The following is a 114612-nucleotide window of genomic DNA, read 5'->3' as shown; positions in this document are numbered from 1 at the left end:
TTTCTGGGCGGCGGTGGAATCACCGGCGATGTAGAGGGTGCGGGTACGGCGGCCCGGGGCGGCCTGAGCGGTACCGGTGGCCGCGAAGGCGAGCGGTACGGCGGCGGCAGCGGCCGCCACGCTGAGCTGTCTGCGGGTGAGCGACACGGGGGTGCCTTTCTCGAACAGCGTACGGAGGAGGAAGTGTTCTGACGGTGCCTTTCAAGGGGGCCCCGCGCCCCTCAGGGGCGCGGGGAACTGAGCGACCAGCCACGACGAATCCAGCAGCCGGCCGCCCACAGAACCGACCGAGCTCTTAGCCCTTCTGCTGCTTCCACTCGGCCTGGGCCTTGTTCAGCTGCTCGGCCATGGTGTCCAGGAAGTCCTTCGCGCTCATCTTCCCGAGCAGCACCTTCTGGAAGTCCGGCTCGTTGTCGGCCTTCGAGATGGTGTTCCAGTCGGGCAGGTAGTACGGCAGCTGCACGATCGTCGTCGACCCGTCGTTCAGCGCGGCAGCGGCCAGCTTCGTGGGCTCGGCCTTGGAGATCCACGCGTCCTTCGCGGCCTCCTTGTTGGACGGGATCGCGCCGGCCGACTCGTTCCACTTGGAGTTCGACTCGTGCGAGACGGCGAACTCGATGAACTTCCAGGCGGCCTCCTTGTTCTTGGAGCTCTTGAACAGCCCCAGCCCGTCGACCGGGTTGGAGACCTGGACCCGCTTGCCGCCCGGGCCGGTGGGCTGCGGGATACCCCGGAACTTGTCGGCGCCCAGGGCCTTCACATGGTCCTGGTACGACCCCAGGTTGTGGTTCAGCATCCCGATCGTGCCGGAGTCCCACTGGGCGACCATCTTGGTGAAGTCGTTGTTCAGGTCGGCCGCCGGCGTGTCCTTCTTGTAGAGGGCGGCGTACTTCTCCAGCGCCTGGACGTTCTTCGGGTCGTTGACGGTCGTCTTCTCACCGCCGGCGTCCCAGAAGGACGTGATCCCGGACTGCCCGTACATCGCGTCCAGGGCCTGGGCGATGGAGCCGGCGCCGCCGCGGATGGTGTAACCGAACTCGTTCTTCTTCGCGTTGGTGAGCTTGTCCGCGGCCTCGTAGAACTTCTCCCAGGTCGACGGCTCGTCCAGGCCCGCCTTCTTGAACAGGTCGGTGCGGTAGTAGAGCGTGCCGTTGTTCGCGGAGGTCGGGATCGTGTACAGGTGCTCGTCCGAGCCGCCGGCCACCTTCACCGACTCGACCATGCCCTCGTTCAGCTTGCCGTTGAGGGAGGACTTGGCGAGGCGGCCCTCCAGCGGCTCCAGCGCGTCCTGGGCGGCGACCCCGGCGAGCATCGCCGCGCCGACTCCGCCGACGTCCGGCAGTCCGCCGCCCTGGACGGCGGTGTCGTACTTCGACTGGACCTCGGTGGCGGCGACCGGGACGTACTGGACCTTGATGTCCGGGTTCGCCTTCTCGAAATCGGCGATGATCTCCTTCCAGATGTCGGTGCGGACACCGCCGTTGTTGTCCCAGAAGACGATCTTGCCCTTGCCGCTGCCCTCTTCGCCGCTCCCGCCGCTGCCGTCATCACCGCAGGCGGTGGCGGTCAGGGCGAGCACGGCCCCCAGCGCGACGGCGGCCGACGTGCGGCGCCCGCCCCTGCTGCTTCTGCCATTGCTGATCTTCATTGGTCGGCTCTCTTCTTCTGGGTCGGACGGAGATATGAAGGTGGGGGGCTGGACGGAGCCCTCGGGCTCAGTGGCGGGCGTACGGCTTCCAGCCGTCCGTGCCCTGGAGGTAGTCGGCGACGGTGTGGGTACGCGCCTCGTCATCGCTCATCTGCGGCCGGTCCTCGGTGACGGCGGCGCCCGGCCCGTAGTTGTGGTACTCGGTGAAGCGCGCGTCCTTCCACGAGAACCCGCTCATGTCGGTCCACGGCGAGGCCTTGATCGCGGCGGGCAGCTCGGTGTCGCGGATCAGCACCTGGGCGATCGCGTCGGGCTGGCCGCCGGGGTGCCACGGGCGCCCCAGGTGGAAGGACCCGGCCGGCGCGTCGCTGACGATCCTGGAGCGGGTGATCAGGAACCCTCGGGGGTTGTCCTTCCAGGTCGAGGCGGCGGTGATCCAGCCGTTGTTGGTGGTGGAGCCCCGGTTCAGGGCGCGGATGACGGACCGCTCGACGACCGTGCTCGCCCGCCCGTAGATGAAGTCGACGTCGCCCTCGATGTACGAGTTGCGGATGTAGACCCGGCTGAGGGTGGTCAGCTTGGGGCTGTCGGTCATCAGGGTGTCCTGGTTGCCCAGGAAGGCGGTGTTCTCGAAGACGATCCGGTCACCGGTCGTCTTCATCGCGAGCGCCTGCTCCCCCTTCAGCTCGACCGCGGCCTCGTCGAAGTCGTTGCTGAAGGTGAGGTTGCGGGCCGTGACGTCGTTCGCGGCGATCCGTACGGTCGCGCTCCCGGTCGAACCCCCGTACTCGGCGGGCGTGTCGAAGACGATGAGGGTGTCGGACCGGTCGTGTCCAGTCCCCTGGAGCAGGATCTTCGGCTTGCCCGCGGGAATGAACACCTTCGCGCGGTACGTCCCCGGCGCGACCGCGATCGTCACGGGCAGGTCGTTGCCGTCGGGCACGGCGTCCACGGCGGCCTGCACGGTCGGGTAGTCGCCCGGGACGTGCAGCGTCACGGCGTCACCGATCCGCTTCTGTGGCCCCGAGAACCGCTTCACCAGCGCGGGGACGGCGGCGGCCGGATCCAGCCGGTAGTCGTAGAACTTCCGCGGGTCGAAGGCGGTACCCCACGCGTCCTGACGTCCGCGGACGTTCTTCAGGATCGACCCGCGCTGCACCAACTCGGCCGTGTCATCGGCCTGGTAGGGGTGCTGGACCCCGTCGTAGTAGCTGTTCTCGATGACCATCTTGGTCTTGCCGCGCGCCCAGTTCCCGTACGTCCACACCGGGTCGTCGTCGGCCACCTGCGCCGACAGGTAGTTGTTGTAGAGGTGGGCGTAGGCGCAGTTGTCGGCGGAGGGGTTGCGCTGCTTCGTGCCCGTGAACCAGTTGTGGTCGATGGTGACCTGGGTGACCACGTTGGGCGTCCAGCCGATCCCGAACGCCTTGTTGTGGTGGCTGAACTGGTTGTAGGAGACGGTGACGTACTGGCTGTCCTTGCGCAGGTCGATCAGCCCGTCGCCCATGTGTGTGAAGCGGTTGTGGTCGATCCAGACGTGGTCGACGGTGTCCATCTGGATGGCGTCGAAGTCCTGGGTCTTGCCGTCCCAGTCGCCCTCGACGTACGAGTCCCGGATCGTCAGGTTGCGGATGATCACGTTGCTGGTGCCGGGGTTGAGGTGCAGTTCGCCGTGCACGATCTCGCCGGTGTCACCGACGCCGACGAGGGTCTTGTTCGAGGTCACGACGATGTTGGAGCCGAACGGCTCGACGTCGATCGCCCCGGAGACACGGATGATGTACGGCTCCTCGGCCGCCGCGTACTTCGCGAGCGAGGCCTGGTCGGTGACGGTGACGACCTTGCCGCCGGCCCCGCCGGTGGTTCCCCCGGCGAGGGAGGCGAAGCCGTGCGGCTGGTCGGCCCAGCGGTCCGCGGTCACCGAGGGGGCGGGGGCGGCGGCCTTCGCCTCCCCGACCGCCCCGACGGCCAGGGCGGCGACCAGGCCCATGACGGCGGCCAGGGTTCTGCCGGTTCCCGGCAAGCGCTTGCTATGGAGGTGCGTCATTGCGGCTCCAACAGGCATACGGGTGGGGTGGGTTACAGTGCGCTGATCCTGAAGTGGGTGAACGTGGCCGTGCCGGCGTGTCCCTGGCCGGCGGGCGCGAGGCCGAAGACGCCGAGCAGGGCGCCGACCCAGCGCCAGGGGGTGGCGGCGAAGACCTGGCCCGAGGGGCGCGGTCCCTCGCCGGTGTCGTGGAAGAACCGGCACCGCGCCCCCGCGCCGATCTCGATCCGCAGCCGCACCTGTCCCTCGGGCGCGAGCCGCGCGTGATCGGCGTCCCGCTCATGCTCGGCGACGGCCTCCGCGAACCGGTGTACGAGATGGACCGTCCCGTCGGTCCCCCGCTGCAGCCCGATCCAGCTGAAGGCGTCCCCGAGGACCGCGAGCCCGGCCCGCGCCCCCGGTTCCTCACTGTCGAGCCGCAGCCCGACCTCGACCGCGCACGGCCTGCCCGGCAGCCGCTGGGTGAGCACGTTCGGCAGCTTGCGCAGGTCGTGCGCGTCGGCCGAGCGGACGCAGGTGAGGCGGAGCCCGTCGCCGGAGTGCTGGGTGGCCCAGCCGTCCTCAGGGTTGGCGGTCCACTGCCACTGGCGGCCGAAGCGTCCGCCGGGGAAGTCGTCGTCGGTGGCGGGCGCGGCGGGCGGCTGAGGCGGCAGACCGGGCAGCGGGTGTACGGCGACGGGAGCGCCGTCGTCGCCCATCACGGGCCAGCCGTCGGCGCCCCAGCGCATCGGCTGGAGGTGCACGACACGGCCGTACGCGCCCCGCTGCTGGAAGTGCACGAACCAGTCCTCACCGGACGGGGTGCGCACCCAGCCGCCCTGGTGCGGCCCGTTGACGTCGGTGTCCTTCTGCTCCAGGACGACCCTCTCCTCGTACGGCCCGAAGAAGCCGCGCGAGCGGAAGGCGCCCTGCCAACCGGTCTCCACTCCCCCGGCGGGGGCGAGGATCCAGAACCAGCCGTCGTGCCGGTAGAGCTTGGGTCCTTCGAGGGTGAACCAGCCCGGGATCCGGTCACCGTCGACGATCACCTTGCCCTCGTCGAGGAGTTCGGTGCCGTCGGGGCGCATCCGGTGGCCGGTGAGGCGGTTCTTGACGCCGGAGCGGGACTTGGCCCAGGCGTGGACCAGGTAGGCCTCGCCGGTCTCGTCGTCCCACAGGGGGCAGGGATCGATCAGGCCCTTGCCCTCCTTGACCAGGTGCGGGGTGGTCCAGGGGCCTCTGATCTCGGGGGCGTTGACCTGGAAGATGCCCTGGTCGGGGTCGCCCCAGAAGATCCAGAAGCGGTCGTCGTGATGGCGGATCGACGGGGCCCAGACGCCGCAGTCGTGGCGCGGCTTCGCGAACTCCTCGGCCGGTTCCAGGCGTTCGACCGCGTGCCCGACCAGCCTCCAGTTGACCAGGTCGCGGGAGTGCAGCAGGGGCAGGCCCGGGACGCGGCCGAAGCTGGAGGCGGTCAGGTAGAAGTCGTCGCCGACGCGCACGAGGTCCGGGTCGGACCAGTCGGCGTCGAGGATCGGGTTGGTGTAGGTGGTGGTCATGGGCTCACCGCCTTGCGCACCAGGGCGGCGGCCGCGTCCCGGTCGAGGCGGCCGTCGGCGACGACGGTGACGATCCGCCGTACGACGGTGTCACCGGGCCCGACGGGCAGCCGCTCCTCGGACGCCAGGGACGAGCCCACGCCCGGGTACTCGGCGGTGCGCACGAACCACGGGTCGCGGCGCGTCTCCTCCGTGGCCCCGGCGAACACGAGGGACCAGCCGGCGCCGACGAGGGCGAGCCAGTCGGCGCTCCTGCCGTGGACCTCGCTCTCCCCCTCGGTGCCGGGCGTGAAGACGTCCGGGGCCTGCTCCTCCTTGCGGGCCCGCCAGAAGAAGCCGCCGTACGCGGCGCCGGGGCGGCCGTTGGTCGCCGGGCTGCCGATCGACAGGGGTCCGGGGGTGACGTTGGTGAGGGAGAAGGTGAAGTCCAGCGCCCAGGCGGTGTCGGTGAGTTCGGTGGCCGCGACCGTACGGCGCTCGCGCAGCAGCTCGGTTCCCGCCGCCACCCAGCGCAGTTCCTCGACGAAGCCGTCGGGGTCGCACAGCTGGAAGGCGGTGTGCCGCTGGGCGCCGTGGTTGTCGAGCTCGGTGGGGCCCTGGTCGCGGACGTAGGTGCGTCCGCCCCAGAAGTTGGACCCCTCGACGTCGGGAACGGCGACACCGACGCCGAGGTGGTGGGTGTGGTCGGCGGGGCTGAGCTCGGTCACCGCCGTGCCGGCCAGGGTGGTGACGGGGTGCAGGTAGGGGCGTGGGGAGAGCCGGGCCGGCAGCTCGGGCCGGGTGACGTACCGGCCGACCGGGCGGCCCGCGACGCGCAGCACCGCGGTGTCGTGGGTGGTCATCAGGTGCTCACCTCTTTCGTTCGTGCCGGCAGCGCCCAGGGGGCGCCCAGCTCGGAGTAGAGGGCGAGGGTGTCGGCGGCGGCCGCGACCAGGCCGTCGATGCCGGGCACGACCCGGCGCTGCTCGTCGGGCAGCAGCCGCCAGGCCTCCTCGGGCAGCGGCGCCGGGTCCGGGGCCAGCCGGATCGCCTCGACGACCTTCATGAAGGCGCCGGTCGAGTCGGGGGTGACCAGCAGCTCGACCCCGCCGGTGAGGTGCGCGACGAGGTTCTCCAGCAGGTCTGTGCGGCCGTACTCGTGCTCCTGCGGGCCGTGCCCGGAGCGCTGGAGCAGCACCCGGTCCTGCTTGTACCAGAAGGTGATCCGGCCCCGGTCGCCGTGCACCAGGACGTACGGCTCGTCCGGCTGCTCGGCGCACAGGGTCACGGCGACGACGATCTGGCGGCCCCGCGCGGTGGTGACGCGCAGGCAGGAGGTGTCGTCGGACTCGATGTCGTTGGCGCGCAGCAGCTCGGTCTCGATGTCGGTGACGTCCTCGGCCCGGGTGGAGTCGTCCAGGGCGAGTGCGGTGGCGACGGCGTGGGCGAGCGGGTTGGTCAGGACGCCGTCGACGACGTCGACGCCGTTCAGCCGCCGCCTGCCCGCCCAGGGTGCCCGCCGGTAGTAGGACTCGGCGCGCGCCCAGGCACCGGCGCCGCCGATCCCGGCGACCTCGCCGATCGCGCCCTCGGCCATCAGCTCACGGATCGCGGGCACGGCGTGCGAGCCCAGCGACTGGAAGCCGATCTGGCAGACGACCCCGGCCGCGGCGACCCCGTCGGCCATGCGCCGGAACTCGGCGTAGGAGGGAGCGGGGGGCTTCTCCAGCAGAAGGTGCACGCCCCTTCGGGCTGCCGTCAGCGCGAGGTCGGTGTGCGTGGGGATGGGCGTGCAGATCACCGCGATCTCGGCGCCGGTGGAGTCGAGGAGCGCGCCGAAGTCGGCGGACTGCTCGGGCGCGCCCGAACCCCTCAGGCCCTCGGGGAGCTCGTCGCCGGTCAGCGGGGTCAGCTCGCAGATGCCCGCCAGCCGGACGATGCCCTTGTCCTGGAGCCGGCGGATGTTGTCGAGGTGCCAGCGGCCGTGGCCGCGCGCGCCCGCCAGGACGACGGGGACGGCAGTGCTCATCGGATCCTCCCCGCGCCGGCGCCGCGGGCCACCTCTCGGTCGGCCGCCTCGGCGCTGTCGATCTTTGTGTGCAGGGTAGGTGTCCAGCCGACGTCGGCCGTGAGGTCGCGCTCGCTGCCGGAGTTGTAGGCGTTGTAGATGGCCAGGAGGTCGACCGGGTAGCCGTTGAAGAGGGTGCCGGACTGGTGCAGCGCGGTGCCGTTCCAGCTCTTGACCAGGTCGGCGGCCTCGACGTGGCCCGGCGTGTGGAAGGCGTTGTTCTCGGCGAAGACCGCCGACTCGGTGGAGACGCCGAGGGAGTAGCGGTAGTCGGCGTCGTCCTCGTCGACGACGTACCGGTTGTTATAGACGTGCACCTGTCCGAAGCGGACGCGGGGCGCGCGCTGGACGACGGACGCGAACGCGTTGTGGTGCAGGGTGACCCGGAGCCTGCCGCGGTCGCCGGACGCCGTGTCGCTGCTGCCGATGAGCATCGCCTTGTCGTGGTCGGCGAACCGGCTCCAGGAGACGGTCACCAGGTCGGAGCCGTTGGTGATGTCCAGCAGGCCGTCGTGGCGGAGGTAGTTGCGGGCGAAGTAGGTGGGCTCCTTCTCGTCGGGGTGGCCCTTGTCGCTCGCGGTGACGTGGTCGACCCAGACGTGGGTGGCGCCGTTCAGCCAGAGGTTGTCGTACGCCGTCTTCCAGTCGCCGAGGCCGCCGGTGTTGGGCTGCCAGACGGGGAAGCAGTCGTAGGCGTCGCGCAGTTCGAGGTTGCGGACGATGACGTTGTCCGCGTTCCGGATCTGGAGGCTGGCGCCCTTGAGGACGGCTGTGTTCCTGGAGTCTCCGAGGCCGACGATGGTGGTGTTGGAGCCGACGCGCAGTTCGACCCGCTCGGCCTGCTTCGCCGCGGAGGCCCGGCGGGCCTCCTCCTGCGGGCCGCTGGGCTTGGCGGAGCCCCAGGTGCGGGGGTCGTAGGCGGCGAGGTACTTCTTCAGGCTGTAGCCGTCGGTGGCGTAGTCGGCGCAGTCCAGGTGGTCGCCGTCGTCGTCGGTGTTGGCGTCGATGGTCCCCGCGATCTTGATGATCTTCGGGGTGGCGCTGCCGCCGTCGAGGGCGCGGACGAGTTCGGCGCGGTCGGTGACCGTGTACACGTGCGCGTCGTCGGCCGCGGCGCCGCCGGTGGTGCCGCCGTCCGCGGCGGCCCAGCCGTCGTTCGTGGGCAGGGTGTCACGGCTGATGTCCCGGACCTCGGCGTGCGCGGGGACGCACAGGAGCCCCAACAAGGCTGTCGCGACGGTGATCTGACGGAGTCTCATCCCTTCACCGCCCCCGCGCTGAAGCCGGTGATCAGCCACTTCTGGATGAAGGCGAACACGATCACGACCGGCACGGCCGCGATGATGCCGCCCGCGGCGAGGGCGCCCAGGTCGACGCTGTCCGCGCTCATCAGGGTGTTCAGGCCGACCGGGATGGTCTGCTTGTCCTGGTTGTTGAGGAACATCAGGGCGAACAGGAAGTGGTTCCAGGAGTGCACGAAGGCGAAGGAGCCGACGGCGATCAGGCCCGGCCGCAGCAGCGGCAGCACGACGATCCGGAAGGCCGTCATGCGGTTGCAGCCGTCCACCCAGGCCGCCTCCTCCAGGGAGTACGGCACGTTCTTGATGAAGTTGCTGATCAGGATCATCGACAGCGGCAGCTGGAAGACCGTCTCGGCGAGGATGACGCTGCCCAGGCTGTTGATCATCTGGAGTTCGGCGAAGATCTCGAACAGCGGGACCAGCAGCAGCGCGCCCGGCACGAACTGGGAGCACAGCAGGCCCAGCATGAACGCCCGCTTGATCTTGAAGTCGAACCGGGCGAGGGCGTAGCCGCCGGCCAGGGCGACGAGGGTCGTCATGACCAGGGTCGCGACGCCGACGAGCACGCTGTTGGCGAAGTAGGTGCCGAAGCTGCGCTCCGTCCAGACCTTCTCGAAGTGGTCGAAGGTCATCGGCCAGGGCACCAGCGAGGTCGAGCCGGCCGGGCGCAGGGCGAACAGCAGGATCCAGTAGAAGGGGATGAGGGTGAAGACCAGGTAGATCCCCAGGGGCAGGTAGATCTGCCAGCGGGGCGCCTCGTCCCAGGCACGTCTGCCCTTGGCGGGACGCGGCGGTTCGGGGGCGACGGGCGCCGGAGCGGGCGCCGCCTTGGTGGCTTCCTTGACGCTCACTTGCTCTCGCCTCCGAACTTGCTCAGCCGCAGATAGACCATCGAGCAGAAGAGCAGGATCACGAACGCGACCGTGGTCAGGGCGGACGCGTAGCCGAAGTTGTGGGCGTCGACCGAGGTGTTGGCGATGTAGAGCGGGAGGGTCGTGGTCTCCCCCGCCGGGCCGCCGCCGGTCAGTGTGTAGAGCAGGTCGACGTTGTTGAACTCCCAGACCGCGCGCAGCAGCGTGGACAGGATGATGGCGTCCTTCAGATGGGGCAGCGTGATGTGCCAGAACTGCTTGAGGCGGCTGGCCCCGTCGACCTCGGCGGCCTCGTAGAGGTCCTTCGAGACGGACTGGAGGTCGGCGAGGATGAGGATCGCGAAGAAGGGCACACCGCGCCACAGGTCGGCGACGATCGCCGCCGGGAAGACGGTGGAGGTGTCCGACAGCCAGCTGGTGCCGTAGGAGCCGATGCCCATGTCGGCGAGGTAACGGCTGATGCCCGTCTGGGAGTTGTACAGCAGCACCCAGATCGCGGAGGTCAGTACGCCGGAGACGGCCCACGGGGAGAAGACCATCGCGCGCCCCAGGCCCCGGCCCACGAAGGTCTGGTTGACGATGAGGGCCAGCGCGAGACCGAACAGCAGCTGGAGGCCGACCTCGACGAACACCCACTTGGCGCTGAAGGTCAGCGTGTCCCAGAACTGCGGGTCCTTGGTGAAGATCTCGACGAAGTTGTCGAAGCCCGCGTAGCCGTTTCGCCACGGCTTGGTGGGGTTGTAGTTCTGCAGGCTGTAGTAGAAGACGCTGATGACCGGGTAGGCGATGAAGCCCAGCATCAGCAGGGCGGCGGGTGCGATCAGCAGGTAGGGGAGCCTGCGCGGGGTGGCGGAGGCACGGCGCCGCCGGGGTGGCGCGGGCGGTTTCGCCACGGCTGCGGCTTGGGCCATGACTGTTCTCCGTTCTCAGTACGTCGTGGTGCGTCGTGCGTCGGTTCGTGCGTGGGAAGCGCTTTCTTCCTGTGCAGGGTCGTGCCGGGGTCGTGCTGAGGTACTCCGGTGGTGCTGAGGTACTCGAGTGGCGCGGTGGTTCAGCCCGCGTACGGGTCCTGCACCGTGCCCGGGCGGGCCAGGAACTCGAAGTCGCAGCCGGTGTCGGCCTGCGTGATCTGCTCGCTGTAGAGCGCGCCGTAGCCGCGCTCGTAGCGGGTGGGCGGAGGTGTCCACTCCGTCCTTCGGCGTTCCAACTCCTGGTCGTCTACGTTGAGTTGAAGGGTTCGAGCCTCGACATCCAGGGTGATCGAGTCGCCCGTGCGGACAAGGGCCAGCGGGCCGCCGATGTACGACTCCGGCGCCACGTGCAGCACGCACGTGCCGTAGCTCGTGCCGCTCATCCGGGCATCGGAGATCCGCACCATGTCCCGTACTCCCTGCTTCAGGAGGTACTCGGGGATGGGGAGCATGCCGTACTCGGGCATGCCCGGTCCGCCCTTGGGCCCGGCGTTGCGCAGCACCAGCACGCTGTCGGCGGTGATGTTCAGCGACGGGTCGTTGATGGTGCGCTGCATGGTCTTGTAGTCGTCGAAGACGACGGCGGGACCGGTGTGCTTGAGCAGGTGCTGCTCGGCGGAGATGTGCTTGATGACGGCGCCGTCGGGGCAGAGGTTGCCGCGCAGCACGGCGACTCCGCCCTCGGCGGCGACCGGGTTCTCGCGGATGCGGATGACGTCGTCGTTGTGGACGACGGCGCCCTCGATCTGCTCGCCCAGGGTGCCGTTGACGGTGGGCCGGTCCAGGTGCAGCAGGTCGGTGATCCGGGAGAGGAAGGCCGGCAGACCGCCGGCGAAGTGGAAGTCCTCCATGAGGTACGTCCGTCCGCCGGGCCGGACGTTGGCGAGCACCGGCACGGTACGGGCGATGCGGTCGAAGTCGTCGAGGGTGAGCTTGATGCCGGCGCGTCCCGCCATCGCGATCAGGTGGATGACCGCGTTGGTGGAGCCGCCGAGGCCGAGGATGGTGGTCACGGCGTCCTCGAAGGCGTCCCGGGTGAGGATCCCGGACGGCTTGAGCCCCGTCCAGGCGAGCTCCACGGCACGGCGTCCGGAGGCGGCGGCCATCCGCTCGTGCCCGGAGTCGACGGCCGGGATCGAGGAGGCGCCCGGCAGCGTGATACCGAGGGCTTCCGCCGCCGCGGTCATCGTCGACGCGGTCCCCATGGTCATGCAGTGACCAGGCGAACGCGCCAGCCCGCCCTGCAGCTCCCGCAGTTCGCAGTCGGTCAGGTTGCCCGCGCGGTGCTCGTCCCAGTACTTCCACATGTCGGTGCCGGACCCGAGGGTCTCGCCGCGCCAGTGGCCCGGCAGCATCGGCCCCGCGGGCACGAAGAGGGCCGGTACGTCGGCCGAGGCCGCGCCCATGAGCAGCGCGGGCGTCGACTTGTCGCAGCCGCCGAGCAGCACCGCCGCGTCGATCGGGTACGACCGCAGCAGCTCCTCCGTCTCCATCGCGAGGAGGTTGCGGTAGAGCATCGGGGTCGGCTTCTGGTACGTCTCGGAGAGCGTGGCGACCGGGAACTCCAGCGGGAAGCCGCCGGCCTGCCACACGCCCCGCTTGACCGCCTCGGCCCGCTCGCGCAGATGGACATGGCAGGGGTTGATGTCGGACCAGGTGTTCAGGACGGCGATCACCGGGCGGCCCTGGTACTCCTGCGCCTCATAACCGAGCTGGCGCATCCGGGCGTTGTGCGACCAGGTGCGCAGCTGGCCCTCGGCGCCGTACCACTGGTGGCTCCTGAGGTCCTCGGGACGCAGTCTGCCGGTCATATCGACCACCCCGCGGCGATCGCGGCGACCTCGGCCCGCTCGCTCTCGGGCAGTTGCCTGCTCGGCGGGCGGACCTCGCGGCGGCACAGCCCGAGGGAGGCGAGGGCCTCCTTGACGACGGTGACGTTGTTGGCGGAGCCGCTGTCGGCGCGCAGTTCCTCGAAGCGGCGGATCTGCTCCCAGACCTTCATGGCGGCCGGGTAGTCGCCGGAGCGCAGCGCCTCGATCATGTTCAGGGAGACCGCCGGGGCGACGTTCACCAGCCCGGAGGTGAAGCCGGTGGCGCCCGCGGAGAAGTAGGAGGGCGCGTAGGGCTCGGCGAGTCCTGCCACCCACACGAACCGTTCCAGCCCGGCGTCGCGGGCGAAGGCCGCGAACTTGGCGGCGTCCGGCACGGCGTACTTGACGCCGATGACGTTCGGGCAGGCGTCGGCGAGTTCGGCGAGCCGGGCACCGGTCAGCTGCGCGTTGCGGATGTACGGGACGACGCCCAGCTCCGGCACGGCCTCGGCGATGGCCCGGTGGTAGTCGACCCAGCCGGCCTGGGAGACGTACGGGTGGACGGGCTGGTGGACCATCACCATCTGGGCACCGAGGTCACGGGCGTGCCGGGCGGAGGCGACGGCGGTGGGGATGTCGTGCCCGACACCGACCAGGATGACGGCCCGCTCCCCGGCCTCGTCGATCGTCAGCTCCGTGACGAGCCGGCGCTCCTCGGGGGTCAGCGCGTAGAACTCGCCGGTGTTGCCGTTCGGGGTGAGGGTCGTGATGCCGCCGTCGAGCAGACGGCGCAGCAGGGCCCGGTAGGTGTCCTGCTCGACGGAGCCGTCCTCGGCGAACGGCGTCACCGGGATCGCCACCACGTCGGCCAGGGCCGCCCGCTGGGTCTCGAACGCCACGCTGCTCATTCCTGACCTTCCTGTTCCAGTTCCGCCTGGGGGAAAGCGCGCTGCACGAAGGACGCTATGTGGGAGTGCAGGGCGCGGGCCGCGCCGTCGGCGTCGCCGTCGAGGGCGAGCCGGAGGATCTCGCGGTGCTCGCCCGCCTCCCGCTCCCAGGAGGGCGAGGCGGCCCACGCGACGGCGGAGACGAGGGCGGCCTGGTCGCGGACCTCGTCGAGCATCCGGCCGAGCAGCGGGTTGCCGCACGGCAGGTACAGGGCGCGGTGGAACTCCCGGTTGGCCAGGGAGCGTTCGGCGGTGTCGGTGGCGGCGTCGGCCCTGGTCAGCGCAGTGCGGGCGGCTTCGAGGGAGGCCCCGCGACGCACGGCCCGCTTCAGCGCCTCGGGCTCCAGCAGCAGCCGGACGTCGTAGACCTCGCGCGCCATGTCCGCGTCCACCATGCGCACCGTGACGCCCTTGTACTGGCTCATCACGACCAGCCCTGTCCCGGCGAGCGTCTTGAGCGCCTCGCGCACCGGGGTCTTCGACACCCCGAACTGCGCGGCGAGCTCGGTCTCGACCAGCGCCTGGCCGGGCGTCAGCTGCCCGGTGAGGATGCGGTGTTTGATCCCCTCCAGCACGTACTGCGTGCGGGAGGGGATCGGCGTGGGCACAGAGGTCATGCGCGCCTCTCGGATCTCGCGTCCCGGGGGATCGCGTATCGGATCTCGCGTATCGCGTCTCATATATGACGTACGAAGTACGACGCGATGACGGTAGGAGGGCGCGGTTGTTTCGTCAATGCTTCCGGCAGAGGAAGTCGCGGGGGCCCTTCACCGGCGGGCGTGTGCGAGGACGAGCCGGTGACACCGTTGCACCCGGTCGGCGAGGGTGCCGTTCGCACCGGACAGCTCGTCCAGGTAATGAAGCAGGTCTGTGACGGCGTCGAAGTCGGGGCCGCTTTCCAGGAACTCCCCGGTCGCCTCCGCGACCCTGTCCTCTTCGTCGAGGAGGAGCGCGCGGAACAGGCCGAAGAACCTGGTGGCGTCCTCGTCGGGCGATGCGGCAGGGAGGGCCAGCAGTTCGGCCCACCGGTCCCTGCATGCCGCAAACCCCGAGGTCACCGTATCGAGCATGAGCACTTCGAACAGCAGGCCGACATGATCGGGTTCAGCCGCGGCCGCCCGCTCCAGGTCCTCCCGGGCCCGCGCGTGGCAGCCCGCCTCCCGCCATGCGATCCCCCGACGGACGAGGGCCCAGACCAGGGTGGGATCGCGGTCCAGAGCAGCTGTGAAGTCGGCGACACCCTCCTCGTGACGGCCGGTCTGGCGGTAGGCCTCGCCGCGTTCGACAAGGGCCACCAGAAGCGTCGGATCCTGCGCGAGAGCGGCGGTGAGGTCCGCGATGGCCTCGTCGAGTCGGCCGGCGTCGCGCTGGGCCTGTCCCCGCTCGGAGCGTGCCCAGGTGTAGGCCGGGTCGAGAGCCAGCGCAGCCGTGAAGTCGGCCACCGCCTCGTCGAAACGGCCGGCCTGCCGATGAGCCGCGCCCCGCTCGGCGAATGCCCAGTCCAGTGTGGGGTCGGCCTCCAGGGCGGCGGTGAGGTCGGCGATCGCCTCGTCCAGCCGGCCGGCGTGGCGATGGGCCTCACCACGGTGGGCACGGGCAGAGCTGGAGACGGGGTCGAGAGCCAGCGCGGCCGTGAAGTCGGCCACGGCCTCGTCGAAACGGCCGGCCTGCCGATGAGCCGCCCCCCGCTCGACGAACGCCCAGTCCAGTGTGGGGTCGGCCTCCAGGGCGGCGGTGAGGTCGGCGATCGCCTCGTCCAGCCGGCCGGCCTGTCCGTGCGCCTGGCCACGGGACGCGAGCGTCCACATCGAGGTGGGGTCGATGTGCAGAGCGGCGGTGAAGTCGGCCACCGCCTCGTCGAGACGGCCCGCCTCGCGGTGGGCTTCACCACGGTGGGTGAGAGCCCAGGCGTAGGCGGGGTTGATGTCGAGAGCCGCGGTGAAATCGGCTACGGCCATGTCGTAGCGGTCGGCCATGCGATGAGTCTCTCCACGCTGGGCGAGGGCCCAGGCATAGGGAGGGTCGAGCTCCGCGGCGGCCGACAGATCGGTGACTGCCTCGTCCAGACGGCCCAGTGCCCGCTGGGCCACGCCCCGCTCGGCGAGGGACCAGGCCATGGTCCCGTCCTGTTCGAGAGCGGCGGTGAAGTCGGCGATGGCCTCGAGATGCCGACCGGCCCTCGCGTGGGCCAGCCCGCGCTGGCCCAAGGCCCACGTGTACGTGGGGTCGAGGTCCAGGGCCGCCGTGAAGTCGGCCACGGCCGCGTCGTACCGTCCGGCCTGTCGGCGCGTCAGCCCACGGAAGGGCAGGACGCCGGCCGCAAGCGTGGCATCCAGCTCGAGCGCGGCCGTGAAGTCGGCTTCGGCCTCGTCGTAACGGGCGGTCTCGCCGTGGACTTCCCCGCGGGAAGCCAGGGCCCGCGCCAGCGTCGGGTCGAGTTCGAGCGCGGCGGTCAGGTCGGTGAGGGCCTCCTCGTGGCGGCCCGCCTGCCTGTTCGTCTCTCCCCGGCGGGCCAGAGCCCAGGCGTGCGTGGGTTCGAGGGCGAGCGCGGTCGTCAGGTCGCTGATCGCCTGGTCCGTGTGCTGGAGGTAGCGGTGCAGATCACCGCGGTAGGCCCAGGCCCGGGCGTTGCGGGGATCCGTGGCAATGGCCAGGTCCAGTGCCTGGGTGGCTTCGTCGTCACGGTCGGTGAGATAGAGGCGCCGGCCACGGTAGGTGTGGATCCATGCCCGGGCTGACGCGTCCATCCCGCCGTGAGCCAGCAGGACGGACAGGGCGGCGAGCAGGGGCTCGGAGTCCGCCATGGCGTTCTGCAGTCGGTCGGCCCAGGTGAGCAGGGCCGGATCGGCGGTGTCGCGGGCGGCCTGCGCGAAGCCGTCGGTCCACTGTTGCAGGATCTCCCCGTCCTGGCCGGCTGCGTGGACGGCCTCTTCCAGGGCGGCGGGCAGGTGAGCGGCCGGATGCGCGCACAGCCGGTGGTACGTCTCGTCCAGGCGGTGTCTGCGCCACCGGGGGTCACCCCAGCGCTTCCCCTCGGGAACATCCGGCTCGGCATCGGCGCGCCAGGCAGCGTGCGCGTCCGCCAGCCGCACGTGCGCCGCGGTCCAGCGCTGCGGGGAATGGGCGCGCTGCTGGCGCAGCATGCTCGCGCGCACCACTGCGTGGTACTGCTTGAAGTCGCCGCGGCCGCTGACGAACGGCTGCTCGCACAGCCACTGCCAGAGCCCACGCGCCTCGGGCGGCGTGGCAGCGGCGAAGATGTCCTCGTTCAGTTGCGGTGGGAACGCGCACGCCAGCACCGTTTCACGCTGCTGCGCGTCGATGATCCACTGTACGAACCGCTCCACGGCCGCGTCCGCCACGTTCCCGTCGGCCGCCACGTCCTCGGCCGCTGCGGGCCGGGTGAACGCCAGGAGTTCCACCAGCAGGGGCAGCCCCATCGACAGGTGCAGCACCGCCTCCACCACATCCGGTTCCGTCACGCCCCGGGCGGCCAGCAGCTCTCTCGTCTCAGCGACGGTGAACACGTCCAGGGGGACGTCCGCCACGAGGGCCCGCAGGGCGGCCCACTCCCGTTCCGCGAGCTCGTCGCGTCCGGCCAGTACCACCATGACGTTCGCGGGCAACGGCCCGAACGCGTCCTCCAGCAGGTCGCGCAGCCATCCGTCCAGATAGCGGCCGGTCACCTCCCAGGTGTCGAGGAACAGCACGACCCACGGGTACCGGCCGCAGAGCCGGACGAGGTCCGAGACGAACGCCCGGCTCACCCCGGCCGCGTCGCTCGTCCGGGCCCGGCGGCTCCGGGCCCGTGCGCCGGACCGGAGCCGGTCAAGGCCTTGGGCCGCTGCGTCGGGGTTCGCCATCGCGGCCACGGGGCCGGCACCCGGTATCAGTGACACGGCTCCGAGAGCGGCCTGCGCCACCACCCTGCTGGACACCGAGGCATCGCCCTCGGCCGACACCGGTTCGGCGGCGGCCTCCTGCTCCCGGCGGTACTGCTCCGCCGCCCGGTCGTACTCCTTGAGCGGCCCCGCCTGTTCCGCCAGTTGCCGCGCCAGTTCCGTGAGGGCCGGCTGCACTCCGTGGACGTCACCCTCGTCGACCACCGCCGTCACCGCGCCGGCGCGCCGGGCGGCCTCCTGCCACTGGCGCAGCAGCGTGGACTTGCCCACGCCACCCACCCCGCGCACGTGGAACAGAAACTCGGCCGGGTCCTCCTCCGACTGCGGATCCCTGGCCAGGTTCTCGGCGAACAGGGACAGTTGCGCCCGCCGGCCGACGAATCGTGCCCGCGTCCGCTGCCGGATCAGCTCCCCCCGCGACCGGCTCCGACGCCCCGACCCCGCCATGCCCCACCCCGTTCCGGCCCTCGCCCCACCGCCCGCCCCGGCCATTCTGCCGCGCCGACGGGGCATGGAGAGGCGCTGCGGGAAAGGCCGTCACGCGGTTCGGATCAGGCGCACGCCGTCGCGTGACCAACCACGCGGCCGGGGGGCGAGGGCCCTGGGGCCGGAGCCGCTCCCTAGGGCGTGCCCGTCCACCCCGGGTCCCGCCCGCTCAGCCCCACCGCCCGGTCCAGCAGGGGCGCGTCGGGCGGGACGGGGACGACGGGGCCGAAGATCGCGCCCCTGCTGGGGTCGTCGACCGACGCGGCGAGGAAGTCGTGGCAGACCCGGAGCGCGGCCGGGTCGGGGGTGCAGGCCTGGCCGGTCGCGCGGGCCAGGTCCCAGCCGTGGATCACCAGCTCGTCGGTGGCGACGAGCCCCGCGATCTCGCCGGGCAGGTCGACGCCGCCGGCCCGGGTCATGCCGGTCCACGCGGCCGGGTCGCGCCAGGCCTCGGCCAGTTCGGCGAGGACCTTGGGCAGTTCCTCGCGCCAGCCGGGCCCGAGGGCGGGGAGCGTGGAGCCGGGGCTGGTGTCGGTCGTGGCGCCCAGGTCCTTGCGGCCGGCGTCGCGGAAGGCGACGGTCAGCCCCAGCAGGTGGCCCAGCAGGTGGCGCACGGCGTACTCCGGGCAGGGCGTGGGGCCCGCCAGGTGCTCGTCGGTGACGCCTTCGGCCAGGCGCGCCAGGACCGCCGTCTGCGGTCCGAGATCGAGGGTCGGGGTGGTGTCGGTCATCCTCTGTTCCTCCTGGTTGCGTTCCTGGGAGGTAGACCGACGCCGACCGCGGAACTCATCGTCCGGCCGCCCGTTTCCTACGGCACGTTCCCGATCCCCGCTCGTAGGCCTTAGGGCCACGATGAACAGGCATGACGAACAGAACGACCTGGCCCGTGGTGCGTGTCCTGCGGGACCGCGACGCGGGGCTCTACCTCTCCGGCGTGGTGGTCTCCGGCTTCGGCACCTCGGCGCTGTGGCTGGCCTCCGGCGTATGGGTCAAGGACCTCACCGGCTCGGACGGCCTGGCCGCGCTGTGCATGCTCGCCATGTGGCTGCCGGCCCTCGCCGGACCGCTGCTGGGCACCCTCGCCGACCGGGCCCGCCGCAGGCCGCTGCTGATCGGCGTGAACCTGCTCCTCGGCGCTCTCCTGCTCACCCTCCTGAGCGTCGACACGCCGGGCGACCTGTGGCTGCTGTACGCGGTGCTGTTCGTGTACGGCGCGGCGGGCGTCGTACACGACGCGGCCGAGTCGGCGCTCGTGGCGACCGCCGTCGACCCGTCCCTGCTCGGCGACTTCAACGGCCTGCGCATGACGGCCACCGAGGGCATGAAACTCCTGGCCCCGCTGGCGGGCGCGGGCCTGTACGCGGCGTACGGCGGCGCGAGCGTCGCCCTCCTGGACGCGGCGACGTTCGTCCTGGCCACGGGCCTGTACGCGCTGCTGCGGGTGCGGGAGGAGAAGCCCGGGCCGCCCACCGGCGGCCGCCGGGAACAGACCGCCGAGGGCGCTCGCCACCTGTGGGCGCACCCCGTGCTGCGCCCTCTGGTGCTGGCGGGCGGCGCCACCATGCTGTTCGCCGGTCTGAACGGGGCGATGGCCTACGCCGTCGTCGAGGGCCTCGGGCGCTCCCCCGCGTACGCCGGTGTGCTGTACGCCGTGCAGGGCGCCGGGTCGGTCGCGGTCGGCCTGTGCTCCGGCGCCGCCCTGCGCCGCCTGGGCGAGCGGCGCTTCGCGGCGTACGGCATCGCCCTGCTGGCCGTCGCGGTGGCCCTGCGGGCGGTGCCGTCCGACCCGCTGGCGCTGGTGTGCGGCGCGGCGATCGGGGCGGGGCTGCCCGCGGTGCTGATCGCCACGCTGACGTCCGTGCAGCGCGAGACGCCGGGCCCGCTGCTGGGCCGGGTCACCGCCACGGCCAACACACTCGTGTACACGCCGAACGTGGTCGGGCTGGCCGCCGGGGCGGCCCTGGTCGAGCTGGTGGGTCACCGGCCGGTGCTGGTGGCCCTGGGCGTGGCTCTGCTGGTGACGGCGGCCGCGCTGGTTCAGCGCCGGGCGAGAGCGGAGCGGACGGTCTCCAGGTCGCCGTCGGACGCCAACCCGGCGTGATACAGCCGCAGTTCGGTGGCGCCGAGCCGCCGGGCCTCGGCCGCGTCGGCGGCCAGGGTGCCGGGGCTGCCGGCCATGCCGGAGACCACGGTGAAGTTGGCGGCGATGACCGCGCCCTGCCGGCCCTGCCGGGCGAACGGCGTCAGGGTGCCGGTACCGCCCGCGCAGGGCACCACCACACCGTCCGCGACGGACAGGATGTGCGCCGGGTCGACCCCCGGGTTGGCACCGACGTGGTAGGACACCGGGTCCGCGTGCAGCAGCACCTGGAAGCCGTCGGGCGCGGCCTCGCGCACGGCCAGGACCGCCGTTTCCTGGAGTGTGCGGGCGGTTTCGTCCCGGTACGCGCGCGTGGTGTTCGCGAGTGTCTCGCCGAGGAGCTTCTCGACGCCCGCCCAGCCGCCGTCGGAGGGCGTCACCCCCTGCCACACCGGCTCCAGCGCGGTCCGTACGGCGGCGGCCAGCTCGTCGGCGTCCAGGCCGTACCGGCCGTAGCCCTCCCGGCAGGACGGGCAGAAGCACAGCGCCATCAGGTACTGCCCGGCGTCGCCGAGGCCGACGCCGCCGGTCTTGTCGTGGGCGTGCAGATGCTGGAGGCCGTACCAGCCGAGCGATTCCAGCTCGGTGCCACGCGCCCCGGGCCGTACGGCCGCCTCCGCCGCCAGGTCGGTCAGGTACGCGCGCGTGGCGGGCTGCGCGATGCACGGCGCCCAGGGGTAGCGGTCGCCGTAGGCGTTGACGACCGAGGTGCCCGGATGCTCGGCGCCCAGGCGCGAGTTGTGCGCGAGGACGACCCAGGTGTGCACCTCAAGGCCGGCGTCCGTGAGCGCGGCGGCGGCCTCGCCGAAGGCGTCCCCAGGGGCCCAGTCACCGGCGGGGTAGGGGCGCAGTTCCCGCCCGTCCCAGCGGTCGCCCGCCGGGTACAGCACGGCGGCGTGTTCGGCGGTGACGATGCGATGGCGCGGGTGGCGGGGGGTGAGCGCGCGCGTGGAGTGGTAGGCGGCGGCGAGCGTCACCTGCTCCACGCCGAGCCCCGCGATCCGCGCGGGCGCCTCCGGGTCCCCGTTGACGTCCCAGGGGTAGACGAATGCCGACGCCTTCACTTGGCCTCCTCAAGCAGCGCGTAGCCGCGCTCGATCACTTCGGCGAGCTGCTTGACATGATCCCCGGTCGGCTCGTGCAGCGGGGGCCGCACCTCCCCCACGTCCAGTACGCGCAGCCGTACGCCGGCCTTGACGAGGGCGACGGCGTAGCCGCGGCCCTGGGCGCGCAGTTCGACGAAGGGGCGGTAGAAGCCGTCCAGCAGCTTCTCCACCACGCTGTCGTCGCCGTTGCGGAGCGCCTGGTGGAAGGCGAGGGCGATCTCGGGCGCGAAGCAGAACACGGCGGACGAGTAGAGCGTGACGCCGAGGGCGCGGTAGGCGAGCTGGGTCTGTTCGGCGGTCGGCAGGCCGTTGAAGTAGAGGAAGTCGCCGGGGACCTCGGAGCGCACGGCGCTGATGACGCGCTGCATGAGGTCGAGGTCGCCCAGCCCGTCCTTGAGGCCGATGATCCCGTCCGTGCGGGCGAGTTCGACGACGGTCTCGGGGGTGAAGACGGCGTTGTCCCGCTGGTAGACGATGACCGGCAGGGCGGTGGCGGCGGCCAGTTCGCGGTAGTGCCGCAGCAGGCCCTGCTGCCCGGCGACGACGAGGTACGGCGGCATCGCGAGCAGCCCGTCCGCCCCGGCCGACTCGGCGAGCCGGGCGTAGCGCACGGCGAGCGCGGTGCCGTACCCGGCGCCCGCGACGACCGGCACCCGCCCCTCGGCCGCCTCCACGGCCACCCGTACGCAGGCCTCGAACTCCTCGGGCGTGAGCGCGTGGAACTCGCCGGTGCCGCAGCAGGCGAACACGGCGGCGGCTCCGGCCTCCACCCCGCGGCGTACGTGCGTGCGGTAGGTGTCGAGGTCCACGGAACCGTCGGGGCCGTAGGCGGTGACCGGGAAGAACAGCGGTCCGCTGGGGATGTCGAGTCGGGCGGCGAGAGGGGCTGACGTCACGAGCTCTCCCGGTTCCATATTCATGATTGCCGTCTATATTTCTGAACACATCCACGCTAAGGCGCAGCCTCGGCGCCGGTCAAGCGCGCGAACCCGCCACGCACCAGCGGATTCGCTCTTTCCACGGCATACTTGACGGGTTCTGCTCCAGATCCCTAGCGTGTCCACGCATATGAATGCCGTGCACTCATCTGCACGGTGGGAGATTTCAAGGAGACCGAGGATGCCCGCTCCCCGCACCGTCCTGCTCACCGGCGCCGCCGGTGGCCTCGGCACCCTGATGCGGGACCTGCTCCCGGACTACGGATACGAGCTGCGCCTGCTCGACATGCGCCCGGTCGAGGGCGCGCCGGACGCGGTCATCGCCGACCTCGCCGACCAGGACGCCGTGCGCGAGGCCGTCCGCGGCGTCGACGCGATCATCCACCTCGCGGGCATCTCCCTGGAAGCCCCGTTCGAGAAGATCCTCAAGGCGAACATCGAGGGCACCTACCACCTGTACGAGGCCGCCCGCGAGGAGGGCGTCGGCCGGATCGTCTTCGCCTCCTCCAACCACGCCGTCGGCTACACCCCGCGCCCCCAGGGCGACGACCCCCTGATCCCGGTCGACACCCCCCGCCGCCCGGACACCTTCTACGGCCTGTCCAAGTGCTTCGGCGAGGACCTCGCGCAGCTCTACTGGGACAAGCACGGCCTGGAGACGGTCTCGGTGCGCATCGGCTCCTGCTTCCCCGAGCCGACCAGCGTGCGCATGCTCTCGGTGTGGATGAGCCCCGCCGACGGCGCCCGCCTCTTCCACGCGGCCCTGACCGCCGAGCACGTCGGCCACACCGTCGTCCACGGCTCCTCCGCCAACACCCGGCTGTGGTGGGACCTCACCACCGCCCGGGCGCTCGGCTACGAGCCGCAGGACGACTCCGAGCCGTGGGCCGGGAAGCTCATCGCCGAGCAGGGCGAGCTGGACCCGGAGAACGAGGCGCACGCCTGCCTGGGCGGCCACTTCGTGACGGACCCGCCGATCTGGCCGTACTGACCGGAAAGAGTCGTCGCGAGAGGGCGGGCGGGCAGGAAACGGGCCTGCCCGCTCGGGCATTCGGGCAACGCCCTGAGGGGCGCGGGGAACTGCGCGACCAGCCACAACGCACCCGCAGACGGCCATGACCTCCCCGCGAGCGCCCGCGCACGCCCACGACCGAACGGGCACACACGGGCAGGATCCCGCCCGCAACAGACCTGGCCACCGCGGAACACCCGCTGTAGAACTTCCCCCATGGCCCGACCGAGGGCCCGAACGGGCAGCACTGCAGGAAGGCGGGTGACGGCCATGACCAGAACCGCGGAAGAACGCCAGCGCGAGATCGTCCGTGCAGCCCGCGCGAGCGGTTCCGTCGACGTCACCGCCCTCGCCGCCGAACTGGGCGTGGCCAAGGAGACCGTCCGGCGGGACCTGCGCGTCCTGGAGGACCACGGCCTGCTCCGCCGCACCCATGGCGGCGCCTACCCGGTGGAGAGCGCCGGCTTCGAGACGACGCTCGCCTTCCGCGCCACCAGCCACGTCCCCGAGAAGCGCCGCATCGCGACCGCCGCCGCCGAGCTGCTCGGCGACGCCGAGACCGTCTTCGTCGACGAGGGCTTCACCCCCCAGCTCATCGCCGAGGCACTCCCCCGGGACCGGCCGCTGACCGTGGTCACCGCGTCCCTGCCGGTCGCCGGCGCCCTCGCCGGGACCGACACCGTGTCCGTCCTGCTGCTCGGCGGCCGGGTCCGCTCTGGCACCCTCGCCACCGTCGACCACTGGACGACCAAGATGCTGGCCGGCTTCGTCGTCGACCTGGCGTACATCGGCGCCAACGGCATCTCCCGCGAGCACGGCCTCACCACCCCCGACCCGGCCGTCAGCGAGGTCAAGAGCCAGGCGATCCGGGCCGCCCGCCGCACGGTGTTCGCGGGCGTGCACGCCAAGTTCGGAGCGGTCAGCTTCTGCCGGTTCGCCGAGGTCGGCGCGCTGGAGACGATCGTGACGAGCACCCTGCTGCCGGCCGCCGAGGCCCACCGCTACTCACTGCTCGGACCGCAGGTCATCCGGGTCTGACCACCCACCGTCCCTCCACTCCTCGCCCCCGGGGCACCCCCACGCCCTGCGATGCCCCCTATCTCCCCATACATCCAGATCTCCATACCTCCAGGAGCGATCCATGCGAACCCAGAGCCGACGACGGCCACCGCGAGCCACGCTCGCCATGGCCGCCGCAGGGACGCTGCTCGCCCCGCTGCTCTCCGGCTGCTGGGTCGGCGCGGGCGGGGCCGGATCCGGCGGTGACGCCATCAACGTCCTGATGGTCAACAACCCCCAGATGGTCGAGCTGCAGAAGCTCACCCGCGCCCACTTCACCAAAGAGACCGGCATCAAGGTCAACTTCACCGTCCTGCCCGAGAACGACGTCCGCGACAAGATCAGCCAGGACTTCGCCAACCAGGCGGGTCAGTACGACGTCGCCACGCTGTCCAACTACGAGATACCGATCTACGCCCGCAACGGCTGGCTGCACGAGATGAACGGCTATGTGGCCAAGGACCCGGCCTACGACGAGCAGGACGTCCTGAAGCCGATGCGCCAGTCCCTCACCGGCGACGACGGCAAGCTCTACGGGCAGCCCTTCTACGGCGAGTCGTCGTTCCTGATGTACCGCAAGGACGTGTTCGAGAAGAAGGGCCTGACGATGCCCGCGCACCCCACCTGGCAGCAGGTGGCGGACCTCGCGGCGAAGGCGGACGGCGCCGAACCGGGCATGAAGGGCATCTGCCTGCGCGGCCTGCCCGGCTGGGGCGAGGTGATGGCCCCCCTGACCACCGTCGTGAACACCTTCGGCGGCACCTGGTTCGACAAGAACTGGAAGGCGCGGCTCGACTCCCCCGCCTTCGAGAAGGCGACGAAGTTCTATGTCGACCTGGTCCGCGAGCACGGCGAGTCCGGCGCCGCCCAGTCCGGCTTCGCCGAGTGCCTGAACAACATGACCCAGGGCAAGGTCGCCATGTGGTACGACGCCACCTCCGCGGCCGGATCACTGGAGGCGGCGAACTCCCCGGTCAAGGGCAAGCTCGGGTACGCCCCCGCTCCCGTCGAGCAGACGAAGTCCTCCGGCTGGCTCTACACCTGGGCCTGGGGCATCCAGAAGGCCTCCCGCAACTCCGACAATGCCTGGAAGTTCGTCTCCTGGGCGTCCGGCAAGAAGTACGAGCAGCTGGTCGGCGACCAGATCGGCTGGTCCAACGTCCCGGCCGGCAAGCGGGCGTCGACCTACGCCAACGCCGACTACCGCAAGGAGGCCGCCGCCTTCCAGGAGATGACCAAGAAGGCCATCGAGGGGGCCCGGCCCAACGATCCCGGCGTGCAGCCGCGGCCCGCGCCCGGCATCCAGTTCGTCGGCATCCCCGAGTTCACCGACCTCGGCACCAAGGTCTCGCAGGAGATCAGCGCGGCCATCGCCGGACGCCAGTCCGTCGAGTCGGCCCTGAAGAAGTCGCAGGCGCTCGCCGAGAAGATCTCAGAGGAGTACGAGGGACGATGACCGCCATGACCACGGCCCCCGTGGCCGCTCCCGAGAGGCGCACCCCGGTCCGCCGGCCCTCCGCCCGCCTGCGGGCCTGGGCCACCCGCGCCCCGCTGCTCCCCGCCCTGATCTTCATGATCGTCGTCACCCAGCTGCCCTTCGTGGCCACGCTGGTGATCTCCTTCTTCGACTGGAACTCCCTGTATCCCGACGCCCGGCACTTCACGGGCCTCGGCAACTACCAGGAGGTCCTGACCGACGCGGACCTGCGCCAGTCGGTGTGGACGACCGTCCTGCTGACGGTGGCGGTGGTCCTGGCCAGCCTGGTGCTGGGACTCGTCCTCGCCCTGCTCCTGGACCGGAAGTTCCGCGGCCGGGGCATCGTACGGACGCTGCTGATCGCCCCCTTCCTGGTGGTCCCCGTCGCGGCGGCCCTGCTCTGGAAACATGTGCTCTACAACCCCGAATACGGCCTGTTCAACGGGTTGTTGCACTACGTGGGCGGCCCACAGCCCGACTGGATCTCCAACACCCCGCTGCTCGCGGTCGAGGCGTCGCTCGTCTGGCAGTGGACGCCGTTCATGATGCTGATCCTGCTGGCCGGCCTGCAGAGCCGCGACCACGAGCAGATCGAGGCGGCCCGGGTCGACGGCGCGAGCGACTGGCAGATCTTCGTCCACCTGACGCTCCCGCATCTGCGCCGCTACCTCGAACTGGGCGCTCTGCTGGGCTCGATCTACATCGTCCAAAACTTCGACGCGGTCTTCACGATCACGTCCGGCGGTCTGGGCACCGCCAACCTCCCCTACACCGTCTACCAGAGCTTCTACCAGGCCCATGAGAACGGCCTCGCCTCGGCCGCGGGCGTCCTGGTGGTCATCGGCTCGATCGTCATCGCGACCTTCGCCCTGCGCGTGGTGTCGTCCCTGTTCCGCGAGGAGGTGTCCCGCGCATGAGCACGAACGCCCTTCGTGTCCGTCGTGTCCGTGGCAAAGGTGCGGGCCTGGGCCTGCTGGCCTGGCTGCTCGGCATCGCGTTCTTCCTGCCCATCGCCTGGATGGCGCTGACGTCCTTGCACTCCGAGCAGGACGCGGCGACCAACCCGCCGTCCTTCGCGGCCGCCCTGACCCTGGACGGATACCGCGAGTTCTTCGGCGCGGGCGGTGGCGCGAGCCCCTGGCCGGCGCTGATCAACTCCACGGTCGCGTCCCTGGCCTCCACCCTGCTGGTCCTGCTGCTGGCCTTCCCCGCGGCGTACGCGCTGTCGATCAACCGCGTCCGCAAGTGGACGGACGTGCTGTTCTTCTTCCTCTCCACGAAGATGCTTCCGGCGGTCGCGGGTCTGCTCCCGATCTACCTCTTCGCCAAGAACGCCGGGATGCTCGACAACATCTGGCTGCTGGTCATCCTCTACACCTCCATGAACCTGCCGATCGCGGTGTGGATGATGCAGTCGTTCCTCGCCGAGATCCCGGTCGCGGTGATCGAGGCGGCGAAGGTGGACGGGGCCCGGCTGCCCACGATCCTCGCGCGCGTGGTCGCCCCGATCTCCCTCCCCGGTATCGCCGCCACCGCCCTGATCTGCTTCATCTTCAGCTGGAACGAGCTGCTGTTCGCCCGGGTGCTCACAGGTGTGGTCGCCGAGACCGCCCCCGTCTTCCTGACCGGCTTCATCACCAGCCAGGGCCTGTTCCTGGCGAAGGTGTGCGCCGCGTCGCTCGTCATCTCCCTGCCGGTGCTCGCCGCGGGGTTCGCCGCCCAGGACAAGCTGGTCCAGGGCCTGTCGTTGGGAGCCGTCAAATGAAGGCCGCCGTCATCGAGTCCGTGGGCAAGGCCGTCGTCGCCGAGGTCCCGGACCCGACGCCAGGGCCGCGCGAGGTCGTCGTCGAGGTCGCGGCCTGCGGGCTGTGCGGCACGGACCTGCACATCCTCCAGGGCGAGTTCGCCCCCAGGCTGCCGATCGTGCCCGGGCACGAGTTCGCGGGCGAGGTGGTCGGGGTCGGCACCCAGGTCACCGAGGTGTCGGTGGGCGACCGGGTCGCGGTCGACCCGTCCCTGTACTGCTTCGAGTGCCGCTACTGCCGTACCGGCCACAACAACCTCTGCGAACGCTGGGCGGCGATCGGCGTCACGACGGCCGGAGGCGCGGCGAAATACGCGCTCGCCCCGGTGGCGAACTGCGTGAAGCTCCCCGAGCATGTCCGCACGCAGGACGCGGCCCTGGTGGAGCCGCTGTCCTGCGCGGTACGCGGCTACGACGTGCTCCGCTCCCGCCTCGGAGCGCACGTCCTGATCTACGGCTCCGGCACGATGGGCCTGATGATGCTGGAGCTGGCCAAGCGCACGGGCGCGGCGAGCGTGGACGTCGTCGACGTGAACCCGGCCCGCCTGGAGACGGCCCGCCGCCTCGGCGTCTCGGCGTCGGCGGCGAGCCCGGACGAACTCGACCGCCCGCAGGGCTGGGACCTGGTCGTCGACGCGACGGGCAACGCGGCGGCGATCCAGGACGGCCTGGACCGGGTGGCGAAGGCCGGCACGTTCCTCCAGTTCGGCGTGGCCGACTACGCGACGCGCGTGACGATCGACCCGTACCGCATCTACAACCAGGAGATCACCATCACCGGCTCGATGGCGGTGCTGCACAGCTTCGAGCGCGCGGCGGAACTCTTCGCGAACGGTGTCCTCGACCCCGATGTCTTCATCAGCGACCGGATCCCGCTGGAGCGGTACCCGCAGGCGCTGGAGCAGTTCGCGTCCGGAGTCGGCCGCAAGATCGTGGTCGTGCCGTAGGACTGTTCTGGGGGCAGGCGAGGGGGCAGGCGAAATCCACTGGGCCGTCTGCCCCCTCCCCCGTACGCTCGCGGCATGCCACGACCCCACGGATTCGCCTACGAGCAGCACGCGGGCGGCACCGTCCGCATCACCCACCACGGCCGCCCCGCCACCACGCTGGGCGGCCCCCGGGCCGAGCAGTTCCTCGCCGAGGTCGAGAGCTCCGACCCGCAGCTCGTCATGGCCCGCTGGACCGGAAACTACAAGCGGGGCAACGAACGCACCGCCCGCGACCACCCCCGCAATCGCCGCTGAGCCGAATGGGGGGAAGGTAAGGGAACGGCAAAACCACCTCGATCGTTCACCCGGCATGACAGCTATGACCCCCGGCTCGAACATCCCCCTGTCCGCCGCCCGCGTGACGGTGGACGTCGCCGCCCCGGTGCGGCTCGACGTATCGGGCCTGCTGCTCACCGCCGACGGCAAGGTGCGCTCCGACGACGACTTCATCTTCTACAACCAGCCTTCGGGCCAAGGCGTGACGTACCGCTCGGGCGGCGGCACCACGCCCGACGCGATCGTGGTCGACACGACGGCCGTACCCCCCGGCATCGAGAAGATCGTCGTCACGGCCAGCCCGGACGCCGCGGGCCAGACCTTCCGGGGCATCGAACCGACGGCCACGATCCGCAACGCGGACGACAGCTCCGTCCTGGCCTCCTTCACACCCCCGCAGCTCGGTGACGAGACGGCCCTGGTGATCGTGGAGATCTACCGGCGCAACGGCCAGTGGAAGGCCCGGGCCGTCGGCCAGGGATACGCCAACGGCCTCGCGGGGATCGCCACGGACTTCGGCGTCACGGTGGAGGAGCCGGCCGCGGCGGCCCCGGCCCAGCCGGTGACCCCGCCGCCGGCCCCGGTGCAGCCGCCCGTGGCTCCCCCGGCCCCGCCCGTCACCACGCCCGCGGCTCCCCCGGCTCCGGCCACACCGCCGCCGCCCGCGCCCGGTGCCGGGAAGATCAACCTCGACAAGGGCCGCGTCAGCCTCCAGAAGAACCAGACCGTCTCCCTGATCAAGGGCGGCCGCCCCCTGCTGTCCCAGGTCAAGATGGGCCTCGGCTGGGAGCCGGCGTACCGGGGCAAGGACATCGACCTCGACGCCTCGGTCATCGCCTACGGCCCGCAGCGCAACCACATCGACAGCTGCTACTTCGGCAAGCTGTCCATCGTCGGCGGCGCGATCAAGCACTCCGGCGACAACCTCACGGGTGAGGGCGGCGGAGACGACGAGGTGATCGTGGTCGACCTCGGCCGCCTCCCCCAGGAGGTCACCGGCCTGGTCTTCACGGTCAACTCCTTCTCCGGCCAGAAGTTCACGGAGGTCGCCAAGGCCTACTGCCGCCTCCTGGACGCCACGACCGGCGAGGAACTGGTCCGCTTCGACCTCACCAGCGCCGAGCCGCAGACCGGCGTGATGATGGCCAAGCTGATCCGCCAGTTCTCCGGCGAGTGGGAAATGACGGCGCTCGGCGACTTCGTGAAGTCCCGCACGGTCAGGGGCATGGTGAAGCCGGCGGCCCAGTCTCTGTAACGGCCCCCACGCGACGAAGCGACGCCCCCGGCCCGGGCCGACCCCCACGAGCCGGACCGCCGGGGGCCACGCGACACCGTCCGGCCGGCCGGCGTGGCCCGTCCCTCACTCGCCCTGTGGCCGCAGGCCCTCCGTCAGCAGGGTCAGATACCAGCGGATGTCGCCGCCCTCCTCGTCCGCCTGCTCCGCCGCCGTCGACACGCCGTGCGCCAGTCGCAGGACATCGATCGGCTCGACGTCCCGCCGGAGCGTGCCCTCCTGCTGCGCTGCCCGGACCAGACGGGCCGCCGCGCTTCTCACCGAGTCGCCGCAGGCCGTGGCCACGGTCGAACCGCTCTGTGTGACGGCCGGGCCGAGCAGGGCCCTGAGGCCCCGTATCCGGATCATCCCGGCGCCGAGTTCGTACAGCCACTCCATCAGCGCCTCGCCCGGCGCCAGCGCGGCCGCGAGTTCGTCGGCCCGGGCCGCGATCGCCTCGACGCGGTCGAGGTACGCGGCCTCCAGCAGCGCGTGCCGGGTCGGGAAATGCCGGTACAGCGTGCCGGAGCCGACCCCGGCACGCTTGGCGATGTCGTCGAGCGACGCGCCCTCCCCGTGCTCGGCGAATGCCTCCACGGCCACCTTCAGCAACCGCTCGTAATTGCGCCGAGCATCCGCCCGCATGGGCCTGACCTGCGCCACGCAGCCACTCCTCAGGAACCGGGGAAACCTCTCCGTACCCTAATTGCCCGAACGGAACCGGTCGCCTCACATCTTCATCGCCCCCGCCGCCAGATCCCGCAGGAAGTGCCGCGCCCCGATCAGGAACACGACGATCAGCGGGATGACACTCATCAGCGCGCCGGCCATCACCAGCGAATAGTCGGTGTTGTAGAGGATGTTGAGATTGGCCAGGGCGACCTGGAGGGTGACCTTGTCGGGGTCGATCATGACGACCAGGGGCCAGATGTAGTCGTTCCAGAGGCCGATGAACGTGAAGATGCCGAGGAAGGCGAGAGCCGGCCGGAACAGCGGCAGGGCGACCGTCCAGTAGAGGCGGAAGAAGCCGGCGCCGTCGATCCGCCCGGCGTCCAGCAGTTCGTCCGGCAGCGAGTTCTGCGCGTACTGACGCATCCAGAAGATGCCGAAGGCGTTCGCCGCGCCGGGAATGATCAGCGCCTTCAGGGATCCGGCCCAGCCGAACGCGGCCATGGTCACGAACTGCGGCACCAGGGAGAGCTGCGCGGGGATCATGTACGTCACCAGCAGCATGCCGAACAGGAACTTCTTCGCCGGGAACTCGTATTTGGCGAAGGCGAACGCGGCCAGTGAGTCGAAGAACAGCACCAGTACGGTCCCGAGCACGGCGACGACGACGGTGTTGAACAGCGAGCCGAAGAAGTCGACGGTGTCGAGCACCCGCCCCATGTTGTCGAGCAGATGCGGCCCCGGCACCAGCTTGGGCGGGTAGCGGTAGATGTCCTGCGTGGTGCCGGAGGCCAGCACCACCAGCCAGTAGAAGGGGAACAGCGAGACCAGCACACCGAGCAGCAGCACCGCCCGGACACATGTGCGGCTGAGCCTGCTGCCGGAGCCGATGGCCAGGCCGGCGCTCCCGGTCGGCCTGTGTTCAACGGCCACGGCGTGCCCCCTTGCGGCGCGGCAGACCGGCGATGCCGGGCCGGCGGTCGTCGTCCGAGCCGGCGACCAGACGCCAGTTGATGACGGTGAAGACCGCGATGATCGCGAAGAGGACCCAGCCCATGGCGGCTCCGTAGCCGAACTGGTGCTCCTTGAAGGCCTTCTGCCACAGATAGAGCACGATGGTCATCCCTTCCTGGCCCGGCCCGCCCGTGGTTCCGACGTCGGTCGACTGGAAGAGCACCTGGGACTCGGTGAAGATCTGCAGCCCGTTGATGGTGGAGGTGACGGCGGCGAAGAGCACCACCGGCCGCAGTTGCGGCAGGACGACCCGGAAGAGGGTCTGCCTGCTGTTCGCGCCGTCGACGCGGGCGGCCTCGAAGTGCTCGGTGGGGATGGCCTGGAGGCCCGCCAGGAAGATCAGCGCGTTGTAGCCGACCCACCGCCAGATGATCATGATGGAGACGGACGACTTGATGCCCCACTCCGAGGACAGCCAGCCGACCCCGTCCAGCCCGATCATCCGCAGCGCCGAGTTGGCGAGGCCCGCCTGGGCGAAGACCGAGCCGAACACGACGGTCATGGCGACCATCGAGGTGACGTTGGGGACGAAGTACGCCACCCGGTAGGCACCGGCGAAGCGGACCTGCGAGTGCAGCAGGAACGCCAGCACCAGGGCCAGGAACAGCATCGGCACCGTGGACAGGAACCAGATCTCGAAGGTGTTGAGCACCGAGTGCCAGAACACCGAGTCCTGGAGCAGCCAGCCGTACTGCTTGAGCCCGACGTAGCGCATGTCGCCGATGCCGTCCCAGTCCTGGAAGGACAGGTAGACGGAGAAGAGGATCGGGAAGGCGCCGAAGACGGCGAACAGCACGTAGAACGGGGAGATGGCGAGCAGCGGCGGGAGGTGCCGCCGGCGTCCGCCCGGGGTGGTGGGCCGGGTACGGCCGGCCGGCGGCTTCTCGTTCGCCGCCGGCGCTCCGGCCGGTTCGAGCACGGTCGCCATGTCAGCTCACCCCCACCCGGGACAGCGTGGTCTCGGCGGTGTGCACGGCGTCCCGCCAGGCCCGGTCGGGGTTCTTGCCGAGCATCTCCACATTGGTCAGCTCCTGGAAGAACGGGGTGCTGGCGGACTCCTCGTAGGGGCTGAAGTAGACGACCGGGGCCTTCTCGGCGGCCGGGCCGAAGACGTCGATGGGCTGCTGGCCGCCGAAGAAGGGGTCGGGCTCGTGCATCGCCGGGTCGGCGTACGCGGCCGGAGTGGTGGGGAACAGGGCCATCTCCTGGTAGCTCTTGAGCTGGTTCGCCGGGCTGAGCAGCCACCTCAGGAAGGCGAAGCCGGCCTCGGGGTCCCGGCAGTAGCGGGTCAGCGTCATGTACGAGCCGCCGTAGTTGGCGGGGCCGTCCGGCATGGTGGTGAGCCGCCAGGACCCGGCGGTCTTCGGGGCGGTGTCCTTCAGGCCGTTGATGGCCCACACCGCCGTGGTCATCGTGGCGACCCGGCCCCCGCTCATGGCCGCGTTGAAGTCGGGTGTGCCGTCCGTGATCCTGGCGCTGAGTCCCCGGCGCAGGATGTCCACGGACAGGTCCCAGGCCCGCCGGATGTGCTCCTGGTCGCCGATGAAGCGGTTGTCGGCGTCGACGAACTGCCGGGTGCTCTGGAGCAGGACCTGCTGGAAGACGTTGCCGATGTTGCTCACCAGGCAGGGCTTGCCGGGCCCCTTCGCCCGCAGGGTCCGCCCGGCGGCGATGAACTTCTCCCAGGTGGACATCTCCTCGGCGACGTCCGCCGGTTCATGGGCCAGTCCGGCCTCCCTGAAGAGGTCCCTGCGGTAGTACAGCGCGGTGGGGCCGGCGTCCAGCGGGAAGCCGATCATCCGGCCCGTCGGGGTGAAGCAGGCCTTCCACTTCCACTCGAGGTACTGGTCGCGGACGGACTCCGCGCCGAGTTCGCGCAGGTCGAGGAACTCGTTCTCGTCGGGGAAGAACGTGGCGAGGTTGTCGTTGTTCACGACCGTCACGTCCGGCACGTAGGCGCGCGCGGCGAGGCTGGTGCGCACCTTGGAGTCGATGTCGCCGTCGGGTATCTGCGAGCCCCGCACCTTCAGCCCCGGCACTGCGGGGACGCCCCGCCTGGCGGTGGCGAGCAGTCTGTCGCTGAGCGAGCCCTTCCAGTACCAGAGGCTGAGGTGGTCGGTGCCGGCGGAGGCCGACCCCTTTGCCGACCCGCACCCGGTCAGCCCGAGCAGACCCGCCCCCGCACCGCCCAGGGAGGCCCCCAGAAAGCGTCTGCGGGACATCGTTCGGTGTTCCATGGGGGCGCACTCGCTTTCCGGGCGTGCCGCGGCCGGGGCACAGCGGCTGCCGCGGGCCCGTTTTCACGGGATGGGGGGAGGCTTCCCTGATGAGGAAGTGAAGCGAAGACAACGATGTCGGCAGACGGACGGGTGGTGGTCGGCCGACGATCTCGACTGAGGGTTTCCGGGCTCGTGAACGTTCACGTGAGCGTTGCCGTCGAGTATCGGGGCGCCCGAAAACCGGTGTCAAGGGAACTGCGCGGAACGATCTGCGGGGCCCGTGCCCGGACCGTCAGGCGGAGGCGCGGACCACCAGTTCGGGCACCACCCAGGCGTCCGCGCCCCGCAGCGGCTCCTCGCCGGCGCGCAGCCGGGCCACCTGCTCCACGGCCAGCCGTCCCAGCTGCCGCTTGTCGATGTGCAGGGTGGTCAGGGCGGGATCCACCAGCTCGCCCAGGGAGAGACCGTCGAAGCCCAGCACCGCCAGATCGTCCGGAACACTCCGGCCCTGGCGACGGGCGGTGCGCATCGCCCCGACCGCGATTAGGTCGTTGAAGCCGAAGACCGCGGTGATCTCGGGCCGCGCCGCCAGGAGCCGTTCCATGCCGGCCTCGCCGCCGGCCACGCTGTGCTCCGGGCACACCACGACCCAGTCCTCGTCGACCGGCAGTCCGAGCCGCCGCACCTGCTCCAGGAAGGCCAGCCGGCGCGGGCCGGGGCCGTGCACGCCGTCCAGCATGCCGATCCTGCGGTGACCCGCGCGGAACAGATGGTCCATGCCCTGCTCCACCCCGGTGGCGGCGTCGATGCCCACGACCGCGAACCCGGTCTGCTGCGGACCCCGCTCCAGCAGCACCAGCGGCACGCCTCCGAGGTGCCGGGCGAGGACGTCGTCCGGGTCCTTGAAGTAGCCCACGACCGCGTCCGCCTGGTGGGAGAGCACGTCGAGCGCCTGCCGCTCCCTGGCCTCGTCCATCCGGGAGTCCCACACGACCACCTGCCAGCCGCGCAGCTCGGCTGCCTCCAGCACTCCGGCGGCCACCTCGGGGAAGAAGGGGTTGCGCAGGTCCGGGATGACCAGGCCCGCCGTCACCGCCCCCTTCTGGACGAGTCCGCGCGCGAAACGGCTGGGCCGGTAGTCCAGGAGCCGGGCCGCCTCCAGGACCCGTTCCTTGGTGGCCGGGTCGATCTCACCCTTGTCGTTGACCGCCCGGGAGACCGTCTGCCGTGACACCCCGGCCAGTCGCGCGACGTCGTGGATCGTGGCCCGGCGCCGGGCACCGCCGGGCCGCTCGGCATCCGGCTCGGCCCTCTGATTGTCGGTCCACACGCTGAGCACCTTATCCGGCACGGGACGCCGTCCGGCAGGGGCGACCGGGCGGGCCCGTCAGCCGTCGAGCTCGCCTCGCCGATGAAGGCGGCGTGGTTCGGGTCGGTCAGCTCCAGGGTGGCCCGCGCGACCGGGGGAAAGGACGGCCGCGCCCCGTCAGGGGCGCGGGGAACCGCGCGAACCACCACGACGCCCCCCGCGGCCTTCCACCACCGCAACCCGGCAGACGAGAAGCCCGGCCCAGCCGGCGCAGCGCCGGGGCGTGTCCACAGCCACTGCTCAGAACAGCGCGCTGTACGCGTTCAGCGCCGGCTGCCCGCCCAGGTGGGCGTAGAGCACCGTGGAGTCGCGGCCGATCTCGCCCCGCGCGACCAGGTCGGTCATCCCGGCCATGGACTTGCCCTCGTACACGGGGTCGGTGACCATCCCCTCCGTCCGCGCCGCGAGCCGCATCGCCGCCAGCGTGGACTCGTCGGGGACGCCGTACGTGCCCGCGTGGTACCGCTCGTCGAGTTCGATGTCGGACTCGGTCAACTCGCGCTTGACGCCGATGAGTTGGCCGGTGCGGTGGGCGATCCGGGCGACCTGGGTCCGGGTGGCGGCCGGCTTCGCGGAGGCGTCGATGCCGAGCACCCGGCGGGGACGCCCGCCCGCCTCCTCCAGCGCGGCGAACCCGGCGACCATGCCGGCCTGGGTGGATCCGGTCACCGAGCACACGACCACGGTGTCGAAGAAGACTCCCAGCTCACGCTCCTGCTCGGCGACCTCGTACGCCCACCCGGCGAAACCGAGACCGCCGAGCGGATGGTCGGAGGCCCCGGCCGGGATGGCGTACGGCTTGCCGCCCGCCTCCTCGACCTCCCTGAGCGCCTGCTCCCAGCTCTCCTTGAAGCCGATCCCGAACCCGGCCTGGACCAGCCGTACGTCGGCCCCGGCGAGGCGGCTGAGCAGGATGTTGCCGACCTTGTCGTACACGGCGTCCGGCCAGTCCACCCAACTCTCCTGCACCAGCACGCACTTGAGTCCGGTCCGGGCGGCGACCGCCGCGACCTGGCGAGTGTGGTTGGACTGCACCCCGCCGATCGACACGAGCGTGTCGCAGCCCTGGGCGAGCGCGTCGGCGACCAGGTACTCCAGCTTGCGGGTCTTGTTGCCGCCGTACGCGATACCGGAGTTGCAGTCCTCGCGCTTGGCCCACAGGCCGGCACCGCCGAGGTGCGCGGTCAGCCGCTCCAGCGGGTGGACGGGCGAAGGCCCGAAGAGCAGGGGGTAACGCTCGTACGACGCAAGGGACGAGGCAGTCGAAGAAGGGGACGGGGAAGGGGACATGAGTCCTCCCGGGTTGGTACGGAATCGCGATCGGTCTCAGTCGGTGAGTTCCTCGAGCCCCCGCCAGATCTCCGCCGTGACGCGGACCGCCTCGGCCACGTCACCGGCCGCACAGGCCTCGATCAGCCGCTCGTGCAGCCCGGCCGAACGGCAGCCGCCGCCCTCACCGAAGCGCCGTCGCTCCAGGCGGCGGATGAGCGGTGTGTAGCGGGCGACGGTCGCGGCGGCCGCGCGGTTGGCGCTCATCCGGACGAGGACGTCGTGCAGCGCGTCGTCCGCACGCACGGCCCCGTCCACGTCTCCGGCACTGACGGCGGCGGCGAACCGCTGGTTGGCGGCGCGCATCGCCTCGATGTCCGCGGCACCCAGCCGGGGCACGGCGACCCGCGTCACCAGCTCGTGCATGGCGCCGACCACGGCGGCGGCGTCCCGGACGTCGGAGGCCACGAGCGGGGTCACCCGGGTGTAGCTCTGCGGCTTGCTCTCCAGCAGCCCCTCGTCCACGAGCCGGGAGAACGCCTCCCGCACCGGTGCCCGGGACAGCCCCAGGCGCTCCGCGAGCTCGGCGTCCCGCACCACCGCACCGGGTTCGATCTCCCCGGCCACGATGGCGTCCCGGATCGCCTCGTACGCACGGTCCCTGAGCAGGGTCCGCGCCACGGGCCGGATGGCCTCCATAACTGAAATGTTAGATGTCAGCTGCGCCGAGAACAAGGGCCGGACAAGATCGTGGCCCGCACTCCCCACGCGGTGCGGGCCACGGTCTCTCAGACCGCCCAGGGCCAGTCGGCGTCCCGGGAGGCCTCGATCAGCGGAACCATCCGGAAGGCCGCGTCCGTCAGGCCCCCGAACGTGTGCCGGTTGCCCTTCCCCGACGGGCCGTGACCCGCCCGGTGCCCGGCGAGGTTCCAGGTGTAGACCGGCACGTCGGCCGGGACCTGCTCGGTCGGGTCACCCCGGTGGTGGTGCGTGTACTGCTCGTCGGTGACGATCAGCACCCGGTCGTGCTTCCGGTAGTGCCGGCGCACCGCCTCGGTGGTGTCGGTGCCGCCCAGGTCGCCGAAGCGGTCGAGGATCTTCAGCACCGACTCGCCCTTGCGGAACCTCACACGATCGCTCGTCGAGCCGAACTCGACCAGGTCCGCGCGCTCCGCCCGCAGCGCGAGCGCCGTGCCGAAGATCGCGGCGGCGTCGGCGCGGTTCAGCTCCGAGCGGTCGGACAGCCGCGACCAGAACATCGAGCCCGAGCGGTCCACGAGCACCAGGGTCCGGCCGGGCAGCGCGGGCACGTTGGCCAGCGAGTGGCCGAGCGCCCGCTCCAGCGCGTACGACCAGCGCAGCGACGGCGCGTGCCGGTACGCGGCGAGGTACCGGAAGGGGAACTGCAGCGAGCGCGCGACCTCGGCCGGGTCGCTGATCCGCGCGGCGACCCGCTCGGCGACCTCGTCGGACACCCCGGCCTCGTCGAAGTTCCGCAGGTTGCGCACGAGTGCCATGGCGCCCATGGACGGGATCACGGCCTCCCAGGCCGCCTTGTCCATCGGCCCCCGCAGCCAGCCCGCCAGCGTCTCCCACGTCATCCCCGCCTCGGCCAGCCGCTCGGCGCCGCCCTCGGCGGTCACGACCGCGCGCCGCTGAGCCACCGGCAGCGCCATCAGCTCGCGGTGGGCGGTGAGGACCCGGTCGGAGGCGGGCGGCACCGCGGTGTCCGGGTGGTGGCGCCGGTCCAGGGCGTACCGGAACAGCTCGCCCTGCCAGGGCTTGTCCGGGTCCGGCGCGGCGTGCACGAGGTTGAGGATGTCGCCGAAGCGGTAGCCCTTGGAGGCCGTGTCGTACTTCAGCAGCGCCTTGCCGTGGTAGAGGCGGCGTACGGCGTCGGCGATGCCCCGCTTCACCGGCTTGGGCACCTTGCGGCCGTACGTCGCCGTCCAGTACGCGAGCAGTTCGCCGGGCTCGTCGGGCCGCCGGAGCACGGAGGCGACGACCTGCCGGCCCGTCGGCCCGCCGGTCACGCCCGCGTCCAGGCGGGCCTTGACGTACTCGGCGGCGCCGACGAGGGAGGCCGTGCGCAGGTTGCCTTCGCCGCGCAGCCAGCCGAGCAGGCCGGCCGTCCACACCGGGTCGGTGACGGCGAGCTCGCGCACGAGCTGCGCGAAGCGGTCGTCGCGGTCGGCGCCGGTCTCGTAGAAGGTCTGCTGCGAGACGAAGTTGGACACGGCGAGCAGAAAGAGCTCGGAGCGTGTGTCCCGCTCGCGCCCCCGGCCGCCCTCGTAGGTGCGCAGCACCCGCCCGGTGGACGTCACACGGGAGACGGGACGTGCCCGCGCCGCCTTTCCGTTGAATCGCGCCATGATGAATTCCCCCGAGTTCTTTGCAGGTTCCCGAATGCTTTACGGGTTTCCGGGGGAAGCGCGCATGAGAAAGGTGGGTGCCCGAGAACAGAAGTCGGCGACGGACTTATCCGGATGCTCTGCCGATTGAGCTACAGCGACCCGAAGTCGCTGACGGGATTCGAACCCGCAACCGTCCGGTCAAAGGAAGTAACCGTTGCCTGCGCACCGGGCACCCACCCCATGCTGCGCCTCCCGAGATCAAGTCGGCGGCGGCGTCGGATTCTTTGGAAGAGAAGTAGCCGCTGCCATCGCACCGGGAGGTGCGTGACGTTGTGATCTCACTGTAGGAGGCGCAGCGCGGGCACAGCGAGCGAATTAATTACCGCTTCTGCCGCTTCCACGGGCCGGTGATCGCGAGCAGAATGCCCGGCGTCTGGATGCTGGCGAAGAGAGTCCGGCCGTCGGGCGAGAAGGTGACGCCGGCGAACTCGCTGTATTCCGGCTCCTCCTCGGTGCCGATGTTCAGCTCGTTGCGGGCGATCGGGTAGGTCCGGCCGCTGTCGGTGGCCCCGAACAGGTGCTGCACCCCTTCCCCGTCCTCGGCGATGACGAGGCCGCCGTACGGGGAGACGGTGATGTTGTCGGGGCCGTCGAACGCGCCGTCCTCCAAGGGGTCGGGGTTCACTCCGAGCAGGACCTTCAAGGTCAGCGTCCGGCGCTTGGGGTCGTAGAACCAGACCTGGCCGTCGTGCTGGACGGGGCTCTCCTCGCGGGCGTACGAGGAGACGATGTAGGCACCCCCGTCGCCCCACCACATGCCCTCCAGCTTGCGGGCACGGGTGACCTCCCCCGCGCCGAACTGCTTGCGCACGGGGGTCGTACGGGCGTCGCGGTCGGGCACGTCCACCCAGTCGACGCCGTAGACGGTGCCCGTCTTCGTGGCGCGGGACAGGTCGTCGACGAACTTCCCGCCCGAGTCGTAGCACCTGGGCGCCTGGAGGACACCGGCGTCGTCGGCGAGTTCCCGGAACTTTCCGGGGCCGTACGCGAAGCCCTCGGGCGGGGTCCAGCGGAAGAAGAGGCCGTTGGGGCCGGCGGCGTCCTCGGTGAGGTAGGCGTGGCCGCGCTTGGGGTCGATGACGACGGCCTCGTGGTCGTAGCGGCCGAAGAACTTCAGCGGCTTGGGACCGCGGTTGGCACGCCGGTCGCCGGGGTCGACCTCGAAGACGTACCCGTGGTCCTTGGTCATGCCGTTCACGCCGGCCTTGTCGGAGTTCTCCTCACAGGTGAGCCAGGTGCCCCAGGGCGTGCGGCCGCCCGCGCAGTTGGTGGAGGTACCGGCGATGCCCACCCACTCGGCGACCCGTCCGTCGGGGCGTATCTCGACGACCGTGCAGCCGCCGGCGGCGGCCGGGTCGTAGACGAGACCGTCGGTGAGCGGCACCGGGTACTTCCAGTTGGCGCGCGGGCCCTTCAGCTCGTGGTTGTTGACGAGCAGGGTGGTGCCGCGGGGGCCGTCGAAGGTGGCGGTGCCGTCGTGGTTGGACGGCGTGAACTCACCGGACTCCAGCTTGGTCTTCCCGCTGTAGGTGATGACGCGATACGTGAACCCCTCGGGCAGGGCGAGGATCCCCTCGGGGTCCGGTACGAGCGGCCCGTAGCCGACCCCGTGCCGGGCGTCCGCCGCGCCCTCGGCAGTGTCGGTGTCGTAGGACGCCAGGGCGTTCGGCGCGGTGGCGAGGGCCCCGACACTGCCCGCCAGCGCGACACCGGCACCGGTGATCGCGGAGTTCCTGGCGAAGTCCCTGCGGGTGAGCGACATGGTGTCTCCTGTGACGGTGGGTATGCCGTGGAGGGTGGCGGACCTCGATCACCGCCACCGTCCCGCTCATCCATGAACGCTGGTTGAACAACACCCCGGGGGCGCGAGGAACTGCGCGACAAGCCACTACGGCCCCGCACCCGCAAAACGGGATCAACCCGTCTGTTGCGACCGCGCCTTGAAGGCAGCCTTCCGAGCCTCCTTGGCAACCTTCTTGTCGGGATGCAACCGCCCCATCGCCTCCAGCACATCAGCGGTAGCGGGATGCTCAACCCGCCACACGGCCTCGAAAAACCCACCGTGCTGCCGCGCGAGCCCCTCGACCAACGCCCGCAACTCCTCGGAATTGCCCTCGGCAGCCAACTGCGCGGCCACCGTGTCGATGGTCAGCCAATAGACCATCGCCTCCGACGGCGCGGGCACATCCACCGCACCGTGCTCGGTCAGCCACACCCGCGCGAGCCCGCCCAACTCGGCATCGTCGAGAACCTCCCGCAACGCCGGCTCGGCCGAAGCCCCGACCAGCGACAGGGCCTGCTGACACCGCAACCGCCGCAACGGCGCCCCGGCATCCGATCCCCGGGCCGCCGCCAGCAACTCCCTGGCCGCGTCGAGCGATTCCCGCCGCTGGAGCCACTGCTGCGTCTCGGCCTGCGCCGCACCCGGCGGGAACGCCGCCGTGCCGTCGAGCAGCGCGTCGGCTCCCTTGTCCGCGAGGTCCCCGACGGCCGGCGCCTCGAACCCGGCCTCCAGCAGCCGGGCCCGCAGGCCGTACAGCCCGAGCGGGGTGAGCCGGACCATGCCGTACCGGGAGACGTCGGTGTCGTCGACGGGTCCCGCGGGCTCCTCGTCGGCGTCGGCCATGAGTGCCTCGTCGACGGGCTGGTACGCCACGAGCCCCACCGGCTCCAGCGTCCGGAACTGGTCGTCCAGCCGCATCATCGCGTCGGACACCTGCTCCAGGACGTCGTTGGTCGGCTCGCCCATGTCGCCGGGCACGATCACCGACGCGGCCAGCGCCGGCAGCGGCACGGGCGCCTCGGCGGGCGTGTCCTCGCCGGTCGTGAGCAGATAGAGGTTGCCGAGCACGCCGTCGAGGAACCGGGCCTCGGCCTCCGGGTCCCAGTCGAGGGCGGAGAGGTCGACCTCACCGTCCTCGTCCACGAGCCCGTCCAGGTCGGGCACGCTCGCGTCGGCGAGCACCGTCTCCAGGGCCGCGAGCCACACGGCGAGCACGTCCTGCGGCGAGCCGCCGGTGAGCAGCGCGAGGCCCTCGCCCGCCGTGACGGTGCCCTCCTCCTCGTCGACGATCTCGACGAGCCCGGTGTCCACGGCCACCCGCCACGCCTCGCTGGCGTCGGCGGCAGCGTCGTCCCCGCTCAGCCCGAGCACCTCGGCGGCCGCGGGCAACTGCTCGTCGACGAGCCCTCCCCCGGCGTCGACCCTGGTCTCCGGACCGGCCCAGCGGGCCAGCCGCGCGGCTCGGGACAGCAACGGCGTGGACAGCGCGTCGCGCGCCAGCTCCGCTTCGGACGTCAGCCGCACCGGCGGCAGGGGGGAGCTGTCTGACATCGGGAGTTTCTCCTAGGGCGCCTCATACGACTCAGCCGCTCAGCCTAGACGGATTTACACCCATGCCGCCTACTTCATGTCCCCGTCAGGAGTTGTGCATGGCCGAAACCTTGACAAGTGCCCTGAGCACGCTGGAGATTGACGCGCGTAGAAGTCGGCGGACACCTGTTCACCGGGCCGACCCCGACAGGCCCGCCCCGTCCACCGCTTTCTACGCGCGTCACACCGCCCGCCCCACAGGTAGCGGCAGACAGTCCACGCACCACCCTCGTCCCGGCGCCCTGTCACGTCCCCGGAGGGATTCCCGTTGCCGAGCAAGTCATCCGCGCGCCTCGCCGCGCTCACCGTCGCCGCCGTGTGCTCCGCGGCATCCACGATCGTCCTCACCGCCCCCGCACACGCGGACTCGGTCCGCATCCACGACATCCAGGGCAGCACCCGGATATCGCCCTTCGCCGGCCGGCAGGTCACGGACGTGACCGGAATCGTCACCGGCATCCGGACCTACGGCCAGTCCCGCGGCTTCTGGATGCAAGACCCCACCCCGGACGCCGACCCGGCGACCAGCGAGGGCGTCTTCGTCTTCACCGGCTCCACCCCGAAGGGGGTCGCCGTCGGTGACTCCGTCACGGTCAGCGGCACGGTCTCGGAGTACGTCCCCGGCGGCACGGCCTCCGGCAACCAGTCCCTGACGGAGATCACCAAGCCGGCGACCACGGTCGTCTCCAGCGGCAACCAGCTCCCCGCCGCCACGACGATCGACGCGAAATCGGTCCCCGCCGCCTACGCGCCGCCCGGCGACACCTCGGCGAACAACTCGGTCAACGCCCTCCCGCTCCAGCCCTCGACGTACGCCCTCGACCACTACGAGGCGCTGGAAGGCATGACCGTCCGCGTCACCGACACCCGGGTCGTGGGCGCCACGGACCCGTACACCGAACTCTGGGTGACGGTGAAGCCGCACGAGAACCGCAACCGCCACGGCGGCGCGGTCTACGGCTCCTACGACGCCCAGAACACCGGCCGGCTCCAGATCCAGTCCCTGGGTCCGACGGCCGACTTCCCGAAGGCGAACGTCGGTGACACCCTCACCGGCACGACGGCGGGCCCGCTGGACTACAACCAGTTCGGCGGCTACACCCTGGTCGCGAGCGACCTCGGCACGCTCAAGTCCGCGGGCCTGAAGCGCGAGACGACGAGCAAGCAGCGCTCCTCGGAACTCGCGGTCGCCACCTACAACGTCGAGAACCTCGACCCGGCCGACGACACCTTTGCCGCGCACGCCTCCGCGATCGTGAACAACCTGAAGTCGCCGGACATCGTGTCCCTGGAGGAGATCCAGGACAACAACGGCGCGCAGAACGACGGTACGGTCGCGGCCGACCGGACCATGGCCAAGCTGATCGACGCGATCGTCGCGGCCGGCGGCCCGACGTACGACTGGCGCTCGATCGACCCGGCCGACAACACGGACGGCGGCCAGCCCGGCGGCAACATCCGCCAGGCGTTCCTGTTCAACCCGGAGCGGGTCTCCTTCACCGACCGCGCGGGCGGCGACGCCACGATCGCGACCGGCGTGACCAACATCCGCGGCAAGGCGCACCTGACGCTCAGCCCCGGCCGCATCGCCCCCGCCGACGAGGCGTGGAAGAACAGCCGCAAGCCACTGGCCGGCGAGTTCGTCTTCCGCGGCCGCACGGTCTTCGTGATCGCCAACCACTTCAATTCCAAGGGCGGCGACCAGGGCCTGACCTCCCAGTACCAGCCGCCGGCCCGCAGCTCCGAGACCCAGCGCCACCGTCAGGCCACGCTGGTGAACGCCTTCGTCAAGGACATCCTGGACACCCAGAAGAACGCGGACGTCATCGCCCTGGGCGACATCAATGACTTCGAGTTCTCACAGACCGCGAAGCTCCTCGAAGGCCGCGGCGAACTCTGGTCGGCGATCAAGTCACTGCCCAGGAGCGAGCGTTACTCGTACGTCTACCAGGGCAACAGCCAGGTCCTCGACCAGATCCTGATCAGCCCGTCGATCCGCCGCGACTGCGACTTCACGTATGACAGCGTGCATGTCAACGCGGAGTTCCACGACCAGATCAGCGACCACGACCCGCAGGTCCTGCGCTTCCGCCCGTGACCCGGCAGGGGGCCGGCCGCACCGAAGGTCCAGCCGGCCCTCCCGCAGCTCAGCGGACCCGCACCGTCCGGGGGGGGCGCCCGCAGCGGTTGGCGCGTCAACGGACGGTTGGTCGGTACGCAACCCCATCGCGCCGTTCCGAGGACGGACACGCCCGGCGCGGCCCCGACCCACCACCACCCGCAGGCGGCCCACCGCCTCGCTCAGCGATGCACAAGACGCCAGAGATGCCCGTGAGCAGCCTGCTGCCGACGCCGCAGCACCCCGACCGTCACCACCACAGCCCCCGCAGCCGCCCCGGCCACCAGCACCGGCTTGGGATGCTTCACCCCGGCGCGGACAACACCCCGCACCGGCCGAGGCCCCGCATGCGTCACATGCGTCGCCTTGTCGTGCACCGTATGCCCGGCCTGCGCCGCGCTGCTCCGCAACTGCACCGTCATCGCCCCGGCCTTGTCCCGCAGATCGGCCGCCCGCGCCCGCGCCCGCCCCTTCACATCCGCCTTCCCCGCCAACTCTTCCACCGTGTTCCCGAGTTCACCACGAGTCCGTTCGATCTGCTGCCGCAGCTCGTCGGGCCCCTTGGCCCCACCCGTCGCGTCCGTCATCGATGCGCCCTTTCCTTGATCTCCTCCACGTCCGCCCGGACACTGCCGAGGGCCTCCTCAGGCGTGGGAGGCGTGGCCCGGCGCAACTGCGCCCGGCCGGCAGCGGCCAGCACGGCCGCGATCACGAACAGCACCCCCATCACGATGAGCGCCGCGGCCCAGACGGGCAGCACCAGCGAGAGGGCGGCGACCCCCGCCCCGGCCAGTGCGAGCAGCCCGGCGTAGGCGACGGCACCGGCCGCACCGAGCAGCCCACCGCCACGCCCCGCACGCCGCCCCTTCTCGGCCAGTTCCTCCTTGGCCAGAGCCACTTCCTGCCGCACGAGCCGGGAGAGCTGCTCCGCGGCCTGGGAGACCAGCTCGCCCACGGTGCGATGCTCGTCGTGCACGGCCCGATGATCGATGGTCCCGGTCACGGTGTTCCGCCTCCTCTCGACGTAGGAACCCCCGAGTACCCCGGCCACGACGCCCGCACCCCAGGAAAACCGGAAAGCATCCCTTACGAATACCGAGTAGCAGAATTAACTGGAGCTACACAGTCGTACTGCCGAGACTACTCACATGACACCCCCTTCGGCCGCGCCCTGTGCGCCATGATCACCCCGTTCACGGCGTCCGGCGCACTGGATCTGGACGGCGCCCAGCGCCTCGCCGCCCACCTGGTCGCACAGGGCTGCGACGGCCTCGTCCTGTCCGGCACGACGGGCGAGTCGCCGACCACCACGGACGCCGAGAAGTCGACCCTGATCGCAGCCGTCCGCGAGGCCGTGGCCGACCGGGCGTCGATCGTCGCGGGCGTCGGCACGCCCGACACGCGCCACACCGTCGAACTGGCCCGAGAGGCGCAAAAGGCGGGCGCGGACGGCCTGTTGGTGGTGGCGCCGTACTACAGCAAGCCCCCGCAGGACGCGATCGAGGCGCACTTTTGCGAGATCGCCGACGCCGGCGAAATCCCGCTCATGCTCTACGACATCCCGAACCGCACCGGCGTCCGAGTCGAACCGGAGACGATCCTCCGCCTCAGCGCACACCCCAGGATCGTCGCGGTCAAGGACTGCTCCTACGACTTCCTGGCCGCCCAGAAGGTGCTGGCCCGCACGGACCTGGCGTACTACTCGGGCTGCGACGAGCACAACCTCGCGCTGTACGCGGTGGGCGGGGCCGGTTACGTCAGCACGGTGTCGAACGTGATCCCGGCCCCGCTGCGGGCGGTCCTGGACGCGTTCGACGCGGGTGACACGGCACGGGCTGCCCGCCTCCAGCAGCAGGCCACGCCCCTCATCGAGGCGATCATGTCGGCAGGCCTCCCGGGCACGGTGACGACGAAGGCGCTGCTCACCGCCCTGGACCTCCCCGCAGGCCCGGTCCGCACCCCCCTGCGGCCCGCCGACGAGGAGACAACCGACGGTCTCCTGTCGCTGTACAGGACCCTGACCCTGACCACCGCCTGACGAAGCCCCGAGAGTGGGCGAGCAGCACGAGCACGGTGCGCTGCCGCGCGGTCAGACGGGACGGCCCGTGCCGCAGTCACCTGCGGCACGGGCCGTCCCGTCTGCTGTGCCTGTTCAGTTCCAGGCGTACCCGTCGCCGAACAGCAGGGTGTGCTCCAGCACGTCCTCCGCCGGGTCGTCGATCTGGCCGACGTCGACGTTGATCAGACCGACCCGGTGGCCGTTGTGCGAGCCGGTGTTGGTCTCGTCGGCGTGCGCGGCCCCCGCCGGCAGCCAGCACAGCGCCGGCACCGCGACCACTCCGGCCAGCCGGCGCGCCACGGCCCGTCCCCGCTCGTTCCTCATGCCCCGGTCCTCGTTTCGTCGGTGCGGCTTCTGATCGGACACTGCGTCCACCCGTTCATCTGCCGAAAGCACCGCGAGGTCACGCCGGGTCATCCGTACGGGATCGTCAGTTGTGGCTGTGGAGGATCTCGTTCAGACCGCCCCACACCGCGTTGTTCGGGCGGGCCTCGACGGTGCCGGTGACCGAGTTGCGACGGAAGAGGATGTTGGAGGCGCCGGACAGCTCGCGGGCCTTGACGATCTGGCCGTCGGGCATGGTGACGCGGGTGCCCGCGGTGATGTACAGGCCTGCCTCGACGACGCACTCGTCGCCGAGGGCGATGCCGACGCCCGCCTCGGCGCCGACCAGGCAGCGCTCGCCGATGGAGATGATGACGTTGCCGCCGCCGGACAGCGTGCCCATGGTCGAGGCGCCGCCGCCGATGTCCGAGCCGTCGCCGATGACGACGCCCGCGGAGATGCGGCCCTCGACCATCGACGTGCCGAGCGTGCCGGCGTTGAAGTTGACGAAGCCCTCGTGCATGACGGTGGTGCCCTCGGCGAGGTGCGCACCGAGGCGGACCCGGTCGGCGTCGGCGATCCGCACGCCCTTGGGGGCCACGTAGTCCGTCATCCGCGGGAACTTGTCGACGGAGGTCACCTGGAGGTGCAGGCCCTCGGCGCGGGCGTTCAGCCGCACCTTCTCCAGGTCGTCCACGGCGACCGGGCCGAGCGAGGTCCAGGCGACGTTGGCGAGGAAGCCGAAGATGCCGTCCAGGCTCTGGCCGTGCGGCCTGACCAGGCGGTGGGAGAGCAGGTGCAGACGCAGGTAGACGTCGTGCGCGTCGATCGGCTTCTCGTCGAGGGAGGCGATGACCGTGCGGACCGCGACCACCTCGACGCCCCGGCGGGCGTCCGGGCCGATCGCCGCAGTCGCCCCGCCGCCGAGCAGCTCGGCGGCCTGCTCGGCGGAGAGCCGCTCGGTGCCGGACGGACCGGGACCATCGGCCAGCTCGGGCGCGGGGAACCAGGTGTCGAGGACGGTGCCGTCGGCGGCGATCGTGGCAAGCCCGGCGGCCACGGCGCCGGTGGAGCGAGGAGCAGTCGTGTCGGTCATGAGGGCAACCTAACCGGCGGACAGCGGTCGATGCGAACCGGTACGGGACCGTCTCACGTGCCGGGCGGTACGCCCCACCGCAGGTCGGCGCCGCACAACAACGGCCGGGGCACCACCACCGGCACCACTCCTCCCACATCCCGGTCAGACACCACCACGGGCACCACCCCTCCCGCACCCCGGCAGAGCGCCACCACCGCCACGATCCCTCCCGCACCCCGGCCCGGGCGCCCCGCCCACCCCCGCATCACCCCCGCGCCCCCGCGACAACCCGCCCCAGCACCTCCCGCGCATACGCCTCGTCATACGGCACCCCGGTCAGCAGCACCTGGAGGCAGATGCCGTCGACGACCGCCACCAGTGCCCGGGCCGTCACCGGATCCGTGCGCCGGGACAGCAGCTCGGCGATGCCCTCGGCCCACTCGGCCGCGACGGGCCGCAGGGCGGGTCGGCGCAGGGCGGCGAGGTAGAGCTCGTACTCCAGCTCGACGCCCGTGCGGTCGCCCGCGAGCCACTCCCCCATCCACCCGGCCAGCTCGGCCGCCAGATCGCTCCGGGGATCCTCCAGCCCGCCCCGGCCGGCGACGACCTTGGCGAAGCCCTCGTTGGCCTGCCGCAGCGCGGCGACCAGGAGTTCGTCGAGCGTCTTGAAGTGGTACGTCGTCGAGCCGAGCGGCACATCGGCCTCGGCCGCGGCCGTGCGGTGGCTCAACCCGGCGATGCCCTTCGCCCCGACGACCCGGATCGCCGCGTCGATGATCCGCTGCCGCCGCTCGGGGTCGTAGCGCCGGGGCATCAGTGGGCACCTCCCAGGTTCAGCACCACGACCCCGACGATGATCAGCGCGATCCCGGCGGCCTTGGCACCGGTCATCCCCTCCCCCAGGAAGACGAACCCGATCGTGGCGATGGCGGCGGTGCCGGCGCCGGCCCAGATGGCATAGGCCGTTCCGACGGAGACGGTCTTCAGCGTCTGCGCGAGCAGCGCGAAGGAGACGAGGTAGCCGAGGAGCGTCAGCAGCGAGGGTCCGAGCCTGCTGAAGCCCTCGCTGTACTTCATGGCGGTCGTCGCACCCACCTCGGCGGCGATGGCCCCGGCCAGCAGCAGATAACCCATGTGTACGAGCGTACACAACATCTGTACACCCGTACGCAACGAGAGGAGAGATATCGCTTTCAACAAACGCCTCACAGTGATCCCCCCGGTCCACTACGGTGTCAGCGATCACACACCGGGCGACCACAACCGCGCCGCCGTCAAGGGTGCCCGCCGGAGGAAAAGCGCATGTCAGAAGAGAAGTCCCGGCCCTTACTGGACCACCCGTGGGAGAGCGGCTGGGCCCCGGACACCACCCGGGCACCGGGGACGCGACGGCTCTGGCTGGCAGGCGCCCTCGCCCTGGCCACGGTCACCGCGTGCGTGACGGCGATCGCCGTGATGGACAACCGTCCCGGCGACCCGACCCCTTCGACGGCGCAGCCGACGACCCTGAGCAGCTCGGCACCGGGCGGCCTGATCTCCTTCGCGACGCCCTCCAAGAAGGGGAAAGCGCCCGAAGAGGACCACAAGCGCCCGTCCCCCACCCCCACCAGGAGCACATCGCCCCGCCCCGACGCCAGTCCGGAGCCACACACGAAGGCGCCGAAGCCTCCGGCGTCCCACAGGACGTCACCGCCGGCGAAGCCCCCGGCCGCGAAGACCGGGACCTCCATACGCTCCGTCAACTACCCCGACCGGTACTGGCAGACCAGCGGCGGCTACGTCACCCTCGCCCCGGCCGGCTCGGCCTCGGCCCGCCGCAACGCCACCTTCGAACGGGTGGCGGGCCTGGCCGACTCCTCCTGCTACTCCTTCACCACGGCCGACGGCGGCTACCTCCGCCACCGCGCGTTCATCCTGCGCGCGGAACGCGACGACGGCTCGTCCCTCTTCCGCAAGGACGCCACCTTCTGCCCCCGCCCCGCCAGTTACCCGGGCGCGATCATGCTGGAGTCGGTGAACTACCCGGGCCGCTTCCTGCGCCACCGCAACTTCCAGCTCCGCCTCGACCCGTATCAGTACGACGGCGTGTACCGCGCGGACTCGGCGTTCCGGCTGGTGGCGGGGCTGGACTGACACACGAAGGGGCGGCACCCCGCGAGGGTGCCGCCCCTTCGTCAGCCAGTGGATCTCAGACGTTGAATCCGAGCGCCCGAAGCTGCTCCCGCCCGTCGTCCGTGATCTTGTCGGGGCCCCACGGCGGCATCCAGACCCAGTTGATGCGCAACTCGTTGACGAGGCCGTCTGTGGCGGACTTCGCCTGGTCCTCGATGACGTCCGTCAGCGGGCAGGCCGCGGAGGTCAGGGTCATGTCCACGGTCGCGATGTTCGACTCGTCGACGTGAATGCCGTAGATCAGGCCGAGGTTGACGACGTCGATGCCCAGTTCGGGGTCGACGACGTCCATCAGGGCCTCACGGAGTTCTTCCTCCGAGGCCGGCTTCATCTCCACGGTCTCGCTCATGCCGTCGTCTCCTTCTCGGCGTCGGCTCCGCCCAGCACCTGGGCCGTCGCGTCCTTCCAGGCCATCCAGCTCAGCAGGGCGCACTTGACCCGGGCCGGGTACTTGGACACCCCGGCGAACGCGACCGCGTCCTCCAGGATGTCCTCCATCGCGTCGTCGGGTTCGAGCTTCCCCTTGGACTGCATCAGCTCCAGGAAGGTCTCCTGGATCTTCCGCGCGTCGGAGAACTCCTTGCCGACGAGGAGTTCGTTCAGTACGGAGGCCGAGGCCTGGCTGATCGAGCAGCCCTGGCCCTCGTACGAGACGTCCTCGATCCTCGTTCCGTCGTACTTCACGCGCAGTGTGATCTCGTCACCGCACGTCGGGTTGACGTGGTGCACCTCGGCGTCGCCATCCCGCAAGCCCCGCCCGTGCGGGTTCTTGTAGTGGTCCAGGATGACTTCCTGGTACATGGAGTCCAGTTTCACCGTTCAGCACGCCCTTCAGCCGAAGAAGTTCCGTACGTGCTCCAGGCCGTCGACCAGCGCGTCGATCTCGGCCGGCGTGGAGTACAGATAGAACGACGCTCGCGTGGTCGCAGGAATTCCGTACCGCAGGCAGACCGGCCGCGCGCAGTGGTGGCCGACCCGGACCGCGATGCCCTGCTCGTCGAGGACCTGGCCCACGTCGTGCGGGTGGATGTCCCCGAGGGTGAAGGAGATCGCCGCTCCGCGCTCCTCGGCCGTGGTCGGGCCGATGATGCGCAGGTCCGGGACCTCCAGCAGCCGCTTCACCGCGTACTCGGTGAGTGCGTGCTCGTGGGCGAGGATCTTGTCCATGCCGATCGAGTTGAGGTAGTCGATCGCCGCGCCGAGACCGATTGCCTGGGAGACCGGGGGCGTGCCCGCCTCGAACTTGTGGGGCGCCGGGGCGTACGTCGAGGAGTGCATCGAGACCGTCTCGATCATCTCGCCGCCGCCGAGGAACGGAGGCAGGTCCTCCAGGAGCTCCTGGCGGCCCCAGAGGACGCCGATGCCCGTCGGGCCGCACATCTTGTGGCCGGTGAAGGCCACGAAGTCGGCCTGGAGGGCCTGCACGTCCAGCGGCATGTGCGGCGCGGCCTGCGAGGCGTCGATGCAGACCAGCGCACCGACCTGCTGGGCGCGGCGCACGATCGCCTCGACCGGGTTCTGGGTGCCCAGGATGTTGGAGACCAGCACGAAGGAGACGATCTTCGTCTTCTCGGTGATGACCTCATCGATATTGGACAGGTCCAGACGGCCGTCGTCGGTGAGGCCGAACCACTTCAGCTTGGCGCCCGTGCGCTGCGCGAGCAGCTGCCACGGCACGATGTTGGAGTGGTGCTCCATCTCCGTGATGACGATCTCGGTGTCGGAGTCCACGCGGTAGGGCTCGTCGGCCCAGCCCAGCATGTTCGCCACGAGGTTGAGCGACTCGGAGGCGTTCTTGGTGAAGATCACCTCGTCGCGCGAGGGCGCGTTGATGAACTCCGCGACCTTGTCGCGCGCGCCCTCGTACAGCGCCGTGGCCTCCTCGGCGAGGACGTGCACGCCACGGTGGACGTTGGCGTTGTGCTGCTCGTAGTACTCGGAGAGCACGTCGAGCACCTGGCGCGGCGTCTGCGAGGTCGCCGCGTTGTCCAGGTACACGAGCTTCTTGCCGTCGTGGACGACGCGGTCCAGGATCGGGAAGTCCTTGCGGAGCGCCTCGGTGTCGAGGAGGCCAGGCAGCTGTGTCACGCGGATGCGCCACCCTTCGTGTATGCCTCGTAGCCCTCTTCCTCCAGCTTGTCGGCGAGCTCGGCACCGCCGGACTCGACGATCCGGCCGCCGGAGAAGACGTGCACGTGGTCGGGCTTGATGTAGCGGAGGATGCGCGTGTAGTGCGTGATCAGCAGGGTGCCGACCTCGCCCGACTCGCGGACGCGGTTCACGCCCTCCGACACGACGCGCAGGGCGTCGACGTCCAGGCCGGAGTCGGTCTCGTCGAGGACCGCGATCTTCGGCTTGAGCAGCTCCAGCTGGAGGATCTCGTGGCGCTTCTTCTCACCGCCGGAGAAGCCCTCGTTGACGTTGCGCTCGGCGAAGGCGGGGTCCATGTTGAGGCGCTCCATGGCCTCCCTGACCTCCTTCACCCAGGTGCGCAGCTTGGGGGCCTCGCCGCGGATGGCGGTCGCGGAGGTGCGCAGGAAGTTCGACACGGAGACACCCGGGACCTCGACCGGGTACTGCATCGCGAGGAACAGACCGGCGCGGGCCCGCTCGTCGACGGACATCTCCAGGACGTCCTCGCCGTCGAGGGTGACGGTGCCGCCGGTGATGGTGTACTTCGGGTGTCCCGCGAGGGAGTAGGCGAGGGTCGACTTGCCCGAGCCGTTGGGGCCCATGATGGCGTGCGTCTCGCCCTGCTTCACGGTGAGGTCGACACCCTTGAGGATTTCCTTCGTGCCGTTCTCGACCTCGACGGTGACGTGCAGGTCTCGGATTTCAAGCGTTGCCATGGGTGCCTCAGGACTCCTGGGTGAGGGAGACGAGCACGTCGTCCCCTTCGATCTTTACGGGGTATACGGGGACGGGGCGCGTCGCGGGAAGAGCGTCGGGCTTGCCGGAGCGGAGGTCGAAGCGCGAGCCGTGCAGCCAGCACTCGATGTGGCAGTCGTCGACCTCGCCCTCCGACAGGGAGACGTTCGCGTGCGAGCAGATGTCGTGGATCGCGAACACCTCGCCCTCGGTCTGCACGATGGACAGGGGCGTGCCGTCGAGTTCCACCCGCTTCGGAGTGTCCTCCTCCAGCTCGCCCAGTCCACAGGCGCGTACGAAGGTCATGCGACGGCCGCCTCCAGCTCCTCCTCGATCTTGGCGATCAGGCGCTCCTCGATGTCGGGGAGGCCGATCTGCTGGACCAGTTCGGCGAAGAAGCCGCGGACCACCAGTCGGCGGGCCTCGTGCTCCGGGATGCCGCGGGCCATGAGGTAGAAGAGCTGCTCGTCGTCGAAGCGGCCGGTGGCCGAGGCGTGGCCGGCGCCGACGATCTCGCCGGTCTCGATCTCCAGGTTCGGTACGGAGTCCACGCGCGCACCGTCCGTGAGGACCAGGTTGCGGTTCATCTCGTACGTGTCCGTGCCCTCGGCCGCGGCCTCGATGAGCACGTCGCCGATCCACACCGCGTGCGCGTCGTCGCCCTGGAGCGCGCCCTTGTAGACGGCGTTCGACTTGCAGTGCGGGACGTTGTGGTCGACCAGGAGGCGGTGCTCCTGGTGCTGGCCCTGGTCGGTGAAGTACAGGCCGAACAGCTCGGCCTCGCCGCCGGGGCCGGCGTAGCGCACGCGCGGGTGCAGCCGGACGACGTCGCCGCCGAAGGTGACGACGACGGACTTGAAGGAGGCGTCGCGGCCGACGAGCGCGTTGTGCTGGGCGACGTGGACGGCCTTGTCGTCCCAGTCCTGGACGGATACGACGGTCAGCTTGGCGCCGTCGCCCAGGAGGTAGTCGACGTTGGCGGCGAGCACCGCGTCACCGGTGTGGTCGATGACCACGACGGCCTCGGCGAAGGCGCCCAGCTCGATCACCTGGTGGCCGAAGGCGGTGCCGCCCTCGCCGTGCACCGCGATGCGGATCGGCTCGGTGAGGACGGTCTCCTTGGGGACGGTCACGACCGAGGCCTTCTCGAAGGCCGAGTAGGCCTGGGCGGCGACGCGGTCCGCCGGGGTGCCCGCCTTGCCGAGCCGCGCGTCGTCGCGGCCGACGGTCTCGACGGTGACGCCCTCGGGGGCCTGGACGTCGACCTTCACGCCGTTGCCGTCGGCCACGGCGGTGCCGTCGTGCAGCCCGCGCAGGCGCTCCAGCGGGGTGAACCGCCACTCCTCCTCACGGCCGTGCGGGACGGGGAAGTCCGCGACGTCGAAGGAGGGGGGCGCGCTCATGCGGGTGGCGACGGTCGACTCGGCCGCCACCGCGATCGAGCCGGTGGTGGTGGAGCCCACCGGGATATTCTGAGCCTCAGCCATGGCTGTCGTAGTGCTCGCTTTCCGTTGCGTAAGGGGCTTGATGGACTGCGGCGGGGATTAACCGACCGCGCCTTCCATCTGCAGCTCGATCAGCCGGTTGAGCTCCAGCGCGTACTCCATGGGGAGCTCCTTGGCGATGGGCTCGACGAAGCCGCGCACGATCATCGCCATCGCCTCGAACTCACTCAGACCGCGGCTCATCAGGTAGAAGAGCTGGTCCTCGGAGACCTTGGAGACGGTGGCCTCGTGGCCCATGGACACGTCGTCCTCGCGGACGTCCACGTAGGGGTAGGTGTCCGAGCGGGAGATCGTGTCGACCAGCAGCGCGTCACAGAGCACGTTCGACTTGGAGCCCGCGGCGCCCTCGCCGATCTCGATGAGACCGCGGTAGGACGTACGGCCGCCACCGCGCGCGACGGACTTCGACACGATGTTGGACGACGTGTTCGGCGCCATGTGGACCATCTTGGCGCCCGCGTCCTGGTGCTGGCCCTCGCCGGCGAAGGCGATGGACAGCGTCTCGCCCTTGGCGTGCTCGCCCATCAGGTAGACGGCCGGGTACTTCATCGTCACCTTGGAGCCGATGTTGCCGTCGACCCACTCCATGGTCGCGCCCTCGTAGGCCACGGCGCGCTTGGTGACCAGGTTGTAGACGTTGTTCGACCAGTTCTGGATGGTCGTGTAGCGGCAGCGGGCGTTCTTCTTGACGATGATCTCGACGACCGCGGAGTGCAGCGAGTCCGACTTGTAGATCGGGGCGGTGCAGCCCTCGACGTAGTGCACGTAGGCACCCTCGTCGACGATGATCAGCGTCCGCTCGAACTGGCCCATGTTCTCCGTGTTGATGCGGAAGTAGGCCTGGAGCGGGATCTCCACGTGGACGCCCGGCGGCACGTAGATGAAGGAGCCGCCCGACCACACGGCGGAGTTCAGCGACGCGAACTTGTTGTCGCCGACGGGGATGACGGTCCCGAAGTACTCCTTGAAGAGCTCCGGGTGCTCCTTCAGGGCCGTGTCGGTGTCGAGGAAGATGACGCCCTGCTCCTCCAGGTCCTCGCGGATCTGGTGGTAGACGACCTCCGACTCGTACTGCGCGGCGACACCGGCGACGAGGCGGTTCTTCTCGGCCTCGGGGATGCCCAGCTTGTCGTACGTGTTCTTGATGTCCTCGGGCAGGTCCTCCCAGGAGGCCGCCTGCTTCTCCGTGGAGCGCACGAAGTACTTGATGTTGTCGAAGTCGATCCCCGACAGGTCCGAGCCCCAGTTCGGCATGGGCTTCTTCTCGAACAGGCGCAGACCCTTGAGGCGGAGCTTGGTCATCCACTCCGGCTCGCTCTTCTTCGAGGAGATGTCCCGGACGACGTCCTCGCCCAGGCCGCGACGCGCCGACGCACCGGCATCGTCCCGGTCGGCCCAGCCGTATTCGTACTTGCCCAGGCCCTCGAGCTCGGGGTGGGCAGTCTCCGTGGGGAGAGTCATGCGGGGTTCCTCCCGGCCGTGCTTGCAGATGCGTTGTGGGAAATCTTGGGGATGAACGTCGTGCAGACGCCGTCGCCGTGCGCGATGGTGGCGAGCCGCTGTACGTGTGTACCGAGCAGCTCGGCGAAAAATTCCGTCTCCGCCTCGCACAGCTGCGGGAACTGCTCGGCGACGTGGGCGACCGGGCAGTGGTGCTGGCAGAGCTGTTCACCCTTCTGCGGGTGGGGCGCGCTGCGCGCGGTTGCAGCGTACCCGTCGGCGCTCAGCGCCTTGGCCAGGGCTTCCGTCCGCTGCTCGGGCGCGGCGGCCTCGACCGCCTTGCGGTACGCGCCCGCCTGCGCGGCGATCCTGGCGCGGGCGAAGGCGGCGATCGCCTCGTTGCCGCCCTCGCGGTCGGCGATCCAGCGCAGCGCGTCCGCCGCGAGCTTGTCGTACGACTGGTCGAAGGCGTCCCGGCCGCAGTCGGTCAGGGCGAACACCTTGGCCGGCCGGCCGCGGGTGCGCGTGCCGTAGACCCGCTGCTTGCGTGCCTCGACGACACCGTCGCCCGCGAGGGCGTCGAGGTGCCGGCGCACGGCCGCCTGGGTGAGGCCCAGCCGCTCGGCGAGCTCGGCGACGGTCGACGGGCCGTGGTCCAGGATGGACCGCGCGACTCGGTTGCGGGTGGACCGCTCCCCGGTCGCGAGTTCCTCCTGAGGGGACCCCGTGGGGGTCTCCCGAACCTCGCCGACGTTTTTCACAACGCCATTGTTGCGTAATTCATCCGGGCCGGGCAAGCCGCGCCCGGCGCCCTCGCCGTGCCTTGCATCACTTAGGTAAAGCTAACCTGACCTGCGAAAACGATCTCCGATCGGTCAAACCGGTGGCATGGCACGGCCGCGTGGGGGACACTCCCGAACCATGTCCACACCCCCTCCGACCGGCCCTCTTGTCACCCGGGACACCCTGCGCGCGCAGCTGTCCGAGCTGGGGGTGCGCCCCGGCGAGACCCTCCTCGTGCACTCTTCGCTCAGCTCCCTCGGCTGGGTCAACGGCGGCGCCGTCGCGGTGGTGCGGGGACTGCTCGACGCACTCGGCCCCGAGGGCACGTTGGTGGTTCCGACCCAGACCGGCGACCTCTCCGACCCGGCCCTGTGGGGCAACCCGCCCGTACCACCGGACTGGTGGGAGGCCATCCGGGCCACGATGCCCGCCTACGACCCCCGGATCACGCCCACGCGCGGGGTAGGCGTCGTCCCGGAGACCGTGCGCACCTGGCCCGGCGCGCTGCGCAGCGCCCATCCGCAGACCTCCTTCGCGGCGGTCGGCCCGCGCGCGGCGGAGGTGACCGAGGGCCACGCGTCCGACTGCCGGCTGGGCGAGCGCAGCCCGCTGGCGAAGCTGGAGGCCATGGGCGCCCGGGTCCTGCTGCTCGGCGCCGGCTACGCCTCCTGCACCAGCTTCCACCTCGCCGAGTACCGGATACCGTCCCCGCGCGTCGCCGTGGGCCGGCCGGGCCCCGACGGCTGGGAGACCGTGACCGAGGTGTCGATCAGCTCGGACCGTTTCGACGAGCTGGGCTACGACTTCGAGCGGGACCGTCCCGTCGTACGCGGCAAGGTCGGGGCGGCCGAGGCGCGGCTGTTCCCGGTGGCGGACGCGGTGGCCTACGCCGAGCGCTGGCTGCCGGTGCACCGCCCCCGTGAGGAGGAGTTCCCGCACCCCCCGGTCTGAGGCCCCGCGCACGAACCTAGACTCTGGACCCATGCGAAGTGAGCCCGTGGTCCAGGTCCAGGCCCTGGTGAAGCGGTACGGCACGAAGACCGCGGTGGACGGGCTCGACCTGGTGGCCCGGGCGGGTGTGACCGCCGTGCTCGGTCCCAACGGGGCGGGCAAGACGACCACGGTCGAGACCTGCGAGGGGTACCGGAAGCCGGACTCCGGCACGGTGCGCGTCCTGGGCCTCGACCCGGTCGGCCACTCCCGGGACCTGCGGCCCCGGATCGGCGTGATGCTCCAGTCCGGCGGCGTCTACTCGGGCTCCCGCGCCGACGAGATGCTCCGCCACGTAGCCAGACTGCACGCCCACCCCCTGGACGTGGACGCGCTCATCGAACGCCTCGGGCTCGGCTCGTGCGGCCGTACGACGTACCGGCGGCTGTCGGGCGGGCAGCAGCAGCGGCTGGCCCTCGCGATGGCCGTGGTCGGCCGCCCCGAGCTGGTGTTCCTGGACGAGCCGACCGCAGGGCTCGACCCGCAGGCCCGCCGCGCCACCTGGGACCTGGTCCGGGACCTGCGCGCCGACGGGGTCTCCGTGATCCTCACCACCCACTACATGGACGAGGCCGAGCAGCTCGCCGACGACGTGGCGATCATCGACGCGGGCCGGGTCATCGCCCAGGGCTCCCCGGAGGAGCTGTGCCGGGGCGGCGCCGAGAACACGCTCCGCTTCAGCGGCCGGCCCGGCCTGGACGTCGGCTCGCTGCTGAAGGCCCTGCCCGCCGACTGCTCGGCCGCCGAGCTGACGCCCGGCTCGTACCGGGTCGCCGGCAAGGTCGACCCGCAACTGCTCGCGACGGTCACCTCCTGGTGCGCCCAGCACGGCGTGATGCCGGAGAAGATCTCGGTGGAGCGGCACACCCTGGAAGACGTCTTCCTGGAGCTCACGGGGAAGGAGCTGCGTTCGTGACCGCCACCGGCACCTATGCGCCGAAGCCGGGGGCCGCGCCCCTGACCCGCATGATCACGGCCCAGGCCGCGCTCGAGACGAAGATGCTGCTGCGCAACGGCGAGCAACTGCTGCTGACCGTCGTCATCCCCACCCTGCTCCTGGTGCTCTTCAGCACCGTCGACATCGTCGACACGGGCGCCGGCGAGGCCGTCGACTTCCTCGCCCCCGGCATCCTCGCGCTCGCGGTGATGTCGACCGCGTTCACCGGGCAGGCCATCGCGACCGGCTTCGAGCGCCGCTACGGCGTCCTGAAGCGGCTCGCCTCCTCGCCGCTGCCACGCTGGGGCCTGATGACCGCGAAGACGCTGTCCGTGCTGGTCACCGAGGTGCTCCAGGTGGTCCTGCTGACGGTGATCGCCTTCGCGCTCGGCTGGTCGCCGCACGGCAACCCGTTCGCCGTGCTGCTGCTCCTGGTCCTCGGTACGGCGGCCTTCTCGGGCCTCGGCCTGCTCATGGCCGGGACGCTGAAGGCCGAGGCGACGCTCGCCGCCGCCAACCTGGTGTTCCTGCTGCTGCTCGTCGGCGGCGGGGTCATCGTGCCGCTCGACAAGTTCCCCGCCGCCGCGCAGGACGTGCTCGGCCTGCTGCCCATCGCCGCCCTGTCCGACGGCCTGCGGGACGTGCTCCGGCACGGCGCCGGGATGCCCTGGGCCGACCTGGGGATCCTGGGCGTCTGGGCGGTCGTCGGGCTGGCGGCGGCCGGGAAGTTCTTCCGCTGGGAGTAGGGAAGGTGTCCTGTGACGGACCCTCGTGAAAGCGTGCACAAGCGGCGTCCTACGATGGGTCGCGTGCCAAAAGTGACCCGCGCCGACGCCTTGGCGGCCCTGCGCAACCCGCTCGCCTTCATCGCCGAGCGCTGGACCCCGGAACCCCGGACGGTCCAGCGCGCGGCCCTCTCCGCAGTCGTCATGTCGGTGCTCATCGTGGTCACCGGCGGAGCCGTGCGGCTGACCGGCTCGGGCCTGGGCTGCCCGACCTGGCCCAAGTGCACCGACGACTCGCTCACCGCCACCAGCGCGATGGGCTTCCACGGCGCCATCGAGTTCGGCAACCGCATGCTGACGTACGTGCTGTGCGCCGCCGTCGGCTGGGCGATCATCGCCGCGCGCTCGCAGAAGCCGTACCGGCGCGGCCTGACCCGGCTGGGCTGGGCGCAGTTCTGGATCGTGATGAGCAACGCGGTGCTCGGCGGCATCGTGGTGCTGGTCGGGCTCAACCCGTACACGGTCGCGGCGCACTTCGTGGCGACTTCCGCGCTGATCGCGGTGGCCACGGTGATGTGGCAGCGCACCCGCGAGGGCGACGCCGCGCCGCGCCCGCTGGTCGGCAAGGCCGTGTGGCAGCTGGTGTGGTTCCTGGTCGCCGCCGCCGTGCTGCTCATCCTGGTCGGCACGGTGGTCACGGGCGCCGGCCCGCACGCCGGCGACTCCAGCGAGGTCGAGCGGATGCCCGTCGACTGGGAGACGGTGAGCAAACTGCACGCCGTGCTGGCGTGGATCGTGGTGACGCTGACGTTCGCCCTGTGGTTCGTCCTCAAGGCGGTCGACGCGCCGCGCTCCCCGCTGAACCGCACCCGCGAACTGTTCCTGATCCTGCTCGCGCAGGGCGTCATCGGCTACGTCCAGTACTTCACGGACCTGCCCGAGGTCCTGGTCGGCCTGCACATGCTCGGCTCGGCCGTGATGTGGATCTGGGTGCTGCGGGTGGTGCTGTCGCTGCGCGAGCGGCCGGAGGGCGTGGCCGACGTGCCCGGTCCCGCCGCCGAGGCCTCACTGACCAAGGCTTAGGGCCTGTCGTTTGGATCACGCCGCAGACGCGGGGTCTGGCAGGCGCATCTGCGGCGTTGTCGTCGGTTGCCGACGCTCCGCGTCGACGCCCTCCTCCGCCTTGCATCTGCACGCACCAGACCCCGCTCACCGGCGCTGATCAGCACTGTCGGTTCCCTGCGACCTGATCCAAACGACAGGCCCTAGTCGAGCCCGTACACCCGCCGCGCGTTCCCCGACGCCAGCATCCCCGCCACACGCTGGGCGTCGGCCAGGGACCACGCGCCCTCGGCGACCCAGGTGCCGAGCACCCGGCCGAGCCCCTCGCGGAACAGCCGGGCGCCGACGACGTGCAACTCGGGCAGCCCCTGGGCGCCGGTGGAGAAAAGGATCTTGCCGAAGGGGGCCAGCTCCAGGATCTCCGCGAGGACGGTCGCGGCACGGGCGCCGGTGCGGACCAGGGCGGCGCCGGAGTCGACGTGGACGTGCGGGAAGACACCGGCCAGGTGGGCGGCGTGCCGGTGGTAGGGGTAGCCGTGCAGCAGGACGAGGTCCGTACCGAGCCCGGCCGTGGCCCGGACGAAGTCCGTCAGCAGCACCGGATCCGTACGGTCGATCCGCAGGCCCGGCGCGCCGAGCCCCGCGTGCAGCTGGAGCGGCAGCCCCGAGGCGACCGCGCTCCACAGCAGGTGCCGCAGCAGCACGGGGTCGCTCAGCTCCCCGCCGACCCCGCGCCCCGCGAGCCAGCGGCCGACGGCCCCGCGCACCTCCCCCGGCCCGGGCGGCTCCGGCGCGAGCGCGAGGCCGTGCCGTACGCCCGCGACCGAGGTGAAGGCGACGGCGTGCGCGGCGGCGGAGTGCACGGACTCGGCGAGGTTGGCGAGGAAGGACTCGACGGTCCCGGAGGTGTCGGCGACCTGCTCGGCGAGCAGCTCCAGACGGACGATCTCGCGGGCCTCGGCGGCTCCGGCGGAGGCCAGTTCACCGGGCTCGGTCAGATCACCGGGCAGGCCCGCGTCGACCAGGTACGTCGTGATGCCGCTGCCGCGCAGGAGCCTGCGGGCGGACTCCAGGACGCCCAGTTCGCGGCGGCGGGCGAGGTAGCCGGCGGGCGGGCAGTGCGGTTCGAGGCCGAGCAGGGGTGGGCACCAGCGGCGCACGGCGAAGCCGGTCTGGGTGTCGAAGAGGGTGGTGCCGGGGGCGGGTGGGCCCTCCGTGCGGGAGAGGTGGGCCTCGAAGGTGCCGAGGCCCAGCTCCGTGCGGAGTACTCCGTGGCAGTACTGGTCCACTAGGGACGGCGTTTCGATCATCCGGGCTCCCCGGTGTGGACCCTGTTGTTCCTAAGGGTCCTAACGGGTGAACCGGGTTGAGGTCGCGGTTCCGTCGTGGGTGCGTCGGTGTGTTCGGCGGGTGCGGGTCCGTTGTGGTTGCTCGCGCAGTTCCCTCGCCCCTGAAGGGTCAGTCGTTCTTGGGGCCGCCTACTTGGATCCCTGCCATGCGCGACCACTCGTAGCGGCCCGTCTTCACCTTGGCCGCGAACTCGCCGTCGAAGGACTCGTGGGCCGTGATGCCGGACTTCTCCACGGCCTTCTCGGCGATCTCGTAGGAGGGGGCCACCAGGTCGCCCCAGGTGCCGTCCTCGCCGACCAGGACGATGCGGGCGCCGCGTTCGCCGAGGTAGGCGACCTGGCCCTCGGCGCCGCCGTGGGCCTTGGAGAAGGAGCCGATCTGCGTGGCGAGCCGGGCGACCTTGCGCTCGCCCTTCGGGTCAACCTGCTGCGTTTCTGCCATGGCCGCGATGCTACTCGCGGGTAGATCGACTGGCGAGAGCAGGGCCCTGTGACATACGTCAGTGCTGCGTCAGCGCAGGAAGGGGTCGACCGCGACCGCCACGAACAGCAGCGACACATAGGTGATCGACCAGTGGAACAGGCGCATCTCCTTCAGCTTCGCGCCCGTCACCTCGGCCTTCGCGCGGTTCTGCAGGCCGTGCGCCTCCCAGAGCCAGAAGCCGCCCGCCAGCAGCGCGACCAACGTGTAGAACCAGCCGGTGTAGCCGAGCGGCTGCAGCAGGAGCGAGACGGCGACCATGACCCAGCTGTAGATCACGATCTGCTTGGCGACCACCTTGTTGGAGGCGACCACCGGCAGCATCGGCACGCCCACGCGCGCGTAGTCCTCCTTGACCTTCATGGACAGCGGCCAGTAGTGCGGCGGCGTCCAGAAGAACATGACGAGGAACAGGATGACCGGCGCCCACGACATGGAGTTCGTGACCGAGGACCAGCCGATCAGCACGGGCAGACAGCCGGCGATGCCGCCCCAGACGATGTTCTGCGAGGTACGGCGCTTGAGGATCATCGTGTAGACGACGACGTAGAACAGGAGCGCGCCGAGGGAGAGCCAGGCGCTCAGCCAGTTCACGGTGAGGCCGAAGAGCAGGGTCGAGGCGACCGCCAGGGTGATGCCGAAGGCGAGGCACTCGCGCGGGCTGACCATGCCGGTGACCAGCGGCCGCTGCGAGGTGCGGTCCATCAGGGCGTCGATGTCGCGGTCGATGTACATGTTGAGCGCGTTGGCGCCGCCCGCCGACATGTAGCCACCGACGCAGGTCAGCAGCACCAGCGTCAGGTCGGGCACACCCTGCTGCGCCAGGAACATCACCGGCACGGTGGTGATCAGGAGCAGCTCGATGATCCGCGGCTTGGTGAGAGCCACGAACGCCTTGACACGGGCCCCGAACGGCCGGTGGGCCGGGCTCTGGTCCGTCCCGAGCATCCCCGCTGGACGGGATTCAACGGCCGTCACGCACACCCCTACAGAGACATCCCAGCGAGCCTCACCCGTGTGAAGTCCCGGTAAAGGCTCGCGCGTACCACGCCACTTTAGACGTTGCCCAGAGTCGGACATTCGCGGGGGTCGGGTCGTGTTGGCGAGCGGCTTCCGAAGGGCGCGCGGAAGCTCGATTGAGCACCCGGATGAGCGGGTCCGTATTCACTTGCCGAAGGGGATACGGCCCAGTCATGAAGCGGATCCAAACGTGTCCCGGCACTCTGGAGCGACTCGAAAGAACGCACGTCCTACGGGGGTAGGCTCGGCTGCGGCCGGTGGACGCCCCGATACACCGGCATCCGACTTGTGAGAGGAGCCCTGACCCAGGGTGAGCACCAAGCCGACCACCACAGACCTCGAGTGGACCGAGTTGGACCAGCGGGCCGTCGACACCGCGCGTGTCCTGGCCGCCGATGCCGTACAGAAGGTCGGTAACGGCCATCCGGGTACGGCGATGAGTCTCGCGCCTGCCGCCTACACCCTCTTCCAGAAGGTGATGCGGCACGACCCGGCGGACGCCGACTGGGTCGGGCGGGACCGCTTCGTGCTGTCCGCCGGCCACTCGTCCCTGACCCTCTACACCCAGCTGTACCTGGCCGGTTTCGGTCTGGAGCTGGATGATCTGAAGTCCTTCCGCACCTGGGGTTCGAAGACGCCGGGCCACCCCGAGTACGGGCACACCACCGGTGTGGAGACGACGACCGGCCCGCTCGGGCAGGGTGTCGCCAACGCGGTGGGCATGGCGATGGCCGCCCGCTACGAGCGGGGTCTGTTCGACCCGGAGGCCCCGGAGGGCGAGTCCCCCTTCGACCACTTCGTCTACTGCGTCGCCGGTGACGGCTGCCTCCAGGAGGGCATCTCCGCGGAGGCGTCGTCGCTGGCGGGCCACCAGAAGCTGGGCAACCTGATCCTGCTGTGGGACGACAACCACATCTCGATCGAGGGCGACACCGAGACGGCCGTGTCCGAGGACACGGTGAAGCGGTACGAGGCCTACGGCTGGCACGTGCAGCGGGTGGAGCCGCAGGCCAACGGCGACCTGGACCCGGCCTCGATCTACGAGGCGATCCAGCGGGCCAAGGCGGTCACGGACAGGCCCTCGTTCATCGCGATGCGCTCGATCATCGCCTGGCCGGCCCCGAACGCGCAGAACACCGAGGCCGCGCACGGCTCGGCCCTGGGCGACGACGAGGTCGCGGCGACCAAGCGGGTCCTGGGCTTCGACCCCGAGCAGAGCTTCGAGGTCGCCGACGAGGTGATCACGCACACCCGCAAGGCGCTGGAGCGGGGCCAGGCGGCCCGCGCGGTGTGGGAGAAGACGTACCAGCAGTGGCGGGACAACAACCCCGAGCGCGCCGCCGAGTACGACCGGGTCGCCAAGGGTGAGCTGCCGGCCGGCTGGGAGGAGAAGATCCCGGTCTTCGAGGTCGGCAAGGGCGTGGCCACGCGTGCCGCCTCCGGCAAGGTCCTCCAGGCGCTCGGCGCGGTGATCCCGGAGCTGTGGGGCGGCTCGGCCGACCTGGCGGGCTCCAACAACACCACGATCGACAAGACCAGCTCCTTCCTCCCGGCGGACAACCCGCTGCCGGAGGCGGACCCGTACGGCCGCACGATCCACTTCGGTATCCGCGAGCACGCGATGGCCGCCGAGATGAACGGCATCGCGCTGCACGGCAACACCCGGATCTACGGCGGCACGTTCCTGGTCTTCTCCGACTACATGCGCAACGCGGTGCGGCTGTCGGCGCTGATGCACCTGCCGGTGACGTACGTGTGGACGCACGACTCCATCGGCCTGGGCGAGGACGGCCCGACCCACCAGCCGGTCGAGCACCTGGCCTCGCTGCGCGCCATCCCCGGCCTGAACCTCGTGCGCCCGGCGGACGCCAACGAGACCGCCATCGCCTGGCGCGAGATCCTCCGGCGCTGGACGAAGGAGTTCGGCAAGGGCCAGCCGCACGGTCTGGCGCTGACCCGTCAGGGCGTGCCGACGTACGAGCCCAACGACGATGCCGCCAAGGGCGGTTACGTCCTGTTCGAGGCCGACGGCGGCGAGCCCGAGGTCATCCTGATCGCCACCGGCTCGGAGGTGCACGTCGCCGTGGAGGCGCGCGAGCAGCTCCAGGGCGCCGGCGTGCGCACCCGTGTGGTGTCCATGCCGTCGGTGGAGTGGTTCGAGCAGCAGGACCAGGGGTACCGGGACAGCGTTCTGCCGCCGTCCGTCAAGGCGCGCGTCGCGGTGGAGGCCGGGATCGGCCTGACGTGGCACAAGTACGTCGGGGACGCCGGCCGCATCGTTTCCCTGGAGCACTTCGGTGCTTCGGCCGACGGCAAGGTCCTTTTCCGTGAGTTCGGCTTCACTGCCGAGAACGTTGCCGCCGCCGCGCGGGAATCGATCGCCGCAGCTCAGCGCTGACGCTTACATACGACACGTAGGAGATGGAATTTCCATGACAGACGCACTCAAGCGCCTCTCCGAGGAAGGCGTCGCGATCTGGCTGGACGACCTGTCGCGCAAGCGGATCACGTCCGGCAACCTCGCCGAGCTGCTCGACCAGCAGCACGTCGTGGGCGTCACGACCAACCCGACGATCTTCCAGAAGGCGATCTCCGAGGGCGACGGCTACGATCAGCAGCTCTCCGACCTCGCCGCCCGCAAGGTCACCGTCGAAGAGGCCATCCGCATGATCACGACGGCGGACGTCCGCGACGCCGCCGACATCCTGCGCCCGGTCTTCGACGCCACCGGCGGCCAGGACGGCCGGGTCTCGATCGAGGTCGACCCGCGCCTGGCGCACAACACCAAGGCGACGGTCGCCGAAGCCCGCCAGCTGGCCTGGCTGGTGGACCGGCCCAACACGCTGATCAAGATCCCGGCCACCAAGGCGGGCATCCCGGCGATCACCGAGACCATCGGCAACGGCATCAGCGTCAACGTCACGCTGATCTTCTCGCTGGAGCGCTACCGCGAGGTGATGGACGCCTACCTGTCCGGTCTGGAGAAGGCCAAGGCCAAGGGCCTGGACCTGTCCCAGATCCACTCGGTGGCGTCCTTCTTCGTCTCGCGCGTCGACACCGAGGTCGACAAGCGGATCGACGCGCTCGGCACCGACGAGGCCAAGGCGCTGCGCGGCAAGGCCGCCATCGCCAACGCCCGGCTCGCCTACCAGGCGTACGAGGAGGTCTTCTCCTCGGACCGCTGGAACGCGCTGGAGCGCGAGGGCGCCAACAAGCAGCGTCCGCTGTGGGCCTCCACCGGCGTGAAGGACAAGGCGTACCAGGACACGATGTACGTCACCGAGCTGGTCGCGCCGAACACGGTGAACACCATGCCGGAGGCGACCCTGTACGCCACCGAGGACCACGGCGAGATCACCGGCGACACCGTCGCCGGCACGTACGAGCAGGCCCGGGCCGACCTCGACGCGGTCGAGCAGCTCGGCATCAAGTACGACGACGTGGTGCAGCTGCTGGAGGACGAGGGCGTCGAGAAGTTCGAGGCGTCCTGGACCGACCTGCTGAAGTCGACCGAGGCCGAGCTTCAGCGCCTCGCCCCCTCGGAGGGCTGAACAGGTGTCGAGCAGCAATCCGCTGCGTGACCCAGCGGACCGACGGCTCCCGCGTATCGCGGGGCCGTCGGGCCTGGTCATCTTCGGCGTCACGGGCGACCTGTCCCGCAAGAAGCTCATGCCCGCCGTGTACGACCTCGCCAACCGGGGTCTGCTGCCGCCGGGCTTCTCGCTCGTGGGCTTCGCGCGCCGCGAGTGGGCGCACGAGGACTTCGCGCAGGAGGTGCACGACGCGGTCAAGGAGCACGCTCGCACGCCCTTTCGCGAAGAGGTCTGGCAGCAGCTCATCCAGGGCATGCGCTTCGTGCAGGGCACGTTCGACGACGACGACGCGTTCGAGCGGCTGCGCTCCACGATCGAGGAACTGGACAAGGCCCAGGGCACGGGCGGCAACTTCGCCTTCTACCTGTCCGTGCCGCCGAAGTCCTTCCCCGTGGTCATCCAGCAGCTGAAGAAGCACGGGCTGGCCGACCAGACGGGCGGCTCCTGGCGGCGCGCGGTCATCGAGAAGCCCTTCGGGCACGACCTGAAGTCGGCCGAGCAGCTCAACAAGGTCGTCCACGAGGTCTTCGCCCCGGACCAGGTCTTCCGCATCGACCACTACCTGGGCAAGGAGACCGTCCAGAACATCCTGGCGCTGCGCTTCGCCAACACGATGTTCGAACCGATCTGGAACCGGTCCCTCGTGGACCATGTGCAGATCACCATGGCCGAGGACATCGGCATCGGCGGCCGGGCCGGGTACTACGACGGCATCGGCGCCGCCCGTGACGTCATCCAGAACCACCTGCTCCAGCTCCTGGCGCTCACCGCCATGGAGGAGCCGGCCTCCTTCGACGCGGACGCGCTGGCCGCCGAGAAGACCAAGGTGCTCGGCGCGGTGAAGCTGCCCAAGGACATGGGCCGGGACACCGTGCGCGCCCAGTACGCGGCCGGGTGGCAGGGCGGCACGAAGGTGCGCGGCTATCTGGAGGAGGACGGCATCGACGCCTCCTCGAAGACCGACACCTACGCCGCGATCAAGCTGGAGATCGACAACCGCCGCTGGGCGGGCGTCCCCTTCTATCTGCGCACCGGCAAGCGGCTGGGCCGCCGCGTCACGGAGATCGCGGTCGTCTTCCAGCGGGCCCCGCACTCCCCCTTCGACACCACGGCCACCGAGGAGCTGGGCTCCAACGCGATCGTCATCCGCGTCCAGCCGGACGAGGGCGTCACGGTCCGCTTCGGCTCGAAGGTCCCCGGCACGTCGATGGAGATCCGGGACGTGTCGATGGACTTCGCGTACGGCGAGTCCTTCACGGAGTCCAGCCCGGAGGCGTACGAGCGTCTCATCCTGGACGTCCTCCTCGGAGACTCGAACCTCTTCCCGCGCACCGAGGAGGTCGAGCTGTCCTGGAAGATCCTCGACCCGATCGAGGAATACTGGGACACCAACGGCAAGCCCGCCCAGTACCCGGCCGGTACCTGGGGGCCCGTCGAGGCGGACGAAATGCTCGAGCGACACGGACGGAGCTGGCGCCGGCCATGAAGATAGACCTCACGGACACCACGGCCAGCAAGATCAACAAGGCGCTGGTGCAGGGCCGCCGGGCAATCGGCACCCCGGCTGTCGGGATGGTGCTCACGCTGGTCATCGTGACCGACGAGGAGAACGCCTACGACGCGCTGAAGGCCGCGAGCGACGCCTCGCGCGAGCACCCCTCGCGCACGCTCGTGGTCATCAAGCGCGTCTCCCGCTCGCCCCGCGACCGTACGCAGTCCCGTCTGGACGCCGAAGTCCGGGTCGGCGCCGACGCCGGCACGGGTGAGACGGTCGTGCTCCGGCTGTACGGCGAGGTCGCCGACCACGCCCAGTCGGTGGTACTGCCGCTGCTGCTGCCGGACGCCCCGGTGGTGGCGTGGTGGCCGGTGAACGCGCCGCTCGACCCGGCGAAGGACCCCCTGGGTGCCCTCGCCCAGCGCCGTGTCACCGACACGTACGCCTCCGAGCAGCCGGTGCGGGACCTGGCCACCCGGTCCGGGACCTACACCCCCGGCGACACGGACCTGTCCTGGACCCGCATCACGCCCTGGCGCTCCATGCTGGCGGCGGCTCTCGACCAGGTCACCTGCGAGGTCAGGGCCATCGAGGTGGAGGGCGAGGAGTTCAACCCGAGCTGCGAGCTGCTGGCGATGTGGCTCGCGGACCGGCTGGACGTCCCCGTCAAGCGCTCGCTGTCCGGGGGCCCGGGTCTGACGGCGGTCCGCATGGACACGGACTGCGGCCCCATCGTGCTGGACCGGGCGGACGGCTCCCTGGCGACGCTCTCCATCGAGGGCCAGCCGGCCCGTGGCGTGGCGCTCAAGCGCCGGGACACGGCCGAGCTGATCGCGGAGGAGCTGCGGCGGCTGGACCCGGACGACACGTACGCGTCGGCGCTGCGGTACGGGGTGGACCGGCTGAAGTCCCCCAAAGGAGAGCAGGGGCATCCGGAAGGCCGGGGAGATCAGGGAGAGCCCAAAAGTGACGGGCGGTCACGACTCGCCCTCCCCGCTCCCCGTGAAACGGCTGCGAAAGCACCCGCTTCGCAAGCGACGGCGCAGGCACCGGTGAAGCAGGCACCGGTGAAGCCGGAACCGCCCCAGCTGGAACCGGTACGGAAGGCGACGACGAAGTGAGTACGGCACCGCAGCTGGTCGTCCACCGCGACAAGGAGCTGATGGCGCAGGCCGCGGCGGCCCGGCTGATCACCAGGATCGTGGACGCGCAGGCCTCCCGGGGGTCGGCGTCCGTGGTCCTGACGGGCGGCCGCAACGGCAACGGCCTGCTGGCCGCCCTGGCCGCTGCGCCCGCCCGGGACGCGATCGACTGGAGCCGGCTCGACCTCTGGTGGGGCGACGAACGGTTCCTGCCCAAGGGCGACCCGGAGCGCAATGTCACGCAGGCGGGTCAGGCACTGCTGGACTCGGTGCCACTCGATCCGAAGCGAGTGCACGCGATGCCCGCGTCGGACGGCCCCTACGGCGACGACGTGGACGCGGCGGCGGCCGCGTACGCGGAGGAACTGGCGCGGGCGGCGGGCCCGGAGAACCACGGGCCCGTCCCCACGTTCGACGTGCTGATGCTGGGCGTCGGCCCGGACACGCACGTGGCGTCGCTGTTCCCGGAGCTGCCGGCGGTGCGGGAAGCCGACCGTACGGTCGTCGGTGTCCACGGCGCGCCGAAGCCGCCGCCGACGCGGGTGACGCTGACGTTGCCGGCGATTCGTGCGGCGCGGGAGGTGTGGCTCCTGGCCGCGGGCGAGGACAAGGCCCAGGCGGCGGCGATCGCGCTCTCGGGCGCGGGCGAGATCCAGGCACCTGCGGCCGGGGCGTACGGCCGCAGCCGGACACTGTGGCTGCTGGACGCGGCGGCGGCTTCCCAACTGCCGCGTTCCCTGTACCCACCGGCTTCGGCTTAGCGCAACCAGGGGGCGGAGCCCCCTGGTGCTGTGGCTACTTGACCGACCCGGCCATGACTCCTTGCACAAAGTGCCTCTGGAACGCGAAGAACACGACGACAGGGACGACCAGGGACACGAACGCCCCGGGCGCCAGGACATCGATGTTGCTGCCGAACTGCCGTATCTGCGACTGGAGTTCCACCGTCAGCGGCTGTGAGGAACTGTCCGCGAACAGCAGCGCCACCAGCATGTCGTTCCACACCCACAGGAACTGGAAGATGGCCAGGGACGCGATCGCCGGCCGCCCCACGGGCAGCACGAGCCGCGTGAAGATACGCCATTCGCTGCCCCCGTCCATCCGGGCCGCCTCCAGCATCTCCTTCGGCATCTCGGCGAAGTAGTTCCGCAGCAGGAACACCGCGAACGGCAGGCCGTAGGCCACGTGGAAGAGGACGACCCCGGGGATCGTGCCGAACAGCCCCAGCTGCCCGAAGAGTTTGGCCACCGGCAGCAGCCCGATCTGCACGGGCACCACCAGCAGCGCGACGACGACCAGGAAGACCGCCTCGCGCCCGGGGAAGTCCAGCCACGCGAAGGCGTACCCCGCGAGCGCCGCGATCACGACGACCAGCACCGTCGTCGGCACCGATATCAGCACCGTGTTCCAGAACGCCTGTGTGATGCCGGAGTTCCGCAACAGCGAGGAGTAGTTGTCGAAGGACAGCTGCCCGGGGCTGGAGAACACCGTCCACCAGCCGCCCTTCGCCGTGTCCTCGGCGGACCGCAGCGAGGACAGGAACAGCCCGGCCAGCGGCGTCATCCACACCAGGCCGATCACCACGAGGAAGGCCTGGACGACCCCGTTGCCCAACCCGCGCCGCACCGCGTTCATCCGGTCTCTCCTTCATGGATTCCCCGGCCTTCAGGCCGTGGAGGAAACGAAGCTCCTTGGGAGCGGGGCAGCGAAAGCCGGTTCGCCGCCGGGGCGGACGGGCGTTCACTGGCCACCGAACGGCACCCAGTGCTCACACAGAAATTGATAGAATGTGAGGAATGACGCAGCAGGTCAAGCGGGCGTTCAAGTACCGCTTTTACCCCACGAACGAGCAAGCAGCTGAGCTGTCCCGCACGTTCGGCTGTGTCCGTCTCGTGTACAACAAGGCATTGCAGGAGCGCACGCAGGCCTGGTACGGCGAGCAGCGCCGGATCTCCTACGCGCAGTCGTCCGCCGCGCTGACGGAGTGGAAGAAGACCGAGGAACTCGCCTTCCTCTCGGAGGTGTCCTCCGTCCCGCTCCAGCAGGCGCTGAGGCACCTTCAGGCGGCGTTCGGGAACTTCTTCGCCAAGCGGGCGAAGTACCCCAGGTACAAAAGCCGGAAGAAGTCCCGCGCGTCGGCCGAGTACACCCGCAGCGCCTTCAAGTGGCGGGACGGCCAGCTCACGTTGGCCAAGATGGCGGAGCCCTTGAGTGTCCGCTGGTCGCGCCCCCTCCCGCAGGGCTCGGAGCCGACGACCGTCACCGTATCCCGCGACGCGGCCGGACGCTGGTTCGTCTCGATACTCGTCGAGGACACGATCGCCTCGGCACCGGCCGCGAAGACGGCGGTCGGCATCGACGCCGGGATCACGTCGCTCGTAACCCTGTCCACCGGGGAGAAGATCGCTAACCCCAAGCATGAGCGGCGTGACCGCGCTCGCCTGGCAAAAGCCCAGCGGGACCTGTCGCGCAAAGCGAAGGGCTCGGCGAACCGGGAGAAAGCCCGGCGTCGCGTCGCCAAGGTCCACGCGCGGATCGCCGACCGGCGTCGGGACTTCCTGCACAAGCTGTCGACTCGGCTCGTCCGTGAGAACCAAACGGTCGTGATCGAGGACCTGGCCGTCCGCAACCTGATGAAGAACGGCAAGCTCGCGCGCGCCATCTCTGACTCGGCCTGGACGGACCTGCGCATGATGCTGGAGTACAAGTGCGCCTGGTACGGGCGTGAACTCGTCGTGATCGACCGCTGGTTTCCCAGCTCGAAGCTGTGTGGAACCTGCGGAATGATCCGCGGGAAACTGCCGCTGAACGTCCGCGAGTGGACATGCGAGTGCGGCACCTTGCATGACCGCGACGTGAACGCGGCACGCAACACCCTGGCCGCCGGGCTGGCGGCGTCTGCCTGTGGAGACGGTGTAAGACCTCAACGGGAGTCCTCCCGGACGGGGCGGTCGTCGGTGAAGCAGGAATCCCAGCGGGCGACCGCTGGAGTCCCCCGCCTTCAGGCGGGGGAGGAAGTCAACGCTGACTCCTTCGGAAACGGCGGACGTTGAACACCATGGCCGGGACCACCAGCAGCAGGAGCAGCACTCCGAGCGCGCTGCCGAGCCCCTGGTTGTTGCCGCCGCCGAACGACACCAGCCACATCTGCGTCGCGAGGACGGTCGCGTCCTGCTGTACCGGCCCGGGCGCGATGATGTAGACGAGGTCGAAGACCTTCATCACGTTGATGACCAGGGTGACGAAGACGACCGTGAGGACCGGGGCCAGCAGCGGGACCGTGATCCGCCGGAAGATCTGCCACTCGTTCGCGCCGTCGATCCGCGCCGCCTCCAGCGCGTCGCGCGGCAGGGTGGACAGGCCGGCCCCGATCAGCACCATGGCGAAGCCGGTCCAGATCCACAGGTAGGCCCCGATGATCGCCGGTGTGACGAGCGCCGGTCCGAGCCAGGAGACACCCTCGTAGGGCGGGGCGAAGTTGGACGCCGGCAGTTTCACCTCGTAGGAGCCCGCCGCGAGGTCCTCGAAGCGGAAGGAGCCGTCGGAGGCGGTGGTCGTCGTGGCGGCCGTCCTGCCGTCGCGTACGGCCTCGACCTTCATCTGCGGCAGTCCGCTCTCCCGCCGGTCGACCTTGCCCTGTTCCCCTCCCCCGCCGGGCGTGAAGTCCAGGTAGACCACGCCGCGCAGGTCACCGGGGGCGGCCTTCTTTCCCGCCGCCGCGTACGCGGGTTCGGTCCCGCCGGGCAGGTCGTCGGGCAGCACCCCGACCAGGCCCAGCGTCACGCTGTCGCCCGGGGACACGCTCGCATTCGTGCGGTACGAACCGTCCTTGTCCTTCGTCAGGCCCTGCCCGTCACGCGCCCGGGCCGTCGGGTAGGAGGACTGCCCCTTGAAGGCGTCGTGGACGGAGACGACCGCGGCGTTCAGGACGCCCTTGTCGGGGTCCTCGTCGTAGGCGAGCCGGAAGATGATGCCGGCGGCGAGGAAGGAGACCGCCATCGGCATGAAGAGGAGCAGCTTGAAGGCGGTGGCCCAGCGGACCTTCTCCACGAGCACGGCCAGGATCAGCCCGAGGCCGGTCAGCAGGGCCGGGGCCACGACGACCCAGATGGCCGTGTTGCGGACGGCCGTGAGGGTCGCCGGGTCGCGGAACATCTCGGTGTAGTTCTCGCCGCCGACGAAGGTCGTCCCGGAGGCGTCGAAGAAGCTGCGGCCGACGCTGAACAGCACGGGGTAGACGACGAGCGCGCCGAGCAGCAGCAGGGCGGGCAGCACGAACAGCAGGGCGACGATCTTCCCGCGCCGGCGCAGACGCCGGGTGCGGTCGGCGACCGTGACGGGCGGCGGGGGGTTCGTCTCTTTGACGAGGGTCGCTGTCATGGCGGATCAGTCCTGGTACGCCTTGGCCGCCGCGGCCTCCAGCTTCGCCGCGGTGCCCTTCGGGTCGGACGGGTCGCGCAGGAAGTCCTGGAGCAGCTTCCACTCGCCGGTGCCCTTGGTGCCGCCGAAGGCCGCCGGGGCCTGGTCGGACATGTCGAAGCGGACCGAGTCCCCGGCCTGGACGAGGGACTTGGCGGTGGCGCGGGTGACGTCGTCGCCGTAGGAGGCGAGGTCGAGCTTCTTGTTCGGGGAGAGGAAGCCGCCCGCCTCCGCCCACACGGCCGAGGCCTCCGGGGTCGCCAGGAACTCCAGGAGGGCCTGGGCGGCCTTCTGGTTCTTGCCGTCCTTGAGGACGACGGCCGCGTCACCGCCGCTGACGACTGGTGCCTCGCCGCCGGCGACCGCCGGGAACGGGAAGAAGTTCGCGTCCTCGCCGACCTTCTTGCCGAACTGGTCCTTGGCGACACCGGCGACGAAGTCGCCCTCGTAGACCATGCCGGCCTCGGGCTTCGGGCCGAACACCTTCTCCACCGAGCCGGGGAAGTCGGTGTTCAGGGCGCCCTTCTGGCCGCCGGCGATGAGCTGCTTGTCCTTGAAGAGCTTGCCGAGGGTGGTGAGGGCGTCGACGACCGACGGATCCGTCCACTTCAGCTTGTGCGCGGCGAGGGCGTCGTACTTCTCGGGTCCGGCCTGGGAGAGGTAGACGTTCTCGAACCAGTCGGTGAGGGTCCAGCCGTCCTGTCCGGCGACGGAGAACGCGGCGAGGCCGGAGTCGGAGACGGTCTGCCCGGCCTTCAGCATCTCGTCGTAGGTCTTCGGCGGCTTCACACCGGCCTGGGCGAGGGCGTCCGGGCTGTACCAGACGGTCGACTTGTGCGCGGCCTTGAAGTAGAGGCCGTAGAGGGTGCCGTCGACGCTGCCGTACTTCTTCCACACGGGGGCGTAGCCGGCGTCCACGGACTGCTCGGTCTTCTTCGACAGGGGCTTGAGCCAGCCCTTCTGCGCGAACTGCTTGAGCACGCCGACCTGCGGGACCATCACGACGTCGGGGGCGTTGCCGCCCTCGATCTTGCTGCCGACGACGGTGGAGACGTTGTCGCCGGTGGAGACGAACTGCGTCTTGGCGCCGGTCTTCTCGGTGAAGGCGTCGAGCACCTTCTGGAAGTTCTTCTGCTCGGTGCCGGACCAGACACCGGCCACGGTGATCGTCTGGCCGCTGAGCGCCTTGTCTCCGCCGCCGGCGGAGACGGGGCCGCCGCCGCAGGCGGTCGCGCCGAGCGCCAGGGCGAGGGCGGTGCAGCCGGTGAGCAGGGTGGTGCGTCGTCGCATCATCGTTGATGTCCCTTCGGGGAATTGACTTGCGGGGTTGACTCGCGGGGCGTTCAGGAACGGATCCACCAGGCGGCCGTCGAGCCGGAGAGGACTCCGGGCGGGCAGGGGCCGCTGGCGAGCAGGGGGGTGCCGGGGACCGGCGCGGGGGTGGGGGCGGTACCGAAGTTGACGGCGCACACCAGGTCGTCGCCGCGGGTGAAGGCCAGGACGCCGGGCGGGGTGTCCAGCCAGCGCAGCGTGCCTTCGCCCAACTGGGGCAGGGTGGCGCGCAGTTGGAGGCCGTCGCGGTACAGGTGCCAGAAGGAGCGGGTGTCGGCGAGGGCCCGGTCGGTGGCGTACTCGGCGAAGTACTCCGGCTGCGGCAGCCACGGCTTGGCGCTGTCCTCACCGGAGGTGAAGCCGAACGGCGAGGCCTGCCCCGACCAGGGCAGCGGCACCCGGCAGCCGTCGCGGATGCGGGCCCGGCTGCCGGTGCGGCGGAAGATCGGGTCGGTGAGCACGTCGTCGGGCAGGTCCACGACCTCGGGCAGACCGAGCTCCTCGCCCTGATAGATGTACGCGGCGCCGGGCAGCGCCAGCATGAGCAGCGCGGCGGCGCGGGCGCGGGCGGCGCCGAGGCCGCTGCCCTCGGTGGCGGGTTCGCCGTAGCGGGTGACGGTACGGACCTGGTCGTGGTTGTTGAGGACCCAGGTGACGGTCGAGCCGGTGCCTGCGATGTCCTGCATGGCCTCGGAGATGACCTTCCGGAAGGCGTCCGGGTCCCACGGGGCGCTGAGCAGGTCGAAGAAGAAGGCCTGGTGGAGTTCGTCGGGCCGGACGTAGCGCGCGTGTTCGCGGGCCGTGGGGACGGACACTTCGCCGACGAGGAGGCGTTCGCAGCCGTCGCGCTCGGTGCACTCCTCGCACAGGGCGCGCCAGCGGCGCCACACGTCGTGCACCTCGGGCTGGTTCCAGGCGAGCGGGTTGACCGAGTCGCGGGTGCGGGCGTCGGCCTCGGGGTCGTCCGAGTCGGGCAGTTCGGGGTGCTTGAAGAGTCCGGCGGCGACGTCGATGCGGAAGCCGTCGATGCCCCGGTCCAGCCAGAAGCGGAGGATGCGGTCGAACTCGGCGGCTATCTCGGGGTTGCGCCAGTTCCAGTCGGGCTGCTCGGGCGCGAACATGTGCAGGTACCACTGGCCGGGCCGCCCGTCCTGCTCGGTCACGCGGCTCCAGGCCGGGCCGCCGAACATGGAGTGCCAGTTGTTGGGCGGCTCGGAGCCGTCCGGGCCGCGGCCGTCGGCGAAGTGGAAGCGGGCGCGGGCCGGGCTGCCGGGCGGGGCCGCGAGCGCCTCGCGGAACCAGGGGTGCTCGCTGGAGCAGTGGTTCGGGACGATGTCGAGCAGCACCTTGACACCGAGCCGCCGCGCGGCCCCGACCAGCAGGTCGAACTCGTCGAGGTCGCCGAAGAGCGGGTCGACGTCGCAGTAGTCGGCCACGTCGTAGCCGTGGTCGTGCTGCGGCGAGGGATAGAAGGGGCTCAGCCAGATCCCGTCGACGCCGAGCTTCTTCAGGTAGGGCAGTCCGGCCCGGACGCCGGCGAGGTCGCCGACGCCGTCGCCGGTGCTGTCCAGGAAGCTGCGGACGTAGACCTGATAGATCACTGCGTCACGCCACCAGTGGTGCCTGTTCAACCCATCGACCTGTCTCTGAGGAGGGCAGCGGTTATGCATGCATGTTAAGTAGGCGTGTCGAGAGGGTGTCAATGAAAAGACCGAAGCTACTGGGGAGTTGAAGTGGCGAAATCCGCCATCTATCGGACATATCTCAGCCAGATGAGACGCCCGCGTTACCTAACAAGTAAGTAGAAGCCTCTAGCGGTGTGAGATGGCGGCGAGCTCGCGGGCCAGCCGGCGCACCGCCGCCGCGGGCGTCTCGTTCCCGGCCATCGCGTCGTGCACGACCGCCTGCACGACCAGGCTGACCTGGTCGTAGCGCGGGCTCTTGGGGCGCGGCGCGGCCGTGCGCACGCTCTCGCGCAGGGTCGGCAGATACGGGAACCTGCGAATGAGCGCGGGGTCCTCGTAGAGGTCGGCCCGGACAGGCGGCAGCGCGCCGCGCGTGAGCACCTGGCGCTGGACGCGCTCACTGGTGAGGTAGGCGATCAGGCGGGCAGCCGAGTCGGGGTGCCGCGCGTGCGAGCTGACGGCCAGGTTGGAGCCGCCGAGGACGCTCGTGCCCGGCCCGTCCGGTCCCGGCAGGGGTACGGCGCCGATCTTCCCGGCGACCTCGGAGCCCGGGGCGGAGGCGCCGACGTAGGCGTACGGCCAGTTCCGCAGGAAGAGCAGCCGGCCGTCCTGGAAGGCCTGCTTGGACTCCTCCTCCTTGTAGGTCAGGGCTTCCTTCGGGATCCAGCCCTCGCGCACCCCGCGCGCCAGGAACCCGATGCCCTCACGGGCCGCCGCCGAGTCGACGGTGACACGCTCGCCCTCGTCGCCGAGGATCGAGCCGCCCGCCGAGTAGACGGCCTCGGCCGCGTTGACGGTGAGGCCCTCGTACGGCAGGAACTGCCCGGCGTAGCCGTCGAGGCCGTACTTCGGGGCGATGGTCTTCGCGTACCGCTCCAGCTCCGCCCAGGTGCGCGGCGGCCGGACGCCCTCCTTGGCGAGGACGTCCTTGCGGTAGAGCAGCAGGCCGGCGTTGGTGACGTACGGGACCGCGAAGAGCTGTCCGTCGTAGGTCGCCGTGTCCACGACCGGCGGGAGGAAGGTCCGCAGCGGGAAACGGTCGCGGGGCAGCGGCCGGATCCAGCCGGCCGCGGCGAACTCCGAGGTCCAGTTGACGTCGATGTTGAGCACGTCGAACCGGCTGCGGTCACCGTCGCGCAGGTCCGTGGCCATCTGCGCGTGGGTCTCGTCGGCGGAGTCGGGCAGCTCGACGAGGGTCACTTCTTCGCCGGGGTGAGTGCGGTTCCAGCCCTCCAGGAGGGGACCGAGGTAGCCGGTGAGGTCGCCGGCGGTGGCCAGGGTGAGCGGCCCGCGGCCGCCGCCGGCGGGCTCGCCGGCCTGTGCTCCGGCGGCAACGTAACCGGTCAGCAGCACGACGAGAACGAGAAGGCCCCTACCCGCGGCATGGATCCACCGCATAGGTTCCTCCCTGTACACCGGCGACGGGCACCTTCGCCCGGAACAGAGGCCATGTATACCTGTTAGGTATGGGCGATACTAGGGCCTGGAGCACATTGGACCGGACAGGAGGACTGCACGCGTGCGCCTGCCCCTCCTGGCACTCCTCGCCCGCGGACCCGCCCACGGCTACGAGCTCAAACAGGGCCTTGAGCAACTGCTGGGCTCCGCGTACCCTCAGCCGAATGTCGGCCAGATCTATGTGACCCTCGGCCGCCTCGAGAAGTCGGGACTGATCGAGGGCGAGGACGTGGCGCAGTCCAGCCGCCCCAACAAAAAGGTCTACCACCTCACCGACGCCGGGCGGGAGGCGCTGCGCGCCTGGTTCGAGGAGCCCGAGGACGAGCCCCGGGTACGGGACGAGTTCTTCATGAAACTGGCGCTCGCTCCGCGGACCGGGCTCGCCGACCAGATCTCCCTGATCAACCAGCAGCGGCGCCAGTACCTGAACTCCATGCGGCAGCTGTCGAAGCTGGCCGCGGCCGAAGACCGCGACAACCGCATCGCCCACCTGCTGATCGAGGGCGCGATGCTGCACCTGCAAGCCGATCTCGACTGGCTGGAACGGTGCCAGGAAGAGCTGGAGGAACTGGAGTGAGCGACGACCGTCCCGCTCCTGTGCTGCGCGCCGAGGGCCTGGTGAAGACGCACCACGGCGAGGGCGCGCCCGCACACGCCGTGCGCGGGGTCGACCTGTGCGTACGGCCCGGCGAGTTCGTGGCGATCACCGGCCCGTCCGGCGCCGGCAAGTCGACGTTGCTGCATCTGCTCGGTGGCCTCCAGCGGCCGGACGCGGGTCGTATCTGGCTCGACGGCGAGTCCACCGACACCTACAGCGAGGCCCGCTGGGCGGTGGAGCGCCGGAAGCGGATCGGGATCGTCTTCCAGTTCTTCAACCTCGTGTCCAACCTGTCCGTCGCCGACAACGTGGAGCTGCCCGCCCTGCTCGCCGGGACCTCGCCCAAGCGGGCCCGGGCCGAGCGGGAGCAGCTGCTGGCCGAGCTGGGCCTGACGGGCAAGGAGCGCAGCATGCCGGGCGAGCTGTCCGGCGGCGAGCAGCAGCGCGTCGCCCTGGCCCGGGCCCTGGTCAACCATCCCCCGCTGCTGCTGGCCGACGAACCCGCGGGCAGCCTCGACAGCAAGGGCACCCGCGAGGTGATGCGGCTGCTGTCCCGCTTCCACCAGCGCGGCCAGACGATCCTGCTCGTCACCCATGACGCGCGGCTGGCGAGCGCCGCCGACCGGGTGATCTGCTTCTTCGACGGCCGGATCGCCGACGACGCGGAACTCGACGGCGGCACCCCGCCGCGCCGGTCCGGCATATCCGGTGTGCTGGAACTCAGGGACTGACATGTGGGTGAAGGACTGACATGCGGGTGTACGACGGCTGCCCGGTGTCCGGGCCGAGGGGCTGAGGCCCGTGCGAGCAACCCTGCGCTGGGCGCACTCCGATCTGCGCACGCACCGCGGCGAGGCGCTGTTCCTCGTCCTCGCCACCGCCGGCATCGTCGCTTCCCTGCTGCTGGCCACGGCCTTGTTCGGGTACGCCACCAACCCCTGGCAGCGCGTGTTCACGCAGTCGCACGGCGCACATGTGTGGCTGCACACCGACACCACGGCCGACACCGGGAAGCTGGCCGAACTGGACGGCGTCGACTCCGTCGCCGGCCCGTACCCCACCGCCGCCACCACCCTCGCCTCGCGCGGCAGCCGCGCCGCCGTGGAGCTGCGCGCTACTCCGCAACGCCCGTCCGTCGGCCGCCCGCCTGTCGTCTCCGGCCACTGGCTGGACCCCGCGACCCCGAACGGTGTGGTCCTGGAGAGCCGCCTCGCCCGCGCGCTGCTGGCCGAGCCCGGCGACACCCTCACCGTGCCCGGCACCGCCCGCGAACTGACCGTCGTGGGCCTTGCCGACAGCGCCGAGCCGCGCTACCGGCCCGGCGAGCAGCCGGGCCTGGTGTGGGCACTGCCGTCGGCCGTGCCGGACCCAGGCGGCCAGGTCATCGGACTGCGGCTGACGGATCCCGGCGACACGTCCTACGTCGTCCAGCGCGCCGTGACCGTCCTGGGCGCCGGTGCGATCGGCGAGGTGTCCACCTGGCAGCAGGCCCGCGCCGAGGCCCAGGGGGACAACCGGCTTCTCGGCCAGGTGCTGGGCCTGTTCGGACTGGGCGCACTCGTCGCCGCCGGGCTCGCCGTGCACGGCGCGATCGGCACCCGTATCCGCGGCCACCTGCGAGACCTCTCCATCCTCAAGGCCATCGGCTTCACCCCCGGCCAGGTGGTCCGCATCTTCCTGCTCCAGCACCTCGCCTACGCCCTCCTGGGCGCCCTGGCCGCCGCCGCGCTGGCCGAGGCCCTGGGCAGCCGGATCCCCGGGCGGCTCGGGGACGCGATCGGCGTGTGGCAGGGGCTGCCCGGCCACACCGTGGCGCTGTTCGTGATCCCGGTGGGCGCGGTGCTGTTCATCGGCGCGACCACCGGCCTGGCCGCCTGGCGTGCGGGCCGCGTCCCGCCGGTACCGGTGCTGCGTCCGACGCCGACACTCAGCGGACGGCTGCCCGGGGCGAACACGGGCCGGGGCCTCGGCCCGGGCGGCGCGGCGGCTTTGCCTGCCGGGCAGCCGACTGCAACGACGAGCCAAGGGGCGCGACCGCGGCCCTCGTCGACTGCGCCTGACGGGCAACCGACCGTGCAGAAAAGCCAGTCCCTCGAACCGCACCCCGCAGCGGCAACGCCTCTCGGACGGCTGACCGACGGCCCGCGCCGGATCCTCGGCCTGCGACCCACAACAGCGACCGCACCTGACCGGCAGCCGACCGGGACCACGCACCAGGCCCCCGAACCGCAACCCCCGACGGCAACGCCTCTCGGACGACTGACCGACGGCCCGCGCCGGATCCTCGGGCTGCGGCCCACACCGGCCGCATCCGACGAGCAGCCGACCGGGACAGCGGTCCAAGCCCTCCCACCCCAGCCCGCAGCTGAAGCGCCCGGCGGGCGGCCGATCGGCGGCCTGCGCCGGATCCTCGGGCTGCGGCCCGCCGCTCCCCGGGCAGGGCAGCTCTCCGATCTGGCGCGTCGTGCCCTCGGGGCGCGGGTGCCGCCCGCGCTGGTGCTGGGCTGGCACACGGCGTTCACCCGCCGCCCCCGGTCCCTCGCCACCGTCGCCCGCCTCACCCTGCCGCTGCTGCTGATCGTCGTGGCGATGAGCGCGTGGACCACCATCGACCGCTTCCACAGCACGCCCGAACAGATCGGCCTGCCGACCGCCCTCAGCGTCCGCGCCGACGCCGGTCTGGACGAGCGGCAGACCCGCGCCCTGCTGGAACGCGACCCGGACGTGGCCGCCGCCTACCCCGGTGTCGAGACGGCCGCCCTGGTCCCGGGCCAGACGGCGACCATCGCCCTGCGCGGCCTCGGCACCGGCCAGGACCCCTACCCGTACACCCTCGCCGAGGGCCGCCCCGCCCACGGCGCCGACGAGGCCGTGGCCGGGCAGGGGCTGCTGGACCTGCTGGACGTGCGCGTCGGCGACTGGGTGCGGATGACGGTCGGCGACCAGCCGCAGATCCTGCACATCGTGGGCCGCAGCATCGAGCCGGAGAACGCCGGCCGGGTCATCTCCACGTCCCTCGACACCCTCCGCGCGAACGACCCCGGCCTCCGCCCGACCCTCTACGAGCTGCGCCTGGACCCCGGTGCCGACCCGCGGGAGGTCGCCGACCGGCTGGCTGCGGCCGGGCGCGGACACCTGGACGTGCACACCGTCACCAACCCCGCCGACGGGCTCTCCCCGCTGCGCGCCGTCGTCGCCGGGCTGATCGCCGTCCTCGCCCTGATCGGGCTGATCGAGCTGCTGACCGCGATCGGCGGCACCGTCCGCGAGAGCGAACGGGACCTGCTCGCGCTGAAGGCCATCGGCCTGTCCCCCCGGCAGATCACGGGCATCACGGTCACGGCCACCGGCTGTACGGCCCTGGCGGCCGTGCTCGCCGCCACCGTCCTGGGCCTGCCGCTCGCGCACTGGCTGATCGACACCCAGGGCCGGTCGAGCGGTATCGGCGCCGGGATCGCCCAGGGCCCGTCGGCCCCGCTGATGCTGCTGCTCGGTGCGGCGGCGGTACTCTGCGCGGCCGCGCTGGCCGCCGTACCCGCGGCCCGCGCGGCCCGCCGCCGCCTGGCGGACACGCTGAGCGCGGTCGCCTGACGTCCTGTGCCGCCCCCGGTGTCAGCCCCCGTAGGGGGGCTGCGGGTTGTACGGCGGCTGCGGGTTGTACGGCGGCTGCGGGTGCGGGGCGTACGGGTTCCCCTGCGGCGGCAGATACGGCGATCCCGCCGGAGGCATCCCCGAGGGCATCCCCGGAGGCATCCCCGGGGGTATCCCCATCCCGGGCGGCATCGGCGGGACCGGCCCGGGTGCGGGCGCCGGTGCCAGAGTCGCCGGATGGGCCTTCAGCCGGATCCCGTACCGCCGCTTGAGCCGCCCCATCTCCAGCAGCGCGATGGCGGTGACCGTCACGGGAGCGCCCAGGATGAAGACGATCCCCAGGGTGAGGCTCAGCCCGTGCAGATCACCGGTGACGAGGTCCGGGACGGCCACCAGCCAGCTGGTCACCATGGCGAGCAGCGGCGGCAGGCAGCGGTGCGTGGCGGCCGTGCCGAAGAAGTTGCCGGAGACCCGCACCGCCCCGTAGGCCGTGAAGATGAGCATCCACATCATCGTCAGACCGACCCCGATGATCACGACGGGGTTCGCAGTGCCGTTCACCGTCTGCACCAGCAACAGCAGGGCGGCCACGCACCCGACGAACAGCAGGAGCAGCAGGAGGGAGTTGAGCAGCGGCACCCGCAGCTGCCGCACCGTGCCACCGCGCCGCCAGACCCAGAGCATCACCCCGACCGTCAGCGGCGTGAGGAAGAGCAGGACGACGGAGGCCGTCATCGCGTTCTCCAGCAGCTCCGTGAAGTCGAAGCCGCCCTCGATGAAGGTGTAGACCCCGAGGGACGCGACCGCCCCGGCGATGACCCGGAACCTCTTCAGGCGCTCCACGGACGGATCGAGCGGCGGTGGTATCCACGCGGGGTGGAACACCGCCTGGGCCACGTCATGAGGCTTGACGACGGACCGGACCGTCAGCCTGCCGCCGGTCCAACTCCCGCGTGTGCGTGCCATTTCGCGCTCCCCCGAGCACTCGCCGTGATGATCGTGCGTGAGTCTACGGGAAGCGGAGGGGGTGCCGCCGGGCGGTGAGCGGACAGCGCGCTGCCGTCCGCCACCCGCCCGGCTGCCGTCACTGCCGGCCGCGCAGCTCCCGGTACGTGGCGACCAGGGCCTGGGTGGACGCGTCCAGGCCCTCGACCTGCGCGCCCTCGGTCAGCGCGGGCTCGACGCGCTTGGCGAGGACCTTGCCCAGCTCCACGCCCCACTGGTCGAAGGAGTCGATGTTCCACACCGCGCCCTGCACGAACACCTTGTGCTCGTAGAGGGCGACCAACTGGCCGAGGACGGACGGCGTCAGCTCGGGTGCCAGGATGGTGGTCGTCGGGTGATTGCCCTTGAACGTCTTGTGCGGCACCAGTTCGTCCGGCACACCTTCGGCCCGCACCTCCTGCGGGGTCTTGCCGAAGGCGAGCGCCTGTGTCTGCGCGAAGAAGTTGGCCATCAGCAGGTCGTGCTGCGCCTTGAGCCGGTCGCCCAGCTCACCGACCGGCCGCGCGAAGCCGATGAAGTCCGCCGGGATCAGCTTCGTGCCCTGGTGGATGAGCTGGTAGTAGGCGTGCTGCCCGTTGGTGCCCGGGGTGCCCCACACCACCGGCCCGGTCTGCCACTCCACCTCACGCCCGTCCCGGTCGACGTACTTGCCGTTGGACTCCATGTCGAGCTGTTGGAGGTAGGCGGTGAACTTGGACAGGTAGTGGCTGTACGGCAGCACCGCGTGCGACTGGGCGTCGTGGAAGTTGCCGTACCAGATGCCCAGCAGGCCCAGCAACAGCGGCACGTTGGACTCGGCGGGGGCGGTCCGGAAGTGCTCGTCGACGATCCGGAAGCCGTCGAGCATCTCCCGGAAGTTGTCCGGGCCGATGGCGATCATCAGGGCCAGGCCGATCGCGGAGTCGTACGAGTAACGGCCGCCGACCCAGTCCCAGAACTCGAACATGTTGGCCGTGTCGATGCCGAACTCGGCGACCTTCTCCGCGTTCGTCGAAAGCGCGACGAAGTGCTTGGCGACTGCGGCCTCGTCACCGAGCGCGTCCAGCAGCCAGCCGCGCGCGGACGTGGCGTTGGTGACCGTCTCGATGGTGGTGAAGGTCTTGGAGGCGATGACGAACAGCGTCTCCGCGGGGTCCAGATCCCGCACCGCCTCGTGCAGGTCGGCGCCGTCCACGTTCGACACGAAACGCACGGTCAGCGAGCGGTCCGTGAAGGCGCGCAGCACCTCGTACGCCATCGCGGGGCCGAGGTCGGAGCCGCCGATGCCGACGTTGACCACGTTGCGGATCCGCTTGCCGGTGTGCCCCGTCCACTCCCCCGAGCGCACCCGGCCCGCGAAGTCGGCCATCTTGTCGAGCACGGCGTGCACACCCGGGACGACGTTCTCGCCGTCGACCTCGATCACGGCTTCCCGCGGCGCCCGCAGCGCGGTGTGCAGCACGGCCCGGTTCTCCGTGGTGTTGATCTTCTCGCCCCGGAACATGGCGTCCCGCAGCCCGAACACGTCGGTGGCGGCGGCCAGTTCGCGCAGCAGCCGCAGGGTGTCGTCGGTGACGAGGTGCTTGGAGTAGTCGACGTACAGGTCGCCGACCCGGAGGGTGTACGCGGTGCCGCGGCCGGAGTCGGCGGCGAACAGCTCACGCAGCTGGACATCGCCCAGCTCCTCGCGGTGCTTGGCCAGTGCCGTCCACTCGGACGTCTGGTTGAGCCTGGTACGGCCGTCTGCGTTCATCTCGGGCTTCAGCCTTCTTTCCTGTCCTGCCTGCGTACCTTGCCCCGCTGCCGGTCCCCAACTTAATTGATCAGCGCGTGACATCGGCTGTCGTGACGCCGTCGTCCGGCTCGGCAACAACTACGTTCACCTTGAGCGCCGGTATCAGTGCGAGGACGGAGAGGACGAAGAAAGCGGCCGTGAGCAGGGGCGGGGTGTTCGGCCCCCAGGCGGTGGCAACGGCTCCGCCCAGCAGGGCGCCGAGGGGCACGCCGGCGAAGGCCAGGGTCCGGAAGGCCGAGCTGACCCGGCCCAGGAGCCCGGCGGGGCTGCGCTCCTGCATCAGTGTCGTCGTGTTGACGTTCCACACCATGCCCATGAGCCCGAAGACGGCCAGCGCGCCCACCAGCACGGTCAGGCTGCGCACGGTGCCCATGACGACGAGGGCGGCGGCCTGCACCGAGCCGGCGAGCAGCACGGACCGCAGCCGGCCGAGACGCGCGACCAACCGGCTGTTCACCACTCCCCCGGCCAGGCTGCCCAGTGTGAAGGCCGCGCCCGCCGCCGCGTATCCCGCGCTTCCCGCGTCGAGCCAGTCGGTGACCAGGACGACCAGCATGGCGAGCTGGGTCCCCATGCCGATGTTGCACAGGGCCGTCGCGGCGCACAGGCTGCGCAGGGCGCGGTCACGCCACAGGGTGCGCAGCCCCTCCGCGATCTCGCGGCGCAGGGTGCTCCCCGACGGTCGCGGCGTGCGGTCGGACTCGGCGGCCGGCAGCGAGGCCACCAGGGCTGCGGCCACCAGGAAGGTCACGGCGTCGGCAGCGAAGGGCACGGCGGCCCCGGCGGCCAGCAGCAACGGCACCACGGGCCCGCCCAGCAGGCCGCCCGCGATGCGCTGGCCGGTCAGCAGCCGGGCGTTGGCGCTGCCGAGGGCGTCCCGGTCGACCAGGGCGGGCAGCAGGGCCGTGGCGGCGTTGTCGAAGAGTGTCTGGAGGGTGGTCAGGGCGAAGGCCAGCACGATGAGCAGGCCGATCGAGGCGTGACCGAGAGCGACGGCCACCGCGAAAGCGGCGACCAGCAGCCCCCGTAAGGCATCCACCCTCCCCATGGCGCGCCGCTGGTCCACGCGGTCGGCGACGGCCCCGCCGAGCAGGCCGAAGGCGATCCAGGGCAGATAGCCGCAGGCCGTGACGGAGGCGATGAGCAGCGGCTCGTCGGTCAGCGTGACGGCGAGCAACGGCAGCGCGGTCGTGCGCAGCGCGTCACCGAAACTGGACAGGACGGCGGCGCTCCACAGCCGTCCGAAGCCCCCGCGCCACGCGGGCGCGCGCACGCTTCCCATCTCGACCGTCGCCACTGCTCCCCCTCACGGTTCGCCCGATGCACACACCGTAGAGGGCACCACTGACAATCGGTCCGCGAGCGGGCGTCCGCCCCGGAGCGGAAGGCAACTCCGGCCGGGCACCTTCTGGTGCCCGGCCGGTCACGACTCCTAGATTTCGCCCCGCAGTTTGGCGAGCGCCTCGGCGAGGATCGCCTCGCCGTCCGCGTCGCTGCGGCGCTCGCGCACGTACGCCAGGTGCGTCTTGTAGGGCTCGGTGCGCGGCGGGTCCGGCGGGTTGTCCCGGTCCTGGCCGGCCGGAAAGCCGCAGCGGGGACAGTCCCAGGTATCGGGCACCTGCGCGTCGCTGGCGAAGCTCGGCTGGGTCTCGTGTCCGTTGGAGCACCAGAAGGAGATGCGCAGCCGCGGCGCGGACTCGCCGCGCTCGGCCTCGCCCATCGGCCCCGCCCCGACCCGGCTTCCCCGGATCGCGTTGCCACTTGCCACGGTCGTAACTCCCTGCGTGATGGTGCCGCGAAGCGAGTCGGCGTTCCGCTTCGCTGCGAGCGCCTCAGTCTACGTAAGGCCCAACGCGCGTCCAGTGATTGGAGTTACAACCCTCACACCTAGACGCAAGCCCCATGATAGGCCGCGCTTCGCCGCGCGTACCGAACATGGGGCTTTACGTACGAAATGCGTGCGTACGCAGTGTGTGCGGGATGCGGGCCGGTCAGTTGTTCACCTTCATCAGGATGCCGAGCACGATAATGCACGCGAACCAGAGCAGACCGACCACGACGGTGATCCGGTCGAGGTTGCGTTCGGCGACCGAGGAGCCGCCGACGGAGGACTGCATGCCGCCACCGAACATGTCGGAGAGACCGCCGCCCTTGCCCTTGTGCATCAGCACCAGCAGCATCATCAGCAGGCTGAAGACGATCAGGGCGATCGAGAACCCCAAAACCACGGCTGGACCAACTTCCTCGGATTCGGATGGACGACGCGGGGTCCAGCACAGTGCTGGACCCCGCAAGGGTACGACGAATCGCCGTTAGCGCATACTCACTGGTCGCGGAAGCGCACGATCTTGACGAACTCGTCGGCGTCCAGCGAGGCGCCGCCGACCAGGGCGCCGTCGATGTCGGCCTGGGCCATGATCTCGGCGACGTTGCCGGACTTCACGGAGCCGCCGTACTGGATGCGGACCTTGTCGGCCAGCTCCTGCGAGTACAGCTCGGCGATCTTGCCGCGGATCGCCGCGCAGACCTCCTGGGCGTCCTCGGCGCCGCAGACCTTGCCGGTGCCGATGGCCCAGACGGGCTCGTAGGCGATCACGATGGTCTCGGCCTGCTCGGCGGGGAGGTCCTTCAGACCGCCCTCGACCTGGGCGAGGGTGTGCGCGACGTGGTTGCCCGCCTCACGGACCTCCAGCTCCTCGCCGACGCACAGGATGGGGGTCAGGCCGTGCTTGTAAGCGGCCTTGACCTTGGCGTTCACCAGCTCGTCGGTCTCGTTGTGGTACTGGCGGCGCTCGGAGTGGCCGATCGCCACGTACGTGCACTTCAGCTTGGCCAGCATCGAGCCCGAGATCTCGCCGGTGTAGGCGCCGGAGTCGTGCGCCGACAGGTCCTGCGCACCGTACTTGATCTTGAGCTTGTCGCCGTCGACCAGGGTCTGTACGGAGCGCAGGTCGGTGAAGGGCGGCAGGACGGCGACCTCGACGGCCTCGTAGTCCTTGTCGGCCAGGGCGAAGGCGAGCTTCTGGACGTGGGCGATGGCCTCGAGGTGGTTGAGGTTCATCTTCCAGTTGCCCGCCATCAGCGGCGTGCGCCCAGGAACGTTCGATACAGCCATCTAGGTCAGTCCTCCAGTGCGGCGAGGCCGGGGAGCGTCTTGCCCTCGAGGTATTCGAGGGAGGCGCCGCCACCGGTCGAGATGTGGCCGAATGCCGTCTCGTCGAAGCCCAGGATGCGCACGGCGGCGGCGGAGTCGCCGCCGCCGACCACGCTGAAGCCCTTGGATTCGACGAGGGCCTGGGCGACCGCCTTGGTGCCCTCGGCGTAGTCGGGGTGCTCGAAGACGCCCATCGGCCCGTTCCAGAAGACGGTGGCGGCGTCGGCGAGCTTGGATGCGTACAGCTTGCAGCTCTCGGGCCCGATGTCGAGGCCCATCTGGTCGGCCGGGATGGCGTCCGCGGCGACGGTGGTGGGGTGGGCGGGAGCCTTGGTCTTCAGGTCCGGGAACGCGGTCGCGGTCAGGGCGTCGACTGGCAGAACCAGCTCGACGCCGGTCTTCTCGGCCCGCTCGATGTATTCCTGGACGGCCGGGATCTGGTCCTCCTGGAGGAGGGACGTGCCGACCTCGTAGCCCTTGGCCTTGAGGAAGGTGTAGGCCATGCCGCCGCCGATGAGGATGCGGTCGGCCCTGCCGAGCAGCTGGTCGATGACGGCGAGCTTGTCGGAGACCTTGGCGCCGCCGAGGGCGACGGCGTACGGCCGCTTGACGTCCTCCGTCAGCTTCTTCAGCACGGCGACCTCGTTCGCGATGAGGTAGCCGGCGGCGTGCGGCAGCCGGGCCGGGAGGTCGTAGACGGAGGCGTGCTTGCGGTGCACGGCACCGAAGCCGTCGCCGACGTAGAGGTCCGCGAGGGCGGCGAGCTGGTCGGCGAAGGCGCCGCGCTCGGCGTCGTCCTTGCTGGTCTCACCGGCGTTGAAGCGCAGGTTCTCGACGACGGCGACCTGGCCGTCGTCGAGGGCGGCGACGGTGGCCCGGGCGGACTCGCCGACGGTGTCGGTGGCGAACCGGACGTCCGTGCCGAGGAGTTCACCGAGGCGCGCGGCGGCCGGGGCGAGGGAGAAGGCCGGGTCCGGGGCGCCCTTGGGGCGGCCCAGGTGCGAGGCGACGACCACTCGGGCGCCCGCGTCGGCGAGGGCCTTGACCGTGGGCACCACGGCGCGGATCCGGCCGTCGTCGGTGATGGTCGTGCCGTCCAGCGGCACGTTCAGGTCGGCGCGGACGAAGACCCGCTTGCCGGCCACCCCTTCGGAGAGGAGTTCGTCGATCGTCTTCATGAGGGGACTCCTGGAAGAGCTCGTGATCGCTCGTAAGCGCTCGTGATCGAACAGCTCTGATCTGTACGTGCGTCAGGGCTCGGACAGCGCGTTCCCGCGCCGCCCGAGCCCTGCTCTCACATGGATGTGCCTGCTCTGTGGATCAGAGCTGGTTGCCGACGAAGACCGTCAGGTCGACGAGGCGGTTGGAGTAGCCCCACTCGTTGTCGTACCAGCCGATGACCTTCACGTTCTTGCCCTCCTGGACCATGGTCAGGGAGGAGTCGAAAGTGCAGGACGCCGGGGCGTTGACGATGTCGGACGAGACGATCGGGTCCTCGGTGTACTCGAGGATGCCCTTCAGCTCGCCCTCGGCCGCCTTCTGGAAGGCGGCGTTGACCTCTTCCTTGGTGACCTCGCGGCCGAGCTCCAGGACCAGGTCGGTGACCGAGCCGGTCGGGACCGGGACGCGCATGGCCATGCCGTCCAGCTTGCCCTTGAGCTGCGGGAGGACCAGCGCGGTGGCCTTGGCGGCACCCGTGGTGGTCGGGATGATGTTCTCGGCGGCGGCACGGGCGCGGCGCAGGTCCTTGTGCGGGAAGTCCAGGATGCGCTGGTCGTTCGTGTACGCGTGCACCGTCGTCATCAGGCCCTTGACGATGCCGAAGTTCTCGTCGAGGACCTTGGCCATCGGCGCCACACAGTTGGTGGTGCAGGAGGCGTTGGAGATGACGTGGTGGTTCGCCGGGTCGTAGCTGTCCTGGTTGACGCCCATGACGATGGTGACGTCCTCGTCCTTGGCCGGAGCCGAGATGAGGACCTTCTTGGCGCCGCCGGCGATGTGCTTCTCGGCGTCGGCCTTCTTGGTGAAGATGCCGGTCGACTCGATGACGATGTCGACGCCCAGCTCGCCCCAGGGGATGTCGGCGGGGTTGCGCTCGGCGAGGACCTTGATGGTCTTGTCGCCGACGGTGATGGTGTCCTCGGTGTGCGAGACCTCCTGCTTGAGGCGGCCGAGGATGGTGTCGTACTTCAGCAGGTGAGCGGTGGTCGCGGTGTCACCCAGGTCGTTGACAGCCACGATCTCGATGTCTGCACCCTGCTCCAGCAGCGCGCGGAAGTAGTTACGACCGATGCGGCCGAAGCCGTTGATGCCTACGCGGATCGTCACGAACCGATCTCCTCGTTGGTACGCCGGCCATGAAGAGCCGGCGAGCTCTGTTTGGGATGTCCCCGACCGCCTACGACCCTACCTCCCTGAGGCAGCGGTGGTGACATCCAGATGCCCCATACACGGCAGGGCGGTCCGTACCCGCCAGTAGGGGTACGGACCGCCCGTCACCGAGAGCGAGATCACTCGATCTCGCTACGCGGCGTGGTGCCTGTTGACCGAGAGTTCCCAGCTCCCGCGGGGTCACACGTCCGCGGTCACACGTCGAGGGAGGCGAGTGCCTTTCTCATCAGTGCCGCCCGGCCGGCCGCGGTGGCGACGTGCTCCAGGCCGAAGCCCAGCAGCACGGTGTCGTCCGTGGTGACCGCGCCGTAGGTCTGGAGCAGGGTCCCGGTGCGGGCCCAGTCCTTGAGGACGGCCGGGCTGCCCTCGGGCGGTCCGGCCGCCTTCCAGGCGCCGAGCGAGGTCTCGAAACCCTCGGTCTCCTTCGCCGTGCCGCCGACGACGAGCGAGGCCTCGTCGGCGAGGACGCCGTGTCCGCCGGTGCCCGGGTCGGTGACGTAGCTGATCGAGACCTCGACCGATGTGCCGGCGTAGGCGCTCAGGTCGAAGTCCACCCGCTGCCAGCCGCCGGAGGCGCCGGTGAGGCTGTTCCAGGACCCGGTGCTGCCGGTCGCGGTGCAGCCGTCGTCCGACAGGGTCAGGTAGTGCTTCAGCCAGGGGTGCTCACGGACGTAGAAGCCGCCCCCGCACTCGGCCGGAACTGCGGCCTTGGTGGCGCCGCCCGCCTCGGGCAGGGTCGTCCAGTCGTCGGCGCCCGTGGTGTGGGCCTCGACCAGGACGTTGTCGTAGCCGGGCTCGGTGTCCCACATCAGCTGGGTGCGCAGGGTGGGCTTGTCGGCCGCTGCGACGCCGGTGAGGTCCACGGTGCGGGTGAGGCGCTTGTAGGCGTTGTCGGTGTGGACGGCGGCGGCCATCGAGGAGCCCGCGTACGGGCCGTACGGGTTGGCCGCGCCGGCGAACTGTCCGGCGCCCTTGCTCGCGAACTGCGGGAACGTGTCGGCGGGCAGTTCGTCGGAGGTGACGCCGTAGCGGCCCGCCGCGTCCAGGGGGTTGCCGGGCGCGGCGGCGAGCGGGCCCGTGAAGCCGCCCAGCTCGCCGGAGCCGGTGAATCCGGTGGCTCCGGCGGCCGAGGTACGGCTGTAGGCGCCCAGGTAGTACTGGCTGAAGTCGTCCGACAGGGCGCCTCCGAGGTCGACGCTGCCGCCGGCCTGCTCGCCGGCCTCGATCAGCCGGCCGCCCTCGTTGAGGAAGGCGCGCAGCTGGAGCTGGGTGGCGTTGCCGGGGACGCCGGCGCCCGTGTAGTGGACGACGGTGTCGAAGTGGCTCAGCACGCCCAGCGCGTCGGGCACGCCCTGCCGGGCGACGTCCCAGACGACCGCCTTGCGGCCGTTGGCCTTGAGGGCGGCCACGTACTTCTGTGCCTGCGGGGCGGCCGCGCCCTCCTCGGCGACGACGAGGGTGTCCCCCCTGGGCCGCTCGGCGACGGTGTAGGTGAAGCGCTCGCTGGAGACCTTCTTGCCCTTCTTGGTCTCCCCGGTGAACCACACCTGGACCTTGTCGCCGGGGTCGCCGTCCCTGACCTTCGCCCGGTACGCGTCGAAGTAGAGGTTGTCCTCACCGCCGTAGGTCTCGCCGCCCTTCCAGGGCCTGAGCGGCATGTCCTCGGTGCGGCCGCCGTTGACGCGGTACTTCAGCTCCTTGTCACGCAGCGACTTGCGTGCGACGACGGAGACCTCCTGGTCGGCGCCGCGGGAGTACGACACCGGGAAGGCGGCCGGGGTGAAGTCGGCGGCGCTCAGTCCGACCGACGAGGACGGCCGGTCGGGGTGGGCGGCGGACTCGGCGACGGAGAGCGCGAAGGGAACGTTCTTGGCGAACTCCTGCTGGATCAGCTTCTCGTCGTCCGGGAAGGTGAAGACCGACCGGCAGTCGGACGCCTTCCACTCGTCGTCCGGGTCGGCGTCGGAGGCGGACTGGCAGGTCGACATCTCGGGGGTGAACATCGCCATGCCGTTGACGTTCGCCGCGTGGCCGTCGGCCTCGCCGTTGGTGGTGTACAGCTCGGAGGAGAGCTGCGGGTGGTAGCCGGGGATCGCGGAGTTCTCGGGGGTACCGGCCAGCGCCTTGTACAGGACGTCGTCCGGGGTGGGTGTGGCCACCTGCCAGCCGACGCCGTAGAGGAGCAGTTCGGCGGCGGAGTGGTAGTTGATGCCGTAGGTGAAGCCGATCCGCCTCTCGAAGGCGTCCAGGGCCTTGGTCTCCGGCTCGGAGCCGGGTCCGGCTCCGCGGTAGGTCTCGCTGGCGGAGTCGGGCGACGAACCCTCGTCGTCGTAGCCCCACTTGTAGGCGAAGTTGCGGTTGAGGTCGACGCCGTCGCCGGTGCCGATGACGCCGTCGCCGTTGACGTCCCGCAGGTTCTTGCGCCACAGGCGGTTGTCGTCACTGGCGTGGGTGTGGTCGTAGCCGTCGGGGTTGGCCGAGAGGACGAACCACAGTTCGGTGGAGTCGACGATCTTCCTGACGCGCCGGTCCTTCTTGTAGTTGTCCAGGTAGTGGTGCATCAGGCGCCGGGTCATCTCCGGCGTGATCCACTCACGCGCGTGCTGGTTGGACAGGTAGAGGACCGAGGGCTTGGAGCCGTCCTTGGTCTTCTTCGCGCCCTTGGTGAGCTTCAGCGCGAGGATGTCCTGGCCCCTGACCGTCTTGCCGATGGAGACGACCTTGGTGAGGCCGGGGTTCTCCTGCGCGGTCCTGAGGATCTCCTCCTTGAGGCCGCCCTTGCCGCTGTACGGGCGGAAAACGCCCTCGGCGGCGTCCTCGACGCGGGCCTGCGCCCGGGTGGAGAGGTCGTGCGCGGTGAGGTCGACGCCCTGCTTCGTCAGCTTCTTCGCCTGCTGGTCGGTGAGGTAGAGCTCGACGGTGCCCGTGCCCTTGTCGGGCACCTGCTCGCCGAGTTCATGGCCGTCCTGGCCGGCCGCGAGCAGCAGGGGTACCTGCCCGCGGGTGACCTCGGCGCGGAAGACCTTGACTTCGTCCGGGTCGGACGGGGGTGAAGTGCCCGGTTGTGCCTGGGCGATGGGCGCGATGCTCGCTCCGCCGATCAGGAGCGCGCCGACAGCGAGGATCGATCTCGCTCTTCGTCTCATGAACCCCCCTAGCGTGGGTTCGCCACAGCAGCGAACAGATGCCAGGCTCATGACAGTCCATGATCGAGTCAAGAGCGCCCGAACGACACGCCAAAGCCGGTGCCGACCACCCAAGTGGCGGCCGGCACCGGCTTCTTGACGGATGGTGGGATCAGCCCACGAGATGGTCGGCGAGGTCCTCGGAGAGGTTGGCCTCCGTGCCCGGGATGCCCAGGTCGGAGGCGCGCTTGTCGGCCATGGCCAGCAGGCGGCGGATCCGGCCGGCGACGGCGTCCTTGGTCAGCGGCGGGTCGGCGAGCGCGCCGAGCTCCTCCAGGGAGGCCTGCTTGTGCTCCATGCGCAGCCGGCCGGCCGCGGCGAGGTGCTCGGGGACGTCCTCGCCGAGGATCTCCAGCGCGCGCTGCACACGGGCACCGGCGGCGACGGCCGCGCGGGCGGAGCGGCGCAGGTTGGCGTCGTCGAAGTTGGCGAGCCGGTTCGCCGTGGCGCGCACCTCGCGGCGCATCCGGCGCTCCTCCCAGGCCAGCACCGACTCATGGGCGCCGAGGCGGGTGAGCAGGGCGCCGATCGCGTCGCCGTCGCGGACGACGACCCGGTCCACGCCGCGCACCTCGCGGGCCTTGGCGCCGATCGACAGGCGGCGGGCGGCGCCGACCAGGGCGAGCGCGGCCTCCGGGCCCGGGCAGGTCACCTCCAGGGAGGAGGAGCGGCCGGGCTCGGTGAGCGAGCCGTGCGCCAGGAAGGCGCCCCGCCAGGCGGCCTCGGCGTCGCAGGTGGCCCCCGAGACCACCTGCGGGGGCAGGCCGCGGATCGGGCGGCCCCGCCCGTCGACCAGGCCGGTCTGGCGGGCCAGCTGGTCACCGCCCGCGACGACGCGCACCACGTAGCGCGAGCCGCGGCGCAGTCCGCCCGGTGCCATCACGATCAGCTCCGAGCTGTGGCCGAAGATCTCCAGGATGTCCCGCTTGAGGCGGCGGGCCGCCATCGCCGTGTCCAGCTCAGCCTCGATCACGATCCGACCGCTCACCAGGTGAAGGCCGCCGGCGAACCGCAGAATGGCGGAGACCTCCGCCTTTCTGCAGCAGGTCCGGGTGACGGGGAGCCGGGAGATCTCGTCCTTCACCGCTGCCGTCATCGCCATGGGCCGATCCTTCCATGCATCCGAAAAATACGGTCGTACGCGGCGGCCAACAGCTCCGGGTCGTGCCTCGGGGTCCCGTCTGGCCGGGCCACCGGCGCCAGCTCGACCGCGGCCCCGAACCGCTTGGCGGCATCGGTCAGCAAGTCGCGGTCGGGCACGGCGGCCTCGTCGGCCAGCACCACGTCCAGGGCGAGTTTAGGGGCGTGTCGTCCCAAAACCTCCAAATGACGCTGCGGAGAGAAGCCCTCGGTTTCTCCGGGCTGCGGGGCGAGGTTCAGGGAGAGTACCCGGCGGGCCTTGGTCTGCGTGAGCGCGTCCAGCAGCTCGGGCACGAGCAGGTGCGGGATGACCGAGGAGAACCAGGAGCCGGGGCCGAGCACCACCCAGTCCGCGTCCAGGACGGCCTGGACCGCCTCGGGGACGGCCGGCGGGTCGTGCGGCACGACCTGCACGGACTGCACCTCGCCCGGGGTGAGGGCGACGGTGGCCTGGCCGCGGACCGTGTCCACCTCGTCCGGGCGGGCCGGGTCGTGGCCCTTGACCAGTGCCTGGAGCTCCAGCGGGACGGCGGACATGGGCAGCACGCGGCCCTGTGCGCCGAGCAGCCGTCCGACCAGGTCGAGGGCCTGGACGTGGTCGCCGAGCTGCTCCCACAGGGCGACGATCAGCAGGTTGCCGACCGCGTGCTCGTGCAGCTCGCCCTTGGACTGGAAGCGGTGCTGGATGACGCGCGCCCAGGTCTGGCCCCAGTCGTCGTCACCGCAGAGCGCGGCCAGTGCCTTGCGCAGGTCGCCGGGCGGCAGCACGCCCAGCTCGTCGCGCAGCCGGCCGCTGGAGCCGCCGTCGTCGGCCACGGTGACGACGGCGGTGAGGTCGCCGGTGATCCGGCGCAGCGCGGCGAGCGAGGCGGACAGGCCCATGCCGCCGCCGAGGGCGACGACCTTGGGCTGGGTGCCCCGGCGGCGGGGTCTGCCGCCCCGGGCCTCGGCGGGCCGGCCGCCCCTTGCGTCGGTGCTGCCGTCGGGCACCACCCGGCGCAGCCGGCTCAGCCGCGGAGTACGTCGTGTCATTCGCGTCCCATGTCCCGGTGTACGACCACCGTCTCCACGCCCTCGGCGGCGAGCCGGGCCGCGAGCTTCTCCGACATGGCGACCGAGCGGTGCTTGCCGCCCGTGCAGCCCACGGCGATGGTCACGTAGCGCTTGCCCTCACGGCGGTAGCCGGTGGCGACGAGCTGCAGGAGCTCCGTGTACCGGTCGAGGAACTCCTTGGCGCCGGGCTGGTTGAAGACGTAACCCGACACCTCCTCGTTGAGGCCCGTGTACGGGCGCAGCTCCGGGACCCAGTGCGGGTTCGGCAGGAAGCGGCAGTCGACGACCAGGTCGGCGTCGACCGGCAGCCCGTACTTGTAGCCGAAGGACATGACCGTGGCCCGCAGCTCCGGCTCCTCCTCGCCGGCGAACTGGGCGTCCATCTTGGCGCGCAGCTCGTGCACGTTGAGGCTGGAGGTGTCGATGACCAGGTCGGCGTCGCCGCGCAGCTCGCGCAGCAGCTCGCGCTCGGCGGCGATGCCGTCGACGATCCGGCCGTCGCCCTGGAGGGGGTGCGGGCGGCGCACCGACTCGAAGCGGCGCACCAGGGCCTCGTCGGAGGACTCCAGGAAGACGATCCTCCGGGTGACGTTCTTCGCCTCCAGGTCGGCGAGGGACTCGCGGAGGTTGTCGAAGAAGCGACGGCCGCGGACGTCGACGACGACGGCGATCCGGGCCACATTGCCCTGGGAGCGGGCGCCGAGCTCCACCATGGTGGGGATCAGCGCGGGCGGCAGGTTGTCGACGACGAACCAGCCGAGGTCCTCCAGACACTTCGCGGCCGTCGACCGGCCGGCCCCGGACATGCCGGAGATGATCACCAGCTCGGGGATGGCCGCGTCCGGGGCTCCGGCCTTGTCGTTGGTCGTGCCCGTACTCACCTGTGCTCCGTCTCCGGCTTGCTTTTCTTGCCCGTCGTGCTCGTTCACATTCATGTCTCCTGCCCCCGTCGTTCGTCCGGGGCGCCCGTCCGTACGGGCTCCCCACCGGAACCCATGGTGCCGGGTTCCTCCTCCATGATCTCTCCAGTCGCCGTGTTGACGGCGGGTGCGGCCGGGGCCGCCTGGGCGAGGGCCACCGCGATGGTCTCGGCGGTCTTGCGGCCTATGCCGGGAACCTCGCAGATCTGGTCGATGGTGGCGGACCGCAGTTTCTTCAACGAACCGAAGTGCTTCAGGAGTGCCTGCTTGCGCGTGTCCCCAAGGCCGGGGACGTCGTCCAGGGGGCTGGACCGGAAGCGCTTGGACCGCTTGGTGCGCTGGTAGCTGATCGCGAAGCGGTGGGCCTCGTCGCGGACCCGCTGGAGCAGGTACAGGCCCTCGCTGGTGCGGGGCAGGACCACCGGGTCGTCGTCGCCGGGCAGCCAGACCTCCTCCAGGCGCTTGGCGAGGCCGCACACGGCGATGTCGTCGATCCCGAGGTCGTCCAGGGCCCGCTGGGCGGCCGCGACCTGGGGGGCGCCGCCGTCGACGACGACGAGCTGCGGCGGGTAGGCGAACTTTCTCGGGCGGCCGTCGTCCTCGGTGAGACTCGTTCCGATGGTCTCGCCGGTCTCGTCCTTCTCAGTGGTCTCGCCGTCCGCCCACTCGCCCGTCTTCTCCTTCTCGGCGAGGTAGCGGCGGAAGCGGCGGGTGATCACCTCGTGCATGGAGCGGACGTCGTCCTGTCCGGCGAAGCCCTTGATCTGGAAGCGCCGGTACTCGCTCTTGCGGGCCAGGCCGTCCTCGAAGACGACCATGGAGGCCACCACGTCGTCGCCCTGGAGGTGGGAGATGTCGTAGCACTCGATCCGCAGCGGGGCGCTGTCCAGGTCGAGGGCGTCGGAGATCTCTTCCAGGGCGCGCGAGCGCGTGGTCAGGTCGGAGGCGCGCTTGGTCTTGTGCAGGACGAGCGCCTGCTGGGCGTTGCGCTGCACCGTCTCCATGAGGGCCTTCTTGTCGCCGCGCTGCGGGACGCGCAGGGAGACGCCCGAGCCGCGCCGGGCGGCGAGCCACTCCTGGACGGGCTCCACGGGGTCGGGCAGGGCGGGGACGAGGACCTCCTTGGGGACGGCGTCGCCCGTCTCCTCGCCGTACAGCTGCTGGAGGGCGTGCTCCACGAGGGCGCCGGTGGTGATCTCCTCCACCTTGTCCGTGACCCAGCCGCGCTGGCCGCGCACGCGTCCGCCGCGCACGTGGAAGATCTGGACGGCCGCCTCCAGCTCGTCCTCGGCGACCGCGATCAGGTCGGCGTCGGTCGCGTCGGCGAGCACGACCGCGTTCTTCTCCATGGCCTTCTTCAGGGCCTCGATGTCGTCGCGCAGCCGGGCCGCCCGCTCGTACTCCAGCTCCTCGGCCGCCTCGCCCATCTGCTTCTCCAGGCGGCGGATGTATGTGGCCGTGCGGCCGGTCATGAAGTCGCAGAACTCGTCTGCCAGTTCGCGGTGTTCCTCGGCGGAGACCCGGTTCACGCACGGGGCGGAGCACTTGCCGATGTAGCCGAGGAGGCAGGGGCGGCCCGTCCGGGCGGCGTTCTTGAAGACGCCGGCCGAGCAGGTGCGCACGGGGAAGACGCGCAGCAGCAGGTCGACCGTGTCGCGGATCGCCCACGCGTGCGCGTACGGCCCGAAGTAGCGGACGCCCTTCTTCTTGTGACCGCGCATCACCTGCACGCGCGGGTACTCCTCGTTCATCGTCACCGCGAGGTACGGGTAGCTCTTGTCGTCGCGGTATTTGACGTTGAACCGGGGGTCGTACTCCTTGATCCACGAGTACTCCAGCTGGAGCGCCTCGACCTCCGTGGACACCACCGTCCACTCCACGGACGCGGCCGTGGTGACCATGGAGCGGGTGCGCGGGTGCAGGCCCGCCAGGTCCTGGAAGTAGTTCGCCAGGCGCTGGCGCAGGCTTTTCGCCTTTCCGACGTAGATCACCCGGCGGTGCTCGTCACGGAACCTGTAGACCCCCGGCGAGTCGGGGATCTCACCCGGTTTGGGGCGGTAGCTGGAGGGGTCGGCCATGTCTCACACCCTACTGGCGAGCACCGACAGTCCGACGGGACGGCGGGAGACGATCACGGCCTCGGCGAGGGGCAGTTTCCAACGGCATGCCCCGCCCGGGGTTACGGCACGCCGGGAGCGGGAATGCAGGCTTCCCACGGGGACACGGCGACGTCCGGCGGACGCAGGCCGTGTCGGGGCAGGCAGGTTGTCGGTGCGGACCGGCCGTTTCGGTGCGAAGCGGGCGGGCCACGGTCGGAGGGCTGCGCAGATGAAGCGGATGCGGATCGAGAAGACCCGGCGGGCCGTCCGTGCCCGTCGGTACGCGGACGAACGGTTCGCGCTGCACGACGCCCTCGACCCTCGCGACCCCGACATAGTGCGGGCCAAGCGGCTGGCCGTCGGGGAACGGGGCGGGAGCGACCGCTCGTAGACGAACGCCGGACACACCGGATACGCCGGCCTCGGCACGGGCCGGTGACGCCGTCGGCACAGACCGCCCGGGGCACCACGCCCCGGGCGGTCGCATGTCCGGACGGCGGGCCTGGCCGGGAGTACGTCACGTCACTGTCCGGCATCAAGTGTTGTCGGGACCAGGTCAACACGCTTCAATGCGGAGGAACTCGGGACCCCTGAACGACGGCGTACGGATGTGAAGACCTCCCCTGCGCCGGCGGGACGGTCCCGGGCGGCCCGCGCGAACGGTCTGACCAGCCGTCGCCGACTCACAGAGAGGCCCCTGCATGCCGCACGCCCCACAGCACGCGGACGTCGCCACCGCGGAACTGGACTCGGTTCTGCGCGGCGGCCCCTTCCACGTCGCCCTGCGTGCCGCGATCGCCGCCCGCGGGCTGCCGCTGCAGCGCGTGCAGCACCATCTGTCCCGCCACGGGGTGAAGGTCGGCGTCACCAGCCTGAGTTACTGGCAGCAGGGGGCCAGGCGCCCGCAGCGCCCCGAGTCGCTGCGGGCCGTGCGCGCGCTGGAGGAGATCCTGGAGCTTCCCGAGGAGTCGCTCATCCGGCTGCTCGCCGAGCCCGGCGAAGGCCCGTCCGGGCCGCGGTCCGCGGCCCGCTCCTACCGCTCCCTCGTCGAGGCCTCCGGGGTCCTGGACCAGCTGCTGGCCGAGCTGGACTGCCCGCCCGACGGCGGTCTGCACACCCTGGGGCACCACGAGCGGCTGCGGATCGGGGCGCGGCGCGAGCTGGCCGAGCGGGAGTCGCACCACATCGTGCGCGCCCATCGGGACGGCGTCGACCGCTTCGTGGCCGTCCACCACGGCGACCGGGGAGCCGCACCGGAGCGCATGAGGGTGCACGCACTGGAGAACTGCCGCACGGGACGCGTCCGTTGGCACCGTGACACGGGCGTGCTGGCGGCCGAGTTGCTCTTCGACACCGGGCTGCGGGCCGGCGACACGTTCCTGTTCCGCTACGGCGTCGAGGACGGCACGGCGGGTGTGTCGCACGAGTACCTCCGCGGCTTCGACTCCCCCGGCGGCCAGTACGCACTCCAGGTCCGCTTCGACGCGGCGGCCCTCCCTGCGCGCTGCCACCGTTTCGCGCAGCACTCGGCGGCGGCCCCGCGCACCGGATGCCAGGACCTGGCACTGAGCGCACGGCACCGGTCGGTGCACCTGGTCGAGCCGCGGGTGCGCACCGGGTTCCTGGGGATCGGCTGGGACTGGGAGTAGCCGCCCCGGGGGCGGCTGCTCCGGTTCGCCGCCCTTCTCTCTGCCGCCCTCCGCCCTCTGCTCTTCTGCCCCTGCTTGCTTCCCTTCGGATCGACGTAAACGCTTGCGTAAGCGTTTACGTCTGCCTGTGGATGCGATACGTTCCCGGCAGGACCTGACAGAGGAGGCGGGAGCAGCATGGCGACCATGGCCGACGTGGCGCGGAGCGCCGGAGTCTCCGTGGCGACGGTCTCACACGTCCTGAACGACACCCGGCCGGTGCTCCCGCACACCCGCCAGGCGGTCCTGGACGCCGTGGAGGAGCTCGGCTACACCACGAACACGCTGGCCCGGTCCCTGGTGACGGCCCGTACCCGGTCCATCGGGCTGGCGGTGTCGGCGATCAGCAACCCGTACTTCACGGAGATCCTCCAGGGCGTCGAGGCCGCCGCCCTGGAGCAGGGCTACAGCCTCCTGATCGCCGATCCGCACGACGACCCGGAGCACGAGCGCACGGTCGTCCAGCTGCTGCACGAGCGCCGGGTGGACGGCATGATCGTCGCGCCCTCCGCGGATCCGCGCGGACTGCTCGCCTACCTGGGGCGGCACGACGTACCGGCCGTGTTCCTCGACCGGCTGGTCGACACCCCGGACGGCGGACCGCGCTTCGACCAGGTCTGCGCCGACAACGCCGAACCGACGTCCCGGCTGGTCACCCACCTCGCCGGTCTCGGTCACCGGCGGATCGGGCTGGTGGCGGGGCGGCCGGGACTCAGCACCACGAGCGAACGGATCACCGGCTACCGGACCGGCCTCGCGTTCGGGGGACTTCCCTACGACGAACGGCTCCTGGTGCACGGCGACTCGGAGTCGGCCGGTGCCGAACAGGTCACCGCCGCCCTGCTGTCCCTGGCCGTGCCGCCCACCGCGCTGGTCACGGGCAACAACGCCATGACCATCGGGGCGCTGCGTGCCCTGCGTGCCCACGGCCTGTCCGTGCCCGGCGACATCGCGCTGTGCTGCTTCGACGACTTCGCCTGGGCGGATCTGTTCTCGCCCCGGCTGACCGCGATCGCGCAGCCCAGCAGGGACATCGGCGCCCAGGCCGTACGTGTGCTCCTGGAGCGCCTCGCCGAGCCGGACCGGCCCGCCCGGACCGTGCGGCTCCCCTGCACCTTCGTCCACCGCACGTCGTGCGGCTGCCCCGAGGAGCCGGGGCACTCCGTGCGGTTCGAGCAGCCTGAGCAGTCCGCGCAGCCCGCGCAGCCCGAGAGAGGAACCGTCGCATGATCGTCGTCGCCGGTGAGGCCCTGATCGACCTGGTCCCGCGGGGCACGGGTGCCCTGGCGGCACTCCAGCCGGCGCTCGGCGGCGGCCCGTACAACACGGCGGTCGCGCTGGGCCGCCTCGGCTCGCCGGCCGCCTTCTGCTCCCGGGTGTCGTACGACGCCTTCGGGGAGGCCCTGCTGGACCGACTGCGGGAGACCGGGGTGGACGTGTCGTCGGTGCAGCGTGGCTCCGAGCCCACGACCCTCGCCGTCGCCACGGTCGGGGCGGACGGTTCGGCGGCGTACTCCTTCTACGTCGACGGGACGGCGGACCGGCTGTTCACTGCCCCCTCCGCGCTGCCGCCCGGCACCCGGGCCGTCTCCTTCGGGACCTGCTCGCTGGTGCTGGAGCCGGGGGCGAGCGCGTACGAGGAGCTGATGCGTGCGGCGGCCGCGCAGGGCGTGTTCACCGCGCTGGACCCGAACATCAGGGCCGGGCTGATCCCGGACGCGGACGCCTACCGGGCGCGGTTCAAGAGCTGGCTGCCGTCGGTGTCGCTGCTGAAGCTGTCCGAGGAGGACGCCCGGTGGCTCGGCGGTACGCCCCAGGAGTGGCTGGCGGCCGGCCCGGCCGCGGTCGTGATCACCCGGGGCGGCGACGGGCTGACCGCCTTCACCGCCGGCGGAGAGTACACGGTGCCGGGTGAGCGGGTGGAGGTCGTGGACACGATCGGCGCCGGCGACACGGTGAACGCGGCGCTGCTGCACGGGCTCGCGGCACGCGACGCGCTCAGCGCGCAGGCGCTGGCCGCGCTGGGGCACGACGGCTGGACCGGGCTGCTGGGCTTCGCGGCCCGTGCGGCGGCGATCACCTGCTCCCGCGCCGGGGCGGAACCGCCGTACGCGCACGAGCTGGAAGGCTGACACCTCGCGCGATCAGGGCGACGACAGGGAACGCGTCCCGCGCGCGTCGCTCAGCCGGCCGCCCCGACCGCCCGCAGCGCGCCGGGGCGGCGGCCGTTGAGACGGTCCAGGGCGGCGGCCGTGGCGTCGTCCGCGGGCAGGTGGACGATCACGCGCTGGCCCTCGTCGGGCAGCGCGAACGTCTCGTGCAGCAGACGCAGCGATCCGGCCTGAGGGTGCTCGATGTGCTGGGAGCCCGTCCGCCGCGGCGTCACGGCCAGGTCGGCGAACCGGTCGGCGAAGTCCGCCCCCGCCGTCACCGACAGTTCGTCGGCCAGTTCGACGACGTACGGATCCCGCAGCGGGACCTCGTGCCGGAGCTGGGCGACCAGGTCGTCGGCCACGCGGTCCCAGTCGCGGTAGGCGCTGCGGGCCCGCTCGTCGGTGAACACGTAGCGGAGCAGGTTGGGAGGCTCGTCGTCCAGCAGGCCGAGGGGGCCGGCCAGCCGCTCGTATCCCGCGGTGTGGGCGAGGACGTCGCCGATCCAGTTGACCACCAGTGCGGGAGCCGGCTCCAGGTGGTCCAGCACGGCCCGTACGGTGGGGCGTGCCGTGCGGGCGAGCGACGGGGCCGCCGCGCAGATCAGCGGGTCGCCGCCGTCCGCCTCCTTGGTCAGGCGGCGCAGCAGCATCCGGTCCACGAGAGACAGCTTCAGGGCGTCGGCGAGGGCGCCGAGCACCTGGGCGGAGGGGTGGCGGTCGCGCCCCTGCTCCAGCCGGGTGAGGTACTCGACGCTGATGCCCGCGAGCGTGGCCAGCTCGGCGCGGCGCAGGCCCGGGGTGCGGCGGCGCGGGCCGGTGGGCAGACCCACCTCGGCGGGGCTGACGGCTTCCCGCCAGGTGCGCAGGAACGTGCCCAACTCGTTGGCACTCACCTTGTTTTCGCTCGCCTTGTTGTCGCTCACCCGCCGAACGTACCCTTCCCGCGCGCGGGGAGGGTGTCCCTGCCACTACCAGGCTCAGGCCGGTCTCCCTCACGGGCCGCGCACCCCTCAGGGTGGAGGCCATGACGAATGACACCGCTACCGCCGCTTCCGCCACCGCTCTGCCGCTGGCCCCGGGACACTGGGCCCTGGACCCGTTCCACTCCTCCGTGGGCTTCACCGTCCGCCACCTGGGCATCGCCAAGGTGCGGGGGCGCTTCGAGCGGCTGGAGGCCGACCTGTTCGTCGGGGAGCGCGTCGAGGACGTGCGGGTCTCGGCGACCGTCGATCTGGCCTCGATCGACACCGGCAACGCCGACCGGGACGCGCATGTCCGCGCCTCCGACCTGCTCGACGTCGAGAAGCGCCCGACGATGACGTACCGCTCGACACGTGTGTCGGGTGCGGGCGAGGACTGGACGATGGAGGGCGAGCTGACCATCGGCGAGGTGACCCGCCCGGTGACGCTCGCCGTGGAGTTCGGCGGGCTGGTCGATGTGCCCATGGACGGCAGCCGGCATGCCGGGTTCGAGGCGACGGGTGAGATCCGGCGCAGCGAGTTCGGGCTGGACTTCGCTCCGGGTCTGCTCGGGGAAGTCGTGAAGATCCAGCTCGACATGCAGTTCGTGGAGCCGAAGAAGGCCTGATCAGCACGCGAACGCGCGGTGCCCCACAGGGAGTTCCCCGTGGGGCACCGCGCGTATCGGCGGGAGTGGTCAGCCCTTGGCCGTCCGGGTCGTCTTCTTCGCGGCCGTCTTCGTGGACTTGGCGACTGTCTTCTTGGCGGCGGTGCTGTCGACCGTCCCTGTGGCGGTCTTCTTCGCCCTGGTCTGTGCCGGGACCGTCTTCTTCGCCGCCGTCTTGCGCGGTGCCTTCACCGAGGACGCGTCACTGATCCGGTCGGCGCCGAGGACCTCGCGCAGGAACTTGCCGGTGTGGCTGGCCGGGACCGCGGCGACCTCCTCGGGCGTGCCCTCGGCGACCACCAGACCGCCGCCGGCGCCGCCTTCGGGACCCATGTCGACGATCCAGTCGGCGGTCTTGATCACGTCGAGGTTGTGCTCGATGACGATGACCGTGTTGCCCTTGTCGACCAGTCCGGACAGGACCGTCAGCAGCTTGCTGATGTCCTCGAAGTGCAGACCGGTGGTCGGCTCGTCGAGGACGTAGACCGTGCGGCCGGTGGAGCGGCGCTGGAGCTCGCTGGCGAGCTTGACGCGCTGGGCCTCACCGCCGGACAGGGTGGTCGCGGACTGGCCGAGCCGGACGTAGCCGAGGCCGACGTCCTTGAGGGTCTTCATGTGGCGGGAGATCGCGGGGACCGCCTCGAAGAACTCCGTGGCCTCCTCGATCGGCATGTTCAGGACGTCGGCGATGGACTTGCCCTTGTAGTGGACCTCCAGGGTCTCCCGGTTGTACCGGGCGCCGTGGCACACCTCGCACGGGACGTAGACGTCCGGGAGGAAGTTCATCTCGATCTTGATCGTGCCGTCGCCCGCGCAGTTCTCGCAGCGGCCGCCCTTGACGTTGAAGGAGAAGCGGCCGGGCATGTAGCCGCGGACCTTCGCCTCGGTGGTCTCGGCGAACAGCTTGCGGATGTGGTCGAAGACGCCGGTGTACGTCGCCGGGTTGGAGCGCGGGGTGCGGCCGATGGGCGACTGGTCCACGTGCACGACCTTGTCGACGAGGTCGTCGCCGTCCACGCGCGTGTGCCGCCCCGGTACGTTCCTCGCGCCGTTCAGCTCGCGGGCCAGGTGCGTGTACAGGATGTCGTTGACCAGGGTCGACTTGCCGGAGCCGGACACGCCGGTGACGGCGGTGAACACGCCCAGCGGGAAGGAGACGTCGATGTCCTGGAGGTTGTTCTCCCGGGCGCCGTGCACCGTGAGCTGCCGGGACGGGTCGATCGGGCGCCGGATGCCGGGCAGCGGGATGGCCTTCTTGCCGGACAGGTACTGACCGGTCTGCGACTCGGCGTTGGCGAGCAGTTCCTCGAGGGAGCCGCTGTGCACGACCTTGCCGCCGTGCTCACCGGCGCCGGGGCCGATGTCGACGACCCAGTCGGCGGTCTTGATGGTGTCCTCGTCGTGCTCGACGACGATGAGCGTGTTGCCCATGTCGCGCAGCCGGACCAGAGTCTCGATCAGCCGGTGGTTGTCGCGCTGGTGCAGGCCGATGGACGGCTCGTCGAGGACGTAGAGCACGCCGACGAGGCCGGAGCCGATCTGGGTGGCCAGGCGGATGCGCTGGGCCTCGCCGCCGGACAGCGTGCCGGCCGCGCGGTTGAGGGAGAGGTAGTCCAGGCCGACGTCGACGAGGAACCGCAGCCGCTCGTTGACCTCCTTCAGGACGCGCTCGGCGATCTTCTTGTCGCGGGCGCTGAGCTTCAGCTCCCGCAGGAAGTCCGCGCAGTCGCTGATCGACATCGCGGAGACCTCCGCGATGGACTTGTCCATGATCGTGACCGCGAGGACGATCGGCTTCAGGCGCGTGCCCTCGCAGGTCGGGCAGGGCACTTCGCGCATATAGCCCTCGAAGCGCTCACGGCTGGCGTCGCTCTCGGCCTCGCTGTGCCGGCGCTTGACGAACGGGACAGCGCCCTCGAAGGCCGTGGTGTACCGGCGCTCGCGCCCGTAGCGGTTGCGGTAGCGGACCTCGACCTGGGTCTTGTGGCCGTGCAGCAGGGCCTTCCTGGCGCGCAGCGGCAGGCCCGCGAAGGGGATGTCCGTACGGAAGCCCAGAGCGTCGGCCAGGGCGCCGATGAGGCGGCCGAAGTAGTCCTTGGTGTGGCCGTGCGACCAGGGGTGGATGGCGCCCTCGTCCAGGCTCTTGTCCGGGTCCGGGACGATCAGCTCCGGGTCGACCTCCATGCGCGTGCCGATGCCGGAGCAGTCGGGGCAGGCGCCGAAGGGCGAGTTGAAGGAGAAGGAGCGCGGCTCCAGCTCCTCGAAGGACAGGTCGTCGTACGCGCAGTACAGATGCTCCGAGTACATGCGCTCGCGCTCGGGGTCGTCCTCGGGGAGGTCGACGAAGTCGAGCACGATCATGCCGCCGGACAGGCCGAGGGCGGTCTCGACGGAGTCGGTGAGGCGGCGCTTGGCGCTGTCCTTCACCGTGAGGCGGTCGACGACCACCTCGATGGTGTGCTTCTCCTGCTTCTTCAGCGTCGGCGGGTTCGACAGCTGGATGGTCTCGCCGTCGACCCGCGCGCGGGAGTAGCCCTTGGTCTGGAGGTCGGCGAAGAGGTCGACGAACTCGCCCTTGCGCTCGCGCACCAGCGGCGACAGCACCTGGAAGCGGCTGCCCTCGGGCAGCTCCAGGACCTTGTCGACGATGGCCTGCGGCGACTGGCGTGTGATCGGGCGGCCGCACTCGGGGCAGTGCGGCTTGCCGATGCGTGCGAAGAGCAGCCTCAGGTAGTCGTAGACCTCGGTGATGGTGCCGACCGTGGAGCGCGGGTTGCGCGAGGTCGACTTCTGGTCGATGGAGACGGCCGGGGACAGGCCCTCGATGAAGTCGACGTCCGGCTTGTCCATCTGGCCGAGGAACTGCCGGGCGTAGGAGGACAGCGATTCCACGTAGCGCCGCTGTCCCTCGGCGAAGATGGTGTCGAAGGCCAGCGAGGACTTGCCCGACCCCGACAGGCCCGTGAAGACGATGAGCGAGTCGCGCGGGAGGTCGAGCGAGACGTTCTTGAGATTGTGCTCGCGCGCTCCACGAACGATGAGACGGTCGGCCACGCCGGTCCGCACCTTTCTTGAGAGAAGTGACAGGGGCGGGGCCCCCGTGCTTTCTCAGACTAGAGGGAGCCACTGACAACGCCGGTCGGATTCACGGGTTGCCAACAAACCCCGGCTTTCCAGCATGCCCGACGTCACGTCCGACCCTATAGCACGCGCATTCGATTACCGGCACTGCTTCACCACCTTCACCCGAAGGTGTGGCGGAGCTAGGGTCAGCACCATGATTGATCACGGTCATGACCTGGCGTCTGTGCACACCGCTACGGAACGGCTGCTCCTCGCAGTCGGCAAACTGGACAACGCCGCTGTGACGCAGCCGTCACGGCTTCCCGGCTGGACCCGGGGCCATGTGCTGGCCCACCTCGCCCGCAACGCGGACGCCCTCGTGAACGTCCTCGAAGGCCGTCCCATGTACGTCTCCGGCGAGGCCCGGGACGCCGACATCGAGCGGGACGCCCCGCGCCCCCTCGACGTCCACCTCGCCGACCTGCGCGAGAGCGCGGCCCGCTTCCAGGATGCCGGGGCCGCTCCGGCGGACTGGTCGCGCACGGTGGAGCTGCGCAACGGGGTCACGGACTCCGCGTCCCGGGTGCCGTTCCGGCGGTGGGTGGAGGTGGAGCTGCATCACGTGGACCTGGGGATCGGATACGAGCTGGAGGACCTGCCGGGGGACTTCACACAGCGGGAGATCGCCTTCCTCGCCGACCGGTTCGCCGGGCATCCCGACGTACCGCCCACGCGTCTCACGGACGGCACGCGTGCGTGGAGCACCGGACGGGAGACCGACGACGGACCCGAGGTGACCGTCACCGGCTCCCCGGCGGGCCTGCTGGGCTGGCTCGCCGGCCGCCGTGCGGGAGCCGCGCTGACGGTGGACGGCGGCGCCCTTCCGGCACTGCCCCCGCTGTAGGATCCGGGCCGCTCCCCCGCTATAGGCTGGCGTTCATGACGTACAGCGGACAGGTGACGGTCGGCGGACCTGCCGACGTGCACGAGCTCAAAGACCTGATGATCACCAAGATCGCGGTCGGTCCGATGAACAACAACGCCTATCTGCTGCGCTGCCGGGCCACGGACGAGCAGTTGCTGATCGACGCCGCCAACGAGGCGGAGACGCTGCTCGGCATGATCGGTGACGACGGCATCGCGTCCGTCGTCACCACCCACCGCCACGGCGACCACTGGCAGGCGCTCGCCGAGGTCGTGGCGGCCACGGGCGCGCGCACGTACGCGGGCCGGGACGACGCCGACGGAATCCCGGTGCCGACCGACGTGCTGGTGGACGACGGCGACGCCATCCGGGTGGGGCATGTGGAACTCACCGCGCGCCATCTGGTCGGGCACACGCCCGGTTCGATCGCCCTCGTCTACGACGACCCTCACGGTCATCCCCATGTGTTCACCGGGGACTGCCTCTTCCCCGGCGGTGTGGGCAACACTCACCAGGATCCCAAGGCGTTCGCCAGCCTCATCCACGATGTGGAGACCAAGATCTTCGGTGTCCTCCCGGACGAGACGTGGGTCTACCCGGGGCACGGCAACGACACCTCGCTGGGCGCGGAACGTCCGCAGTTGCCGGAGTGGCACGCGCGGGGGTGGTGAGGACCTCGCGGGGCGCCCGCGCGTGACGCGGTGGACCGCGCACGCGCCCCGTGTGAATCATTCGCACACGCCGGTGGCGTACGCGCGCTCCCGACGCGGGTAGTTGCGCAGTCAACTGATAGCAGCCCCGCGCAGGATGACGGCTCCTGGGCGGATGGGCCGCCGGCCTGTCGATCCCCGCCCTCGGCCGGCGGCCCCGGCGAACGCCGAACTCGACGCCTGCCACGGAGCGTTCACAAGAACGCAACGCCCGCTCCCACGATGCGAGCAGATGTCGTCGTGACCTCGACAAACTGGACCGTCGGCTGCCAATCTCGCGCCATGCATCCTGCCTCGCGTGCCCCGCGCCGCGCTGCCGCCGCCGTCACCGTCGCCCTGCTCGCCGCCGCCGTCGGCTGTGCACCGCAGCCCGAGGAGCCCGCGGCCGGTACGTCCTCGGCCGGAAACTCGTGCGCGAAGGGCGAGTTGGACACCCGGACCGCCGGCAAGCTGACGATCGCCACCGACGAACCCGCCTACGAACCGTGGTTCGAAGGCGACGACCCCGCGAGCGGCAAGGGCTTCGAGTCGGCGGTCGCCTACGCCGTGGCCCGGCAACTCGGCTACGGCAAGGACAAGGTCGTCTGGCAGACCGTCCCGTTCAACAAGGCTTTCGCGCCCGGTGAGAAGACGTTCGACTTCGACATCAACCAGGTGTCCGTCAGCGACGAGCGCAGGAAGGCCGTGGACTTCTCGTCCGGCTACTACGACGTCCGCCAGGCCGTCGTCGCCCTGAAGGGCTCCAGGGCGGCGAAGGCGAAGAGCGTCGCGGACCTGAAGGACGTGAAGCTGGGCGCGCAGGTCGGCACCACCAGCCTCGACTACATCGACGACGTGGTGCGACCCACGCGTGCGGCCGCCGTGTTCGGCAAGAACGACCAGGCCAAGTCCGCGCTGAAGAACGGCCAGGTCGACGCCATCGTCGTGGACCTGCCGACCGCCTTCTACATCACCGGGGCCGAAATCACGGACGCGACGATCGTCGGCCAGTTCGAGAACCAGGGCGGTGCGCCGGAGCAGTTCGGACTCGTGCTCGACAAGGGCAGCGCGCTCACCTCCTGCGTCTCGCGGGCCGTGGACGCGCTGCGCGGGGACGGCACGCTCGCGCGGATCGAGCAGCAGTGGCTGTCGGACGCCGTCGACGCTCCGGTGCTCAAGTGACGGTGGACAAGGAGGAGCCGGCGGTGGGCTCCGGCGAACGCGACACGCGGGACGCCTATGTGCCCTCGCAGCGGCGTCTGGACCGTGAGCGCCACAAGCGCGCCCGCGCCCGGCGCGCCACGGCGATCGGCGCGCTCTCGACGCTCGTCACCGCTGCGGTCCTCTACCTGGTCGTCGTCAACGCCCCGGGGTGGCCGCGCACCAAGGAGACGTTCTTCGACCGAGAGTACGCGCGCGAGGCGTTCGGGAAGGTCCTCGAAGGGCTGTGGCTGAACGTCCGGCTGCTGCTGGTCTGCGGAGCCGCGGTGCTCGTCCTCGGCATGCTGATCGCCGTGGCCCGTACGCTGCGCGGCCCCGTGTTCTTCCCGCTGCGCGTCCTGGCCGCCGCGTACACGGACTTCTTCCGGGGGCTGCCGCTGATCATCAACCTGATGATCGTGGTCCTCGGCGTCCCGGCACTGCGGCTCCAGGGCGTGACCGTCGACCCGGTGCTCCTCGGCGGCACCGCGCTCACCCTGACGTACTCGGCGTACGTCGCCGAGGTGTTCCGGGCCGGCATCGAGTCCGTGCACCCCTCGCAGCGCGCCGCGGCCCGCTCCCTCGGGCTCAGCAACCGGCAGGCGCTGCGGTACGTGGTGCTGCCCCAGGCGGTGCGCCGTCAGGTGCCGCCGCTGCTGAACGACCTGGTGTCGCTGCAGAAGGACACCGGGCTGGTCTCGATCGGGGGCGCGGTGGACGCCGTACGGGCCGCCGACATCATCGTGGGCCGCAGCCTCAACTACACGCCGTACATCGTCGCGGGTCTGGTCTTCGTCGCGCTGACCATCCCCATGACCCGCTTCACGGACTGGGTGACGGCGCGGATGGACCGCCGGCGCGCCCAGGGAGGAATCACATGAGCGACGCGCCCGACGCTCCCGTGCTGCGCATGGAGGCCGTCCGCAAGTCCTTCGGCGGCTCGCTCGTCCTGCGGGACGTCGACCTGGAAGTCGCGCCGCACACGGTCACCGCGCTGATCGGCGCCTCCGGCTCCGGCAAGTCGACGCTGCTGCGGTGCGCGAACCTGCTGGAGGAGATCGACGACGGGGCGATCTGGCTGGACGGCGAGGAGATCACCGACCCGCGCGCCGACCAGGACGCCGTGCGCCGCCGGATCGGCGTGGTCTTCCAGGCGTACAACCTCTTCCCGCACCTGACCGTGCTGGAGAACATCACGCTCGCGCCGCGCCGCGTGCACGGCGTGCCCCGCTCCGAGGCCGAGGCACGCGCGCGTGAACTGCTGGAACGGCTCGGGCTCGGCGGGAAGGCGGGCGAGTACCCGGACCGGCTGAGCGGCGGACAGCAACAGCGCGTGGCGATCGTCCGCGCCCTGGCCGTACGCCCCCGGCTGCTGCTGCTCGACGAGATCACCGCCGCCCTCGATCCCGAGCTGGTGGGCGAGGTCCTCACCGTGGTCCGCGGCCTGAAGCACGAGGGCATGACCATGGTGCTGGCCACGCACGAGATGGGCTTCGCGCGGGAGGTCGCCGACCAGGTGTGCTTCCTGGAGGGCGGTGTGGTGCTGGAACGCGGCACCGCCGAGCAGGTCTTCGGCGAACCGCGCCAGGAGCGCACGCGGCGCTTTCTGCGGCGGATCGTGCAGGCGGGGCGGTTGTGATCGCGACGGCGGGCACGGTCGCGGAAGACCTCAGGCGTCGGTGCGCCCCGCCCGTTCAGGCCTCGGCGTGCCCCGCCCCGGCCAGCGCCGCGACCCGTTCCACGCCGAAGACGTAGCCCTGCACCCCGCATCCCGCGATGACCCCGTCGGCGCGCAGCGAGACGTAGGAGTGGTGCCGGAACGACTCACGCTTGTGGATGTTGGAGATGTGGACCTCCACCACAGGCATGCCGTCACAGGTGTTGAGGGCGTCAAGGATCGCGACGGAGGTGTGCGAGTAGGCCCCCGGGTTGATCACGATGCCGCAGTGGTTCAGCCGCGCCTCGTGGATCCAGTCCACCAGCTCGCCCTCGTGGTTGGACTGGCGGAAGTCGACCGTGCCGCCGTGCGCGGCCGCCGCCTTGGCGCACAGGGCCTCGACGTCGGCGAGTGTGTCGGAGCCGTAGATCTCCGGCTGACGCTGGCCGAGCAGATTCAGGTTGGGGCCGTTGAGGATCATGATCGGGGCGTTGGCCAGGGTGCGGGGCACGGTTCCTCCGGTCCGTTCGGGGTCGGGCGGCCCGTGGCGGACCGCTGCTCGGACCCGGTTTATCACGGTGCGCCGGCGGACCGCCGGGCCGTAACCTCCCGGCATGACGAGCCTCTCCTACCCGCCCAAGCCGTCCCCCGGTGACCGCATCGCCGTGCTCTCGCCCTCGTCCGGCCTGCCGGGGCTCTTCCCGCTCCCCTACGAGCTGGGCCTGGAGCGGCTGCGCGAGGAGTACGGGCTGGAGCCGGTCGAGTACCCGGCGACCCGCCGGATGGGCTCCTCGCCCCAGGAGCGGGCCGACGACATCCACGCGGCCTTCGCCGACCCGGACATCAAGGCGGTCATCGCGTCGATCGGCGGGGACGACCAGATCACCGTGCTGCCGCTGCTGGACCGGGAGTTGATCCGGGCCAACCCCAAGCCGTTCTTCGGGATGAGCGACAACACGAACCTGCTCGCCTACCTCCACAACAGCGGCATCGTCGCCTTTCACGGGGCGAGTGTGATGTGCGAGCTGGGCCGTCCGGGGGCCATGCACCCGCAGACGGCCGAGTCCCTGCGCGCCGCCCTGTTCACCTCCGGCCCGTACGAGCTGCGGCCCGCCGAGCGGTGGCGTGACGTCGACCGGGACTGGGCGGACCCGGCGACCTTCGAGGCGGAGCCGGAGACCCGGCCCGGGACCGGCTGGACCTGGGTCGACGCCGACCGCGTGGTGGAGGGCCGCAGTTGGGGCGGATGCCTGGAGATCGTCGGCCGGCTGCTGATGGCCGACCGCGAGATCGCACACGACCTGTCCGAGTACGACGGTGGTGTGCTGCTCCTGGAGACCTCGGAGGACATGCCGAGCGCCACGGAGGTCTTCCGCACCCTTCGCAACATGGGCGAACGCGGGCTGCTCCAGCGCTTCTCGGCCCTCCTGACGGGCCGCCCGAAGACCTGGTCCTTCGAGCGGCCCAACAGCCCGGAGCAGGCCGCTCGTCACGCGTCCGACCAGCGGGAGGCCGTGCTGCGCGCCATGCGTGCCTACGCACCCGACACCATGATCGTCTTCGACGTGGACTTCGGGCACACCGATCCGCAACTGGTGATCCCGTACGGCGGCACCGTGCGCGTGGACGGACCGGCCCGGCGCATCACGGTCACGTACTGAGGGCCCCCGGGGCCTCCGCACGCCCCCGTAACCCGCCGTCACGGTGGGTAGTTGAGGCGGCATGCACGACGAACGCTCCGTAAGGGCACCTTCCATGCCGCGCCTCGCGGCCGCCTCGCTCGCCGGCACGGCCATCGAGTTCTACGACTTCTTCGTCTACGGCACCGCGGCGGCCCTCGTCCTGGGGCCGCTGTTCTTCCCGACCTTCTCGCCGGTGGCGGGGACGCTGGCCGCCTTCGCCACCTTCGGCGTGGGCTTCATCGCGCGGCCGCTGGGGTCGGTGCTGTTCGGGCACATCGGGGACCGGCACGGGCGGCGGCCGGTCCTCGTCGCCTCCCTGCTGCTGACCGGTGCCTCCACGGTCGCGGTCGGCTGTGTGCCGACGTACGGAACGATCGGCGTGGTCGCTCCGCTGCTGCTCCTGGTGCTGCGTTTCCTCCAAGGGCTGGGGCTCGGCGGGGAGTGGGGCGGGGCGGTGCTGCTGACGGTGGAGCACGCGCCCGCCGGGCGGCGGGGCCTGTGGTCGAGCTTTCCGCAGGTCGGGCCCGCGCTGGGGTTCCTGCTCGCCAACGGTGTGGTGCTGGGGCTCTCGGCGACGCTGTCCGAGGGGCAGTTCGCCTCATGGGGGTGGCGGGTGCCGTTCTGGGCGGCGGGGGTGCTGGCCGCCGTGGGGCTGTGGCTGCGCTCGTCGCTCGCCGAGAGCCCCAGCTTCCTGGAAATCGACGACCACGCGCGCGTGCCGCTCGTCGAGGTCCTGCGCGACCACTGGCGGCTTCTGCTGCTGACCGGCGGGGCGCTCGCCATCGGCTACGCGATCTTCTACGCCGTGACGACCTGGTCGCTCGCCTACGGGACGGAGCGGCTCGGGGTGAGCCGGAGCGTCATGCTGACCTGCATCATGGGCGCCGTGCTCGTGAAGGGCGTGCTCACGCCGCTGGTGGCGCTGCTGGGGGACCGGTACGGCCGGCGTCCCCTGTGCCTGGCCGGATGTGCGGCCGCCGCCCTGTGGATGTTCCCGATGGTCGCGCTCCT

At 70.8% G+C, this 114612-nt stretch carries 101 protein-coding genes (2 of these 101 running past the window's edge); 37 read left to right on the top strand and 64 right to left on the bottom strand.

Annotation, left to right across the window (positions count from 1 at the left end; translation table 11 throughout):
* The 14 genes from ACFZDA_RS24820 to ACFZDA_RS24755 form a co-directional block, all read right to left on the bottom strand.
* Positions 1–147: the 5' portion of a GDSL-type esterase/lipase family protein gene (locus ACFZDA_RS24820; protein ID WP_391085508.1), read on the bottom strand. 654 nt of this gene lie to the left of the window's left edge; 147 of the gene's 801 nt are visible here — the first part of the coding sequence; the start codon lies at positions 145–147; the stop codon falls past the left edge of the window.
* Between the two features lie 148 nt (positions 148–295).
* Positions 296–1648, bottom strand: a complete 1353-nt coding sequence (locus ACFZDA_RS24815; RefSeq protein ID WP_391085506.1) for an extracellular solute-binding protein — start codon at positions 1646–1648, stop codon at positions 296–298.
* 67 nt (positions 1649–1715) lie between these two features.
* Positions 1716–3695 (bottom strand): pectinesterase family protein, encoded by a 1980-nt coding sequence (locus tag ACFZDA_RS24810; protein ID WP_391085504.1) that lies wholly within the window; start codon positions 3693–3695, stop codon positions 1716–1718.
* Between the two features lie 32 nt (positions 3696–3727).
* The gene (locus ACFZDA_RS24805; protein WP_391085502.1) at positions 3728–5233 is read right to left on the bottom strand and encodes a family 43 glycosylhydrolase; all 1506 of its coding nucleotides are present in this window, start codon (positions 5231–5233) and stop codon (positions 3728–3730) included.
* The gene (locus tag ACFZDA_RS24800) at positions 5230–6075 is read right to left on the bottom strand and encodes a DUF6807 family protein (RefSeq protein ID WP_391085500.1); all 846 of its coding nucleotides are present in this window, start codon (positions 6073–6075) and stop codon (positions 5230–5232) included. The genes ACFZDA_RS24805 and ACFZDA_RS24800 overlap by 4 nt, the downstream gene beginning before the upstream one ends.
* Positions 6075–7241 carry a Gfo/Idh/MocA family oxidoreductase gene (locus ACFZDA_RS24795; RefSeq protein ID WP_391085498.1) on the bottom strand — a complete coding sequence of 389 codons (1167 nt, stop codon included), beginning with the start codon at positions 7239–7241 and terminating at the stop codon, positions 6075–6077. Before ACFZDA_RS24795 ends, ACFZDA_RS24800 begins: the two co-directional genes overlap by 1 nt.
* Entirely contained in the window at positions 7238–8539 is a 1302-nt protein-coding gene (locus ACFZDA_RS24790; RefSeq protein WP_391085496.1) for a polysaccharide lyase family 1 protein, read from the bottom strand. Before ACFZDA_RS24790 ends, ACFZDA_RS24795 begins: the two co-directional genes overlap by 4 nt.
* Positions 8536–9432 carry an ABC transporter permease subunit gene (locus ACFZDA_RS24785; protein WP_391085494.1) on the bottom strand — a complete coding sequence of 299 codons (897 nt, stop codon included), beginning with the start codon at positions 9430–9432 and terminating at the stop codon, positions 8536–8538. Before ACFZDA_RS24785 ends, ACFZDA_RS24790 begins: the two co-directional genes overlap by 4 nt.
* Positions 9429–10364 carry a sugar ABC transporter permease gene (locus tag ACFZDA_RS24780; RefSeq protein ID WP_355843882.1) on the bottom strand — a complete coding sequence of 312 codons (936 nt, stop codon included), beginning with the start codon at positions 10362–10364 and terminating at the stop codon, positions 9429–9431. Before ACFZDA_RS24780 ends, ACFZDA_RS24785 begins: the two co-directional genes overlap by 4 nt.
* A 140-nt stretch (positions 10365–10504) precedes the next feature.
* Positions 10505–12235, bottom strand: a complete 1731-nt coding sequence (gene araD, locus ACFZDA_RS24775) for an L-arabinonate dehydratase (protein WP_391085492.1) — start codon at positions 12233–12235, stop codon at positions 10505–10507.
* Entirely contained in the window at positions 12232–13143 is a 912-nt protein-coding gene (locus tag ACFZDA_RS24770) for a dihydrodipicolinate synthase family protein (RefSeq protein WP_391085490.1), read from the bottom strand. The genes araD and ACFZDA_RS24770 overlap by 4 nt, the downstream gene beginning before the upstream one ends.
* Positions 13140–13799, bottom strand: a complete 660-nt coding sequence (locus ACFZDA_RS24765) for an FCD domain-containing protein (RefSeq protein WP_391085488.1) — start codon at positions 13797–13799, stop codon at positions 13140–13142. Before ACFZDA_RS24765 ends, ACFZDA_RS24770 begins: the two co-directional genes overlap by 4 nt.
* Positions 13800–13949: 150 nt before the next feature.
* The gene (locus tag ACFZDA_RS24760) at positions 13950–17531 is read right to left on the bottom strand and encodes a tetratricopeptide repeat protein (RefSeq protein WP_391085486.1); all 3582 of its coding nucleotides are present in this window, start codon (positions 17529–17531) and stop codon (positions 13950–13952) included.
* Positions 17532–17704: 173 nt separating this feature from the next.
* Complete coding sequence (locus ACFZDA_RS24755; protein ID WP_391085483.1) at positions 17705–18301, bottom strand: TIGR03086 family metal-binding protein; 597 nt, start codon at positions 18299–18301, stop codon at positions 17705–17707.
* A 131-nt stretch (positions 18302–18432) separates the two neighbouring features.
* Here ACFZDA_RS24755 and ACFZDA_RS24750 point away from each other — a divergent pair, with 131 nt between their 5' ends.
* Positions 18433–19671, top strand: coding sequence for an MFS transporter (locus ACFZDA_RS24750; RefSeq protein ID WP_391085480.1), 1239 nt, complete (start codon positions 18433–18435; stop codon positions 19669–19671).
* Here ACFZDA_RS24750 and ACFZDA_RS24745 read toward each other — a convergent pair.
* Entirely contained in the window at positions 19608–20774 is a 1167-nt protein-coding gene (locus tag ACFZDA_RS24745) for a hypothetical protein (protein WP_391085477.1), read from the bottom strand. The genes ACFZDA_RS24750 and ACFZDA_RS24745 overlap by 64 nt on opposite strands.
* A complete protein-coding gene (locus ACFZDA_RS24740; RefSeq protein ID WP_391085474.1) occupies positions 20771–21712 on the bottom strand; it encodes a 5-dehydro-4-deoxyglucarate dehydratase in 942 nt (313 codons plus the stop codon). The genes ACFZDA_RS24745 and ACFZDA_RS24740 overlap by 4 nt, the downstream gene beginning before the upstream one ends.
* A gap of 223 nt (positions 21713–21935) precedes the next feature.
* Between ACFZDA_RS24740 and ACFZDA_RS24735 the strand changes: the two genes are divergently transcribed.
* The 8 genes from ACFZDA_RS24735 (at position 21936) to ACFZDA_RS24700 (ending at position 29626) form a co-directional block, all read left to right on the top strand.
* The gene (locus tag ACFZDA_RS24735) at positions 21936–22745 is read left to right on the top strand and encodes an NAD-dependent epimerase/dehydratase family protein (RefSeq protein WP_391085470.1); all 810 of its coding nucleotides are present in this window, start codon (positions 21936–21938) and stop codon (positions 22743–22745) included.
* Between the two features lie 291 nt (positions 22746–23036).
* On the top strand, positions 23037–23804 hold the full coding sequence (locus ACFZDA_RS24730; protein WP_391085467.1) for a DeoR family transcriptional regulator: 768 nt from the start codon (positions 23037–23039) through the stop codon (positions 23802–23804).
* A 103-nt stretch (positions 23805–23907) separates the two neighbouring features.
* On the top strand, positions 23908–25281 hold the full coding sequence (locus ACFZDA_RS24725; protein WP_391085464.1) for an extracellular solute-binding protein: 1374 nt from the start codon (positions 23908–23910) through the stop codon (positions 25279–25281).
* Positions 25278–26219 (top strand): ABC transporter permease subunit, encoded by a 942-nt coding sequence (locus ACFZDA_RS24720; RefSeq protein ID WP_391085461.1) that lies wholly within the window; start codon positions 25278–25280, stop codon positions 26217–26219. The genes ACFZDA_RS24725 and ACFZDA_RS24720 overlap by 4 nt, the downstream gene beginning before the upstream one ends.
* On the top strand, positions 26216–27067 hold the full coding sequence (locus ACFZDA_RS24715) for an ABC transporter permease subunit (RefSeq protein WP_391085459.1): 852 nt from the start codon (positions 26216–26218) through the stop codon (positions 27065–27067). The genes ACFZDA_RS24720 and ACFZDA_RS24715 overlap by 4 nt, the downstream gene beginning before the upstream one ends.
* Complete coding sequence (locus ACFZDA_RS24710) at positions 27064–28053, top strand: alcohol dehydrogenase catalytic domain-containing protein (RefSeq protein WP_391085457.1); 990 nt, start codon at positions 27064–27066, stop codon at positions 28051–28053. The genes ACFZDA_RS24715 and ACFZDA_RS24710 overlap by 4 nt, the downstream gene beginning before the upstream one ends.
* A 75-nt stretch (positions 28054–28128) precedes the next feature.
* A complete protein-coding gene (locus tag ACFZDA_RS24705) occupies positions 28129–28350 on the top strand; it encodes a hypothetical protein (protein WP_391085454.1) in 222 nt (73 codons plus the stop codon).
* A gap of 64 nt (positions 28351–28414) precedes the next feature.
* Positions 28415–29626, top strand: coding sequence for a TerD family protein (locus ACFZDA_RS24700; protein ID WP_391085743.1), 1212 nt, complete (start codon positions 28415–28417; stop codon positions 29624–29626).
* Between the two features lie 105 nt (positions 29627–29731).
* Here the strand turns inward: ACFZDA_RS24700 and ACFZDA_RS24695 are convergent, their stop codons facing one another.
* From ACFZDA_RS24695 to ACFZDA_RS24650, 10 genes are all read right to left on the bottom strand, one after another.
* Entirely contained in the window at positions 29732–30307 is a 576-nt protein-coding gene (locus ACFZDA_RS24695; protein WP_391085452.1) for a TetR family transcriptional regulator, read from the bottom strand.
* Between the two features lie 66 nt (positions 30308–30373).
* The gene (locus tag ACFZDA_RS24690) at positions 30374–31246 is read right to left on the bottom strand and encodes an ABC transporter permease subunit (RefSeq protein WP_391085449.1); all 873 of its coding nucleotides are present in this window, start codon (positions 31244–31246) and stop codon (positions 30374–30376) included.
* A complete protein-coding gene (locus tag ACFZDA_RS24685; protein ID WP_391085446.1) occupies positions 31236–32255 on the bottom strand; it encodes an ABC transporter permease subunit in 1020 nt (339 codons plus the stop codon). Before ACFZDA_RS24685 ends, ACFZDA_RS24690 begins: the two co-directional genes overlap by 11 nt.
* 1 nt (position 32256) lies before the next feature.
* Complete coding sequence (locus tag ACFZDA_RS24680; RefSeq protein ID WP_391085444.1) at positions 32257–33549, bottom strand: extracellular solute-binding protein; 1293 nt, start codon at positions 33547–33549, stop codon at positions 32257–32259.
* A 289-nt stretch (positions 33550–33838) separates the two neighbouring features.
* Positions 33839–34876: a substrate-binding domain-containing protein gene (locus ACFZDA_RS24675; protein WP_391085441.1), complete on the bottom strand. Its 1038-nt coding sequence runs from the start codon at positions 34874–34876 to the stop codon at positions 33839–33841.
* A 279-nt stretch (positions 34877–35155) separates the two neighbouring features.
* Positions 35156–36205, bottom strand: a complete 1050-nt coding sequence (locus tag ACFZDA_RS24670) for a 1-aminocyclopropane-1-carboxylate deaminase (protein ID WP_391085437.1) — start codon at positions 36203–36205, stop codon at positions 35156–35158.
* A 36-nt stretch (positions 36206–36241) separates the two neighbouring features.
* The gene (locus ACFZDA_RS24665; RefSeq protein WP_391085435.1) at positions 36242–36883 is read right to left on the bottom strand and encodes an FCD domain-containing protein; all 642 of its coding nucleotides are present in this window, start codon (positions 36881–36883) and stop codon (positions 36242–36244) included.
* A gap of 89 nt (positions 36884–36972) precedes the next feature.
* On the bottom strand, positions 36973–38556 hold the full coding sequence (locus tag ACFZDA_RS24660) for a TROVE domain-containing protein (protein ID WP_391085432.1): 1584 nt from the start codon (positions 38554–38556) through the stop codon (positions 36973–36975).
* 361 nt (positions 38557–38917) lie between these two features.
* Entirely contained in the window at positions 38918–40360 is a 1443-nt protein-coding gene (locus ACFZDA_RS24655; RefSeq protein WP_391085430.1) for an alkaline phosphatase PhoX, read from the bottom strand.
* 153 nt (positions 40361–40513) lie between these two features.
* Complete coding sequence (locus ACFZDA_RS24650) at positions 40514–41932, bottom strand: hypothetical protein (protein WP_391085427.1); 1419 nt, start codon at positions 41930–41932, stop codon at positions 40514–40516.
* Between the two features lie 307 nt (positions 41933–42239).
* Here ACFZDA_RS24650 and ACFZDA_RS24645 point away from each other — a divergent pair, with 307 nt between their 5' ends.
* Positions 42240–44069 carry an endonuclease/exonuclease/phosphatase family protein gene (locus ACFZDA_RS24645; RefSeq protein ID WP_391085424.1) on the top strand — a complete coding sequence of 610 codons (1830 nt, stop codon included), beginning with the start codon at positions 42240–42242 and terminating at the stop codon, positions 44067–44069.
* A 203-nt stretch (positions 44070–44272) separates the two neighbouring features.
* Here the strand turns inward: ACFZDA_RS24645 and ACFZDA_RS24640 are convergent, their stop codons facing one another.
* Both ACFZDA_RS24640 and ACFZDA_RS24635 read right to left on the bottom strand, forming a co-directional pair.
* On the bottom strand, positions 44273–44677 hold the full coding sequence (locus tag ACFZDA_RS24640) for a DUF3618 domain-containing protein (protein ID WP_391085422.1): 405 nt from the start codon (positions 44675–44677) through the stop codon (positions 44273–44275).
* The gene (locus tag ACFZDA_RS24635; RefSeq protein WP_391085419.1) at positions 44674–45093 is read right to left on the bottom strand and encodes a phage holin family protein; all 420 of its coding nucleotides are present in this window, start codon (positions 45091–45093) and stop codon (positions 44674–44676) included. Before ACFZDA_RS24635 ends, ACFZDA_RS24640 begins: the two co-directional genes overlap by 4 nt.
* Positions 45094–45270: 177 nt before the next feature.
* Between ACFZDA_RS24635 and dapA the strand changes: the two genes are divergently transcribed.
* Positions 45271–46128, top strand: a complete 858-nt coding sequence (gene dapA, locus ACFZDA_RS24630) for a 4-hydroxy-tetrahydrodipicolinate synthase (RefSeq protein ID WP_391085416.1) — start codon at positions 45271–45273, stop codon at positions 46126–46128.
* A gap of 114 nt (positions 46129–46242) precedes the next feature.
* On the opposite strand, the gene ACFZDA_RS24625 is transcribed toward dapA, so the two are convergent.
* The 4 genes from ACFZDA_RS24625 to ACFZDA_RS24610 all read right to left on the bottom strand — a co-directional run bounded on the left by ACFZDA_RS24625 (position 46243) and on the right by ACFZDA_RS24610 (position 48685).
* Positions 46243–46473, bottom strand: coding sequence for a hypothetical protein (locus ACFZDA_RS24625; protein WP_391085413.1), 231 nt, complete (start codon positions 46471–46473; stop codon positions 46243–46245).
* A 106-nt stretch (positions 46474–46579) separates the two neighbouring features.
* Positions 46580–47569 carry a 2,3,4,5-tetrahydropyridine-2,6-dicarboxylate N-succinyltransferase gene (gene dapD / locus ACFZDA_RS24620; RefSeq protein ID WP_391085410.1) on the bottom strand — a complete coding sequence of 330 codons (990 nt, stop codon included), beginning with the start codon at positions 47567–47569 and terminating at the stop codon, positions 46580–46582.
* A gap of 247 nt (positions 47570–47816) precedes the next feature.
* A complete protein-coding gene (locus tag ACFZDA_RS24615; protein WP_391085408.1) occupies positions 47817–48365 on the bottom strand; it encodes a TetR/AcrR family transcriptional regulator in 549 nt (182 codons plus the stop codon).
* The gene (locus ACFZDA_RS24610) at positions 48365–48685 is read right to left on the bottom strand and encodes a multidrug efflux SMR transporter (protein WP_020273991.1); all 321 of its coding nucleotides are present in this window, start codon (positions 48683–48685) and stop codon (positions 48365–48367) included. The genes ACFZDA_RS24615 and ACFZDA_RS24610 overlap by 1 nt, the downstream gene beginning before the upstream one ends.
* A gap of 168 nt (positions 48686–48853) precedes the next feature.
* Here ACFZDA_RS24610 and ACFZDA_RS24605 point away from each other — a divergent pair, with 168 nt between their 5' ends.
* Positions 48854–49684 carry an AbfB domain-containing protein gene (locus tag ACFZDA_RS24605; protein ID WP_391085404.1) on the top strand — a complete coding sequence of 277 codons (831 nt, stop codon included), beginning with the start codon at positions 48854–48856 and terminating at the stop codon, positions 49682–49684.
* 55 nt (positions 49685–49739) lie between these two features.
* On the opposite strand, the gene ACFZDA_RS24600 is transcribed toward ACFZDA_RS24605, so the two are convergent.
* From ACFZDA_RS24600 to ACFZDA_RS24565, 8 genes are read right to left on the bottom strand one after another with little or no spacing between them, the layout of a single operon-like run.
* Positions 49740–50072, bottom strand: a complete 333-nt coding sequence (locus tag ACFZDA_RS24600; RefSeq protein ID WP_010039749.1) for a metal-sulfur cluster assembly factor — start codon at positions 50070–50072, stop codon at positions 49740–49742.
* Positions 50069–50539 carry a Fe-S cluster assembly sulfur transfer protein SufU gene (sufU, locus tag ACFZDA_RS24595; RefSeq protein WP_391085401.1) on the bottom strand — a complete coding sequence of 157 codons (471 nt, stop codon included), beginning with the start codon at positions 50537–50539 and terminating at the stop codon, positions 50069–50071. Before sufU ends, ACFZDA_RS24600 begins: the two co-directional genes overlap by 4 nt.
* A 15-nt stretch (positions 50540–50554) precedes the next feature.
* A complete protein-coding gene (locus ACFZDA_RS24590; RefSeq protein WP_391085398.1) occupies positions 50555–51811 on the bottom strand; it encodes a SufS family cysteine desulfurase in 1257 nt (418 codons plus the stop codon).
* A complete protein-coding gene (gene sufC / locus ACFZDA_RS24585) occupies positions 51808–52572 on the bottom strand; it encodes a Fe-S cluster assembly ATPase SufC (RefSeq protein ID WP_086561394.1) in 765 nt (254 codons plus the stop codon). Before sufC ends, ACFZDA_RS24590 begins: the two co-directional genes overlap by 4 nt.
* A 7-nt stretch (positions 52573–52579) precedes the next feature.
* Complete coding sequence (locus ACFZDA_RS24580; protein ID WP_086561395.1) at positions 52580–52897, bottom strand: non-heme iron oxygenase ferredoxin subunit; 318 nt, start codon at positions 52895–52897, stop codon at positions 52580–52582.
* A complete protein-coding gene (sufD, locus tag ACFZDA_RS24575; RefSeq protein ID WP_391085393.1) occupies positions 52894–54078 on the bottom strand; it encodes a Fe-S cluster assembly protein SufD in 1185 nt (394 codons plus the stop codon). Before sufD ends, ACFZDA_RS24580 begins: the two co-directional genes overlap by 4 nt.
* A gap of 57 nt (positions 54079–54135) precedes the next feature.
* Positions 54136–55557, bottom strand: coding sequence for a Fe-S cluster assembly protein SufB (gene sufB, locus ACFZDA_RS24570; protein WP_391085390.1), 1422 nt, complete (start codon positions 55555–55557; stop codon positions 54136–54138).
* Complete coding sequence (locus tag ACFZDA_RS24565) at positions 55554–56297, bottom strand: ArsR family transcriptional regulator (protein WP_391085387.1); 744 nt, start codon at positions 56295–56297, stop codon at positions 55554–55556. Before ACFZDA_RS24565 ends, sufB begins: the two co-directional genes overlap by 4 nt.
* Positions 56298–56457: 160 nt before the next feature.
* Here ACFZDA_RS24565 and ACFZDA_RS24560 point away from each other — a divergent pair, with 160 nt between their 5' ends.
* Genes ACFZDA_RS24560 through ACFZDA_RS24545 form a run of 4 tightly spaced genes read left to right on the top strand, consistent with a single transcriptional unit; the run spans position 56458 to position 60054 of the window.
* The gene (locus tag ACFZDA_RS24560; protein WP_391085384.1) at positions 56458–57270 is read left to right on the top strand and encodes an AAC(3) family N-acetyltransferase; all 813 of its coding nucleotides are present in this window, start codon (positions 56458–56460) and stop codon (positions 57268–57270) included.
* 31 nt (positions 57271–57301) lie between these two features.
* Positions 57302–58225, top strand: a complete 924-nt coding sequence (locus ACFZDA_RS24555; protein ID WP_391085381.1) for an ATP-binding cassette domain-containing protein — start codon at positions 57302–57304, stop codon at positions 58223–58225.
* Positions 58226–58275: 50 nt separating this feature from the next.
* Positions 58276–58992, top strand: a complete 717-nt coding sequence (locus ACFZDA_RS24550; RefSeq protein ID WP_391085741.1) for an ABC transporter permease — start codon at positions 58276–58278, stop codon at positions 58990–58992.
* A 54-nt stretch (positions 58993–59046) separates the two neighbouring features.
* Positions 59047–60054, top strand: a complete 1008-nt coding sequence (locus ACFZDA_RS24545; protein WP_391085377.1) for a COX15/CtaA family protein — start codon at positions 59047–59049, stop codon at positions 60052–60054.
* A gap of 182 nt (positions 60055–60236) precedes the next feature.
* Here the strand turns inward: ACFZDA_RS24545 and ACFZDA_RS24540 are convergent, their stop codons facing one another.
* The 3 genes from ACFZDA_RS24540 to ACFZDA_RS24530 form a co-directional block, all read right to left on the bottom strand.
* On the bottom strand, positions 60237–61343 hold the full coding sequence (locus tag ACFZDA_RS24540; protein ID WP_391085374.1) for an amidohydrolase family protein: 1107 nt from the start codon (positions 61341–61343) through the stop codon (positions 60237–60239).
* A gap of 148 nt (positions 61344–61491) precedes the next feature.
* Positions 61492–61824, bottom strand: coding sequence for a hypothetical protein (locus tag ACFZDA_RS24535; RefSeq protein ID WP_391085371.1), 333 nt, complete (start codon positions 61822–61824; stop codon positions 61492–61494).
* Positions 61825–61893: 69 nt separating this feature from the next.
* On the bottom strand, positions 61894–62811 hold the full coding sequence (locus ACFZDA_RS24530) for a heme o synthase (RefSeq protein ID WP_391085739.1): 918 nt from the start codon (positions 62809–62811) through the stop codon (positions 61894–61896).
* Between the two features lie 382 nt (positions 62812–63193).
* On the opposite strand from ACFZDA_RS24530, the gene tkt reads away from it, so the two are divergent.
* Genes tkt through pgl form a run of 5 tightly spaced genes read left to right on the top strand, consistent with a single transcriptional unit; the run spans position 63194 to position 69874 of the window.
* Positions 63194–65281 (top strand): transketolase, encoded by a 2088-nt coding sequence (gene tkt, locus ACFZDA_RS24525; protein WP_391085368.1) that lies wholly within the window; start codon positions 63194–63196, stop codon positions 65279–65281.
* 34 nt (positions 65282–65315) lie between these two features.
* The gene (gene tal / locus ACFZDA_RS24520; protein WP_391085365.1) at positions 65316–66434 is read left to right on the top strand and encodes a transaldolase; all 1119 of its coding nucleotides are present in this window, start codon (positions 65316–65318) and stop codon (positions 66432–66434) included.
* A gap of 4 nt (positions 66435–66438) precedes the next feature.
* Positions 66439–67962: a glucose-6-phosphate dehydrogenase gene (zwf, locus tag ACFZDA_RS24515; protein WP_391085363.1), complete on the top strand. Its 1524-nt coding sequence runs from the start codon at positions 66439–66441 to the stop codon at positions 67960–67962.
* The gene (opcA, locus tag ACFZDA_RS24510; RefSeq protein ID WP_391085360.1) at positions 67959–69092 is read left to right on the top strand and encodes a glucose-6-phosphate dehydrogenase assembly protein OpcA; all 1134 of its coding nucleotides are present in this window, start codon (positions 67959–67961) and stop codon (positions 69090–69092) included. Before zwf ends, opcA begins: the two co-directional genes overlap by 4 nt.
* A complete protein-coding gene (gene pgl / locus ACFZDA_RS24505) occupies positions 69089–69874 on the top strand; it encodes a 6-phosphogluconolactonase (RefSeq protein WP_391085357.1) in 786 nt (261 codons plus the stop codon). Before opcA ends, pgl begins: the two co-directional genes overlap by 4 nt.
* Before the next feature lie 34 nt (positions 69875–69908).
* On the opposite strand, the gene ACFZDA_RS24500 is transcribed toward pgl, so the two are convergent.
* Positions 69909–70748 carry an ABC transporter permease subunit gene (locus ACFZDA_RS24500; protein WP_391085354.1) on the bottom strand — a complete coding sequence of 280 codons (840 nt, stop codon included), beginning with the start codon at positions 70746–70748 and terminating at the stop codon, positions 69909–69911.
* A gap of 161 nt (positions 70749–70909) precedes the next feature.
* On the opposite strand from ACFZDA_RS24500, the gene ACFZDA_RS24495 reads away from it, so the two are divergent.
* Positions 70910–72166, top strand: a complete 1257-nt coding sequence (locus tag ACFZDA_RS24495) for an RNA-guided endonuclease TnpB family protein (protein WP_391085351.1) — start codon at positions 70910–70912, stop codon at positions 72164–72166.
* Here the strand turns inward: ACFZDA_RS24495 and ACFZDA_RS24490 are convergent.
* From ACFZDA_RS24490 to ACFZDA_RS24475, 4 genes are all read right to left on the bottom strand, one after another.
* Positions 72132–73493, bottom strand: a complete 1362-nt coding sequence (locus tag ACFZDA_RS24490) for an ABC transporter permease subunit (protein ID WP_391085349.1) — start codon at positions 73491–73493, stop codon at positions 72132–72134. The two genes, ACFZDA_RS24495 and ACFZDA_RS24490, sit on opposite strands and share 35 nt — an antisense overlap.
* A gap of 6 nt (positions 73494–73499) precedes the next feature.
* On the bottom strand, positions 73500–74825 hold the full coding sequence (locus tag ACFZDA_RS24485) for an extracellular solute-binding protein (RefSeq protein WP_391085346.1): 1326 nt from the start codon (positions 74823–74825) through the stop codon (positions 73500–73502).
* A gap of 50 nt (positions 74826–74875) precedes the next feature.
* Positions 74876–76534 (bottom strand): alpha-amylase family glycosyl hydrolase, encoded by a 1659-nt coding sequence (locus ACFZDA_RS24480; RefSeq protein ID WP_391085343.1) that lies wholly within the window; start codon positions 76532–76534, stop codon positions 74876–74878.
* 141 nt (positions 76535–76675) lie between these two features.
* On the bottom strand, positions 76676–77947 hold the full coding sequence (locus ACFZDA_RS24475) for an extracellular solute-binding protein (RefSeq protein ID WP_391085340.1): 1272 nt from the start codon (positions 77945–77947) through the stop codon (positions 76676–76678).
* A 121-nt stretch (positions 77948–78068) separates the two neighbouring features.
* Here ACFZDA_RS24475 and ACFZDA_RS24470 point away from each other — a divergent pair, with 121 nt between their 5' ends.
* The 3 genes from ACFZDA_RS24470 (at position 78069) to ACFZDA_RS24460 (ending at position 82196) form a co-directional block, all read left to right on the top strand.
* Positions 78069–78584 (top strand): helix-turn-helix transcriptional regulator, encoded by a 516-nt coding sequence (locus ACFZDA_RS24470; RefSeq protein WP_391085337.1) that lies wholly within the window; start codon positions 78069–78071, stop codon positions 78582–78584.
* Positions 78581–79336: an ATP-binding cassette domain-containing protein gene (locus ACFZDA_RS24465; RefSeq protein ID WP_391085333.1), complete on the top strand. Its 756-nt coding sequence runs from the start codon at positions 78581–78583 to the stop codon at positions 79334–79336. The genes ACFZDA_RS24470 and ACFZDA_RS24465 overlap by 4 nt, the downstream gene beginning before the upstream one ends.
* 70 nt (positions 79337–79406) lie before the next feature.
* Entirely contained in the window at positions 79407–82196 is a 2790-nt protein-coding gene (locus ACFZDA_RS24460; RefSeq protein WP_391085330.1) for an FtsX-like permease family protein, read from the top strand.
* Between the two features lie 21 nt (positions 82197–82217).
* Here ACFZDA_RS24460 and ACFZDA_RS24455 read toward each other — a convergent pair whose 3' ends face one another.
* The 13 genes from ACFZDA_RS24455 to uvrC form a co-directional block, all read right to left on the bottom strand.
* Positions 82218–83162, bottom strand: coding sequence for a hypothetical protein (locus tag ACFZDA_RS24455; RefSeq protein ID WP_391085328.1), 945 nt, complete (start codon positions 83160–83162; stop codon positions 82218–82220).
* A gap of 118 nt (positions 83163–83280) precedes the next feature.
* Positions 83281–84933, bottom strand: coding sequence for a glucose-6-phosphate isomerase (pgi, locus tag ACFZDA_RS24450; protein WP_391085326.1), 1653 nt, complete (start codon positions 84931–84933; stop codon positions 83281–83283).
* Positions 84934–85003: 70 nt separating this feature from the next.
* Positions 85004–86272: an MFS transporter gene (locus tag ACFZDA_RS24445; protein ID WP_391085323.1), complete on the bottom strand. Its 1269-nt coding sequence runs from the start codon at positions 86270–86272 to the stop codon at positions 85004–85006.
* A 135-nt stretch (positions 86273–86407) separates the two neighbouring features.
* Positions 86408–86743, bottom strand: a complete 336-nt coding sequence (locus ACFZDA_RS24440) for an RNA polymerase-binding protein RbpA (protein ID WP_003957010.1) — start codon at positions 86741–86743, stop codon at positions 86408–86410.
* A 223-nt stretch (positions 86744–86966) separates the two neighbouring features.
* Positions 86967–87197 (bottom strand): preprotein translocase subunit SecG, encoded by a 231-nt coding sequence (gene secG / locus ACFZDA_RS24435; RefSeq protein WP_005477937.1) that lies wholly within the window; start codon positions 87195–87197, stop codon positions 86967–86969.
* 101 nt (positions 87198–87298) lie between these two features.
* On the bottom strand, positions 87299–88054 hold the full coding sequence (tpiA, locus tag ACFZDA_RS24430; RefSeq protein ID WP_307179842.1) for a triose-phosphate isomerase: 756 nt from the start codon (positions 88052–88054) through the stop codon (positions 87299–87301).
* A gap of 41 nt (positions 88055–88095) precedes the next feature.
* Complete coding sequence (locus ACFZDA_RS24425; RefSeq protein WP_391085320.1) at positions 88096–89307, bottom strand: phosphoglycerate kinase; 1212 nt, start codon at positions 89305–89307, stop codon at positions 88096–88098.
* 142 nt (positions 89308–89449) lie between these two features.
* On the bottom strand, positions 89450–90457 hold the full coding sequence (gap, locus tag ACFZDA_RS24420; protein ID WP_086561720.1) for a type I glyceraldehyde-3-phosphate dehydrogenase: 1008 nt from the start codon (positions 90455–90457) through the stop codon (positions 89450–89452).
* 257 nt (positions 90458–90714) lie between these two features.
* Positions 90715–93666, bottom strand: coding sequence for a M14 family zinc carboxypeptidase (locus ACFZDA_RS24415; RefSeq protein ID WP_391085316.1), 2952 nt, complete (start codon positions 93664–93666; stop codon positions 90715–90717).
* Positions 93667–93817: 151 nt separating this feature from the next.
* Positions 93818–94807 (bottom strand): DNA-binding protein WhiA, encoded by a 990-nt coding sequence (gene whiA, locus ACFZDA_RS24410; protein WP_391085312.1) that lies wholly within the window; start codon positions 94805–94807, stop codon positions 93818–93820.
* Positions 94798–95877, bottom strand: a complete 1080-nt coding sequence (gene yvcK, locus ACFZDA_RS24405; protein WP_391085311.1) for a uridine diphosphate-N-acetylglucosamine-binding protein YvcK — start codon at positions 95875–95877, stop codon at positions 94798–94800. Before yvcK ends, whiA begins: the two co-directional genes overlap by 10 nt.
* Positions 95874–96833 carry an RNase adapter RapZ gene (rapZ, locus tag ACFZDA_RS24400; protein ID WP_391085308.1) on the bottom strand — a complete coding sequence of 320 codons (960 nt, stop codon included), beginning with the start codon at positions 96831–96833 and terminating at the stop codon, positions 95874–95876. The genes yvcK and rapZ overlap by 4 nt, the downstream gene beginning before the upstream one ends.
* Positions 96830–98896: an excinuclease ABC subunit UvrC gene (gene uvrC / locus ACFZDA_RS24395; protein ID WP_391085305.1), complete on the bottom strand. Its 2067-nt coding sequence runs from the start codon at positions 98894–98896 to the stop codon at positions 96830–96832. The genes rapZ and uvrC overlap by 4 nt, the downstream gene beginning before the upstream one ends.
* 250 nt (positions 98897–99146) lie before the next feature.
* Between uvrC and ACFZDA_RS24390 the strand changes: the two genes are divergently transcribed.
* The 4 genes from ACFZDA_RS24390 to ACFZDA_RS24375 all read left to right on the top strand — a co-directional run bounded on the left by ACFZDA_RS24390 (position 99147) and on the right by ACFZDA_RS24375 (position 102737).
* Entirely contained in the window at positions 99147–99308 is a 162-nt protein-coding gene (locus ACFZDA_RS24390; protein ID WP_391085303.1) for a hypothetical protein, read from the top strand.
* Between the two features lie 310 nt (positions 99309–99618).
* Entirely contained in the window at positions 99619–100566 is a 948-nt protein-coding gene (locus ACFZDA_RS24385; RefSeq protein WP_391085300.1) for a hypothetical protein, read from the top strand.
* 177 nt (positions 100567–100743) lie between these two features.
* Complete coding sequence (locus ACFZDA_RS24380; protein ID WP_391085296.1) at positions 100744–101835, top strand: substrate-binding domain-containing protein; 1092 nt, start codon at positions 100744–100746, stop codon at positions 101833–101835.
* The gene (locus tag ACFZDA_RS24375; protein WP_391085294.1) at positions 101832–102737 is read left to right on the top strand and encodes a PfkB family carbohydrate kinase; all 906 of its coding nucleotides are present in this window, start codon (positions 101832–101834) and stop codon (positions 102735–102737) included. The genes ACFZDA_RS24380 and ACFZDA_RS24375 overlap by 4 nt, the downstream gene beginning before the upstream one ends.
* Positions 102738–102787: 50 nt before the next feature.
* On the opposite strand, the gene ACFZDA_RS24370 is transcribed toward ACFZDA_RS24375, so the two are convergent.
* The gene (locus ACFZDA_RS24370; protein WP_391085736.1) at positions 102788–103651 is read right to left on the bottom strand and encodes a helix-turn-helix domain-containing protein; all 864 of its coding nucleotides are present in this window, start codon (positions 103649–103651) and stop codon (positions 102788–102790) included.
* Between the two features lie 131 nt (positions 103652–103782).
* Between ACFZDA_RS24370 and ACFZDA_RS24365 the strand changes: the two genes are divergently transcribed.
* Positions 103783–104346 carry a YceI family protein gene (locus tag ACFZDA_RS24365; protein WP_391085291.1) on the top strand — a complete coding sequence of 188 codons (564 nt, stop codon included), beginning with the start codon at positions 103783–103785 and terminating at the stop codon, positions 104344–104346.
* A gap of 69 nt (positions 104347–104415) precedes the next feature.
* Here ACFZDA_RS24365 and uvrA read toward each other — a convergent pair whose 3' ends face one another.
* Positions 104416–107439, bottom strand: a complete 3024-nt coding sequence (gene uvrA, locus ACFZDA_RS24360) for an excinuclease ABC subunit UvrA (RefSeq protein ID WP_391085288.1) — start codon at positions 107437–107439, stop codon at positions 104416–104418.
* Between the two features lie 223 nt (positions 107440–107662).
* Between uvrA and ACFZDA_RS24355 the strand changes: the two genes are divergently transcribed.
* From ACFZDA_RS24355 to ACFZDA_RS24335, 5 genes are all read left to right on the top strand, one after another.
* Entirely contained in the window at positions 107663–108352 is a 690-nt protein-coding gene (locus tag ACFZDA_RS24355) for a maleylpyruvate isomerase family mycothiol-dependent enzyme (RefSeq protein WP_391085285.1), read from the top strand.
* A gap of 35 nt (positions 108353–108387) precedes the next feature.
* On the top strand, positions 108388–109044 hold the full coding sequence (locus tag ACFZDA_RS24350; RefSeq protein WP_391085282.1) for an MBL fold metallo-hydrolase: 657 nt from the start codon (positions 108388–108390) through the stop codon (positions 109042–109044).
* A gap of 321 nt (positions 109045–109365) precedes the next feature.
* Positions 109366–110244 (top strand): transporter substrate-binding domain-containing protein, encoded by an 879-nt coding sequence (locus tag ACFZDA_RS24345; RefSeq protein WP_391085279.1) that lies wholly within the window; start codon positions 109366–109368, stop codon positions 110242–110244.
* Positions 110241–111143 (top strand): ABC transporter permease subunit, encoded by a 903-nt coding sequence (locus ACFZDA_RS24340; RefSeq protein WP_391085277.1) that lies wholly within the window; start codon positions 110241–110243, stop codon positions 111141–111143. Before ACFZDA_RS24345 ends, ACFZDA_RS24340 begins: the two co-directional genes overlap by 4 nt.
* The gene (locus tag ACFZDA_RS24335) at positions 111140–111901 is read left to right on the top strand and encodes an ATP-binding cassette domain-containing protein (protein WP_391085274.1); all 762 of its coding nucleotides are present in this window, start codon (positions 111140–111142) and stop codon (positions 111899–111901) included. Before ACFZDA_RS24340 ends, ACFZDA_RS24335 begins: the two co-directional genes overlap by 4 nt.
* Before the next feature lie 55 nt (positions 111902–111956).
* On the opposite strand, the gene aroQ is transcribed toward ACFZDA_RS24335, so the two are convergent.
* The gene (aroQ, locus tag ACFZDA_RS24330) at positions 111957–112430 is read right to left on the bottom strand and encodes a type II 3-dehydroquinate dehydratase (protein WP_391085271.1); all 474 of its coding nucleotides are present in this window, start codon (positions 112428–112430) and stop codon (positions 111957–111959) included.
* Between the two features lie 103 nt (positions 112431–112533).
* Between aroQ and ACFZDA_RS24325 the strand changes: the two genes are divergently transcribed.
* On the top strand, positions 112534–113580 hold the full coding sequence (locus tag ACFZDA_RS24325) for an LD-carboxypeptidase (protein WP_391085268.1): 1047 nt from the start codon (positions 112534–112536) through the stop codon (positions 113578–113580).
* Between the two features lie 94 nt (positions 113581–113674).
* A protein-coding gene (locus ACFZDA_RS24320; RefSeq protein WP_391085265.1) for an MFS transporter crosses the window boundary here: on the top strand, positions 113675–114612 show its 5' portion. Its footprint extends 337 nt past the window's final position; 938 of the gene's 1275 nt are visible here — the first part of the coding sequence; it begins with the start codon at positions 113675–113677; the stop codon falls past the right edge of the window.

Origin of the sequence: Streptomyces sp. NPDC007991 (assembly GCF_042958445.1) — a bacterium.
Classification (GTDB): domain Bacteria; phylum Actinomycetota; class Actinomycetes; order Streptomycetales; family Streptomycetaceae; genus Streptomyces.
The sequence above is the reverse complement of the archived record's forward strand: the minus strand, read 5'-3'. Positions and strand labels throughout refer to the sequence as shown.

Bases quoted from the DNA above. Each gene is read 5' to 3' on its own strand.
- ACFZDA_RS24600 (WP_010039749.1), bottom strand. From the start codon at position 50,072: ATGAGCGAGACCGTGGAGATGAAGCCGGCCTCGGAGGAAGAACTCCGT.
- ACFZDA_RS24545 (WP_391085377.1), top strand. From the start codon at position 59,047: ATGGGTCGCGTGCCAAAAGTGACCCGCGCCGACGCCTTGGCGGCCCTG.
- ACFZDA_RS24325 (WP_391085268.1), top strand. From the start codon at position 112,534: ATGACGAGCCTCTCCTACCCGCCCAAGCCGTCCCCCGGTGACCGCATC.
- ACFZDA_RS24700 (WP_391085743.1), top strand. From the start codon at position 28,415: ATGACCCCCGGCTCGAACATCCCCCTGTCCGCCGCCCGCGTGACGGTG.
- ACFZDA_RS24810 (WP_391085504.1), bottom strand. From the start codon at position 3,695: ATGACGCACCTCCATAGCAAGCGCTTGCCGGGAACCGGCAGAACCCTG.
- ACFZDA_RS24725 (WP_391085464.1), top strand. From the start codon at position 23,908: ATGCGAACCCAGAGCCGACGACGGCCACCGCGAGCCACGCTCGCCATG.
- ACFZDA_RS24790 (WP_391085496.1), bottom strand. From the start codon at position 8,539: ATGAGACTCCGTCAGATCACCGTCGCGACAGCCTTGTTGGGGCTCCTG.
- rapZ (WP_391085308.1), bottom strand. From the start codon at position 96,833: ATGAATGTGAACGAGCACGACGGGCAAGAAAAGCAAGCCGGAGACGGA.
- ACFZDA_RS24425 (WP_391085320.1), bottom strand. From the start codon at position 89,307: ATGAAGACGATCGACGAACTCCTCTCCGAAGGGGTGGCCGGCAAGCGG.
- ACFZDA_RS24755 (WP_391085483.1), bottom strand. From the start codon at position 18,301: ATGACCGACACCACCCCGACCCTCGATCTCGGACCGCAGACGGCGGTC.
- ACFZDA_RS24680 (WP_391085444.1), bottom strand. From the start codon at position 33,549: ATGTCCCGCAGACGCTTTCTGGGGGCCTCCCTGGGCGGTGCGGGGGCG.
- ACFZDA_RS24345 (WP_391085279.1), top strand. From the start codon at position 109,366: ATGCATCCTGCCTCGCGTGCCCCGCGCCGCGCTGCCGCCGCCGTCACC.
- yvcK (WP_391085311.1), bottom strand. From the start codon at position 95,877: ATGACACGACGTACTCCGCGGCTGAGCCGGCTGCGCCGGGTGGTGCCC.
- ACFZDA_RS24760 (WP_391085486.1), bottom strand. From the start codon at position 17,531: ATGGCGGGGTCGGGGCGTCGGAGCCGGTCGCGGGGGGAGCTGATCCGG.
- ACFZDA_RS24710 (WP_391085457.1), top strand. From the start codon at position 27,064: ATGAAGGCCGCCGTCATCGAGTCCGTGGGCAAGGCCGTCGTCGCCGAG.
- araD (WP_391085492.1), bottom strand. From the start codon at position 12,235: ATGACCGGCAGACTGCGTCCCGAGGACCTCAGGAGCCACCAGTGGTAC.
- ACFZDA_RS24765 (WP_391085488.1), bottom strand. From the start codon at position 13,799: ATGACCTCTGTGCCCACGCCGATCCCCTCCCGCACGCAGTACGTGCTG.
- whiA (WP_391085312.1), bottom strand. From the start codon at position 94,807: ATGGCGATGACGGCAGCGGTGAAGGACGAGATCTCCCGGCTCCCCGTC.
- ACFZDA_RS24650 (WP_391085427.1), bottom strand. From the start codon at position 41,932: ATGTCAGACAGCTCCCCCCTGCCGCCGGTGCGGCTGACGTCCGAAGCG.
- uvrC (WP_391085305.1), bottom strand. From the start codon at position 98,896: ATGGCCGACCCCTCCAGCTACCGCCCCAAACCGGGTGAGATCCCCGAC.
- ACFZDA_RS24670 (WP_391085437.1), bottom strand. From the start codon at position 36,205: ATGTCCCCTTCCCCGTCCCCTTCTTCGACTGCCTCGTCCCTTGCGTCG.
- ACFZDA_RS24375 (WP_391085294.1), top strand. From the start codon at position 101,832: ATGATCGTCGTCGCCGGTGAGGCCCTGATCGACCTGGTCCCGCGGGGC.
- ACFZDA_RS24750 (WP_391085480.1), top strand. From the start codon at position 18,433: ATGACGAACAGAACGACCTGGCCCGTGGTGCGTGTCCTGCGGGACCGC.
- ACFZDA_RS24350 (WP_391085282.1), top strand. From the start codon at position 108,388: ATGACGTACAGCGGACAGGTGACGGTCGGCGGACCTGCCGACGTGCAC.
- ACFZDA_RS24720 (WP_391085461.1), top strand. From the start codon at position 25,278: ATGACCGCCATGACCACGGCCCCCGTGGCCGCTCCCGAGAGGCGCACC.
- ACFZDA_RS24795 (WP_391085498.1), bottom strand. From the start codon at position 7,241: ATGAGCACTGCCGTCCCCGTCGTCCTGGCGGGCGCGCGCGGCCACGGC.
- dapD (WP_391085410.1), bottom strand. From the start codon at position 47,569: ATGACCGACACGACTGCTCCTCGCTCCACCGGCGCCGTGGCCGCCGGG.
- ACFZDA_RS24500 (WP_391085354.1), bottom strand. From the start codon at position 70,748: ATGAACGCGGTGCGGCGCGGGTTGGGCAACGGGGTCGTCCAGGCCTTC.
- ACFZDA_RS24475 (WP_391085340.1), bottom strand. From the start codon at position 77,947: ATGCGGTGGATCCATGCCGCGGGTAGGGGCCTTCTCGTTCTCGTCGTG.
- ACFZDA_RS24555 (WP_391085381.1), top strand. From the start codon at position 57,302: ATGCGAAGTGAGCCCGTGGTCCAGGTCCAGGCCCTGGTGAAGCGGTAC.
- ACFZDA_RS24550 (WP_391085741.1), top strand. From the start codon at position 58,276: ATGATCACGGCCCAGGCCGCGCTCGAGACGAAGATGCTGCTGCGCAAC.
- ACFZDA_RS24735 (WP_391085470.1), top strand. From the start codon at position 21,936: ATGCCCGCTCCCCGCACCGTCCTGCTCACCGGCGCCGCCGGTGGCCTC.
- ACFZDA_RS24365 (WP_391085291.1), top strand. From the start codon at position 103,783: ATGACGAATGACACCGCTACCGCCGCTTCCGCCACCGCTCTGCCGCTG.
- ACFZDA_RS24615 (WP_391085408.1), bottom strand. From the start codon at position 48,365: ATGCCCCGGCGCTACGACCCCGAGCGGCGGCAGCGGATCATCGACGCG.
- ACFZDA_RS24805 (WP_391085502.1), bottom strand. From the start codon at position 5,233: ATGACCACCACCTACACCAACCCGATCCTCGACGCCGACTGGTCCGAC.
- sufB (WP_391085390.1), bottom strand. From the start codon at position 55,557: ATGACTCTCCCCACGGAGACTGCCCACCCCGAGCTCGAGGGCCTGGGC.
- ACFZDA_RS24685 (WP_391085446.1), bottom strand. From the start codon at position 32,255: ATGGCGACCGTGCTCGAACCGGCCGGAGCGCCGGCGGCGAACGAGAAG.
- dapA (WP_391085416.1), top strand. From the start codon at position 45,271: ATGATCACCCCGTTCACGGCGTCCGGCGCACTGGATCTGGACGGCGCC.
- ACFZDA_RS24770 (WP_391085490.1), bottom strand. From the start codon at position 13,143: ATGAGCAGCGTGGCGTTCGAGACCCAGCGGGCGGCCCTGGCCGACGTG.
- ACFZDA_RS24355 (WP_391085285.1), top strand. From the start codon at position 107,663: ATGATTGATCACGGTCATGACCTGGCGTCTGTGCACACCGCTACGGAA.
- ACFZDA_RS24665 (WP_391085435.1), bottom strand. From the start codon at position 36,883: ATGGAGGCCATCCGGCCCGTGGCGCGGACCCTGCTCAGGGACCGTGCG.
- ACFZDA_RS24640 (WP_391085422.1), bottom strand. From the start codon at position 44,677: ATGACGGACGCGACGGGTGGGGCCAAGGGGCCCGACGAGCTGCGGCAG.
- ACFZDA_RS24335 (WP_391085274.1), top strand. From the start codon at position 111,140: ATGAGCGACGCGCCCGACGCTCCCGTGCTGCGCATGGAGGCCGTCCGC.
- ACFZDA_RS24455 (WP_391085328.1), bottom strand. From the start codon at position 83,162: ATGGCACGCACACGCGGGAGTTGGACCGGCGGCAGGCTGACGGTCCGG.
- tal (WP_391085365.1), top strand. From the start codon at position 65,316: ATGACAGACGCACTCAAGCGCCTCTCCGAGGAAGGCGTCGCGATCTGG.
- tpiA (WP_307179842.1), bottom strand. From the start codon at position 88,054: ATGGCGGGCAACTGGAAGATGAACCTCAACCACCTCGAGGCCATCGCC.
- ACFZDA_RS24495 (WP_391085351.1), top strand. From the start codon at position 70,910: ATGACGCAGCAGGTCAAGCGGGCGTTCAAGTACCGCTTTTACCCCACG.
- sufD (WP_391085393.1), bottom strand. From the start codon at position 54,078: ATGGCTGAGGCTCAGAATATCCCGGTGGGCTCCACCACCACCGGCTCG.
- ACFZDA_RS24800 (WP_391085500.1), bottom strand. From the start codon at position 6,075: ATGACCACCCACGACACCGCGGTGCTGCGCGTCGCGGGCCGCCCGGTC.
- ACFZDA_RS24660 (WP_391085432.1), bottom strand. From the start codon at position 38,556: ATGGCGCGATTCAACGGAAAGGCGGCGCGGGCACGTCCCGTCTCCCGT.
- ACFZDA_RS24535 (WP_391085371.1), bottom strand. From the start codon at position 61,824: ATGGCAGAAACGCAGCAGGTTGACCCGAAGGGCGAGCGCAAGGTCGCC.
- ACFZDA_RS24560 (WP_391085384.1), top strand. From the start codon at position 56,458: ATGTCCACACCCCCTCCGACCGGCCCTCTTGTCACCCGGGACACCCTG.
- ACFZDA_RS24380 (WP_391085296.1), top strand. From the start codon at position 100,744: ATGGCGACCATGGCCGACGTGGCGCGGAGCGCCGGAGTCTCCGTGGCG.
- ACFZDA_RS24815 (WP_391085506.1), bottom strand. From the start codon at position 1,648: ATGAAGATCAGCAATGGCAGAAGCAGCAGGGGCGGGCGCCGCACGTCG.
- ACFZDA_RS24705 (WP_391085454.1), top strand. From the start codon at position 28,129: ATGCCACGACCCCACGGATTCGCCTACGAGCAGCACGCGGGCGGCACC.
- ACFZDA_RS24530 (WP_391085739.1), bottom strand. From the start codon at position 62,811: ATGCTCGGGACGGACCAGAGCCCGGCCCACCGGCCGTTCGGGGCCCGT.
- ACFZDA_RS24605 (WP_391085404.1), top strand. From the start codon at position 48,854: ATGTCAGAAGAGAAGTCCCGGCCCTTACTGGACCACCCGTGGGAGAGC.
- opcA (WP_391085360.1), top strand. From the start codon at position 67,959: ATGAAGATAGACCTCACGGACACCACGGCCAGCAAGATCAACAAGGCG.
- ACFZDA_RS24480 (WP_391085343.1), bottom strand. From the start codon at position 76,534: ATGCATAACCGCTGCCCTCCTCAGAGACAGGTCGATGGGTTGAACAGG.
- ACFZDA_RS24625 (WP_391085413.1), bottom strand. From the start codon at position 46,473: ATGAGGAACGAGCGGGGACGGGCCGTGGCGCGCCGGCTGGCCGGAGTG.
- ACFZDA_RS24390 (WP_391085303.1), top strand. From the start codon at position 99,147: ATGAAGCGGATGCGGATCGAGAAGACCCGGCGGGCCGTCCGTGCCCGT.
- ACFZDA_RS24485 (WP_391085346.1), bottom strand. From the start codon at position 74,825: ATGATGCGACGACGCACCACCCTGCTCACCGGCTGCACCGCCCTCGCC.
- ACFZDA_RS24385 (WP_391085300.1), top strand. From the start codon at position 99,619: ATGCCGCACGCCCCACAGCACGCGGACGTCGCCACCGCGGAACTGGAC.
- sufC (WP_086561394.1), bottom strand. From the start codon at position 52,572: ATGGCAACGCTTGAAATCCGAGACCTGCACGTCACCGTCGAGGTCGAG.
- ACFZDA_RS24415 (WP_391085316.1), bottom strand. From the start codon at position 93,666: ATGAGACGAAGAGCGAGATCGATCCTCGCTGTCGGCGCGCTCCTGATC.
- ACFZDA_RS24580 (WP_086561395.1), bottom strand. From the start codon at position 52,897: ATGACCTTCGTACGCGCCTGTGGACTGGGCGAGCTGGAGGAGGACACT.
- ACFZDA_RS24540 (WP_391085374.1), bottom strand. From the start codon at position 61,343: ATGATCGAAACGCCGTCCCTAGTGGACCAGTACTGCCACGGAGTACTC.
- ACFZDA_RS24730 (WP_391085467.1), top strand. From the start codon at position 23,037: ATGACCAGAACCGCGGAAGAACGCCAGCGCGAGATCGTCCGTGCAGCC.
- ACFZDA_RS24780 (WP_355843882.1), bottom strand. From the start codon at position 10,364: ATGGCCCAAGCCGCAGCCGTGGCGAAACCGCCCGCGCCACCCCGGCGG.
- ACFZDA_RS24490 (WP_391085349.1), bottom strand. From the start codon at position 73,493: ATGACAGCGACCCTCGTCAAAGAGACGAACCCCCCGCCGCCCGTCACG.
- ACFZDA_RS24715 (WP_391085459.1), top strand. From the start codon at position 26,216: ATGAGCACGAACGCCCTTCGTGTCCGTCGTGTCCGTGGCAAAGGTGCG.
- ACFZDA_RS24655 (WP_391085430.1), bottom strand. From the start codon at position 40,360: ATGTCGCTCACCCGCAGGGACTTCGCCAGGAACTCCGCGATCACCGGT.
- ACFZDA_RS24610 (WP_020273991.1), bottom strand. From the start codon at position 48,685: ATGGGTTATCTGCTGCTGGCCGGGGCCATCGCCGCCGAGGTGGGTGCG.
- pgi (WP_391085326.1), bottom strand. From the start codon at position 84,933: ATGAACGCAGACGGCCGTACCAGGCTCAACCAGACGTCCGAGTGGACG.